The organism is Pseudomonas sp. JAI115, from assembly GCF_014200835.1.
Lineage (GTDB): Bacteria > Pseudomonadota > Gammaproteobacteria > Pseudomonadales > Pseudomonadaceae > Aquipseudomonas > Aquipseudomonas putida_A.
The window spans coordinates 515897-631239 of the sequence record NZ_JACHCY010000003.1; the positions used below are offsets into that span (position 1 = coordinate 515897).

Genomic DNA, 115343 nt, shown 5'->3' on the forward strand with positions numbered 1-115343 from the left:
TTGATCCGGGGTGAGTTTTTCCCAGGTGATTTTCGACATCACAATCGGCTCTGGCAGGATCAGGTGACCGGTCAGGCTGTAGAACTTGGCGTTCTGGAAGTGGTTGTGTTCGAGCAGGGTCGGCGGGTTGTTTTCCGCGCCGTCGATCACGCCGGTCTGCAAGGCGCTGAAGATTTCCCCAGTGTCCATGGCGATACCGTTTCCGCCCATGGCGTTCATCATGTCGATGAACATCGGGTTGCCCTGGACACGAATCTTCATGCCCTTGAGATCTTCGAGCTTGCGTACCGGTTTCTTGGTGTAGACGTTGCGCGTGCCGCCGTCCATCCAGGCCAGAGCCACGAGGCCGAATTCGGAGTTGGTGATTTTGTCGAGGATCTCGTCGCCCACTGCGCCGTCGATGACGTTACGCATGTGTTGATGGTCGCGGAAGATGAACGGCATATTGAACACGTTCACATCCGGCACTACCGGGCCGACGATACCCAGGCTGACGCGAGACAGCTGTACCGCGCCGACTTGCATCTGCTCGATGACTTCCTTTTCAGAACCCAGCACACCCCCGGGAAAGTATTGGAAGGTCAGCTCGCCGTTGGTTTCCCGGGTCAGGGTCTTGCCCATGTTTTCTTCGGCCACCACGGTGGGATAACCGGCGGGATGGATGTCAGCGAATTTGAGTTGCAGGGCCTGGGCGGCGCCAGTGAAGGTGAACATCAGCGGGAGTGCAGCGGCCAGCAAGGTGCGTTTGAAGTTCATGGGGGTGAGTCTCCAGTCTTGTTATTGTTGTGTTCAAGGCGCAGCGGTGCAGCAGAGGCGGGTGTTACAGGGAATCGTCAAACAGTGGTTCTTCCAGGCCTTTGACTCCGGGATTGAGGGCGAACACGCCGCCGGCCAGGGATTGCGGATCGCGATCGTCGCCGGGACGAATCGAGGTCACGAAGAGGGTGTCCAGGCGGCTGCCGCCGAAGGCACACATCGTCGGTTTCTTCACCGGCACTTCCAGCGAGAAATCGAGGCGGCCGTCCGGGGCAAAACGGTGAATCAGGCCGGCGTCGTTGGCGCAGATCCAGTAGCAGCCTTCGGCATCCACGGCAGCGCCATCCGGCCGGCCGGGGAAGTGGTTCATGTCAACGAAGATCCGCCGATTCGACGGGGTGCCGGTCTCGGTGTCGTAATCGAAGGCCCAGATCAATTGCACGTGCGGATGTGAATCGGACAGGTACATCGTCTTGCCGTCAGGGCTGAAGCCGAGGCCGTTGGGCACGATGAAGCCGTCGAGTTGCGCTTCGATCACGCCAGACTGCCCGGCGCCGTAGCGGTAGAGCCGGCCTTCGGATGCGTTCAGGCCCATGTTCAGCACCATGCTGCCAGCCCAGAAACGACCCTGGCGGTCGCAGCGACCATCGTTGATGCGCATGTCTGCTCGGCTGTGCTCGACGGTGGCGAGCCATTCGCTGTCGAGGCTGCCGTCGCTGTGCGGGTGCAGATGAAAAAAGCCGCTCTCCATGCCGGCAACCCAGCCGCCACCGCTGTGACGGGCGATGCAGGCGAGCATTTCAGGGGTTTTCCAGGCATGCACATGGCCGGTGTCAGCGCTCCAGCGTTGCAGCCCGCCGTTGGGAATATCGACCCAATACAGCGCGTTTTCCTGCGGCACCCAGACCGGGCTTTCGCCCACGGCGTTGCGCGCATCGACGATCAATTCGGCTTGCATACTCATTCCTTTGCGTCGTTGGCAGAGTGGTCAGTCGCCGAAGGGGCCGGCCGCGACGAACGCGCCACCCTGATAGATCCGCGCCGGGTCATCAGCGGCGGGCATAGGCTGCGCTTCGACTTTTTCGCGGAACACTTCGGAGCTGTCCTTGGCTTCAAAACCGAGGTGGCTGGCGAAGCGGTTGTCCCACCAGACGTCCTTGTTGGCGGACATGCCGTAGACCACGGTATGGCCCACGTTTGGCGTGTACAGCGCGCGCTCGAGCAATTGCGTGAGGTCGTCGAAGCTCAGCCAGGTGTGCATCATTCGGCGGTTCTGCGGCTCGGGGAACGAGGAGCCGATGCGGATGCTGACGGTCTCGATGCCGTAGCGATCAAAGTAGAAACTGGCCATGTCTTCGCCGTAGGACTTGGACAATCCGTAGTAGCCGTCGGGGCGGCGGGCGCAGCTGGCGTCGAGCGGCTCGTCCTGTTTGTAGAAGCCGATGACGTGGTTGGAACTGGCGAAGATCACGCGCTTCACACCATGGCGGCGAGCAGCTTCGTAGATGTGAAAGACACCGCAGATGTTGGCGCCGAGGATTTCTTCGAAGGGCCGCTCCACGGAGACACCGCCGAAATGCAGGATTGCGTCGACGCCTTCGACCAGTTGGTGCACTGCCTGTTTGTCGGCAAGGTCGCAGGGGACGATTTCTTCGCGATCATCAACGGCCGGGGCGAGGGCGGCGATGTCCGACAGGCGCAGGACATGGGCATAAGGGCGCATACGTTCGCGCAGGACTTTGCCCAGGCCACCGGCAGCGCCGGTCAGCAGCAGACGGTTGAACGGGGCGCGGGGAATAGAGGTAGACGTCATGGCAATCCCTTACACGTTGTTATTAGGTTTGTTGTAGGTTGTCGTATGACTGCACTGAAGTATCGGTAGGCTTTCCGGAACTTGTCAACGCGACTTTTGGGGTAAATGACGGAAGGGGCTCATTCACTTTTCAATCACCGCGACGCCTTCGTTGCAATGCAATCCCCTTGTGGAAGCGGGCTTGCTCGCGAAAGCGGTGTGTCATTGAAAGATGAATTGACTGACCCGACGCATTCGCGAGCAAGCCCCCTCCCACAGGGAAACCCGGTGTGAGGACTGGCTTTACAACAACGAAATCGGATAGCTGATAAAGACCCGGTTCTCGTCGAACTCATTGGTGCTGAAGTCCCGCCGTATCGTCGCGTTGCGCCATCTCACGTTGAGGTTTTTCAGCGGCCCGCTCTGCACGGTGTATCCCAGTTCCGACTCGCGACCCCATTCCTTGCCGTCGGTGATCGTCCCGGTGTGCACGTTGTCGCCGCTGATGTAACGGTTCATCAGGGTCAGGCCGGGAATGCCGAGGGCAACGAAGTTGTAGTCATGCCGCAACTGCCAGGAGCGCTCTTTGGCGTTGTCATAACTGGCGTTGTAGCTGTCGTTGGCCAGGGTGCCGCCGCTGGTGCCGTTGACCCGCATCCACGCGTCATCGCCGCTGAGTTTTTGCAGGCCGACATAGAAGGTGTTGCCGCCATAGCGGGCCGACAGCATGGCAAATGCAGTCTTGTTATCGAGGTCGCCGGCCTGGGCGCTGCCGTCTTCCTTGCCGGTGAAGAAACCGAGGTTGGCGCCCAGCGTCCAGTCGCCCAGCGGTTGGCTGTGGCTGAGGTTGAAATACTGCTGCTGGTAGATGTCGCTGAGTTCGGCGTACCACACGCCGACCAGAGTGCGCTTGTCGTTGAAGGTGTACTCGCCGCCGCCGAAGTTGAAACGGTCGGAGGTGAAGGCGCCGCGGCCGTTCATCGACATGTCTTCCATGCTGGCATCGTTGCGCGGGCTGTTGCCACGGAACTGCCCACCGTAGAGGGTCAGGCCGTTGATTTCGGTGGAGGTGATCTGGCCACCGCGAAAGGTCTGCGGCAACGAGCGGCCATCGTCCGAGCGCAGGATCGGCAGCACCGGCATCCATTCGCCAACCTTCAATTCGGTCTTCGACACCTTGGCCTTCAGCGCCACGCCGAGGCGACCGAAGTTGTCCGCCGGACGCCCGTCATCGTGAATCGGCAACAGTTGCGTACCGCCGGTGCCCTTGCCGCCATCGAGTTTTTGCGAATACATCCCCAGCACATCGAGACCGAAGCCGACGGTGCCTTGGGTGAAGCCGGATTTGGCATCAAGGATGAAGTTTTGCGTCCACTCTTCAGCCTTGCCCTGCGGGTAGTTCGGGTTGACGAAGTTGCGATTGAAGTAGGCGTTGCGCAGGTTCAGCGTGGCTTTGCTGTCTTCGAGGAAGCCTTCGGCGTCGGCGCTCATCGGCAAAACCAGGGCGAGGCTGCTGCAGCCGATCAAACTCAGGGTGGAACACGGGCGGGGGAAGGAAATACGGGACATGCGAACGGAATTGCAGACGAGTGTGCTCACTGTGACGCTCCCTGTTGTTGTTTTTATTATTTGTCATACGTCGTCGTACAATATGGTTGCGGATAGTTGCGAGGTTTTCCGCAAAAGTCAACAGGGCTTGTTACGATTATTTTGCGCGATTTGGCAGCCCTCCAAATGCTGCGAAGAGGGCTGTTTTCGGCGGGTTTACCGGTTATAGAGCGCCTCTGTGTTGTCGATCAGCGGGTTTTTCTCGGTCAGGACGATCCGGGCGATCTGGTCCTTGCGCATGAAACTCACCTTCGGATGCGCCTGCGCATAACGAATGAACCGCTCCATCGCCTCGACCATCGCCGGAGTGCCGCCGATGCGGTCGTGCAGGCTCACCGACATCATCCGCCGCTTGCTCGCGCCTTCCGCGTACAGGCGATCAAATTCCAGCACCAATTGCTGATAGAACTGCTCGGCGGAGAAATGCCGACCCTCGATCAACACGATGTCGTTGTTGCGCAAGGTATACGGCACCACGGCGAATTTGCGCCCACGGACCATGGTCACGAACGGTTCGTCGCGGCTGACATCATCGATGTGGTAGGTGAAGTTGAGGTCTTGCAGGACCTTCAGCGTGTTGGGGCTGCGCCGCAACCAGTTGGCGTTGTAGCCCACCGAGCGCTGGCCGGTAAGTCTCTCGACCGCGCTGACACCGTCGCCGATGAACTGTTTTTCCTGGTCGTAACCCATGTTGTAGGAATCGGCCCAGCGCATGCCATGGGCTGCCAGTTCGTGGCCACGCTCGGCAATCGCTTTCGCCAGTTCCGTGTGCTTGAGCGCCGCTTCGCCGACTACATGCGAGGTGACCTTGATCCCGGTGCGATCCCACAGGTCGAGCATCCGCCACAAGCCTTCTTTGTAGCCATAATCAAACCAGGTCTGCGCCGGCAGATCAGGGTAACCCTTGGGCAGTGGGCTGCCGGAGAACGGACTTTCTGCCCCCTCGGGCTGGCCGCCGGTTTCGAACTGCATCGACACTGAAATCACCAGTTGCGAACCGTCCGGCCACGGGCGTTCCTGGGCGAAGGCGAGGGCGGGCAGCAACAGGGCGGCGGCCAGAAGGTTTTTCAGCAGGCGTAGGGAGCGTTGCCGGTGGGGCGTGGTCATAACGGGCACCTTGCAGGTTGAGAAGGGCTGCAAGGGTGGCAGCTGCCCGGCGCGGGAAAAATCCGTTGCGGGCGAGAGGACCTTTAAACAGAATTTACGAATCCGCCGCGAACCCTGTGGGGGCGGGCGTGCCTGCGATAACGGTCTGCCAGTCACCCTGTTGCCGAGCGGACTGCCGTCATCGCCGGCAAGCCAGCTCCCACAGGATTGTGGGTTTGCCGCAGGATTTGCGGCAAACTCCCGGCAACACAAGCACAAGGCCTTTCAATGGATCGATACGCCCCGCGCAACTGGCAGCCTCACGAGAAGCCCAGTCTGCCCGGTTCCCCCTCGACGCCGCTGCACTCCAACCCCAAGCGCCTGGCCTATGCGCTGGTCGGGCTGCTGGTGGCGGTGACCGGTGGTTTGGGTAACTCGCTGGTGGTCGCCAACCTGCCTTACCTGCAAGGCGCGCTGGGCGCGACCACGGCGGAGATGGCCTGGCTGCCAGCTGCGTACGTGATGACCAACGTGTCGATGAACCTGCTGTTGGTGAAGTTTCGCCAGCAGTTTGGCCTGCGTGCATTCACCGAAGTGTTTCTGGTGCTGTATGCGCTAGTGACGTTCGGTCATCTGTTCGTCAACGACTTGAGCTCGGCCATCGCGGTGCGGGCGGCGCACGGCATGGTCGGTGCGGCGCTGAGTTCGCTGGGCCTGTATTACATGGTTCAGGCGTTTCCGGCCAAATGGCGGTTGAAGGCGCTGGTGCTGGGCCTCGGTGCCTCGCAACTGGCCCTGCCGCTGGCGCGCCTGTTCTCCGAAGACTTGCTGCAGATTGCCGAATGGCGCGGTTTGTACCTGTTCGAATTGGGCATGGCCTTGCTGTCGCTGGGCTGCGTGCTGTTGCTCAAGTTGCCGCCCGGTGATCGCTTCAAAACCTTCGAGCCGCTGGACTTTCTGACCTTCGCCATTCTCGCCAGCGGCGTGGCACTGCTTTGCGCGGTGCTGTCGCTGGGGCGCATCGACTGGTGGCTGGAGGCCAACTGGATCGGCTATGCGCTGGCGGCCTCGATTGCCCTGATCCTCGCGGGCCTGGCGATCGAGCACAATCGCAGCAACCCGATGCTGATGACCCGCTGGCTCGGCAGCGGCACGATGATCCGTCTGGCGCTGGCGGTGACCCTGATCCGCATGGTCACTTCGGAGCAATCCACCGGCGCCGTCGGTTTCATGCAGAACCTCAACATGGGTTATGAGCAGTTGCACAGCCTGTATGTGGTGATGCTGATCGGCAGCGTCGCCGGGCTGGCGACCAGCGCACTGACCATCGACCCCAAGCACCTGCTGATGCCGCTGATCATCTCGCTGGCGCTGATGGCGACCGGTTCGGTGATGGACAGTTTTTCCAACAACCTGACCCGTCCGCAAAACCTGTATTTCAGCCAGTTTCTGCTGGCCTTCGGCAGCACGTTTTTTCTGGGACCGACCATGGTGTTCGGCACCCGCAACGTGCTGACCAATCCGCGCAATCTGGTGAGTTTTTCGGTGTTGTTCGGGATCTGCAACAACCTCGGCGGCCTGCTCGGCGCGGCGTTGTTGGGCACGTTCCAGATCGTGCGCGAGAAATTCCATTCCAGTCACCTGGTCGAGCACCTGACGCTGTCCGATCCGCTGGTGGCCGCCCGCGTACAGAGCGGCGGGTCGGCCTATGGCTCGTTGCTGGCCGACCCGAGCCTGCGCAATCTGGCCGGGATTCGCAGCCTGTCCAACGCGGCCACTCGCGAAGCCAACGTGCTGGCCTATAACGATGTATTCATGCTGATCGCCGTGATTGCGGTGCTGACCATGATCTGGCTGTCCATTCGTGCGCTGTGGCTGATGAGCACCACCAAAGCCGTCGACCCAGCGCCTTCCGTACCTCCTGACGGTGCTTCCAATTCATGACCGAACCGACCACCACAACCACAAATGCCATCGCCGCCACCCCGGAAGGCGTGGCACCGCCGTCCTCGCCGAACACCGAGCCACGCTCGTTGCGGGTGCGGATCATCTCGTCGCTGGGCTTTGCCGCGATTGCCATCGTCGGTGTGCTGATCGTGCTCTACGCCTGGCAGTTGCCGCCGTTCAGCAGTGCGGTCGAAACCACTGAAAACGCCCTGGTGCGTGGCCAGGTGACGATCATCGGCCCGCAGCTCAGCGGTTACGTGTTCGAGGTGCCGGTGCAGGATTTCCAGTACGTGAAGGCCGGCGACCTGCTGGTGCGCCTGGATGACCGGATTTATCAGCAGCGCCTCGACCAGTCGCTGGCGCAACTGGCGGTGCAGAAGGCCGCGCTGGCCAACGTGGTGCAGCAACGCAACAGCGCCGAAGCGACGATCAAACTGCGTCAGGCGGTGGTGGCCGACAGCGAAGCGCAGTTGCGCAAAAGCGAGGCGGATCTGCGCCGTAACAAGGAGCTGGTGAGTGACGGCTCGGTGTCGAAACGCGAGATGGACGTGACGCTCGCGGCCAATGCGCAGAGCATTGCGGCGGTGGCGGAGGCCAAGGCCAATCTGGAAATCGCCCGGCAGGATCTGCAGACGGTGATCGTCAATCGCGGTTCGCTGGAAGCCTCGGTGGCCAGCGCTGAAGCGGCGGTGCAACTGGCGCGGATCGACTTGTCGAATACGCGCATCGTCGCCCCGCGTGACGGCCAACTCGGGCAGATCGGCGTGCGCCTCGGCGCTTACGTCAACTCCGGTGCGCAACTGATGGCGTTGGTGCCGAACCAGAAATGGGTGATCGCCAACATGAAGGAAACCCAGATGAACAATGTGCGCGTCGGGCAGCCGGTGCGCTTCACCGTCGATGCGCTGAACCACCGCAAGTTCACCGGCCATGTGCAGCACATTTCGCCCGGCACCGGTTCGGAATTTGCCCTGTTGCAGGCCGACAACGCCACCGGCAACTTCGTGAAAATCGCCCAGCGTGTGCCGGTGCGGATCACCATTGATAAGGGGCAGCAGGAAGAGGAACGCTTGCGCCCGGGGATGTCGGTGGTGGTCAGCATCGACACCGCGGCGGGTGACACACAACCGCATTGACCTGCGCAGATCAAAAATGTGGGAGCGGGCTTGCTCGCGAAAGCGGTGTGTCAGGCGATATTTTCGTATCTGATACACCGCCTTCGCGAGCAAGCCCGCTCCCACAGTCTGATTGGGTTTATCCAGCAATCATCGGCGGCAGGGTACCGAGCAGGGAGACCGCAGCAACAGCCCCCATCCCCAACAACCACTCCAGCACCACACTGCGTTTGAGCGCGCCCATCCGCTGTTCGCAATCATCAATCCGCAAGCGATTGAACAGCGCCAGCGCGAGCATGCCCAGCACCAGCAAGGCCTTGATCAGCAGAATCAAGGCAAACCCTGCAAAGAGCGGCGTCGGCCACCATTGCCCGGTCAGCACGCGCACGTTGATCAACCCGGTGATCAGAAGGCCGCCAACGATCGCATAACCGACACCGCTGAAGCGTTGCAGGATCCGCCCCATCGCTGTGCTCGGCTGACGCAGGATCAACACCAATAGCAACAAGCCGCCCAGCCATGCAGCGACGCAGGTCAGGTGAACGATCTGGTTGAGGATCAGCAGTTGCCCGCTGAGGCCGTCGAGCATCGCGCCGTGACCGACCGGCGCCAGGGTCGCCAAGAGCAGCGCGCTCAAGCCCAGGCGCAGCAGCACATTCGAACGCCACGGCGTGAACAGCAATGCCAGCAACAGCGCGTTGATCAGCAGATGCCAGCGCCAGACGTGGCCGAAAAAGGTGTTGCCGAGCACCACGCCAACAGTGTCCGGATCGAACGCTGCCGCCGCCGAACCGGCCATGCTCGCGGTGATCAACAGTGCCCAGGTGACACCGCTGACCAACGCAATCGCCGTCAGCCAGCGCGCCAGTCGCGCCAGATGCCGATCCAATGTCGGCACTGGTGCCTTGAGCAGCAACGGCCGGAACAACCAGGCGCCGAACAGCATCAACACCGCGCTGAAATGCACAAAGCGGCACAGCACCAGCGCTTCACTCATGAATTACTGACCAACCTTGAACTGGTAGGCGCCTTCGCTCTTGTGTGTGTCGACCGACACCGCGTGCCATTCGACTTTGTATTCACCGGCGGCGAGAGGTGCGGCGGGGGTGACGATCAAGGTTTTCTTGTCGCCTTCGGTGGTCAGCGGTTTGATCGCGACCGGGGCGCCGTCGTGGGTCAGGCTGACTTTGGTGAAACTGGCTTCGACGCCTTCAGAAAAGGTCAGGCGCAGATCAGCCGGTGCGGCGACGGTGCTGTCGGCGGCCGGGGTGGCACTTTTCAGGTGGGCGTGGGCGAGAACCGAAGATGCGGCGAACAGCGAAGCGAGCAGGGCAGTGGTGGTCAGGACGTTCTTGAACAGCATCGCGGATACCTCTGAGGCAGGACAAAGAAGCGCCAGTTTAGCCATGCACCGACCTTCATACGAAGTTTTGTTTGCAGCGGTCGCCCCGAGGCCAGAGCGGATGCTAGTCTTCAACAACGTCGTTGTCAGGGAGCCCTCATGGGCAATCACAAGATCGAGATCCGTCGCAGTAACGTCGAGAAAATCCTGCTGGCGGCGGAAAAAGTCTTCGCCGAAAAAGGCTTCGGCGGCACCGCCATGGCCGACATCGCCGCCGAAGTGCAACTACCGCGCTCCAACCTGCATTACTACTTTTCCACCAAGAGCGAACTGTACAGCGCGGTGCTGTTCGACCTGCTGGAAGTGTGGAAGCAGGATGCACTGTGCTTCGAGATGTTCGATGACCCACGGGTGGTGCTCAGCAGCTACATCCGCGCCAAGATGAACCACTCGCGCAGCCGGCCTTATGGTTCGAAAGTCTGGGCCAACGAGATCATCCACGGTGCCCCGACCTTGGGTGAAGCGCTGGATCTGAGCCTGTACGACTGGGCAAAAATGAAGGAGGCGAAGATCCGCCAGTGGGTCGAGGACAAACGGATTTTGCCGGTGGAGCCGTCGAGCCTGCTGTACATGATCTGGGCCTCGACCCAGCATTACGCCGACTTCGATCATCAGGTGAATATTTTGAACGAGCATCAGCCGCTGTCGGACATGCAGTTCGAGCGGGCGGTGCAGACGGTGACCAGTGTGATCTTGCGCGGGATCGGGTTGGAGCCCTGATATATGAGTGAAGCGGCTGGCCTCTTCGCGAGCAAGCCCGCTCCCACCGTTTTGAAATGCATTCCAAATGTGGGAGCGGGCTTGCTCGCGAAGGCGTCAGTTCAGACGCTACCTGCCCTAAGCTGAGACATGGTACGGATTCCTCGGATCATGATTCCAGTCCAGAAACGGCTTGCCGGTTTCCATCGGCACCATCTCGATACAGTCCGCCACCGGACAAGTGATCTGGCACAAGTTACACCCCACACACTCCTCATCGATCACTTCATATTTGCGCGTGCCGTCAGCCTGTTTCAGGCTGCTGATCGCCTGGTGTGAAGTGTCTTCGCAAGCAATGTGGCAACGCCCGCAACCGATGCACGCGTCCTGGTCGATCCTGGCGATCACCTGATAGTTGATGTCGAGGTACTTCCAGTCGGTGGTATTGCCCACTGCGCGCCCGGAAAACTCGGCGATGTTGGCGTAGCCTTGGCTGTCCATCCAGCGCGACAGCCCGTCCTTCATCTCCTCGACAATCCGGAAGCCATGCAGCATAGCCGCCGTGCACACCTGCACCGCGCCACTGCCCAGCGCGATGAACTCCGCCGCGTCACGCCAACTGCCGATGCCGCCAATGCCGCAGATCGGCAGGCCTTGGGTCTGCGGATCACGGGCGATTTCGGCGACCATGTTCAGCGCGATCGGTTTGACGGCCGAGCCGCAGTAACCGCCGTGGGTGCTCTTGCTGCCGACGGTGGGCAGGGCGACCATGTGTTCCAGGTCGACGCTGGTGATCGAGTTGATGGTGTTGATCAGCGACACCGCATCGGCGCCCCCGCGATGCGCAGCGCGGGCGGCGACACGGATGTCGGTGATGTTCGGTGTCAGTTTGACGATCACCGGTAGCGAGCAATAGGTCTTGCACCAGCGCGTCACCTGCTCGACGTACTCCGGCACCTGACCCACCGCTGCGCCCATGCCGCGTTCGGGCATGCCGTGCGGGCAACCGAAATTCAGCTCGATGCCGTCAGCACCGGTGGCTTCCACCAGCGGCAGGATGTGTTTCCACGATTCCTCGACGCACGGCACCATCAGCGAGACGATCAGCGCACGGTCCGGCCAGTCCTTCTTGACCTGTGTGATCTCGCGCAGGTTGATTTCCAGCGAGCGGTCGGTGATCAGTTCGATGTTGTTGATGCCCAGCACCTCGCGGTTGTTGCCGTAGTGCGCCGAGTAGCGCGACGAGACGTTGACCGCTGCCGGGTCCTCGCCGAGGGTTTTCCAGACCACACCGCCCCAACCGGCCTCGAAGGCGCGGACCACGTTGTAGGCCTTGTCGGTCGGTGGCGCGGAGGCCAGCCAGAACGGATTGGGCGCTTTGATGCCGGCGAAGACTATCGAGAGATCGGCCATTTATGCAGCCTCCACGTTGAGCATCAGTTGCGCGTTGATCGCCTCGGCGGCGAGTTTGCCGTGCTGTACGGCTTGCACGGTGAGGTCCTGATCGAGGCTGGTGCAGTCGCCACCGGCATACACGCCGGGAATGCTGGTGCGCAGGTTGTCATCGACCTGAATCCGTTCGCCCTGACGCTTGAGTTCACGGGCCAGCGGGTCGGCGAGGGCGCTGGTGTCGAAGGCCTGACCGATGGCTTTGAAGATCGCGTCGGCGGCCAGTTCGAAGGTCTCGCCAGTGGTTTGCAGGCGACCGTCGACCAGTTGTGTACGGGCGAAACGCATGCCGCGCACCTTGCCTTGCGCGTCGAGCAGCACTTCCTCCGGTTGCGCCCAGGTCAGCAGGCGCACCTGATTGGCTTTGGCGATGTCTTGTTCGTGACCGGTGGCGCCCATGTCCGCCGCGCCCCGGCGATATACCAGATTCACGTCACGCGCTCCGAGGCGGGCCATTTGCACGGCCATGTCGATCGCGGTGTTGCCGGCGCCGAGGACGATGCAGCGTTCGGCCAGTGGCAGTTGCGTCAGGTCATCGGCCTGGCGCAGTTCGCGGATGTAGTCGGTGGCGGCGAGCAGGCCGGGCGCGTCTTCGTGGGCCAGACCGAGCTGTTTGCTGACGTTGAGGCCGAGGCCGAGGAACACCGCGTCGAACTGCTGATGCAGCTCGCTGAGGGTCAGATTCTCGCCGAGTTTCTGTCCGTGGCGGATTTCGATGCCGCCGATCTGCAGGAGAAAATCCAGTTCTTTCTGCGCATAGTCATCGACCAGTTTGTACTTGGCGATCCCGTATTCATTGAGGCCACCAGCCTTCTCCCGTGCTTCGAAAATCACCACGTCATGCCCGTGCATCGCACTGCGGTGGGCGCAGGACAAACCCGCTGGCCCGGCGCCGACCACGGCGATGCGCTTGCCGGTGCTCGCCGCACGCTGGAACGGGTGCTCGGTGAAGTGCGCGTTGTCCACGGCGTAGCGTTGCAACAGGCCGATCAGCACTGGCGCGCATTCCTGGGCGTTGTTGCGCACGCAGGCTTGCTGGCAGAGGATTTCCGTCGGGCAGACCCGGGCGCAACTGCCGCCGAGGATGTTCGCCGAGAGAATTTTTTGCGCCGCACCGGGCACGTTGTCCTGATGGATGTTGCGGATGAACGACGGAATGTCGATTTCGCTTGGGCACGCGTTGACGCATGGCGCGTCGTAGCAATACAGGCAGCGCGAGGCTTCCAAATGCGCCTGTCGGGCGTTGAGCGGTGGCGCCAGATCAGTGAAATGGCCGGCGAGGGCGGCCGCGCTTTCGTGCGGGTGCGGGAGATGGTTCAGGGTCTCGATCACGGTTTTGTGCCTCACGGTTATTGAGGTTCTCTGCCTCTGATGGGCAGTGGTTTTTGTGGTGTCTGAACTGGCGCTATCGCGAGCAGGCTCACTCCTACAATTGGAATGCGTACATCTGTAGGAGTGAGCCTGCTCGCGATGAGGCCGAAGGCCTCGCTTTAGCGCTTAACGGCAGTCGGGCGATGTTGCTCAGCCCGCTTGCTCAGCAAGTCAAACACCGCGGGATACGCCGGCCGTTCGATGTACCGCCCGGCCCCGCGCTCGGCGCGCAGGTCGCCGTCGGCCCAGACCACTTTGCCTTGGCTGACGGTTTGGCTCGGCACGCCGCGCACGGTCTTGCCTTCGAAGATGTTGAAGTCCACCTGCTGATGGTGGGTCTTGGCGGAGATGGTGCGGGTGCCTTGCGGGTCCCACAGCACCAGGTCGGCATCGGCGCCGACGCGGATCGCGCCTTTGCGCGGGTAGAGGTTGAAGATTTTTGCGGTATTGGTGGAAGTGAGGGCAACGAAATCCTGCATCGACAAACGTCCGCTGTTGACCCCTTCATCCCACAGCACCGCCATGCGGTCTTCGATGCCGGCGGTGCCGTTGGGGATCTTGCTGAAGTCGTCGCGCCCGGCGGCTTTTTGCTCGGCGCAGAAGCAGCAGTGGTCGGTGGCGGTGGTGTGCAGATTGCCGTTTTGCAGACCATGCCACAGGGCTTCCTGATGGCCGCGCGGGCGGAACGGCGGGCTCATCACGTAACCGGCGGCGGTCTGCCAGTCCGGGTGCTGGTAGACGCTGTCGTCGAGCAGCAGATGCCCGGCCAGCACTTCGCCGTACACTGGTTGACCCTTGCTGCGGGCGTAGGTGATTTCGTCCAGCGCTTCCTTGGTCGAGACATGCACCAAGTACAGCGGCGTGCCGATGGTCTCGGCAATACGAATAGCCCGGCTCGCCGCTTCGCCTTCCACCTGCGATGGCCGCGACAGTGGATGCGCTTCCGGTCCGGTGATGCCCTGGGCCATCAACTTGCGTTGCAGGTGATAGACCAGCTCACCGTTTTCCGCATGCACGGTCGGCACCGCGCCGAGTTCCAGGCAGCGTTCAAAACTTGCCACCAGCGTGTCGTCGGCGGCCATTATCGCGTTCTTGTAGGCCATGAAATGCTTGAAGCTGTTGATCCCGTGATGGCTGACCAGCTCGGCCATTTCCTCACGTACTTGCTCGCTCCACCAGGTGATCGCGACGTGGAAGCCGTAGTCCGATGCCGACTTCTCGGCCCAGCCGCGCCACTGATGAAACGCTTCCATCAACGACTGCTGCGGATTGGGAATCACGAAGTCGATGATCGAGGTGGTCCCGCCAGCCAGACCCGCAGCGGTGCCGCTGTAAAAGTCTTCACTGGCCACGGTGCCCATGAAAGGCAGTTGCATGTGAGTGTGTGGGTCGATGCCGCCGGGCATCAGGTATTGGCCGCTGCCGTCGAGCACTTCGGCGCCGGCGGGAACATCCAGGTTCTGACCAATGGCTTTGATCACGCCGTCGGCGCAATAGACGTCGGCGCGATAACTTTCATCATGGGTAACAACGGTGGCGCCACGGATCAACAGAGACATTCCGAGTTCCTCGCAGGCATGACCGACTTGTGCCGGTTCTAAATGTTTTATTGATGTACAACGCTGATCGGCGTATTCCTGTCAGCGCTGTCAGGAATAGAAGCTAGTCGCAGTTTTGAAATTGATCAAGATTATTTTTTATAAGCTTATGACTGTTTTAACTCTATGAAAAATAACGTAAAAAAACATAAATCACCAAAATGGTGAGGCTGTTCACCATTTTGACGCACTTGACAGGATGGAAATATGAGCAAGATTTCCTATGTGAAATCAGCCGCTTGAAGTTGAGCTGCGGCTGATTGTCCGTGATGAAAAAAAGTGCAGTGCACCAGATTGAGTCCTGACAGTTCGGACAACTTGGCAAACGTTTGGCCTGAGCGTGCAGACAAGTTCGCGGACTCTTTCGGTGAATAATTAAAACCGAGCAATATCAGAAAGTTGCAATGTGTTTGAACCACGGCCCTACCGTTAAGCGGGGCACCCGGCACGTTTATTGATGCCGCCGCTGACACCATGGCCGGTACACGAAAGTTGTCAGTTCCTCCGGCCATCGTCCGGCTCGCACCCCGTGTGCAGCCGCCTGATGAGCAAAAAAATAATCAGAAGAACAGTGGAGCGGCCATGCAACAGAACAGATCGCAAGTGACCGAGCGCGACGGCTTGTTCGAACTCGAAGCCGGCAGTGACGTCCTCGACAGTCCCCGTTACAACCACGACATGGCACCGACCAAGGTGCGCGAACGAACCTGGAATAAATGGCACATCACCGCGCTGTGGGTCGGCATGTCGGTGTGCGTGCCCACTTACACCCTCGGCGGCGTACTTACCGCGTATTTCGGCCTGAGCGTCGGCGAAGCGCTGATGGCGATTCTGCTGGCCAACGTCATCGTGCTGATCCCGTTGACCCTCAATGCTTTCCCCGGCACCAAGTACGGCATTCCATTCCCGGTGCTGCTGCGCTCGTCGTTCGGCGTGCTTGGCTCCAACGTGCCGTGCCTGATTCGTGCACTGGTGGCGTGTGGCTGGTTCGGCATTCAGACCATGTTCGGCGGGCTGGCGATTCACCTGTTTCTCGGCTCGATCTTCGACGGCTGGAAATCCCTCGGCGGAACCGGCGAGGTGATCGGCTTCATGATCTTCTGGTCGCTGAATCTGTGGGTGGTGATCCGCGGCGCCGAGTCGATCAAGTGGCTGGAAACCCTGTCCGCGCCGTTGCTGGTGGCGGTCGGCATCGGCCTGCTGATGTGGGCGATGCCCAATGTGTCGATGACCGAGCTGCTGGCGATTCCACCCAAGCGTCCTGAGGGCGCGAGCGTGGTCAGTTACTTTGCCGCCGGGCTGACGGCGATGGTCGGCTTCTGGGCCACGCTGTCGCTGAACATTCCTGACTTCAGCCGTTACGCCAAGAGCCAGAAGGACCAGATCCTCGGGCAGATTTTCGGTCTGCCGCTGACCATGTTCCTGTTCGCTTCGCTGGGTGTGGTGATGACTGCCGCGTCGGTGAAACTGGTCGGTGTCACCGTGTCGGATCCGGTCAGCCTGATCGGCCATATCCAGAGCCCGCTGTGGGTGGCGGTGGCCATGGCGCTGATCATCATTGCCACGCTGTCGACCAATACCGCAGCGAACATTGTCTCGCCGACCAACGACTTCCAGAACATCGCGCCCAAGGTGATCAATCGCACCAAAGCGGTGTTGCTCACCGGCTTCGTTGGGCTGGCGTTGATGGCCCACGAGCTGCTGAAAAAACTCGGGCTGATTGTTTCCGATGTCAGCCTGGAAACCGTGTATTCAAACTGGCTGCTGGGCTATTCGAGCCTGCTCGGGCCGATCGCCGGGATCATGGTGGTGGACTATTTCCTGATCAAGAAACAGCAACTGGATCTGGCCGGGTTGTACCGCGACGACGTGTATCCGGCGTGGAACTGGGCCGGGTTTACCGCGTTTGGCGTGCCCGTGGTGCTGACCCTGCTGTCGCTGGGCAGCGATGCGTTCAGCTGGTTTTACAGCTACGGCTGGTTTACCGGTTCGGCGTTGGGTGGGGTGATTTATTACGGGTTGTGTTCGATGCGAAGCAGCCCCTCTGTTGTGAAATCTTCGGTGTGAGGAATGGCCCCTTCGCGAGCAAGCCCGCTCCCACAGGGTGAACGCATTCCAAATGTGGGAGCGGGCTTGCTCGCGAAGACGGCCTCAAATACACACAAGAACTGCCTGAAGAAACTCATAAAAAAACTGCCTGAGGAGATCAACATGAACGCAGCCGTAGACGTTCTGCAATCCACCCATCAGCACATCAACCGCGACCGCCTCTGGGCCTCGCTCATGGAACTGGCCAAGCTCGGTGCCACGGTCAAGGGCGGGGTCTGTCGCCTGGCCCTGACCGACCTCGACCGTCAGGCTCGTGACCTGTTCGTGCAGTGGTGCAAGGACGCCGGATGCAGCGTCACGGTGGATGAAGTCGGCAACATCTTCGCCCGCCGTCCCGGGCGCAATCCGAACCTGCCGCCGGTGATGACCGGCAGCCACATCGACACCCAGCCGACCGGCGGCAAGTTCGACGGCTGCTTCGGCGTGCTCGCCGGCGTCGAAGTGCTGCGCACCCTCAATGACCTCGGTGTGGAAACCGAAGCGCCGCTGGAAGTGGTGGTCTGGACCAACGAAGAAGGCTCGCGCTTCGCCCCGTGCATGATGGGCTCTGGGGTGTTCGCCGAGAAATTCACCCTTGAAGAAACTCTGGCCAAAGTCGATGCCGAAGGCGTCACCGTTGGCGAAGCGCTCAATGCCATTGGTTACGCCGGATCACGCAAAGTCAGCGGGCATCAAGTCGGCGCCTACTTCGAAGCACACATCGAACAAGGCCCGATCCTCGAAGACGAGCAGAAAACCATTGGCGTGGTGCTCGGCGCCCTCGGGCAGAAGTGGTTCGACCTGAAACTGCACGGCGTCGAAGCCCACGCCGGGCCCACGCCGATGCACCTGCGCAAGGACGCGCTGGTCGGCGCCTCGGTCATCGTTGGTGCGGTCAACCGCGCCGCCCTCGGCCATCAACCCCACGCCTGCGGCACCGTCGGTTGCCTGCAAGCCTACCCCGGCTCGCGCAACGTCATTCCCGGCGAAGTGCGCATGACCCTTGACTTCCGCCATCTGCAACCGGAGCGGCTGGATTCGATGATCAGCGAGGTGAAACAAGTCATTGAGGCGACCTGCGAAGAACACGGCCTGACCTATGAACTGACCCCGACGGCCGACTTTCCGCCGCTGTACTTCGAGAAGGGCTGCGTCGAGGCGGTTCGCGGCGCGGCAAAAGGTCTGGGCCTGTCGCACATGGACATCGTCAGCGGCGCCGGGCATGACGCGATCTTCCTTGCCGAACTCGGCCCGGCCGGGATGATCTTCGTGCCGTGCGAAGGCGGGATCAGCCACAACGAAATCGAGAATGCCGCGCCGGATGATCTGGCGGCCGGGTGTGCGGTGTTGTTGCGGGCGATGCTGGCGGCTTCGGCGATGGTGGCGGAGGGGCAGCGCGCGGCCTGACTTCACAGCGTCACGCAGATGTGCGACGTTGGCGCCCCTGAAAACTGCCAGGGACGCGCAATGTCGCACATCAAAGTGATCACCTCCGGCGCGTCCTATCTGGACATCGACGCCTACGCCTGCTGTATCGCCTACGCAGAATTGCTCAACCTGCAAGGCAGTCCCGCCCGCGCGGTCAGTAGCGCAAGACCCAACAGCAGCGTGTCGCCGACCGTTCTGAGTTGGGGCGCTGCTTTTCAGCGTTACACGCCGCAAGCAAACGACGAATTCGTGTTGGTCGATGTGTCCGACTATCACCACTTCGACCCGCTGGTGGTGCTCGACCAAGTGGTCGAGGTCATCGATCATCATCCCGGTTACGAGCCGTACTGGGCAGAGCGACTGGGTTCCGCCGCCGACATCCTCCCGATTGGTGCAGCGGCGACGCTGGTTTTTCAGCGTTGGCAAGCTGCTGGTCTGCTCTCGCGAATCAGCGAGCAAAGCGCGAAATTGCTGGCCACGGCAATCCTCGATAACACGCTTAACCTCACCGGGCAGATGACCTCTGAGGCGGATATTGAGGCTCATGAGGCATTAACGCAGCGGGCGAATCTGCCGGCAAACTGGCCCGAGCAGTATTTCCTCGAATGTCAGGCCGCCATCGAAGCAAACCTGCAGACCGCGTTGGCGGCGGATCTGAAGCGCTTCAAACCGGACAGCAACCTGCCGCAGGTCTTCGCACAGATGACGGTGTGGGACGCCGATGCGTTGCTTCACAAACATCGCAACGATATCGGTGGCTGGATGGTCGGGCAGGGCGATGACTGGTTGCTGAACGTCATCAGCATCCGTGACGGCAAGAGTTGTTTGCTGGCTGAGCCGCTGCTCAGCCAGCAGAAGCTGGATCGGTTGTTACCGCTGCAATGGCAGGCGGGCATGGCTGTTGTGAAACCGTCGATGTTGCGCAAGGAACTGCTGAAACTGGGGTTGAACATCAACCCGGTCTGACGCTGTGATCAACCGGGCCGGTCATTCTTGCCCGCTGTGCCCTGGCGTCGGTCGGGGCCGTTCGGGTTGCCGACATCCAGCAACCGTCGTTCGACCAGGACATTCTCCAGTGCCTGACGCTCGACCGGCGCCATTTGGTGTTCGCGCTTTTTCAGCTCCAGCAGAATCGGGCTGGACCAGGTGCGATAAGTCTGTTCGATGTTGCGACGCGACGTCATCAGTCTCTCCTTGATCAAGAGCCCGGTGGATCTGGCAGAGGCTCAATCCGATGAGGGGGTAACCTTAGTCGAGAATCCCGGAAGTCGCGAATGCACCGATTTTGTTGTGGCTGATTTGTTGCAGGTGAATTGATGACGCACGCATGTAGACGCGTTAAAGAAGCGATTTTCTTGTTCATTAATGGGATGAATCCAGAGACTTGACTGTAGGAGCGCCCCTATCTCTACCTTTGATCTAAAAAGCAGTTTCAAAATCTATCCTTGTCGGTGAGTATGGCGTCTATTTTTAAGCGCTCAGAAGTCGTTTCGGCGAATTTCCAATGGAGAAAATGGTTCATGACCATCATGATCGAGGGAGTGATCGCCAGCAAGATTGGCTTTGCTTCTCACCAAAATTCTGTCCCGGTCCTCAGAGAACTGACCGTACACAACGATGGTGAAGCTGATTACAGCGATCTTGAGCTGGAGCTTGTCGCGGACCCTCCCTTCCTTGAAAGCAAGACTTGGCGTCTGGATCGATTAAACAAAGAGTCGACGCTACATATTTCAGAACGGAATTTGAAACTGAATGCCGCTTATCTCGCCGATCTGACGGAAAGTCTCAGCGCGACCCTTGCGCTGCGCCTATGTTGCAAAGGTGAAGTTCTCAATAGTCAAATCTTCCCGGTTGAGCTTTTGGCACGAAATGAGTGGGGTGGCGTTAACTCGATGCCAGAGCTGCTGCCGGCGTTTGCAATGCCAAATGACCCTGCGGTAGATCGGATACTCAAATCTGCTTCTGATGTTCTGCGCCGAGCTGGCAAGCCATATGGCATCAACGGTTATGAAAGTAAGTCCAGAACCAGAACTTGGGAGCTCACGTCAGCAATATGGTCTGCAGTCTGCGGACTTAAATTGAGCTACGCATTGCCACCGGCAAGCTTTGAGACTCACGGTCAGAAAGTCAGAACTCCGAGCCTAATATTGGAGGGCGGTGTTGCAACATGCCTGGATACAGCATTGCTTTTTGCCGCAGCACTGGAGCAAGCCGGACTGAACGCACTATTGTTGCTGACGAAAGGTCATGCTTTTGCAGGTGTCTGGTTACAGCCTCAGGAGTTTTCTCAACTGATTACAGATGAGGCTTCCGCAGTACGAAAGCGTATTGATCTGAAAGAGGCTCTCGTATTTGAAACCACTCTGGCGACGCAATTTCCTGTCCCAGGTTTCAGTCAGGCGATCAGTACTGCTGAAAGACAGGTCAACGATGATGACTTCATCATGGCCATTGATATGCATCGAGCACGCATGCAGCGCATCCGTCCTTTGGCAACGTCAATCCCCGTGTCGAAATCAGATGTGATTCAAGAGTCGGAGGCACCACTCGAGGCATTGGAGATTGCGCCACAATTGCCGGGCTTTGACGTAGAGACTCTTACTGAGTCAGAAACTCCCGCCGGTAAGCTGACGCTGTGGCAACGCAAGCTTCTCGATCTGACTACTCGAAATCGACTTCTACATCTGCCGGATAGTGCTAAAGGCGTTCGCTTGATTTGTCCTGAACCCGCTGAGCTAGAAGACCAGCTGGCCAGTGGCAAGCGCATCAGGATCGTGTCAATACCGGATCTGGAGGCTGGAGGTAGAGATGCGGCACTCTATGAGCAACAAAATCGAGAGTCGCTCAGGGATGAATACGCTCGCAGTGCATTGTCTCGTGGCGAGGTACTTGCCACCCTTGAGAAAACTAAGCTCGAAGTAGCGCTGATTGACCTGTACCGGAAAGCTCGAAGTGATCTTGATGAAGGCGGAGCCAATACTCTCTTTCTTGCACTCGGCTTTTTAAAGTGGAAAAAGTCGGCAGACGACCCAAAAACCTATTCCGCTCCTTTAATTTTGCTACCCGTAAAATTGGATCGTAAAAGTGCGTTGTCCGGCGTGACGATGACTTTGCTTGAGGATGAGCCTCGCTTCAATTTGACCCTGCTCGAACTGCTACGACATGACTTTGAACTCGTTATTCCGGGGCTTGAAGGTGAACTTCCCTCCGACGAAAGTGGCATTGATGTCACTGGGATCTGGAATACAGTGCGTCGTGCCATCAGAGACGTGCCGGGCTTCGAAGTCACCACGGAGCTCGTGCTGGGAACGTTCTCCTTCGCGAAATATTTGATGTGGCAGGATCTGGCTGCTCGTTCTGAACAGCTTTTGAAAAGTCCAATGGTCAAACATTTGCTGGAGAGAACTGTCGGCGGTGAAGGCTTTGCTACGTCGGGGGAGTTTCCGCAGCCTCACGAGTTGGATAGAAAAGTCAGCCCGGCCGATCTGTTCACACCGTTGCCGGCAGACTCCTCCCAATTGGCTGCAGTCGTTGCCTCCGCCAGTGGCTGTGATTTCGTTCTTGATGGACCTCCCGGTACCGGTAAGTCCCAAACTATCGCCAATATGATCGCTCACAACCTGGCCCTGGGTCGCAGGGTCTTGTTCGTAGCAGAAAAAATGGCCGCTTTGGATGTTGTCTATCGTCGGCTAGAAGAAAAGGGGCTAGGCGAATTCTGTCTTGAGCTGCACTCCAGCAAAACATCCAAGGTGGAAGTACTTAAACAACTGGAGCGGGCTTGGGATGTTCGCGACGCGTTGACCGCTGAAGAGTGGTCTTTAGAGACGGCAAAATTGCACAAACTACGAAATCGATTGAACGAAGTCGTAGGAACTTTGCATCGTCGGCAACCTAATGGATTAACAGTTCATCAGGCTATAGGACGTGTCGTACGAGATGGGCACGCCGCGTTGCCCCGTATTGCATGGCCAGAGGGAACGTCCCATGACGCGGATGATTACGCGCGGCTGCGTGATCTTGCCCGGCGACTTGACTTGAATAGTCAAGCTGCCCGAGATCTGTCAGATGACTTTTCGCTGATCGCTCCCATCGAATGGTCAAACGGCTGGCAAGAGTCGATTGCTGCGGTATCCAGAGAGTTGCCGGGAGTAATTGAACGGCTGAAGATAGCCTGCAACAACTTGTTGAAAGCCACCGATCTTCCTCTGGCGGTTACGAGCGGGGAGGATATAGCGCGTTTTTGCCAGTTTGTTGCGCTGTTGGTAGATACACACGGTATCGATCTCTCTTTTGCATTCACGTTGAATGCAAGTGCCAAGATCGTTGCGGCCAAGAAAGCTGTCCAGATCCTCACAAGTTACGAAGAGATTGAACAGTCTCTGTCGGTGCGTTATGCCTCAGAATCCTGCCGCACCATCAACCTCGAACAACTCAAAAGCGACTGGGAAACTGGCAAGACCAAGTTTTGGTTCCTTGCTACTTTGGCCAAGAAAAAGGTGGCTAAGAACCTCGCGGGGCAGGGCGGAGCGGTTGGACTTCCAAACGTTGAGCAGGATCTTGCCAAACTCTTCGAAATGCGCGATCTGCTCATCTCGCTGGACAGTTTATCTACAGACATAAACGCTGTGCCTGGATGGAGCGGGGTGTCAAGTGATCAATCCGCGATGGCAGTAGCTTGGGAACTCGCTGAACGCCTGCGGACCTTGATCAGCTCGAACGCAGAATCCCCTGAAGATCTTATTGCACTGCGGGGAGCCACGCAAAAGCTGGTCATTGAAGCCAATGAGCTATTGGGCGGGGGTGGTTTTATCGCAGCAGCGCTTCACCAGTTGAAAGATGCATTGGAAACGTTTAGTCAAATGAGCAAACGCTTCAATGAACTGAGTAATCGCCCGGTAGAGAGCAAATTGACCATTGAGTCATTGCTCGATGCGGCCAGTGCTATTTCTCGGCATGAGACGAAGCTGAAAGCTTGGTGCGATTGGTGTCGGGTGCGTGAAGAGGCAGTAGCGTCCGGGCTCCAACCGCTAAGTGATGCATTGGCAACCAAAGGGTTGCCAGAGGGCGGGACTGTAGACGCATTCGAAACATCTTATGCACGTTGGTTTGCAAGGGTGATGATCGACGCGGAACCGCTGCTTCGTAATTTCGTGCCGGCAGAGCACACTAGCGATATTGAGGCGTTTGTACGTCTGGATGAGGAGCTTTCAAAGCTTACTGTCCGATACATACGAGCGAAGCTTTGTGGATTGATCCCATCGAAAAACGAGATCGGCAAGCAAGGTGGTTTCGGCATCTTGAAGCACGAGCTGCAAAAATCACGTCGGCACAAACCCGTGCGACAGCTTGCTGTTGAGATGGGCGATGCCATGTCGAAACTCGCTCCTTGCATGCTGATGAGCCCTCTATCGATTGCGCAGTATCTACCAACAGATCTCGCGCTTTTTGACTTGGTGATATTCGATGAGGCATCCCAAATTGCGCCATGGGATGCAATCGGGTCAATCGCGAGGGGGAAGCAGGTGGTTATTGCGGGTGATCCCCGTCAGATGCCTCCAACCAATTTTTTCAATCGCGCCGCGTCTGCCGCAGAAGATGATACTGCTGAGGACATGGAGAGCATTTTGGATGAGTGTCTGGGCGCAGGTATCCCAAGTCATAGCCTCAGTTGGCACTACCGGAGTCGCCATGAAAGCTTGATTGCATTCTCGAACCATCGCTACTACGACAGCAATCTCATCACCTTCCCTGCGGCTGAAACGCGTGCCAGCGCTGTGGAGTGGCGACGTATTGATGGCGTCTACGCAAAAGGCAAGGGCAGGCACAATCAGGCCGAGGCCGAGGCCATCGTTATCGAGACTGTGAAGCGATTGATGGATCCGGCGTTTGTAGCGAGCGGTCATACTATTGGGATCATCACACTCAATAGCGACCAGCAAAGACTGATCAACGATCTGCTGGATAGGGCACGGCAACAGTTTCCGCAGATTGAGCCGTTCTTCCAGCATGACATTGCCGAACCCGTCGTCGTAAAAAACCTGGAGACAGTTCAGGGCGATGAGCGCGATTTGATCATGCTAGGTATCGGATATGGTCCAACCGAGCCTGGTGCGCAGGTTATGTCGATGAACTTCGGTCCATTGAACAAAGAAGGCGGATGGCGTCGTTTGAACGTGGCGATAACCCGTGCACGCAGGGAGATGATGGTTTTCTCCTCTTTTGATTCTTCGATGATTGATTTGAATCGCACCAACGCCCGAGCCGTTCGCGATTTGAAGCACTTCATTGAATTTGCCCAGAGAGGGCCAAGGGCTCTTGCCGAGGCAGTGCAGGGTTCAGTGGGCGGTTATGACTCGCCTTTTGAGGAAGCTGTTGCTCAAGAGCTGAGACGAAAAGGCTGGCAAGTCGTACCGCAAATAGGCGTGTCTCGTTTCCGAATTGATCTAGGTATTGTCCATCCTGACAGACCTGGCGATTATCTGGTTGGTGTTGAATGTGATGGTGCTACCTATCACAGTGCGGCGACCGCCCGAGATCGTGACAAGGTTCGTAGCGCAATCCTGCAAGGGTTGGGCTGGAAGCTGGTACGACTCTGGTCTACAGAGTGGTGGATTGATAAGTCTGGTGCACTGGATCGGTTGCATGCATCGCTTGAAGCTCTTTTGGAAGAGTCGCGTGCATCTGCTCTTGTTAGCAAAACGGTTGAGCAGGAATCTTCAATACCTCATTTGTCATTAGTGCATAGCGCTCCATTGGCAAATGACGTAGAGAAAGAGGAAATCGCTGTTGCATCCGAGGGTGATGCTTCTGGCGAACTACCTCCCGACCTCAAGATAGCGAAGTCGTTTGCATTGCAGGTCTCGCCAGCAATCAAAGATGAATATCGTGTCACCGACTTCACAAGCGTGGGTGACAGAATCAATGCAGAGGCGTTTTACTCTCCCGAATATGATTCAGTTCTTGCTGAATTGATTGCACATGTGTTGTTGCAAGAGGCTCCTGTCCTCGATTCAGTGTTGGTACAGCGCGTAGCCCGCGCACATGGTTTTCAACGCTCTGGGCGCCTCATTCGAGAGCGGGTTCTTGACCTGACAGAACAAAACCATCATTTGAAAAGTGATCCTGTGGATGGTCAATTTGTTTGGCATTCTGAAAATGATATTGCCGGTTGGAACAAATATCGAATACCTGCGACCTTGGGTGACGGCCGTTCGGTTGAGGAGATAGCCACGGAAGAGCTGCTGATGGTTGCCTCTTTAATCTCTGCTGGCGACATGCCTTTGGAGATCGCCAAAACTTTCGGCGTTAAGCGTCTGACCAGTGCCGCGCGTGAAAGGATAGAGCTAGCAATTAAGTCGATGTCAGATTTGTGATTTTTTAAAGCACTACAACGAAAGGAGAGCATGGCGGTTGCCAGCTCTCCTTTTTATTGCCTGTTATTACTCAGTCGACTGAAAGCCCGCCTTCGCTGGCAAGCCAGCTCCCACAGGGTTTTGCATTGCATGCGGATCCGCGATCAATCCTCGATATTCATCATCGCCTGCACACCTTCCCACGCTTCGGCGCGCATCCGTTCGATATCCAGCCCCGGAATCACGCCGTTATCGACCACGATCCGGCCGCCCACCAGGCTGTACTTCACCGTGATCGGTTCTCCCGCGACCACCGGTGCAACCGCACTGTCGTGGAAACCGAAGAAGCGTGGGTGATCAAGGCTGTAGATCACCAGATCCGCCGCTTGTCCGATTTCCAGCGTACCGACCGCGGCCAGTCCCAATACCTGCGCACCGCCCGCCGTGCCCCAGTGGATCACGTCTTCGGCAGTGGTCGCCGAGGCGCCTTGTTCGGCGCGGTGGATCAGCCATGCGGTGTTGGCTTCGCCGACCATGCTTCCGGATTCGTTGGACGCGACGCCGTCGACGCCGAGGGAAATCGGTACGCCGGCCTCATACATTTGCGGAATCGGCGCGACGCCGCTGCCCAGGCGCGCGTTGCTCACCGGGCAATGCGAGATGCCGCTGCCGGTCTGGGCGAGCATGCGGATTTCGCCGGGTTGCAGGTGCACGGCGTGGGCGAACCACACGTCGGGGCCGAGCCATTCGTGTTCGGCGACGAATTCCACCGGCAGGCAGTTGTATTTCTCGCGGCAGAAATTCACGTAGTTCTGTGTTTCCGACAGGTGCGTGTGCAGGCGCAAACCGAGGCCGCGCGCGGTGTGCGCCAGTTCGCGCAGCAGGGTCGGCGGCAGCGAAAAGGTCGGTGTGGTTGGCGCGACGACCACCCGGCGCAGGGCATCCGGGGTGTCCTGGTGATACAGCGATTTCAGTCGCTCGATATCGCCGACCATTTGTTCGAGGCTTTCCGGTTGCAGCGCGGTTTTCGAGAAACCCGGGTGCGCGCTGGCGGATTCCAGCGCGCCACCGCGACACAGCACAAAGCGCAGGCCGAACTCATCGGCCAGATCGAACAGCAGGTCCCCGGTCTCGGTGGTGCCGTGGGCATGGTAGAGATAGTGGTGATCGGCGCAGGTCGTCACCCCGGACAACAGCAATTCGACCATGCCCAGCCGAGCGGCGATCCGCGCCAGTTGCGGGGTAAAGCGGTTCAACCTTGGGTAGGGCACGCTCGCCAGCCAGCCTTGCAGATCCTGATTCAAACCTTCGGGCACGGCTTTGAGCAGGTTCTGGAACAGGTGATGGTGGGTGTTGATCCAGCCCGGATAGACCACGCAGTTGCGTGCATCGATCACGCGCTCGCCGGGTTGCGCTTGAAGGTCGGCGGCCATTTCGGCGATGCGGCCGTTGACCACGCGAATGTCCACCGCACCGGCCCTGGCACGCGGGCCGCGCAGGCCGGTCATCACCGCCAGCGGGTTTTTGATCAGGATGTTTTGAAGTCGAGTCATGGGCAGGCTCCAGTCAGAGAATGTGCGAAGCGGATTTGCCGGCTGTGGTGTCTGGCACGCTGACGCCGTTGAGCGCCGCGTTGAGCAGCACCGACACCAGGCAGGCGATGACCACGCTGCTGTGCAGGAACGGCTGTGACCACTCGGGCATTTGTTTGAACAGGGTGGGCGCGAGCACCGGTACCAGCGCGGCGGCGATGGTGAAACCGACGATCAATACGTTGTAGCGATTGCGCTCGTAATCGACCTTGGCCAGGGTCTGAATCCCCGCCGCCGCGACCACGCCGAACATCGCAATGCCGGCACCACCCAGCGCTGCGGTCGGCATCGACGCGATAATCGCCCCGGCCTTGGGCACCAGCGCAATCGAGCACATCAGCAGGCCACTGACGGCGACCACCCAGCGGCTGCGCACGCCGGTCAGGATCACCAGACCGACGTTTTCCATGAAGGCAATGAACGGAAACGCGGCGAACATCCCGGCGATGGTGCTGGCCAGGCCATTGGCGCGCAGGCCATTGACCACTTGCTGGTCTTCCACCGGTTTGTCGACGATGTCGCCGATGGCCACGAACAACCCCATCGACTCGACCATCTGCACGATCATCACTACCACCATGGTCGCGATGGGGATCAGGCTGAACGTCGGCAATCCGAAGTAGAACGGGTAGGGCACGGTCAGCCACGGCGCCTCTTCGACGCTGTGGAAATTGCCCATGCCCAGACCGTAGGCCAGACCGGCGCCGACCAGCATGCCCACCAGCACCGCCATGTTGCGCAGCAGCGGACTGCCATAGCGATTGACCAGCAGAATGGTCAGCAGCACCACCACCGCCACCGCGAGAAATGCCGGGGCGCCGAAGTTGCTCGCGTTGCGTCCGCCACCGACCCATTCATAGGCGATCGGGAACAGCTGCAAACCGATCACTGTGACGATGCAACCGGTGACCACCGGCGGGAAAAACCGCCGTAATCGGCCCACGAACGGCGCCATCAGCAGGGTGAAAATCCCGGCGCCGATCACCGCGCCGCAGACTCCCGCAAACCCCACGTCGGGGTTGCTGCCGATGGCAATCACCGGACCGACGCTGCTGAACGCCACGCCTTGCAGGATCGGCAGGCGTACGCCGAACTTCCAGAAGCCGACGGTTTGCAAAAGGGTGGCGATGCCGGAGCAGAACAGCGTGGTGCTGATCAGCACCACGGTATCGGCGTGGGACATCTTCAGGGCACTGGCGACGATCAACGGCACGGCGATGGCGCCGATGTACGAGACGGCCATGTGTTGCAGGCCGAGGGTGAGCATCTGTCGCACCGGCAGGACGCGGTCGACGGGGTGCACGGTGGAGGAAGGAGTGGCTGACGACATGGGGAATCACCTCTGGCTGTTTTTATGCGGTAGAGAGGGGTATTCGTCTGATGCCTCAGGTTTCAGGAACACTGAAAATCCCTTGTGGGAGCGAGCCTGCTCGCGAAAGCGTTGTGTCAGCCGACATCACTGTTCAATGGCCCACCGCCTTCGCGAGCAGGCTCGCTCCCACAGGTTTTGCAGCGTTTCGCTGATCAACATCAGTCATTCGTGCCCGGAACCGCCATCCACCGGCTCCGATGCCTTGTTCAGCCTGCCAGGCAGGCGGCAAAGCCCTGGTTCAGCGCCGCGCGGTCCAGGTCGCGGCCGATGAACACGATCTTGCTCAAACGGGGCTCCGTGCCCCATGCGGTCGAGGCGCGAAACTCCACCAGGCTGTGCACGCCTTGCAGCACATAGCGCTGGTCTTCGTTGGCCACGGCGAGCACGCCTTTCATGCGATAGAGGTTGTCGGCCTGGGACGAGCGCAGCTCGCTGATCCAGCGGTGGAACGCCATCAGATTGACCGCGCCGTCGACGGCGATGCCCACCGATGACACGCTCGGATCGTGTTCGTGGTCTTCTGATTCATGGTGGTGGTCATGGTCGTGATGCTCAGGTTCCGCGCCGATTTCCATAAGCTTCTGCGTGCACTCGAACGCACCGATGCCGAGAATTTTCGTCAGGTCGATCTGCGCATGGGTGGAGGTCACCAGATCTGCGGTGGCGTTCAAACCACGGATCTTGCCGCGCAGGATTTCCACCTCGTCGCCGCTGACCAGATCGACCTTGTTGATGACAATGCGATCGGCGCAGACGATCTGATCCACCGCCTGATTGTCGACGCCATCCAGTTGCAGATCCTCCAGGTGCTGGGCGATGTGCTTGGCGTCGACCATGGTCACGATCGCGTCGAGTTCGACTTCTTCGGCAATCGGGTCATTGATGAAAAAGCTCTGCGCCACCGGGTACGGATCGGCGAGGCCGCTGGTCTCGATGAGGATGTGATCGAGGCGCACCGGGCGCGCCACCAGCTCGCGGACGATGCGTACCAGATCCTCACGAACCTCGGCGGTGCAGCACACGCAGCCGTTGACCATCTCGTAGATTTCTTCGGTTTCGGAGCTGAGCACCAGATCGCCGTCGATGCCGACCTCGCCGAACTCGTTTTCGATCACGGCAATCTTGCGCCCGTGGTTTTCCTTGAGGATGTAGTTGAGCAGGGTGGTTTTGCCGGCACCGAGGAAGCCGGTGAGGATGGTCACGGGGATTTTGGTGTTGGGGGTTGGGGCGTTGAAGGGGGTGTTCATCTGGAGCTCCTTACCTGTGTTTTTTGTCGGAGTGCGATCAACTGTGGGAGCTGGCTTGCCAGCGATGGCGGTGTGTCATTCACCAGTGATGCCGACTGACCTATTGCTTTCGCTGGCAAGCCAGCTCCCACAGGGGCCGGGGTGTTCTTTCCAGCGGGTGGCAACGCCGGCATCGAGGCCGAACAGATCGAGCACCCGGCCGAGGCTGTGATCGACCATTTGCCCAAGACTCTCGGGCCGGGCATAGAACGCCGGCACCGGCGGGGCGATGATCCCGCCCATCTCGGTCACGGCAGTCATGTTGCGCAGGTGGGCGAGGGTCAGCGGGGTTTCGCGGGCCATCAGCACCAGGGTGCGGCGTTCCTTGAGGGTGACGTCGGCGGCGCGGCCGATCAGCCCGGAAGACGTGCCGGTGGCGATCTCCGCCAGGGTGCGCATCGAACACGGCGCGACCACCATGCCCAGGCAGCGAAACGAACCGCTGGCGATCCCGGCCGCGACGTCATCGGCGCGGTGGTAGTGGCTGGCAAGCGCAGTGACATCGGCCAGTTTGTAATCGGTCTCGTGGGCCATGGTCAGCAGCGCCGCACGACTGATGATCAGGTGGCTTTCGATGTCCAGTTCGGCGAGCAATTGCAGCAGGCGCATGCCGTAGATGAAGCCGGACGCGCCGCTGATGCCAACCACCAGCCGCTGGCGGTTCACGATGCCAGCCCTTTGAGCAGTTGCCGGGCACGTTCGAGCACGTCCTGATCGAGCTGCGCCTTGATCCCGTCGAAGCCGGAACCGCGTGTGGCATCAAGGCCCATGCGCGAAGTGGTGCCGTTGACCGAGGACGACGGATCCAGCGGGCTGCCGGGCAAACCGTCGATCACGAAAATATCCAGATGCGGCTGGAAATGCGTGGCCAGTGCCCACAACACTTGGCTGTCGTCAGTAATGTCGATATCGCTGTCCACCGCGATCACGTTTTTCAGATACGGATCCCAGCCGAGCAGGGCCAGCATGATCTGCCGCGCTTCGCCGTCGCGGCTCTGATCCAGCGCTACATAGCAATGAAAGTGCGTGCCGGAATTCGGGTAATGCACGGCGGTGACGGCAGGGAAACGCGCCTTGAGCTTTTCGCTCATTTCCGCTTCGCGCGGCAGCCGGGCGAGGGTCAGATGCTCGGCGTAGCGGCCGCCCATCACGTCCACCAGCCAGGCGTCCTTGCGCCGCAGCAGGGTGTCGACGCGCAGCACGTTGTTGGTCGAGCGATCCGAGGAGTAACCGCTGAACTCGCCGAACGGGCCTTCCTCGGCGTAGGCCGTCGGGTCGATGGCGCCTTCCAGGACAAATTCGGCGTATGCCGGGACGCCGATGCCATAGCGCGGGGTCTTGACCAGTTCCAGCGGTGCGCCGAACAACCCGCCAGCGACAGCGCGCTCATCGGCGCCATACGGCAAACGCGCTGCCGCCGCGAGCATGAACAGCGGATGTGCGCCGACCACCATTGCCACGCGCAATTCTTCGCCGCGCTCACGGGCGGCCTGCAGCATCCGCCACAGGTGTCCGCGCGAGTGCAGGCTGGTCGCCAGGGACTGGCGCGCGTGGCGCATCGAGCGGTGGTAGCTCATGTTGGCGATGCCGGTCAGCGGGTCCTCGGCGATGATGATCGCGTTGGTGATGTACGGCCCGCGATCGCTGTCGAAGTGCTTGAGCATCGGCAGCAGCGCCAGATCCACGGCTTCGCCTTCGAACACTTCATCGAGCACCGGGCCGCTTTCCACGTAGCGCGGGGCGATGGGCTGGTTGGCGCGGCGCTGGAAGGTTTCGTGCAGTTGTGCCGGGGTGACATCGAACAACCGGGCAATGCGGGTGCGGGAGGCGAACAGATTGGTCGCCACCGGCACCTTGAGGCCGCCGACGTTTTCGCAGATCAGCAGCGGATCGCGACCCTGTGCGGCGAGGACATCGACCAGGGCGGTGATGTCCTGATCGGCAGAAACGGGTTGGGTGATGGTTAGCACATCGTCCGGGTACTCACGGCGATAGGCGTCGATGAACACGTGAAAATCCTGAGAATCGCCGAGCGTCGAACGGGTCATGGTTTCACCTCGTAAAAAGCAGGCACGCAGGGGTGAGAGGGCGTTCGATCGAGCAGCCGTTGGCCTGCCGGTCGAGGGAACGCCGGGTCATCTTCGTGCCTGTAAAGTCGCTGTGTTGCCCACATGAAACACTGAGAAACCCCTGTGGAATGGGATTAACTGTGGTGAGGGGATTTATCCCCGATGGACTGCGCAGCAGGCCTGGACTCTCAGCATCAAGAGAGGGCGACTTCGTCACCCATCGGGGATGAATCCCCTCACCACAAAGTGCGCCATTTCTTCAGGTCAGAGGTACGTGGTGGTCAGGCGAATATCCGCCTCAACCAGATCCTTCGGCGGTGGCGTCGGCTCGATCCCGCACAACCGGGCGATGTTGTTGCCCAGGTAGTCCTCCAGATGATCCTCATCGATGCCCAAGCCCTGCGGTGCCGGTGAGCACAACACCTCCAGCTCGCGCAGCCACATGCCCGGTTCGTTCGGCGGCGAGTCGGTGCCGAACACGATCTTGTTGCGCGGCAGCTCCTTGGCGAATTCGACGATCCGCGACTGGAAGCACCAACCCGATTCGCAGTACACGTTCGGCGTGTCCATCGCCATCCAGAACGCCTCGAACGAGTAGTTGCCGCCGGTCTGGATGCCGAAGTGGCCGATGATGAAATTGACCATCGGGAACTCACGGATGATCGGGTAGAACATCGTCGGAATGGTGTACGGGCCGTCGCCGGTATGGATCAGCACCACGATGTTGTACTTGGCGCAGACTTTCATTGCCGGGCGCAACCAGTCCAGCGCCCGATCCGGGCGATAGCCGTGCATGTTGGCGTGCAGCTTGAGCATCTTGAAGCCGTATTCCTTGATGTGGAATTCCAGCTCCGCCGCACCGTTTTCCGGTCCCCAGCGCGGGTTGAAGTTGAAGTTGCCGATGAAGCGATCCGGGTACTTCACACAGAGTTCGGCGACGTACGACATGTAGTCACGCACGCCCTCGCGGCCACGGCGGTTACCGTCGCGATAACCGGTGTTGCCCGGTGGCGGCTGGATGAAACCCATGTCGATGCGGCGCGGTTTGCCGTTGATCATGTACGGGCCGTCCATCAGTTTGAGCATGCGCTCGCCGGTGAACGGTTCGCCGGTGTGGCGCCAGGCCTCGTCGACCAGATTGGTGGGGTGCAGATGGGTGTCGATGATCATCGGTTCAGCTCCTGGCCAGTTGCGTGGTGACGGGGCGCTTGAGTTGCGCCTCTGCTTCGGAAACGGAACGCGGCGGCGGGGTCGGTTCGAGGCCGATCATCCGCGCGGTGTTGTTGCCCAGATATTCCTCGAGGGTGTCTTCGTCGAGGTTCAGGCCCTGCGGCGGCTCGTGGCACAACACTTCGAGCAGGCGCAGCCACATGCCCGGTTCGTTCGGCGGGGTGTCGGTGCCGAACAGGATCTTGTGCGTTGGCAAGACCTTGGCGAACTCGACGATCCGCGATTGCAGGCACCAGCCGGATTCGCAATAGACGTTGGACAGTTCCATCGCCCATTGCATCGGTTCGAATACGTAGACCCCGCCGGTCTGCACGCCGAAGTGGGCCATGATGAAATTCACGTTGGGGAATTCCTTGATCATCGGCACCCATTCCGACGGGATGCTGTACGGCCCGTCGCCAGTGTGCAGCTTGACCGGGATGCCCAGTTCGGCGCATTTCTCGAAGCATGGGCGCACCCAGTCCAGTGCACGATCAGGCCGGTAGGCGTGCATGTTGGCCTGCATCTGCACCATCTTGAAACCGTGATCCTTGACGTAGCGCTCGATCGCCTCGACGCCGTTTTCCACGCCGCAGCGCGGGTTGTAGACGAAGCAGCCAATGAAACGATCCGGGTAGGTCTGCACCATTTTCAGGGTGTAGGCCATGTAGGCGTCGATGGATTCACGGCCCGAGAGTTCGCCGTCGGTCCAGGTGTAAATGGTGTTGCCCTGCGGCGGCTGGATGAAGGCTTTGTCGATCCGGCGAGGTTTGCCGTTGACCATGTACGGGCCATCCATCATCTCCAGCAAACGCTCGCCGGTGAACGGGTCACCGTCATGCCTCCAGGCGAGGTCCACGAGATCCGTGGGATAGCAGCTGATATCGATGATCATTGAAGTCGATCTCCTGATAGCGGGGAAGGGAGCCTTGCGGCTCTCGGCATCCACGCCCCGGGCTATCGGCCATTTCTATGCGCAGCACTCGCGCATTCCCTCGCCTGTTCGCATCCGGCCCGGGTGGGTGGTTGCTGAGGGCGAGTATTGGAAGGCGGGGGAGGGTTCGTACAATATTAATTGGGCGCGGTGGTGATACTTGGGCGATATGGTTTTGGTTTTTGTGGTGGTTGTGCCGACCCCTTCGCGAGCAGGCTCGCTCCCACAGGGGGGAATGCATTCCAGCTGGAGAAATGCGGTCAAACTGTGGGAGCGAGCCTGCTCGCGAAGGCGTCAGTGTTGCGTACGCAAAGCCAACTGCCGGATCACCTCAACCACCGGCGCCACCCGCTCGGCCTGCCCATGCGGCCAAATCGCATACAGGTTGTAATGCGCAGCAATCTGCGCCTCGTTCAACGCCACCAGCCGCCCATTGCGCAACGCATCGGCGGCGAGTAAGCCGCGTACCAGCCCGGCACCAACCCCGGCTTCGGCAGCCGCAATCAGGTTCGCCGCATTATCGAAAATCACCCGCGCCGCTGGCTCTACCGGGGGCATTCCGGCCGCATCCAGCCACGGTATCCACGAGCGCCGCGTATAGCCCAACAGCGGCAATTCAAGAATCTGCGCCGGGCTCAGCGGCAACTGCAAACCATAGCGCTCAAGCAGCGCCGGTGAAGCCACCGCCAGCACCCGGTCGCCGCAGATCTGCGTCATCTCGCAGTCATCCCAATCGCCATAGCCGTAACGCAACGCCAGATCGACCCGCTCAAACGTGCTGCGATCACTGCGCGGCATCGACAGCAGCGTCACCTCGTAATCCGGAAGTCCGTCGAGCAACTCCGGCAGGCGCGGATTGAGCCAGCTCTGCGCCAGTTCACTGTCGACATCCAGGGTCAGGCGCTGCGCCACGCTGCGGTTTTTCACCGAGGACAGGGCCCGGTCGATCTGCGCCAACCCATCCGCCAGCACGCTGGCAAACAACTGCCCGGCATCGGTGAGGTTGCTGCCGCCGCCTTCACGCACGAACAGCGGCTGGCCGATGAATTCTTCGAGAGCGCGGATTTGCTGGCTGATCGCGCTGTGCGTCAAGTCGAGCTTGCGCGCCGCGCTGGAGAAACTGCCGCTGCGCGCCGCTTGGATGAACGCGCTCATGGACTGCACCGACGGGTATCGCTTGTACATGTTGTTAGTCCTGCTTACACCGGTTGGCAGAAATCGTCGCTGGCCGCGTGTTGCGTGGGCTTCCAATAATCGGTCACCAGGCCCGCACAAAGACGGGCCGCTCTTTTGGAGCCTGACAATGATCGCATTCACGGTTAACGGCGAACGACGCGAGCTGGATGAGGCGTCCCCCTCCATGCCCTTGTTATGGGTACTGCGTGATCAACTGAAACTCACCGGCACCAAATTCGGCTGCGGCATGGGCCTGTGCGGCGCCTGCACCGTGCATCTGGACGGTGTCGCGGTGCGTTCCTGCCAGTTGCCGCTGGCCGCCGTCGCGGGCCACAGCATCACCACCATCGAAGGTCTGTCACCGAGCGAAAGCCATCCGCTGCAACTGGCCTGGGTCGCCGAAGATGTGCCGCAATGCGGCTACTGTCAATCCGGGCAGATCATGTCCGCCGCGGCGCTGCTCAACACCGGCGCGGCGGTAACCGACGATTCGATCCGCAATGCGATGTCGGGGAATATCTGCCGTTGCGGCACTTACGCGCGGATCAACAAAGCGATCAAGCGCGCGGCGAACGCGCCGAAGGAGGCGTGATGAGCCTGCGCGACGACACCTTGAACGAGCCGTCACGCCGGGTCTTTCTCAAGCAAGCAGCGACGGTGGCTTCGGGCCTGGCGATTGCCTTGTATCTGCCCTCCGGCAGCGCCGCCAGCGACCCGAAAGCTCCGGCGCCGGCCACCGAATTCGAGCCCAACGCCTGGGTGCGGATCTTCCCCGACGGCACAGTGAAACTGGTGGTGCACAAACACGATTCCGGCACCGGCACGCAAACAGCGCTGGCCGCGTGTGTGGCCGAAGAGCTGGATGTGAACCCGATGACCGTGCAGGTGATCACCCCGGAAGATCCGTTCTTCGACACCTACATTCACCCGATCTGGAAAGTGTTCTCCACCGGCGGCAGCACCAGTGTGTCGCTGGAATACGAGCGCTTGCGCATGGCTGGGGCCACGGCCCGTGCGTTGTTGATCGCAGCGGCAGCGAAGCAATGGAAGGTCGGCCCCGACAGTTGCAGCACCGAAGAAGGTCGGGTGGTTCATCTGTCCAGCAAACGCAGCCTCGGTTATGGCGAACTGGTCGGGGTGGCGGCGCATCTGCCGGCACCGGCCCACGTCACCCTGAAGGATCCGGCGCAGTTCAAATACATCGGCAAACTGCGGCACAAGCGCGATGCCGCGGCCAAGGTCTGCGGGCGCTTCAAGTACAGCATCGACGTGCAGTTGCCGGGGATGCTGGTGGCGGTGATTCAGCGCGCGCCGGTGGTCGGGGCGAAAGTCGTCAGCGTGAATTCGGCGGCGGCATTGCAGGTGCCGGGCGTGCGCCAGGTGCTTGCAGTCCCCGGGCGCCCGGACGTGCTCGGCGGCAATCTGGAAGGCGTCGCGGTGCTGGCCGAGACGTTCTGGGCGGCGCAGCAGGGGCGCAAAGTGCTGGAGATCAAATGGAGCGATTCGCCGCTGGCCGGGTTCGACAGCGCGGAACTGGCCAAGGCCCAGGCGGCCGCTATTTCCGACCCGAACAGCCAAACCATCAAAGCCATGACGCATGGCGATGTCGGCGCGCAATGGCCGCACGCGGCGCAACTGATCAAAGCCGATTACCGCATGCCGTACAAGGTGCAGAACCCGCTCGAGCCAATCTGTATCACCGCGCACGTGCAGGACAAGGCGATCACTTATTGGGGCGGCGTGCAGGTGCCGTCTTCGGCGCTGGAAGCGGCGCAAACCGTATGCGGCATCGCCAAGGAGAAGGTCACCATCAATGAGCTGGTGTCCGGCGGCAGCTTCGGCGCGCGGGAGGCCAAATACTGGTTGTTCGAGGTGGCGTATCTGGCGCAGCAGATAGGTGTGCCGGTGAAATTACTGAACAGTCGCGAAGATGAAATGCACGCACTGTTCAATCACCCGGCGACGCTGCACCGGGTCAGAGGCGCGCTGGATGCCCAAGGCAAACTCAACGCACTTCAACTGCACGCGGTGTCACCGGCCTCGCCGGAGCAGTGGGAGCCGGGCTATTTCGAACGCCCGGATCACATGGATTACAGCACTACCGAAGCGATCACCGCGTGGGACTTCGCCTACCGTCCGCCGCACCTGCAGTTGAACTGGGTCAAGCACGAAAGCCATGTGCCCAGCGGCTGGTATCGCTCGGTGAGCTTTATTCCCAATGTGTTTGCCGTCGAGAGTTTCATGGACGAACTGGCCCATGCGGCAGGCGCGGATCCGTTGGCGTTCCGTCTGGCCAACATGCAGGAGCGGCCACGGCATGTGGCGGTGCTGAAACAGGCTGCCGAACGCGCCGGATGGGGCCAGTCATTGCCGCCGGGCACTGCGCTGGGGATTGCGACCCATCAGGGTTACAGCAGTTTTATTGCGGTGGTGGCGCGGGTCGCGATGGTCGATGGCAAGCCGAAAGTGGAGAAGCTGACCTGCGTGGTCGATTGCGGTCTGGCGGTTTCGCCCGGCGGGGTCGAGGAGCAGATCTACGGCGGCTTGATGTGGGGTCTTGGTCATGCGTTGTTTGATCGCCTCGACATTCAACAGGGCAGAGTGGTGCAGAGCAATTTCCACGACTACCGCGTGACCCGCATGTCGGACATGCCGGCCACCGATATCGTGGTGATGGACGGCGAGCCCGGAAAACCCGGTGGCGTAGGCGAGTTGGGCAGTCCGTCGGTGGCGCCGGCGATTGCCAACGCCTTGTTTGCGCTGACCGGCGTGCGCCAGCGCTCAACGCCGCTGAGTCTGGGGTAAGCGCCATGGACCTGCGTCTGCTGCGGTACTTCATGGCTCTGGCCGATGAGCTGCATTTCGGTCGGGCGGCGGAGCGTTTGCACATCTGCCAGCCGCCGCTGAGCCAGCAGATTCGCCTGCTGGAGGAGGAGCTGGGCACGCCGTTGTTCGAGCGCAGTCACCACCGGGTCGAACTGACAGCGGCGGGGCAGATGCTCAAGGAGCAGGCGCCGCTGGTGTTCGAACAACTGGAACGGGCGCTGGATCTGACGCGCCAGACCGGGCGCGGGCAGCTTGGCGAGCTGGAAATCGGCATGATCAGTTCGGTGATGGTCGGCGTGCTGCCCAAGGCCCTGCACCTGTTTCGCGAGCGCTATCCGCAGGTGAACTGGCGCCTGCATGAAATGACCCCAGCGGCGCAGGTCAAGGCGTTGAAGGAAAAACGTATCGATGCCTGCGTGTTCCGCGTGGGTTATGACGATCCGTTGCTGCGCAACGAGTTGTTGATCTACGAGCCGATTCATGTGGTGATGCCGGCCGATCATCCGCTGGCCAGCCGCGAGCTTCTGGCCCCGGCGGATCTGGCACAGGAACCGTTTGTCGCGCTAGAACTGAAGCAGTCGCGGTTCGCCAACTTCCTTTATCAGTGCTGCATTCAGGCCGGATTCACCCCGCAGATCCGCCAGCAGGTGATCGAGGTGCAGACCTTGCTCAGTCTGGTGCGCGCCGGTTTCGGGGTGGCGCTGTTGCCTGCTTCTATCGAGCAGTTGGCGCCGGCAGGGCTGGTGTTTCGCAAGCTGACACCGGCGCTGCCGGAGGTGCCGTTGTATGCGACTTACCGGGCGGATGATGCCTCGCCGGTGCTCAAGCTGTTTCTCGATACGTTGCGCGAGCTGGTGGAATCTTCAGATCACCATTGATCCCCTGTAGGAGTGAGCCTGCTCGCGATAGCAGTGTGTCAGTCAGCGTTGATGTGGCTGACAGACCGCTATCGCGAGCAGGCTCACTCCTACAGGGATTTGTGGTGTTGTTGAAGTGCTCGGCACGATCACGAACGCCTGCGGTCGTAATCTTCACACGCGAATTCCCTGTGGAGATCCAATGAGCCAGGAAGTCCTGACCACTGAAACCAACCGTCGCCAGCTGCAGCAGATCATCGCCGGGCTGTCCGACGGGGTGATTCTGCTGGAGCTCGATCAGAGCATCCTCTGGGCCAATGAGGCGGCGCTGGCGATGCACGGTGTCAGCCGGATCGGTGAGCTGGGCACTAATGCCGACGAGTATGCCAAGCGCTTCAGCCTGCGCTATCGCAACAATCATACGGTGCCCCCGGAACACTACCCGATCAGCCGCGCTGCACGCTGCGAAGCGTTCAACGACGTGCTGATCGAAGTGTCTGCCGTAAACGATCCCGAGCACGTTTGGGTGCACAGCGTGCGCAGCATGATCCTGACCGACCGCGAAGGGCAGCCGGAGTCGCTGGTACTGATCATGAGCGACGTCACCGATTGGGCCAACGCCGAGCAGCGCTTCGAAAAGACCTTCAATGCCAACCCGGCGCCGGCGGTGATCTGCCGCCTCAGTGATTTGCGCTACATCAAGGTCAATCCGGGGTTTCTGGAGATGACCGGTTACACCCGCGAGCAGGTGATCGGCACCTCGGCCTATGAAATAGACATCTTCGAGCAGGCCGAGCAAAAGGATCTGGCGATCCAGCGCCTGCGCGATGTGGCGACGATTCCGCAGATGCAGGCTCAATTGCGCCTGCCCGATGGCGGCAGCAAGCAAGTGATCGTCGCCGGGCAACCGTTGATGCTCAATGATGAGGATTGCATGCTGTTTTCCTTCGTCGACATGGAGCTGCGCCACAAGGCCGAAGTTGCGCTGCGTCAGAGTGAAGAGCGCTTTGCCAAGGCGTTCCGCCTGACTCCTGTGCCGATTCTGATCTGCACCGCCGACGAACAGCAGGTGATCGATGTCAATCAGGCGTTCCTCGACACCCTGGCGTACGAGAGTGACGACGTTGTCGGCAAAACCGTGACGCAGCTGAATTTCATTGACGACGATGGTGCGCGGGCCCGACTGCTGACCGCCTTGGCGAAAAGCGGACGAGTGGATCGGGTCGATGTGCGGGTGCGCAAGAAGGACGCGGATCTGCTGGAGTGCGCGGTGTCTGCGGACACCGTGAATATTCAGGACACGCCGTGCTATCTGCTGGTGTTGATGGACATCACCGAACGCAAGCGCACCGAGCTGGAGCTGGTGGCGGCGATTGAAGAGGTGATGAAGGACGCATCATGGTTCAGCCGGACGCTGATCGAAAAACTGGCCAATGTGAAGAAGGTCAACTCGCCGCAACTGCCGAGCGTGTCGTTCACTGACCTGACGGCGCGTGAGCGCGACGTGCTGGGGCTGATCTGCGAAGGCCTGGCCGACAAGGAGATCGCCGCCCGCCTGAAACTGGCGCCGAATACCGTGCGCAATCATGTGGCTACCGTGTATTCCAAGCTGGATGTACACAGCCGCAGCGAGGCGATTGTCTGGGCGCGGGAGCGTGGTCTGTTTTCTGGCGAGCGCGGCGCGAAGGGTCAGCGGTAGGTGCAAATGCACTAGCTGATGCGGTGCAAATGCAGGTTCTGGTGAGATAGGGCAGTTCTTAGTCTGTTGGGGTGCGATACGAGCCTGTTGGCTTGGGATCGTCTCCCTTCGAAACAGCTAAAGGAACAGGCTCCATGATGAATCTTGCGCAGTTGCGCGCCAGCCTCGAACAGAGTTTTTCGCCATTGGCGTGCGAGTGTTCAGTGGATGGGGATCATTCGCTGACGGTGAAGTTGTATCACCCGGATTCGGGGCAGGTGGATCTGGTGATCAGCGGGTTGAAGCTCAATGCGTTGCGTACGCCGGAGGCTGTGGCGGCGTTGGTTGATGAGTTGCGGTATGAGTTGGAGAGCAATTCTTTGCGGGCTGCTCGGGATCCGGATATGGCCTAGGGTTTTGGTGTTGGTTTGTTTTGGGTGTATATCCGTTGCTGCGGTTATGGCTGCTTAGGGTTCCGCCCTTACGGCGGGTCACTTTTTCCAGACGCCGAAAAAGTAACCAAAAAGGCTTTACCCTGACGTTCGGCCCTCGCCTGGGCTCGGGTTCCTTCGCTGCGGGATTCATCCGGGGGGCAGCGCCTACGGTTTGCTTCGCTGCACCTCCTCTCGCTGTGTTTGGCTGCGCCAAACGGTCGCTGCGCTCCCACCCCCGGACAAATCCCTCCACTCAGCCTGCCGACAGGCCCTCAGATCAAAAGCGGTACTCGAGCTAACGCTCATTGTGTTGAGTGGGGCGGCTTCGCCGCATGGGGGGCTCGCTCTCTGAATTGCAGGAGTCAGCCTGCTGGCGATGGCGGCCTGACAGCCGACCCATTTACAACTGAACACACCCATTCCAACTGTGGGAGCGGGCTTGCTCGCGAAGGCGGCCTGACAGCTGACCCATTTCAGTCAGGAATACTCAACCCCTGTGGGAGCTGGCTTGCCAGCGATGGCGGCCTTCCAGTCAAAAAACTCTTGTTGATGTACCCCTCCCACACAGATTTTCCTCCCCGCAAAATCGACAGCCAATTCCTCCATCTCCCTCCATTTCACTGGCGCTTACAGGGTAGTCGGCTATAAAGAATGAGTGGTCAGGTCTTCCGTCATCCGCGATATTCGTGCGCGATGGCGGAAGTGGCTCTTCCATTCATCGCGGGTCGTCCTATGAATAATCCTGGGAAACGCGTGTATCTGCCGTTGTCGCTGGCTTTCTCTGTCGCGCTATTGAGCGGCTGCGCCAGTCCTCCGCCACCGCCTCCTGCTGCACCGCCACCACCGCCGGTGCGTACCTGTCAGACCCTGGAAAACACTCAGGTGTCGGGCGATATGTATGTTGACGAGCAGGTCACCCGGCATATCACCACCACCCGGTGTGTCACGCAGTAGTGCTGTAGGGGTGCTTGCCGGTGCACTTTGTCAGGCCATTACCCAAAGTCACTGTCTTACGGATAACCCCTGTGGGAGCGGGCTTGCTCGCGAATGCGGTGTGTCATTCAAGGCAATGCTGCCTGACACTCCGACTTCGCGAGCAAGCCTGCTCCCACAGGGTTAATCATTTGTCAGAGAGATCAGGACAGGAACCCACCGTCCACATTCAGCGAAACCCCGGTGGTGTAGCTCGATGCATCACTTGCCAGATACAGCACCGCCCCGGCCATTTCACTCGGATCGGCCACGCGCTTGAGCGGGATCTGCGTCAGTGCCTGCTTGAGGATCGCGTCATTCTTCACCAAGGCCGAAGCGAATTTGGTGTCGGTCAGGCCCGGCAGCAAGGCGTTGCAGCGGATGCCGAATTGCGCGCATTCCTTGGCGAAGACCTTGGTCATGTTGATCACCGCTGCTTTGGTCACCGAGTAGATGCCCTGGAACACGCCCGGTGAAATACCGTTGATCGAGGCGACGTTGATGATGCTGCCGCCACCGTTTTCGCGCATCAGCTTGCCGGCTTCCACCGACATGAAGAAGTAGCCACGGATGTTCACGTCGACAGTCTTCTGGAACGCACCCAGATCGGTGTCCAGCACGTTGCAGAACTGCGGGTTGGTCGCCGCGTTGTTCACCAGAATATCGAGGCGACCGAACTGTTCCTTGATCCCGGCGAAGACCTGGCTGATCTGTTCCATTTCACCAATGTGGCAGGCCACGGCGGTGGCCTTGCCGCCGGCGGCGATGATCGCGTCGGCGACGTGCTGGCAGCCTTCGAGCTTGCGGCTCGAGACGATCACGTGGGCGCCTTGCTGGGCCAGCAGTTTGGCGATGGCTTCGCCGATGCCACGGCTGGCGCCGGAGACGAATGCGATTTTGCCGTCGAGGTCGAACAACTGAGTCTTGGACATAAGGGTTCCTTGGTGTAAGCCGTCAGAGGCTCGATTTCGCAATGACCTGCAGGCTCATGTGCTCCAGCAGTTTGTTCATGTGAATGAACTGCGCGAAGCGTTTGTCCTGAGTCTGGCCGTGGTAGAAGCGGTAGTAGATCTGCTGCACGATGCCGGCCAGACGGAACAGGCCGTAGGTGTAGTAGAAGTCGAAATTGTCGATCTGGATGCCCGAGCGTTCGGCGTAGTAATCGACGAATTCGCGTCGAGTCAGCATGCCCGGGGCGTGGCTCGGCTGGCGGCGCATCAGTTGCACCGGTGCCGGATCATCGGCCTGAATCCAGTAGGCGAGGGTGTTGCCCAGGTCCATCAGCGGATCGCCGAGGGTGGTCAGTTCCCAGTCGAGCACGCCGATGATCTGCATCGGGTTGTTCGGGTCAAGGATCACGTTGTCGAAGCGATAGTCGTTGTGGACGATGCTTGAGGTCGGATGGTCGGCCGGCATCTTGTCGTTGAGCCAGGCTTTGACTTTCTCCCAGTGCGGCGCGTCCGGGGTCAGGGCTTTTTCGTAGCGCTCGCTCCAGCCCTTGATCTGGCGGGCGACATAGCCTTCAGGTTTGCCCAGATCGCCGAGGCCGCAGGCGTTGTAGTCAACCCGGTGCAGTTCGACGAAACGGTCGATGAAGCTCTTGCACAGTGCTTCAGTCTTGGCCGCATCAAGGCCCAGTTCTGGCGGCAGGTCGGAGCGCAGGATGATGCCCTTGACCCGTTCCATCACATAGAACTCGGCGCCGATCACTGACTCGTCGGTGCAGTGCACGTAGGCTTTCGGGCAGTAGGGGAAACCGTCGCGCAGTTGATTGAGGATGCGGAATTCGCGGCCCATGTCGTGGGCGGATTTGGCCTTGTGGCCGAACGGCGGCCGGCGCAGCACGAACTCCTGCTGCGGGTATTCCAGAAGGTAAGTCAGGTTCGACGCACCGCCGGGGAACTGGCTGATCTGCGGCGTGCCGGTCAGCCCCGGAATGTGCCTCTTCAAGTACGGATCGATCAGGCTGGCATCGAGTTCTTCGCCAGAGCGGATACGGGTGGACTGGTCAGTAAGCGCCATGCTTATCCCTTCTGCTTATTTTGGAGGCCAGACATCATTGGCTAATCTAATGGCGCACTCGGGCGGCCACAAGCGCGCAGCGGTCTTATAGGTTAGCGTGTTGCAGGATAATCAGCGTTTCGAATAGGTACGGCAGCAGGGCGCTGCCGGCTCTTTTCAATGCACGCGCTGGTTGTTGAGCCTGGGGGGCAGGGCGATGGGCGTCAGCACCGGTTGCCCTGAGAAGAACGCCACGAGATTTTTTCCCACCAGTTCCACCGTGCCTTGGGTGGCCTCGGGTGACAGGCCGGCGACGTGTGGCGTGAGAATCACATTACTCAGGGTTTTCAGCGCATCTGGCACCTGCGGTTCGTGATCGAACACGTCCAGTGCGGCGCCGGCAATCCGCCGTTGCTCAAGGGCGCTGATCAGCTCAGCGGTGGCGATCACACTGGCCCGCGCGATGTTGACGATGAAACCGTTCGGGCCAAGGGCGTCGAGCACCGGGCGAGTCACCAGATGCTGGGTGCCAATCCCGCCCGGCGTGGCGACGATCAGAAAGTCCGAGGCCCGCGCCAGTTCGGTTGGCGTCGAGCAGAACGCATAGGGCACATCACTGCGCAGTTGACGGTTGTGATAACTGATCTGCATGTCGAAACCGAGGTGAGCACGCTTGGCAATCGCCATGCCCACCGCGCCCAGGCCGAGAATCCCCAGGCGTTTATTGGCCAGCGACGGGCGCATGATCTTCGGCCATTCACCCCGGCGCACCGCCGCGTCGCAGCGCGGAATGTCGCGCACCAGCGCCAACAGCATCGCCATCGCATGATCGGCCACCGACGAAGCGTTGACCCCGGCACCATTGGTCACGGTGATCCCGCGATCGCTGGCAGCCTGCAGGTCAACGTGTTCATAACCGGCGCCGATCACGGTGATGATTTTCAGCGCCGGCAGGGCGGCGATTTCCTCAGCGGTCAGTCCCAGCGGGCCACGGGTCAGCACCGCGTCGATCCTTGCGCCGTGGCTGGCGATGGCTTGCGCACGTTCGGCAGGGGTTGGTGCGAGGATCAGGTGAAAACCCTGATGCTCGAGAATCGGCAGATAGTCATTGATGGTTTCAACCAGTACCAGAACGGTGGCGGGCATTGCGCGGCTCCTGTGATCTATGACGGTGTGGTCGCGAAAGTCGTGTCAGAGTGCTGATTCCAGAGCGGTTTGGCAATGGTGGCCGCAGCCCCGCTTCAGCCAGTGTAGGAGCTGAAACGGGGAGCGCGCGGGCGCTTCGTCAGAAGCTCACGTCGGCGCTGTTGATCAGCCGTGCAAATGCTCTGCCGAGGGTGGCGTTATGGTGCTCGATGATGACGTGGGCGGGTAATGCCGGGGTGTCCATGCAAGTGTGGGCGTCGGCCACCAGCAACGGCTTGAAGCCAAGATCCGCAGCGGCGCGGCATGTGGCGTCGATGCAGAACTGGGTCTTCATGCCGACCAGGTACAGATCTTCGACGTTTCGGCTTTTAAGTTGCTGCGCCAGATCGGTGCCATGGAAGGCGTTGGGTCGGGACTTGTCGAACACGTGGTCGGACTCGGCATTCAGGTCAAGTTCCGGCAGCAATTGCCAGAAGGGGCTGCCGGCGGCAATCGGCGAGCCTGCCGGGCCGGTGTGGCGCACGGCGTAGATCGGCACGCGTTGCTGGCGTGCCTGGCGGATCAGCTGCTGGATGTTGGCGAGCACACGCTCGCCGTCGTGGGGTTTTTCCGGGCCATGGAACAGACCGACCTGCATATCGATGATCAACAATGCTGCGGACATGATGTTTCTCCTTGAGGGCTGCAAAAGCCGCACGGACGGGAGAAACAACAAAGCCCCGTCCATTGCTGGCGGGGCCTTGGGTTCACTGCGCTGGATTCATCTCAGGCAGCAACACCACGACCCGCCGGTGGCGGTCGTGGTGGTACGGGTGAGGTGCAGCGGGCGAACGTTCATGCCGCCGATCATGCTGGCGGCGGCGAAGGGCTGTCAACTGGCGTATTGAGCGATGCCGTTGCCGAACGACCAATTCTCCTTTTTTACTTCCACCAGATTGATGAACACGTCTTCCATACGAATGCCCAGTTGGGTGTTCAGGTTGTGCGCGATGGTCTGGTACAGGGCTTTTTTCTGCTCCAGCGTCCGGCCTTCATTGAGGGTGATCTGGATAATCACCAACCGATCGCTGCGCTGGATGCCCAGGTATTGCGGGTCGAAGATGAAATGCTCGCCGTCGTGCTCGTTGAGAATCTGGAAGTTGTCGTGCTCCGGCACGTTGATGGTGCTGCGCATGGCGGCGTAGATCTGCTCGCCGATGCGTTTGGCGAAGGTGGGGTCAGAGTGTTTTTTGATTTCGACGCGGACGAGGGGCATGGGCAGAGACTCCGTTGGGTAGGGGACTTGTCTCACGCTAGAACATGTCGGCCAGATTGAAAGTGTGGGGTGATGAGCTCGCCGCTGTTTTTGTACGAGGCTACCTACGTTTTTCGCGGATTTTGCCTACGAATTTGGCGGATGCGTCTGCTATGCGGCTGCCGATGAACAAGAAATGATGAGGCATACAGTAGCTCGGGCGGTGACTGCCAACAGCCAAGGAAGGCAAATGCTCAAGAACGATCTTGAAAATCTGGAACTCGACAGGCTGGAGAATGAGTCAAGAAAGCTTGTGGCCGAGAGGAAAAAGCTATTGGCGGAGGAAAAAAAGCTTAAGAGAGAGACAAATTTATATCCGCTCGCAGTTATAGCTGGGGTGGTGACAGCAATCACCGCAGCAGCAGGTGTTTTCTTCAAGTTTTGAATGTTCGTTTCACAACCGTCCGACCCATGATCCAAAGGAAAATCCACATGAGTACCTATGATCGCAAAGCCAGAATGGAACAACTGGAACGTGAGCACGATGAGTGGGAAGAAAGAATGCGCATCAAAAACAAGGGCGATATGTACCCAATCTGGGGAATGCTAGCGTTCGGCCTGTTTTGCATGTCACTCGGATTCATGCTGGCTCGATCGATCTGATCAAATCTTCCCGCTCGTATTCCATTGAAACTTGCCGGAAAACGACATCTAACGTATCTGGAGCCGACAGCCATTTTCCCGAAAACGACAACCCGCTGATCTGCTCCGTACAACCATTCCTCAGCTAAGTCTTTGCTTCTGCTCATTTATCGCGGAGAATCGCGCCCCTGTTTCGGCCGGAGCATGTCTGTCGGTTTTTTCCGACGCGTCCTGACCGAGTGGCAAGTGACCGGAATGCGGAGATCCGACCGGATGAATGATCAGGCCAATAGCGTCGACGCACGCTATGAAGCGGCAGCACCAGCTGAACTGTCGAGCTGGAATCGCCATGACACCACGTGGATGTTGGGACTGTTCGGGACGGCCATTGGCGCCGGTACCCTGTTTTTGCCGATCAACGCGGGTCTGGGTGGCTTCTGGCCGCTGGTGATCCTCGCGCTGCTGGCCTTCCCGATGACATTCTTCGCTCACCGCGGCCTGACCCGCTTCGTGCTCTCCGGTCGCGAAGGCGCCGACATCACCGAGGTGGTCGAGCAGCATTTCGGCATCAAGGCCGGCGCGCTGATCACCCTGCTGTACTTCTTCGCCATCTTCCCGATCCTGCTGATCTACAGCGTCGGCCTGACCAACACGGTCGCCAGCTTCCTCGAACACCAACTGCACATCACGCCGCCACCGCGCGCGCTGCTGTCGTTCGTGCTGATCCTCGGCCTGCTGGCCGTGGTGCGTTGCGGCGAGCAGGCGATCGTCAAGGCGATGAGCCTGATGGTGTATCCGTTCATCGTCGCGTTGCTGTTCCTCGCGGTGTACCTGATTCCGCACTGGAATGGCGGCATTCTTACCACCGCTTCGCAAGTGCCGGCACCGTCGGCACTGCTGCACACACTGTGGCTGGCGATTCCGGTGATGGTGTTCTCGTTCAACCACTCGCCGATCATCTCGGCCTTCGCGGTGGACCAGAAGCGTCGTTACGGTGCCAATGCGGAGCAGCGCAGCTCGCAGATCCTCTGCCGCGCCCACCTGCTGATGGTGGTGATGGTGCTGTTCTTCGTCTTCAGTTGCGTGCTGACCCTGTCGCCGGAACAACTGGCCGAAGCCAAAGCGCAGAACCTGTCGATCCTGTCGTACCTGGCCAACCACTTCAGCAATCCGGCCATCGCTTTTGCGGCGCCGTTGATTGCCTTTGTGGCGATCTCCAAGTCGTTCCTCGGCCACTATATCGGTGCCAGCGAAGGCCTCAAGGGCCTGATCGTCAAGAGCGGCAAGCGTCCGGGCGCCAAAGCGCTGGATCGTATCGTGGCGGCGTTCATGCTGGTGGTGTGCTGGATCGTTGCAACCCTGAACCCGAGCATTCTCGGGATGATCGAGGCCGTCGGCGGTCCGGTGATTGCGGCGATCCTGTTCCTGATGCCGATGTACGCGATTCGTAAAGTACCGGCGATGGCGCGCTATCGCGGTCAGGCGTCGAACGTATTCGTTACCCTGGTCGGTCTGGTGGCCATTTCGGCGGTGATTTATTCGCTGACGGCGTAAGCCAAAGCGCCAGAGACTCAGCTACAGTGGCCGCTGTGCGTGATACGCACAGCGGCTTTTTTTCGTCTGGAGACAGTGGATTGTCGAGCGCGCCCCAATCAGTAGAGCCACCCAATCGCTGGCAGGACATCCTCGCCGGTCTGTCGATTGCCGGTCTGCTGTTGCCCGAAGCTGTCGCCTATTCGACCATCGCCGCACTGGCGCCCCAGGCCGGGGTGATTGCGCTGTTTGCCGGGTTGCTGTGCTATGGGTTGTTTGGCACCAGCCGCTTTGCCATTGTCTCGGCCACGTCTTCGTCAGCAGCGGTGCTGGCGGCGGCCACCGCGACCATGGCCAATGGCGACCCGCAGTTACGCGCGACCCTGGCGGTCGGGTTGGTGCTGGTCACCGGTGGGCTGTTCTTGCTGGCGGGGATCTTTCGTTTCGGCAGCGTCACTGCGTTTATCGCCAAACCGGTACTGCGCGGCTTCGCTTTCGGCCTCGCGCTGACCATCATCCTCAAGCAGGTCGCCAGCGTGGTCGGCGTGCACCTGATCGACGCCAATCTGGTGCGCTTCGCCCCGCAACTGCTCGAACAACTGCCGCAGTGGAACTGGCCGGCGGCGGCCGTCGCAGCGGTGGCGCTGGTGCTGTTGGGACTGTTCTCGCGCTTTCCACGGGTGCCTGGCGGTTTGCTGGTGGTGGTGATCGGCATCGTCGCCGGGCAATGGCTGAACCTGCCGGCTCATGGCGTGAGCATGATCGGTTTGATCGACCTGAGCCTGGAGGTGCCGAGCCTGCCGGTGCTGCCGTTTGCCGACTGGCTGCGGCTGGGGGAGGTGGGGTTTGCGCTGGTGATGATTCTGTACGCCGAGTCGTACGGCTCGATCAGTTCGTTCGCCCTCAAGCACGGTGATCGTGTGACCTCCAACCGCGATCTGCTGGCGCTCGGCGCAGCGAACTTGTTGTCCGGATTGTTCCATGGCATGCCGGCGGGGGCCGGGTATTCGGCAACGTCGGCGAACGAGGCCGCTGGCGCGACTTCTCGCTGGGCCGGTGGGGTGGCGGCGCTGGTGGTGCTGGTGATCGTGCTGACGGTGCTGCCGTGGATCGCCCTGACACCGGAGCCGATTCTGGCGGCCATCGTGGTTCATGCGCTGGCGCGGGGCTTGAGTCTGCAGCCGCTGGGGCGCTATTTCGTCTGGCGCCGGGATCGGCTGCTGGTGCTGTGCGCGGTGGGGGCGGTGCTGGTACTGGGCATTCTCGACGGCTTGCTGGTGTCGGTGGCCATCAGCGTGTTGCTGATGCTCAAACAGATGTCGGCGGCGGACATTCAGGTGCTCGGTCGGATCGACGGCGGGCATGATTTTGTCGATCTGCAGCGTCACCCAACGGCGGTGACTGAGTCGGGAGTGCTGATTGTGCGGCCCAGTGAGGCGTTGTTCTTTGCTAACGTCGAGCGAGTTCTTGGTGCAGCTTTGCACTTGATTCGTCATTCGGACGTGGCGCTGCACACGGTGATTCTCAGTCTGGAGGAAACCCCGGATCTGGACGGCACCAGCATTGAGGCGATCCAGGAGTTCTTCCTGCGGGTGCATCAGGAGGGCAAGCGCCTGATTCTGGCGCGACTCAAGCATGAGGCGCTGGCCGTGTTGGAGGCGTTGCCGGAGGTAACGGCCAACGGGGTGATACTCAGCGGGCTGAGCGTCGATGGTGCGGTGCAGCAGGCCTTGAAGCCTGCTCCCACAGGTCCCCAGACATAAAAAAACGCCGCGCATCTCACGATGGGCGGCGTTTTCTATTGCTTTGTAACGTTAGGCTTGAACGACTGGAATCTTGGCGTTCGCAGCGGCTTCACGGAACTCGGCGATCTGGTCGAAGGACAGGTAGCGGTAGACATCGGCCGCCATGCTGTCGATCTTGCCAGCGTATTCCATGTACTCCTCGACGGTCGGCAGGCGACCCAGGATCGAAGCCACGGACGCCAGCTCGGCCGAAGCCAGGTAGACGTTCGCGCCGTCGCCCAGACGGTTCGGGAAGTTACGGGTCGACGTCGAGACCACGGTGCTGTTCGGCTCAACGCGTGCCTGGTTACCCATGCACAGCGAGCAGCCTGGCATTTCCATGCGTGCGCCGGCCTTGCCGTAGATGCCGTAGTAGCCTTCTTCGGTCAGTTGGTGAGCGTCCATCTTGGTCGGCGGCGACAGCCACAGACGGGTTGGCAGCTGACCCTTGACCTGATCCAGCAGTTTACCGGCAGCACGGAAGTGACCGATGTTGGTCATGCACGAACCGATGAACACTTCGTCGATCTTCTCGCCAGCCACGCTGGACAGCAGACGGGCGTCGTCCGGATCGTTCGGCGCGCACAGTACCGGCTCGTTGATGTCGGCCAGATCGATTTCGATGACTTCGGCGTATTCGGCGTCGGCATCGGCTTCCATCAGCTCAGGGTTGGCGATCCAGGCTTCCATCGCTTGCGCGCGACGTTCCAGGGTACGCGCATCGCCGTAGCCTTCGCCGATCATCCAGCGCAGCAGGGTGATGTTGGACTGCAGGTACTCGGTGATCGACTCTTTCGACAGCTTGATGGTGCAACCGGCAGCCGAACGTTCGGCCGAGGCGTCGGACAGTTCGAACGCCTGTTCCAGGGTCAGACCTTCCAGGCCTTCGATCTCCAGGATGCGGCCGGAGAAGGCGTTTTTCTTGCCTTTCTTCTCGACGGTCAGCAGACCGTTCTGGATGGCGAAGTAAGGAATGGCATGAACCAGGTCACGCAGGGTGATGCCAGGTTTCATTTTGCCTTTGAAGCGCACCAGGATCGATTCCGGCATGTCCAGCGGCATGACGCCGGTGGCAGCGGCGAACGCGACCAGACCGGAACCGGCCGGGAACGAGATGCCCATCGGGAAGCGGGTGTGCGAGTCACCACCGGTACCTACGGTGTCCGGCAGCAGCATGCGGTTCAGCCACGAGTGGATGATGCCATCGCCCGGACGCAGGGAAACGCCGCCGCGGGTCATGATGAAGTCAGGCAGGGTGTGGTGGGTGGTCACGTCGATCGGCTTCGGATACGCCGCGGTGTGGCAGAAGGACTGCATCACCAGGTCAGCGGAGAAGCCCAGGCACGCCAGGTCTTTCAGTTCGTCACGGGTCATCGGACCGGTGGTGTCCTGAGAGCCGACGGTGGTCATTTTCGGTTCGCAGTAGGTGCCAGGACGAACGCCTTTGCCTTCTGCCAGACCGCACGCCTTGCCGACCATTTTCTGCGCCAGGGTGAAGCCCTTGGTGCTTTCAGCCGGTGCTTCCGGCTTCTTGAACAGATCGAATGCCGGCAGACCCAGTTCGGCACGAGCCTTCTCGGTCAGGCCACGGCCGATGATCAGCGGAATACGACCGCCGGCACGGACTTCGTCCAGCAGCACAGGGGTCTTCATTTCGAAGGTGGTGATGACTTCGTCGGTACCGTGCTTGCAGACCTTGCCTGCGTGCGGGTACAGGTCGATCACGTCGCCCATGTTCATGTTCGACACATCGAACTCGATTGGCAGTGCGCCGGCATCTTCCATGGTGTTGTAGAAGATCGGAGCGATTTTGCTGCCGAAGCAGAAACCGCCAGCGCGCTTGTTCGGCACGTAAGGGATGTCGTCGCCGAAGAACCACAGCACCGAGTTGGTCGCCGATTTACGCGAGGAACCGGTACCAACCACGTCACCGACGTAGGCGATCGGGAAGCCTTGACCGCGCATCTCTTCGATCTGCTTCATCGGGCCGGTCTTGCCTTGCTCGTCCGGAACGATGCCGTCACGGGCCATTTTCAACATGGCCAGGGCGTGCAGCGGGATGTCAGGACGCGACCAGGCGTCTGGTGCCGGGGACAGGTCGTCGGTGTTGGTTTCGCCGGTGACCTTGAACACGCGCAGGCTGATCTTGTCGGCCAGGACAGGGCGTTTCTTGAACCACTCGCCATCAGCCCAGGATTGCAGCACGGCTTTGGCGTGAACGTTGCCGTTCTTGGCTTTTTCAGCCACGTCGTGGAAGGCATCGAACATCAGCAGGGTGTGCTTGAGTTCTTCGGCAGCCACTGGCGCCAGCTCGGCGTTGTCCAGCAGCTCAACGAGGGTCACGATGTTGTAGCCGCCCTGCATGGTGCCGAGCAGTTCTACAGCGCGCTTCTTGTCCAGCAGAGGGGAGGTGACTTCGCCTTTGGCCAGGGCCGACAGGAAACCGGCTTTGACGTAAGCGGCTTCGTCCACTCCTGGTGGTACGCGATTGGTGATCAGGTCAACGAGGAAAGCTTCTTCGCCAGCCGGAGGATTCTTCAGCAGCTCGACCAGGCCTGCAGTTTGTTCGGCGTTAAGCGGCTGGGGAACGATACCCAGGGCTGCACGCTCTTCGATATGTTTGCGGTAGGCTTCAAGCACAGTTATTACCCTCATCAGTGGTCCCAAATGGGTGTCCGGGACGCTCATCCCGAAATTGCCGTACTCGTGCACCGCACGACGTTTTGGGTCGTTTGGCCAGAATTACCGGCAATTCCTTACAGAAGCTGCTTTCAAAGTTTTACGCCTGCAGAACGGGGAGCTGATGAGGGTTGGCGTTGGGCTTTTCCCCGCTGGAAAAACCCTTCGCCAACACCGCTCTGAAGGAACGACTGTGCTCGTGACGCTTTGAAAACAGCTTCTAACGGACATTGGCGCCTTAAAAGGCTGGCTGATTCTACGGCAAAAAAAATTTAAAGGTAAGTCGCGCTCTATTGGACTTTGGTGGCGTTGTGCGCAGGTTAGTCAAACCGCGGGCCAGCGCTTGCCCCTGACGTTTGAGGGGTGATCAATGCCCGACAAAGGGCTAACATGCCGGCCTGTTCCGCGTTTCAGTGTTTTGCCAATTTATGCCCAATCAGACCATCAAGACCCCCTGCGTCGGCCTCTGCTCCACTGTTTACGGAGATCTGGTGTGCCGTGGCTGCAAGCGTTTCCACCACGAAGTGATCCACTGGAATGGTTACGGCGAGGAGGAAAAGCGTGCGGTGTGGTTGCGTCTGGAGCAATTGCTGTCACAAGTGATGGCGAGCAAGGTCGAGATCTTCGATCCAGCGCGGCTGCGCCAACAGCTGGAGCAGCGCAAGATCCGCTTTGTGCCGCATCAGTCGGAATATTGCTGGGCCTATCAGCTGATTGCGCGCGGGGCGCGGGTGATCATTAATCTGGAAGCCTACGGGATGGTGTTGCTGCCGGAGTTCCGCGACTGGAACCTGCCGGAGTTGCGCGATGCCATTGATCGGGAGTTTTTCCTGCTGTCGGAAGCGCATTATCAGCGCTACATCGCCCCGGGCTTCCTGAAAGACGCCTTCGGCGCCTAAAAGCTTCGCGAGCAGGCTCGCTCCCACAATGATCGCAGTGGAATGCAAATATTGTGGGAGCTGGCTTGCCAGCGATGAAGTCGGTGCATCCAATATCGATGTTGACTGACCCACCGCTATCGCTGGCAAGCCAGCTCCCACAGGGATATGCATTCCAACCGTGGGGGCGAGCCTGCTCGCGAAGGCGCCGGTTCAGGCACCGTAATCCTCAGTGCTTCACTGCCAACTCCACCAGATGATCCTCAACCTCCTGCGGCTTGAGCACCAGCACGTCGCTTTCCAGCGCATCCAGCACCACTTCGGCGGTATTGCCGATCAGTGCGCCTGACAACCCGGTCCGCGCCACGGTGCCGATCACGGTCACTGCCGCTTGCAGTTTGTGCGCCATGAACGGAATCAGCACATCCGCCGGGCCTTCCTCGATGTGCAGGTGTTCGTCGTCAACATCGAACTCGGCCTGAAACGCCTTGCACTGTTCGCGGTACCTCGCTTCGATGGTTTCCTTGAGTTGAAAGGTCGGATCCGCTGCCGAGAGCATGGGTGACGGATGCGCCGTGATCACATGCAGATGCGCCTTGGCGAGGCTGGCAATGTCGTAGCCGTGATCAATGATCGTAGTGTGCAAATGCCGGTGTTCGCCATCGGCATTGCCCACGTCCACGGCCGCAAGAATCACCCGGTCTTTCCAGGAAGTGGATGTTTTTACCAATAGCACCGGGGTCGGGCAGTGCCGCAGCAGTTTCCAGTCCGCCGGCGTCAGCAGGGCCTTTTTCAGCGCACTGTCGGGATAGTGCTGCTTGACCACCAGCCCGCAGCCTTCGGCCTGCTGCACATCGATGATGGTTTCATGCAGGCTCTCGTTCCACGCCTGTTCGGTGGTCGCGCTGTAGCCATCCGCCAGCAGCGCGGCTTTGAGCACGCCGAGCATGCCGGCGTGGTCGTGCTTGCGGTCGCACACCAGCAGGTGCAGATGGGCCTGGGTCACGCCGGCGATCAGCTTGGCGCGCTTGAGCGCCAGGCTTTCCGAATGTTCGGGTTCGATGACCACCAGAATGCTGCGAATGGCTTGCATGAGCGGAGTCTCCAGCAAAGAAAAGGCACGGCGTTGCACAACTATAGTTGCTGCTCATGCGCCTGCGACTTGATACATATCAACGCCTGCGACTGGTGGTCTGCGGGCAGGCCGGTATAATCGGCGGCCTTTGCTCGTACACCTTTTACCGTGAGCCCCATGATCCTTCCCGAAATCCACGAATTCCTTGGCTGCCGCACGCCCGACGCCTGGGTCCAGGCGGCACTGGCCGATCAGGAAACCCTGCTGATCGACCACAAGAACTGCGAGTTCAAGGCCGCCAGTACCGCGTTGAGCCTGATTGCCAAGTACCATTCCCACGTCGACCTGATCAACATGATGTCGCGTCTGGCCCGGGAAGAACTGGTGCATCACGAACAAGTCATGCGCCTCATGAAACGCCGCAAGATCGAGCTGCGCCAGTTGCACGCCGGGCGTTACGCCTCGGGCCTGCGCAAAGTGGTGCGCAGCCATGAGCCGGTGAAACTGGTGGATACCCTGGTGGTCGGCGCATTTATCGAAGCGCGCAGTTGCGAGCGTTTCGAAGCGCTGGTGCCGCATCTGGACGAAGAACTCGGCAAGTTCTATTTCGGCCTGCTGAAAAGCGAGGCGCGGCACTTCCAGGGTTATCTGAAACTGGCTTACCAGTACGGCGACGCGAAGGACATCGCTCAGGTGATCGACAAGGTCCGCGTTGCCGAGCAGGAGCTGATCGAGTCGCCGGACGAAGAGTTCCGCTTCCACAGTGGTGTGCCGGCCGCGGCCTGAAACACAAACTGTTAAAAACTCTTAAGAGTATGAAATATCACCGAAAACCGGCCCCTGCGGCCGGTTTTTGCTGCCCGAAACAACGCCTCGCCGACGAATCCCGCCATACTGTCGCCCACTTCACACATGGGTTGGCAGACGGTCGTTATGGATAACCTGGGTTTTGGCAAAGTCCTGCTGGTCGAAGACGATGAGCGTCTGGCCACGTTGATTGCGCACTTTCTCGAACAACATGGCTACGAGGTGCGCGCGGTGCATCGCGGTGATCTGGCAGTGGCCGCGTTTCTCGAGTTTCAGCCCAAAGTGGTGGTGCTCGACCTGATGCTGCCGGGGCAGAGCGGCCTGCACGTGTGCCGGGAAATCCGCAGCGTGTCGGACACGCCAATTGTCATCCTTACCGCCAAGGAAGACGACCTCGACCATATTCTCGGCCTGGAATCCGGCGCCGACGACTACGTGATCAAACCGATCAAACCGCCGGTACTGCTCGCTCGGCTGCGCGCCTTGCAGCGGCGGCAGATGCCGGAAGCTGGCGTGGTCAGTGCGCTGGAGTTCGGGCGCTTGAGCATCGATCGCAGCTGTCGCGAAGTGCGTCTGGCCGGCGAGATCATCGAAATGACCACCATGGAATTCGAGCTGCTGTGGTTGCTGGCCAGCGCCGCCGGTAAGACCCTGTCCCGCGATGACATCCTCAATCGCATGCGCGGTATCGCTTTTGACGGGCTCAACCGCAGCGTCGACGTGTACATCAGCAAGTTGCGCAACAAACTCAAGGACAACCCACGCGAACCGGTGTGCATCAAGACCGTGTGGGGCAAGGGGTATCTGTTCAATCCGTTCGCGTGGGAGCTGTAGATGCTGCGGTTATTCCTCGGGCTGTTTCTGGTGATGACGGTGGGCCTGGTCCTGGCCCTGCAAACTGTCGAGCGTACGTTCGATGCCTTGCTCGACTATCAGATGCAGGACTACAACCGCGAGGCGGTGCGTGGTCAGGCCTGGACGCTGGGGGAGTTGCTGCGCAACCTCGACGGCCCGGCCCGTGAAAAACAATTGCAGGCCCTGCGCCCGCACTATGGCCTGGGGTTGACCTTGGTCGACGCCGATCAACTGGCGCTCAGCGACGAGGAAAAAGCCGAGCTTGCTCAAGGCTTGCTGGTGATCCGCGACAAATACACCCAATACATTTCAGCCATCGACGGCGGCTCGCAACTGCTCAGCATTCGCTTGCCCGCCGAACCCAGCCTGATGCCGTTCTACATTGCCGGTGCCTACTTGATGATCGCCGTGCTGATCGGCTGTGTGTTGTTTTTCTGGGTGCGTCCGCACTGGCGCGATCTGGAAAAACTGCGTCTGGCCGCCGAGCGCTTTGGCGACAACGACCTGTCGGTGCGCATTCAACTGTCCAAGCGCTCGAACATTCGCGATCTGGCTGAACACTTCAACCTGATGGCGGCGCGCATCGAGAGTTTGATCGCCAATCAGCGTGAGCTGACCAACGCGGTTTCCCACGAACTGCGCACGCCGATTGCGCGATTGTCGTTCGAACTCGACCAGCTCAAGCAGCAACCGGACGCCAGCCAGAACCGCGAACTGATCGCCGACATGTACGCCGACCTTGGCGAGCTGGAAGAAATGGTCTCCGAGCTGCTGACCTACGCCAGCCTCGAACGTGGCGCGACGGTGATCAAGTGCGAAAACATTCAAGCGGCCAACTGGCTCGACAGCGTGGTCGGCAGCGTGGCGCTGGAGGCGGAAGCGGCGGGGGTGCAGTTGCTGATTGGTGACTGCCTGCTCGACACCGTACGCATCGAGCCGCGCTTTATGGCGCGCGCAGTGATCAATCTGCTGCGCAACGCCATTCGTTATGCCGAGCGCCGTGTCGAAGTGACGCTGGTGCGCAGCGGCGATTACTACGAAGTGCGGGTCAACGACGACGGTCCGGGTGTGCCGGTGGAAGGTCGGGAGAAAATCTTCGAGCCGTTCTCGCGGCTGGATGCCAGTCGCGATCGGCGTACCGGCGGTTTCGGCCTGGGTCTGGCGCTGGTGCGGCGGGTGTCGCAGTCTCATGGCGGGCAGGTCGAGGTCGGGGAATCGGTGTGGGGTGGGGCGTCGTTCCGGATGACCTGGGCGCATCTGGACTGATTTGTGCTGTCAGTTCCGGCCCTATCGCTGGCAAGCCAGCTCCCACAGGCTTTGTGTACGCCCCGGAACCTGTGGGAGCTGGCTTGCCAGCGATAGGGCCATCAAGCACATCACAAAACTGTACTTATTTGACCAACCCCAACCGCTCATGCCACTGCGCAATCGACTCCTCGGGATACACCGCAAACTGCTTGTCCTTGGGTTTCGCATCCACCTCGACCCAGGACGCCTTCGACCCCAGCATCAAATGTGTGTGCTGCGGCGGTACCGGCAGTGGCGTATCGATGGCCGAGGCGAACGGATGAATCAAGTCCGGCCATTCCGGGCTGAACAGCCACAAGCCGCTGCCGCACTGTGAGCAGAAATGCCGCTCGGCGGTGCTGCGATGGCCACGTTTTTCACCTGCTTCCTTCATCTTCGCGTGGTAGATGCTGATGTGCTTGCGCCCCTGAACCTTGAGGCTGGCCGCATCGCCACCGAGGTTGATCGCGTAACCGCCACCGCCTTGAGTCTTGCGGCAGATCGAGCAGTAGCAGCGTTGATAGGGGTAGGGATGGGCGCTGGTCAGGCTGAAATTGACGGCGCCGCAATGGCAGGAGCCTTCGAGGTGCATGAGGGGCCTCCGGTTGGCTGAAGGGGTGCGGTTGAGCCTAGAAGATTTGTGGCGATCATGCAGACGCTTTCGCGAGCAGGCTCGCTCCCACAGGGGCGCGCGTTCGAGAATGTGGGAGCGAGCCTGCTCGCGAAGAACGATAACTCGGTCGCACTGGACGCCCACCGCCAGCCCGGTCAGCATGTCCCAAAAAAAGGCACTCCAACCCATGCGAAGACTCCCCTCACTGGCGGCCCTGCGAACCTTCGAATGCGCCGCCCGCCACGCGCATTTCGGCCGGGCTGCCGCCGAGTTGTGCGTCACCGACAGCGCGGTCAGCCACCAGATCCGTCAGCTCGAAGAGCAGCTCGGCGTCTCGCTGTTCATTCGCGAAGGCCGGCAGATCCGCCCGACCATCGCCGCCGGACGCCTGATGCAGAGCCTGCAGCAGGCCTTCGAACTGATCGGCGAGGCCTGTGATGAACTGCGCGATCCTTCCTCGCTGGCGGTGTTGCGCCTGGCGGTTACCGCCGAGCTGGCGCAAAAGTGGCTGATGAACCGCCTCACCGATTTCTACGCGCGCTATCCGCACATCACCCTGCATCTCTACGAACAGCCGATCGACGCCAGCGCGCCGGGCGAAGACATTGACCTGGCGATCACCTACGGCACCGGCCCGGTGGACAGCAGCGCCTACTTCGTACGGCCGTTGCCTGCGCTGCAATTCTTCCCGGTATGCAGCCCGGGGCTGTTCAATCAGGGCAGTCTGAAATCCCCGAAAGACCTAGCGCGCCACTGCCTGCTGCACGACGATCAGGACGGCAAGACCTGGACCGCCTGGCTCACCAGTCACGCCGGCGATCTGCGCCCGCAGCGCCAGTTGTATTTCGCCCATGCCGGTCTGGCGCTGGAAGCGGCGGCGCAGGGGCAGGGCGTGGCGATGGGCGACAACCTCACCGCGCAGGAGGACTTGCTGAGCGGGCGGCTGGTGCGGCCATTCACCTCGAGCATGACCGCGCTCGGCCAGTACGCGCTGGTCTGCGAACGGCTGCGCCTGGAGCGGCCGGCGGTGGCGCAGATGCTTGAATGGTTCAACGATCAACTGGCCGATTGATGAGTTGAATTCAACTGTTCCGCAATAATCATCGTTGGCGGGCCAGCCGTCCGCGATCGTAGCCTGTGGTCATTCCCAACCCCAAGACGAGGTTTGACCATGGCACGTTTGCTCGACTCCACCCCCAAGCGCGACGGCTTCCGTCTGCCCGGCGAATTCGAAGCCAAGTCCGGCTGCTGGCTCGGCTGGCCGGAGCGCACCGACGTGTGGCGCAACGGCGCGAAACCGGCGCAGAAAGTCTGGGTGCAGATCGTCACCGCCATCTCCCACAGCGAACCGGTCACCGTCTGCGCCTCCGCCGCGCAATTCGCCACCGCCCGCCGCCAGTTGCCGCCGCAAGTGCGCGTGGTCGAGATGACCTGCAACGACACCTGGTTCCGCGACAGCGGTCCGTGCTTCGTGGTCAACGACCAGAGCGGCGAAGTGCGCGGCGTCGACTTCGAGTTCAACGCCTACGGTGGGCTCGACGGCGGTTTGTACTACCCGTGGGACAAGGACGACCAGATCGCCAGCAAGATCCTCGAAATCGAACGCTTCGACCGTTACCGCGCACCGCTGATTGCCGAACTCGGCGGCATCCAGAGCGATGGTCAGGGTAGCATCCTCACCACCGAACAGTGCCTGCTCAACCGCAATCGCAACCAGCATCTGGGCAAGGACGAAGTAACCCGGCGCCTGACCGATTACCTCGGCGCCGAACAAGTGATCTGGCTGCCACGCGGCTGCAAGTTCGACGAAACCGATGGCCATGTCGATGACCTCGCCTGCTTCGTCCGCCCCGGCGAAGTGGTGCTGCAATGGACCGACAACCGCGACGATCCGCAGTGGGAAATCTATCAAGAGGCCTACGACATCCTGCGCAGCACCCGCGACAGCCGTGGCCGCGAGTTGATCGTGCACAAGCTGCCGCAACCGGACGTGCTGGAGTGGACCGCCGAAGAAGCCGAAGGCCTCGATCAGCAGGACAGCACTCACACCCGTCAGGCCGGCACCAGAATCTGTGCGTCGTACATCAACTACTACGCCGGCAACAGCTCGATCGTGGTGCCGCTGTTCGGTGATCGCAACGATCAGGTGGCGCTGGCGACCCTCGCCGAACTGTTCCCGCAGCACAAGATTGTCGGCATCGAGAATTCCCGGGAAATCCTCCTCGGTGGCGGCAACGTCGCGTGCATCACCATGCCGCAATACGCCGGCCAGAAAAAAGGAGCCTGACCATGGGCCTGCACAAACTGAGTAAAGCGTTATTGCTGGTGCTTGCACCCCTGTGTGTGCAGGCCGCCGACACCGCCAGACCGGTGGTTAATCTGTATATCTGGGGCGAGTACCTGGCCCCGGATACGCTGAAGAACTTCGAGGCGCAGACCGGTATTCAGGTGGTCGCCGATCACTTCGATTCGCTGGAAACCGTAGAGACCAAACTGCTCACCGGACGCAGCGGGTATGACCTGGTACTGACCGCCGGCCAGCACCTGTCGCGGGCCATTGAAAGCGGTGCGATCCAGCCGCTGGACAAGGCCCGGGTGCCGCACTTTGCCGGGGTTGGCGAGGAGTTCCGCCAGCACATGGCGGTGTTCGATCCGGGTAACCGTTACGCCGGCATTTATGCCTGGGGCACCACCGGCGTCGGCTATCAGGAGCAAGCGATCAAGCAGCGTTTACCAGAAGCGCCGACCGACAGCTGGGCGATGCTGTTCGACCCGGCGGTGGTGGCGAAATTTGCCGATTGCGGGGTGAGTCTGCTCAACGATCCAAACGAAGTGTTCGCCGCAGTCATGAAGTACCTGGGCCTGGACATCAACCGGCAGAACCTTGATGACTTGAAACTCGCCGAGCAGCAACTGGCGAAGATCCGCCCGTACATTCGCTACTTCGACAACGATCTGAACATCAGCGACCTGGCCAACGGCAACACCTGCGTGGCGATGTCGTGGAATGGCAACGTGGCGATTGCGGCGGGGCAGGCGCAAGCGGCGAACAAGCCGTTCCAGCTCAGTTACCGTATCCCCAAAGAAGGCACGTTGATCTGGTTTGACGCCATGGTCATTCCCAAGGATGCGCCGCATCCACAGGCCGGGCTGGCGTTGATGGATTACCTGATGACGCCTGAGGTGATCGCGCCGATCACCGACACCATCCACTACGCCAATGCGATCACGGCGGCGGATGGTCTGGTGGATGCGTCGATCCGTAATGATCCGGGGACGTATCCGTCGGAGGCGGTGCGGGCTTCGCTGTATAGCAAGAATGACAATGGCAAGGCGTTCAATCGGGCTTTGATTCGGGCGTTCAGCAAGTTGAAGTCAGGTCTTTGATTTGAGGTTGAGTCGACGGGCGCCTTCGCGAGCAAGCCCGCTCCCACATTTTGAAATGCGTTCCTCTGTGGGAGCGGGCTTGCTCGCGAAGAACGATAACGCGGTCTAGACCTTGGCAACGCGCCACAAATACCAAGCTGCCACCGTCCGATACGGACTCCACGCCAAGCCGATCTCGATCATCTGCCTGCGCGTCGGCTGTACCTCCAGCGCCTTCAATCGGCGATAGCCCTCGCGCACGCCAAAATCATCCGCCGGCAGAATATCCATGCGCTCCAGGCTGTAAATCAGCAGCATCTCCACGGTCCAGCGGCCAACCCCGCGCAGGCTGACCAGGCGTTCGATCAGCGCTTCATCCTCCATTGCCAGCGCGGTGGGATAATCCGGCACTACACCGTCCAGCGTTGCCTGGGCGATGCCCTGAATGGTCGCAATCTTGCCCGCCGAAAAACCGCAGCCGCGCAGTTGATCGAAGTCGGTCGCGAGAATCTGTTCAGGCCGGGGAAACGTCTGCCCCGGAAACAGCGCCACCAGACGCCCGACAATTGCATCCCCAGCCTTGGCGTGCAGTTGCTGATAAGCAATTGCCCGCACCAGCGATTCGTAAGGGTCATGCGCCGGGTGCGGTTGATGCAGGCACTGGCCGACGGCTGCAACGTGGCGCTGCCAGTCCTCGTCGAGCGCGGCCAGAAATTCGCTGGCCGCCTGATAACGATCCGGCATGCTATTTCAGCAGTCCGTTGACTTCGCCGTAGGTCAGCGCCTTCAGGTCGTGGGTGTCGAGCTTGCCGCTGGCGAGGAAGCTTTTCACCAGCGAACCCATCGCGCCGTAGAGGAACTCGGCGATCCCGGACCCGGCGCTCAAGCGCCGCACGCCCAGAGCTTGCAGCTCGGTCGGCGACGGCAGGCAGGCGAAGCCGAGCACGTTCACCGGCAGTGACGTGCCCTTGCAGATTGCCTCGATTTCATAAGCGGCGGTCACGCCAGCGGCAAACAAGCCATCGGCCCCGGCGGCCTGGTACAACGCTGAACGGTGCAGGGTTCCGGCGACGCGATCCTCGGCCGGTACCAGGCCCTTGAGGTAGACGTCAGTGCGCGCGTTGATGAACAGCTTCACACCACGCTTCTGAGCGATCTGCCGTGCTACTTCAATCTTGCGCGCCAACAGCTCCGGGGCGCCGCTGCCGTCCTCGATATTGATCCCGACCGCACCGGCGGCGAGCACCGCATCGACCACTTCGGCCACACGGCCAAGGTCATCGGAATAACCCGCCTCGATGTCCACGCTCAGCGGCACCTGGATCACCCGCGCGATGGATTCCACGGTTGAAATCAGCCGTTCAAGGGGCAGGGTGTTGCCGTCTGGATAGCCATGCGCCCAAGCGACTGCCGCGCTGCTGGTGGCGACCGCTTGCCCACCCGCGTGCTCGACCAGCCGCGCGCCGGTGGCGTCGGCGACGTTGGTCAGGATCAGCAGACCTTCCTGGTGTAACTGGTGGAACCGAGTGTCGAGTGCGTTCATCGAGATCCCTTCTTGTGAGTGGTGCAAAGCGTCAGAAAGCCAGTGGTTGCGTGAGCTGCACCGCAGCGTTTTCCAGCCTCAGCAGAAACGCCTTGCGCGGCTGTCCACCACCATAGCCGGTCAGCGAACCGTCCGCACCGATCACCCGATGGCACGGAACCACGATCGACAGCCGATTGTGCCCATTGGCCAAACCTACCGCGCGACTGGCGCCGGGTTTGCCCAGGCGTGAGGCGATGGCGCCGTAGGTGCTGGTCTGGCCATAGGGAATTTGCAGCAGTTGCTCCCAGACTTGCCGGTCGAACGCGCTGCCGGGCAGGTGCAGCGGGACGCTGAACAGAGTGCGGGTCCCGGCAAAATATTCGTTGAGTTGCTCTTCGATCTGCCGCAAATGCGCGTTGTGTCCCGGTGCGACCACGTAGCCATGGCGGGCCTGCAGTTCCTCGACCTCGCGGGTCAGCGCCGGGCGATCGAGAAACTCCAGCAACACCAGTCCGCGACGTTCGGCCATCGCGATCATCGGCCCCAGCGGCGTGGTCAGGCGGGTGAACAGCAGCGGTTCACTGTGGGCCGCACGACCCGGGGTGATGTGGAACGACTTCTGGAACGCATCGCGAAAACCGCTGAGCGATTCATAGCCTGAGTCGAACGCCGCATGGTCAATCGAGGTGCCTTGGCGAATCCCGCCCAGCGCCATACCGAGCCGGCGCGTGCGCAGCCACGCATGAAAGGTCATGCCGAAATGCTGCTTGAACCAGCGCCGCAGCTTCAGCGGTTCGATGCCTGCGGCCAGCAGTTGCGCATCGCTCCAGCGCACTTCCGGGTCGGCATCGACGGCGGTGAGCAGGTGCTGAACCCAGTCGGGGGCGATGGCGGCAGCGTCCAGCGGCTTGCAGCGCAGGCAGGCGCGATAACCGGCGCTCAAGCACTCATCGGCATGGGCGAAGAATTCGACGTTCTCCGGTTTCGGCTTGCGCGCCGTGCAGCTGGGGCGGCAGAAGATCCCGGTGGTTTTCACGGCCGTGAAGAACACCCCTTCGTAGGCGGTGTCGCGTTCGAGCATGGCGCGAACCATCTCGGCGTGGGGCGGCAGGAGTGCGGTTTGTATGTTCATGGCCTGAGCTTAAATCCAGGATTTCGATGGCTCCACCGAAAAATCGACAGTGAATTTCCAGAACCTCTGAACTACCGTGTAGGAGCTGCCGAAGGCTGCGATCTTTTGATCTTGTTTCTTAAAATCAAAAGCAAAAGATCGCAGCCTTCGGCAGCTCCTACAGAGTGGGTGAGGTGTCGAGTTTATGCATCCGTTTTCGATTCAACATATTGATCACATCGTCCTGCGTGTCGCCGATCTGCAACGCAGTATCGAATTCTACCGCCAGGTCTTCGGCGCCGAGGTGGTCAGGCACAACGAACCATTGGGTCTGGTGCACCTGCGCGCCGGCACCTCGATGATCGACCTCGTCGACTTGCAAGGCGAACTTGGCAAAAAGGGTGGCGGGGCGGCCGGTAAAGAGCGGCGCAACGTCGATCACTTCTGCCTGCGCATCGAGCCGTTCGATGAACCGGCGCTGACCGAGCACTTGCAGGCGCACGGTCTGACCGTGGAAAAAGCCGCCAGACGCTTCGGCGCCGAGGGCTACGGCCTGTCGCTGTATTGCTTCGACCCGGACGGCAATCAGGTCGAACTCAAAGGCCCGTCCGAGGCTTAAGCACGTTTGGCGAACAACAGCACTGAAGCGGCCGCCGACAGCAGCCCTGCACAGCAACGGTTGAAGACCCGTTTGCCGCGCGGCTCGGCGAACCAGCGGCGCATGTGCAGGCCCATCCACGCGTAGGCGCCGATGGCAATCCATTCCAGCAGCAGAAACAGCGCGCCGAGCACGGCGAATTGCGCCGGCACCGGGCGGCTCGGATCAACGAATTGCGGCAGAAACGCGGTGAACAACAGGATCGCTTTCGGATTGCCCGCCGCCACCAGAAACTCCTGACGTGCCAGCCGCCAGAACCCCACCGACGCTCCGTCCATCTGCTGCTCAGCCTCGGGGTTGGCGCGCCAGAGTTGCCAGGCCAGGTACAGCAGGTACGCCGCGCCAATGATCTTGATCGCATGGAACAGCCATTCCGAGGTCTGCAGCACCACCGACAATCCCGCGCCGGCGAGGGCAATCATTGCGGCGAATGCAACGATTCGCCCGATACCGGCGGCGCAGGCCCGACGATAGCCGTAGCGGGTGGCATTGCTCACCGACAGCAGGTTGTTCGGGCCGGGGGCCATGTTCAAAGCAAAACAGGCCGGGAGAAACAGCGAAAGCGTGGCGAGATCCATGGGCTTGGGCTCCGGAAGCGATGACGCTTTTTTATCACAGACTGCGGGCGCGTTGACCCGTACAGTCATGCGGTGCTGTCGCGGTACAGCCTTGGCAGCCTCTTTGATCGAGTCGAACTTTTCTGATTCTCCAGAACTCTGAAAGGTCTGAAGGCGATGGTTTCGTCAGAAAAATCTGTGCGCCAAGTCAGAAAAAGGCGTTTGCCGTGTAATATCCTTCCAAAGCTGCAAACACCCTGCCGGCCCCGAAGCGGCCCCACCAAGAGCGATCTACATGCAAGCAAAGGCCCGTGAAGTTTATGTGCCACCGGTGCTGCAAGATCTGCGAGCCGGCACTGCCGAACTGCACATCGCACTGGAAAAACGTCTTCCTTTTTTCTCCGATACCCTCGATTCCAACGCTTTTGTACGGCTGATGCAGGCCTACTACGGCTTTTATCGACCGCTGGAAAGCGCATTGCTCGACAGCGGCGCAATCCCGGTCGATTTCGATCTTGCGCCACGTCTCAAGGCGCCGACCCTGTTCAATGATCTGAGGGCCCAGGGTCTGTCGGTCGAGGCTATCGCCCGTTTGCCGCTGTGTCAGGCGCTGCCCGTGATCGACTCCAGCGCTGCCTGTCTGGGAGTGACGTACGTGCTGGAAGGGGCAACCCTCGGCGGGCAGATCCTGCGCCGCGAAATCGCCTCGCGGTTGAGCCTGAACGCCGACAACGGTGCGGCATTCCTCGACGTTTACGGCGCTGCCACAGGCCGCCGCTGGCGCGATTTCATTGATTACCTGGGCAGTCGATCGCTGGATGCGGGCGAACGTGAAGCCGTGGTTGCGGCAGCCCAAACCACATTCAGCTGTTTCGAGCGCTGGCTCGAAAGCCGGGAGGTACTGGCATGAACCCGCAAGACCAAGAAGCCTTTGAAGAACTGCTGGCCAACTGTGCCGACGAACCGATCCGCTTTCCCGGGGCGATCCAGCCTCATGGCCTGTTGCTGACCCTGAGCGAGCCGGCGCTGGACATCATTCAGATCAGCGCCAACGTCGAGACCCTGCTGGCACGCCCGGCGCAAGAACTGATCCGCCAGCCACTGCACGAATTGCTGGGTGAGACGCACGCGGCGGCCGTGCGCGAGGCGTTGCAACAACCGGTATTTGCCGATGCCGGACCGCTGCACTTTCGCCTCAACGGCACCGCGTTCGAAGGTCTGCTGCACCGTCATCAAGGCGTGTTGATTCTGGAACTGGAAATCCACGTCGAGAACTTCCAGCCGCGCAACGTCGCCGGCAACCAGACCCATCTGGGGCGCATGCTCCAGCGACTGCAAGCGGCCACTTCGCTGCAGGCGCTGTACGACATCAGCGTCAAGGAAATCCAGGCAATGACCGGTTACGATCGGGTGCTGATCTACCGCTTCGAGGAGGAGGGCCACGGTCAGGTGATCGCCGAGGCGTCCGACCCGTCAATGGAAGTGTTTAACGGCCTGTTTTTCCCGGCCTCGGACATCCCCGAGCAGGCGCGCGAGCTGTACCGCACCAACTGGCTGCGGATCATCCCGAATGCCGATTACCAGCCGGTGCCGCTGGTGCCCAAGTTGCGCCCGGACACCCAGACCCCGCTGGACCTGAGTTTTGCCACTCTGCGCAGCGTCTCGCCGATTCATTGCCAGTACATGAAGAACATGGGCGTGCTGTCGTCGATGAGCATCTCGCTGCTCAAGGGCGACAAACTCTGGGGCCTGATCAGCTGCGGCAACCGCCAGCCGCTGCACGTGCCGCATGAACTGCGCAGCGCGTGCCAGACCATCGGTCAGGTGCTGTCGCTGCAGATCAGCGCGATGGAAGCGCTGGAAATCAGCCGCCAGCGCGAGGAGAAAGTCGAGGCGTTGGCGCTGCTCAATCAGGCCATGATCGACTCGCCGGAAAACGTCTTCGACGGTCTGGCGCAACAACCCCAAGTGCTTATGGCGCTGGCCGGGGCCGGGGGCATTGCGATCATCGAAGACAAGCAATTGCACCGTTATGGCAACTGCCCGGAGCCGGAAGACATTCGCGCCCTGCACAAGTGGTTGCAGAACACCGGCGAGCCGGTATTCGCCAGCCATCATCTGGCGAGCGTTTATCCGCCAGCCGCGCAGTTTCAGCAAGTGGCCAGCGGCGTGCTTGCCATGAGCCTGCCCAAACCGGTGGACAACGGGGTGATGTGGTTCCGTCCCGAGGTCAAGGAAAACATCAACTGGAGCGGCGACCCGCGCAAACCGCTGGATCTGGAAAATTCCGACGCCGGCCTGCGTCTGCGTCCGCGTACTTCGTTCGAAATCTGGAAAGTCGAGATGGCCGGGATCTCCACCAAATGGAGTCATGGCGATCTGTTCGCGGCCAACGATTTGCGCCGTTCGGCACTGGAAAACGACCTGGCGCGACAGGTACGCCGCGAGCAGGAGGCGGTGCGCGCCCGTGATGAACTGGTGGCGGTGGTTTCCCATGACCTGCGCAACCCGATGACCGTGATTTCCATGCTCTGCGGCATGATGCAGAAGACCTTCAGTTCCGACGGCCCGCACACCTCGCGGCGCATCTCCACGGCTATCGACACCATGCAGCAGGCAGCTGGGCGGATGAACACGCTACTGGAAGATCTGCTCGACACCTCGAAGATCGACGCCGGGCGCTACACCATCGCCCCGCAGACCCTGGATGTCGGGCAGATGTTCGAGGAAACCCAGTCGCTGCTCGGGCCACTGGCGATGGACAAGGACATCAATATCTCGTTCGAGGCCGATCCCGACCTGAAAATCCACGCCGACCCGGAGCGCCTGTTTCAGGTGCTGTCGAACCTGATCGGCAACGCGATCAAGTTCACCCCGCGCAAAGGTTCGGTGGGCGTGTTGGCCAAGTCTGACGGCAAAGAAATCGTGTTTACCGTGCGCGATACCGGCGAAGGCATTCCCAAGGAAAACCTGGCGCGGGTGTTTGACCGCTACTGGACGGTGAAGGAGGGCAACCCGACCGGAACCGGACTGGGCTTGTACATCACGCAGGGGATTGTTGAAGCCCACGGCGGGCGCATCGAGGCCAGCAGTGAGCCGGGTGAGGGCACGGAGTTTCGGTTTACCGTGCCGGCGATGCTCTCCGGGGAATGAAGAAATCCGTGCCACGTTAAACGGGGCACGGATTTTGGGTGGTTAGCCCAGATCGCTCAACGACATGAACACGTGTTTCGGCATCGGTACAAATCGATTGTTGCGCAGTTGGCTGATCGCATACACCGCGCTGGCGGTACGACCATTGCCGTCGCCGAAGCCTTGAAAGCCGGCGATGGCCGCCAGCAAGTGTTTGTCGAAGTGCTCATGGGCGGCATCGAGCGTCTTCAGATGTTGTTCCAGCGAAGCATAACCGCTGATGCTGCCACCATATTTTGTTGGCTGTCCGACCTCGCGCACAGACTCCGCCAGTTGAGGCACCAGTCGAGCGTGGATCTCTTTGACCACGTTCGCATCGGTGAGCGATTTATTGTTGCTCGTATACTCGCGCAGGATCGCGACAATGTGCTCCAGTTCATTGTCGGAGGACGAACCCTTGACCATCCAGGCTCCGGCTCTCTGCGCATTGTCGGTGAAACCCTGCGGGTTGAACGCCGTTTCGGGCATCACGTCGCTGTAGGGTGGCTTGCCCAGATCCGTCTTCAAGATGCTTTGCTGATGATTCTTCAGATAGATGACTTTCCTGGATTCAAGCTCGGCCATTGATCCAAGTATTTCCGAATAGTCACCAGCTTTTGTAGTGAACTTTGTGCCGTTGAACCGGGGGCCTCTGCTTTTGGTGAAGCTGATCAGTACGTCGTTCGCCGCGGCATGACCTATTAACGATTCCAGTTGCTGGAATCCCTTTGAGGACTGAGTCGCTTCCCTCGTTGCAGCGTTGAACAGATGCTGCAGTTCTGTCGCATTGCCGCCCTTGGGTATGGAAACAACGTCCTGGCTCAGGCGTGTGACGAGCTGTTCGACTGTTTCGAGTGCATCATCCTTGAACAATGCCCGTGCATGCGCCAGCGTCGGCAAAGTCATGCGAATCTCCACTGCAACCCCGGTCTTGCTCAGGGCCTTGACCAGGTCGTACGAGCCGCTGCTGGTACTGCTCAGCGCTCGGAGTTGTCCGGCTCCGGCCCGGATGACGGTATGGCCGAAATGGCTGAGTTTCATCACGCCTTTGCCGACCAGTCTGGCACCACCGTAAACCAGCTTCGGAACGCCATCGAGCGGATTGAACACCGACAGCGCTACGCTTGCGCCGACCTTGCTCAGGCTTAACAGTCTTGTACTGCTGCCCAGCGCCTTGCTGAACGGCCCCAGCGCTCCGGCAAAGACGAAGAGGATCGCGGTCAGGTCCATCACACAGCTGAATATGGCGCCGCTGCGAAGATCCGGGTCACTGGAGGACAGGCCCCTGATGCACTGGCGGAACGGGATGACGATGTCGAGAATGGTTTCGGTGACGTTGTCCCAGTCATCATGTTTCTTCTCCAGGGCGGGTCTGTCGTAACTGATTGCATAAAACTGATCGTAATGGGTCGGGGGATTATGTTCGGCAATGATTTCGCCGATCTTGTCGAAACGTTCCGAGTTGAAACTGTGCATAGGGCTACGCGTAAGGGGTAGCGCGTCGTCAGGTTCATCGAATTCGGCAAAGCGTTCGAGAATGATGCCCGGCCTGTCTCGCAGCTCCTCGCTCAAGGGGGGCTGGCCTTCGAAGTAGGCGGTTTTCTCGAATCGCGCATGAAGATACGTCAGCGACTTGAACTCGTTGTCACCGTTCGGTCCATCGGTAAACCATCCGATCTCATCGAGTGTCTGGCCGCGGATGTAGGCTTCAGCAAGAGCCGGATTATTGCGGCAAATACCTTGCAGGGGGAATATTTCAAAACAGTAGAACTGCAATCCATACTTGCAAAACAGCATGTTGCCGAAGTGCGCTGTTTTACGTGGATCAAACGGCACAAAGCTGCTGTTTATCGGGGTTTGTATGGAGAAATCGCGAACGGTGAATATGGCCACCTTGCCGAATTCAAGTGCCATCCGTTCTTCCAGTGACAATCGTGAAAGTGTCAGGCGCACAGTGGTATTGATGGCTGTTTTGTATTGCTTGAAGTGTTCTTTTACTTTTGCCTTGTAAATGTCGTTGATTGGTTCGAGTGTCAGCAGATCCGGATACGCCTTGTAGATACTTGTGCCGGATTGCCTGTCATAGCCCTTTTTGAACAGCAAGTTGCGGGTCATGTAAACATCAAGCACGGAATGATAATGGCGTTCGTATCCGTATTCGACCGGCAACGCTATTTGCATCATCGGATCGCAACCTACGTCGTACAGCTCGGCTTTCGCCAGCTTGCGCCGACTGACCGGTGGGGTGGCGATCGTTGTCAGTGCGGCGTTGATCGCCTCGAGGTGGGCGTTGTATTGGCTGGCTGCCTGCTTGAACAGTTCCTGGGTTGGCAGGTCATTGGCATTCTCCGGTTCCAGGCCATTCAGCATCGACCAGTCCATGATGCCTTGCAGGTTCGCCCAGTCATGCAGGGTCTGCTGTTGGGCACTAGTGGGCAAGATCGCGCCCAATTCAAGCAGCTTGTCATAGGACATCTGACTGGACAGGCCAGGCGCGATGCTCTCGGCCAGACTTACCGATTTGCGCAGAATTACCCAGCCTGGCGTGCCGATCTGTAGCGTCGTGGGTGTTCTGACCAGGAACTCGGGCGCAAGTCCGGCGAGGATCAGTTCCAGCGTCATGGGAACGGCATATTCCTTGATACGTCGGCGCCCGAGTGCCTGTTCCAGTGCCAGGTTGACCTCGTGGGAGGTAGCCTGTACGTAACCTGGGTTATAGATATTCTGCTCGATGAAATTCTGGTTCTTGTCTTCGCGACCCAACGACAAATCCAGCATGACCGCTGCGACCAGCAGGCGACTGCGCTGCTCTGTGCTCAGCACAGTCGCATTGGCCATGGACGGTTCGTTCAACGCTTCGAAGCAGGACTGGGCGAAAGCTTTGGCTTCTTCGGTCTCGATCAGCAGTGCCCAGGCGCGACGCGGGTATTCACGCAGGGCTGTCGGCGTCTCTTTCTTGAGCAGTGCGCCCGCCAGATAATTGATCAGCGGTTCCGCGCGCGGCTCGCCCCTGTCCATCAACTTATGGATGACCTGGTAGATAGCCGATTGCTGATCTTCGTCGATGCACAGCTCTGTTGCGCCGGTTTCGTTCGATATCCCCCAGTAGTTGCCATGCGTCGGTGGCAGCGGCAACGTCAGTTCGAGCCAGGCAATCAGGTTTTGCAACTGGTCTGCGGTCTCGGGCAGGTTCAGTTGCTGGAACTGCAGCCAGTTGAGCAACGGCAGACGGTCGCTTGAAGACACGATGCCACCTGTCATGACTGCACTGCTGGCCAGCAGTTGCAGGTCGGCTTTCAACGAATCAATCTCGTTGATCTGCTGGGTGATATCAATGCGCTCGATAAACGTCCCGACAGTTGTTTGGATTTCATGGACTTGAAAGATTTCGCCCTTTTTATTGACCAGTGTCCAGTTGTCATCATTGATTTCTAACGTATCGACGATTGCAACGAATTGTGGCTGACGTACCAGTTGGCGCAGGACGATGTGTGCCGAAAAATGCGCTTGATTGAATAGACTTCCCTCAAGAGTCGATATGCACAGTTGTTTGTTATTAACACGGTTGGTGGGGTAGGCATAGTTGTCGCTGGCCTTGGCCTTTTCCCACTTTTCGAGCATGGCTCTCATTGTCTGCGCAATATCACGTCGCTCAAGTTGCTCACTTGATAGAGGTGCTGGGGTAAAAAGATTGGTTGAAGTCGTCATTGGGTGTCAGTCCATCCATGGCTATATAGGTGGGTCAATAAACGGGTACCGCGAAGATTTGTTTTCGCGTGGCGACTATATCGGCGCAACCAGGGTTTGTTTTGCAGTATTGGTTTCAACGTATGTTTCGTGTCGGTCGATACGAGGGCAATTTTGTTCAATACAGCAGGCCGTGCCTTAGTTAGCCTGAGTCTCTTTCTCCCCACTCTGCAGCAGGTGCGTAATGAGTCTGATTGTGTCGATGGCGGCGTTTGCGCTGGTGGCGTCCATAACCCCGGGGCCGGTGAATATAGTGGCGCTGAGTTCCGGTGCGCAGTTCGGCTTTCGGGCCAGTCAGCGGCACGTGGCAGGAGCGACGCTGGGTTTTGTGCTGTTGCTGGTGCTGATGGGCCTGGGGCTGCATGAGGTCCTGAAACTGTGGCCATTTCTGACCCGGGTGGTGCAATTGGCCGGGGTGGCGTTTCTGTTGTTCATGGCCTGGAAACTGGCTGCCGATGACGGCCAGTTGCATGCCGGCGAGGCGGGTCGGGCGCCGTCGATGTTGTACGGCGCGGTGATGCAATGGCTCAATCCGAAAGCCTGGCTGGCCTGTGTGGCAGGGATGGGCGCGTTTGTCGCCGATGGCGAGGCACGGCTGGTCTGGCAGTTCGCCGCGGTGTATCTGGTGATCTGTTATCTGTCGGTCGGTTGCTGGGTCTATGCCGGGACGTTTCTGCGTGGGTATCTGGGCAATCCGAAGGGGATGCGCCTGTTCAATCGGTTGATGGCCTTGTTGCTGGCGGCGAGCGCGGGTTATCTGCTGTTGCCGTGAGCCCGGCGCCAGGATCAGCCGCGATATTGGCCGGGAGTCGCCGCCAGATGCTGTTTGAATGCGCGCTGAAAATGCGCCTGATCGGCAAACCCCGCCTCCAGTGCGACATCGGCAATCAACTGGCCGCTGCGCAGGCGTTCGCGGGCGAACTGGATGCGCTGGTTGACCACAAAGGCATGCGGGGTCATGCCGTAATGCTGCTTGAACGCACGGATCAGATACGACGGTGACAACTGCGCCGCCGTGCAGATGTCCTCCAGGCTGAGCAGATCGGTGCAGTGTTCGCGGATGAAGTCGGCAGCGCGTTCGAGCTTGAAATTCGGTTTGCGCAACGGTGGTTCAGCCGGGTTCAGGCGTAGTTGCAGATCGCTGAAAAACTCCACCGCTGCGCTGTGTTTGCGCAGTACGTCCTGCTGCTCGTCGACCAGTGTGGCGTAAAGCCCTTGCAGGTCACGAAACAGTCGCGGGTCATCCAGATGAGTAGTGGTAAACCGCCGAAACTCCTGCTCCGCACTGAACCCCAGTTGATGCTGCAAATCCGTCAGCCACGGCGTCTCGACATACAACATCAAGTACGACCACGGCTGATCATCGATCGGATTGCAGGCATGCACGTCGCCCGGATTCATCAGCACCACGGTGCCGGCGGCGACTTCGAACGTCGATTGCTCATGCACATAAATGCTACGCCCGGCGGTGATCGCGCCAATCGAAAAATGCGCATGGGAATGGCGTGAGTAGCAGACCTCACGGCCATCGGCGATGGCCCGCGCTTCGATGAAGGGCAGGGCATCGTCGCGCCAGAAGCGAGGGGCTTTTTCAGGTTTTTTGGCGGCAGCGTGTTTCATCGTTATGGTTCCAGGCAGGCCAGAACCGGAGTGTATTAGCTCTGGCCGGCAAAGGCCCGCTCCAGTTCGGCGATATCGAGTTTTTTCATCTTGAACATGGCCTGCATCGCCCGTTGCGACTTGCTGGTGTCGGGGTCCTGCATCATGTGCATGAACGCCACCGGCACGATCTGCCACGACACCCCGAACTGGTCCTTGAGCCAGCCGCATTGCTGGGCCTCGACCGGGCCACCGGCCGACAGGTTGCCCCAGAAGTGGTCGACTTCTTCCTGATTCTGGCAATTGACCTGAAACGAAATGGCTTCACTGAACTTGAACATCGGCCCGCCGTTGAGGCCGGTGAAGGTCTGGCCGTCGAGTTCGAAACTGACGGTCATTACCGCGCCTTCCGGCTTGCCGTGAAATTCCTGGCCGACTTTGCTGTAGTGGGTCAGGCCGGTGATTTTCGAATGGTCGAAGATCGAGCAATAGAACTTCGCGGCGGCTTCGGCCTGATCATCGAACCACAGGCACGGTGTGAGTTTTTGAAAGCGTTGCATGGCAGTCATCCTCGGCAGGTTAGACACGCAGGATTTACAGCGTAGTCAGTCCTTGGTCGAATGGCGGTGCCGTAGATCGACAACTGAAGCATTAGACGCCAAACATTGTGGGAGCGAGCCTGTTCGCGAAAGCGTCGGCACATGCGGCAACGAGCCTGTCAGACACTCCGCATTCGCGAGCAAGCTCGCTCCCACAAGGGGCTCGAGTTGCCCCGGTCAGCGCCGTTCGGCGATCAGCAACAGCGACTGCGGCACCGGGCTTTGCGGATGCTGCGGCTCTTGCAGGCTGACCAGGTGAAACCCGGCCATGTCCAGCGCGTTGCACCAGCTCGACAGCGTGCGGAAATACCACGGCATCGGCTGCCACTGGCCCTTGAACCCGGCGAAGAACTCTTCACGCCAGCCATCCTGATAATCGCCGGCCGCCACGGCCCACGGATGCAGGGTCTGAATGATCATGGCACCGCCGGGAGCCAGCAACGCATGCATCGCGGCGAGCAATGGAATGATGTCCTGATGCAGCAGCGAGAAGTTGGCGCAGATCAAATCGTAATCACGACCGATGTCGACTTCGTCCTCGACCAGCGTCTGGTAACTGGCGACGTGCACGCTGGTTGAACCGGCCGCGCGTGCAGCCTCGATCAACGTCGCATCGCCATCGACGCCCGCCGAATCGATACCGCGATCCGCCAGCGCCCGCAACAACCAGCCTTCGCCGCAACCCAGATCCAGCACGCGTCCCGGTTGGCGGCCCATGATCGCCAGCAGGATCGCCTGATCGGTGACCTGCTGACGGCTTTCGATGGCACCGCTGCGGATCGCGTCGATCCAGGCATCAGCGTTGGTGTGCCAGCTCTGTAACAAGATGGATTCAGGGGAGGGCATGGCGCTGTCTCCGGTATAAGCCGATTGTGGGCGTTCGCTTGTACGGCTGCTATGTTCAAAGGCTGAACAGAGTCTGGCAGAGGATAGACACCATGAACCCATTAACTGGCGGTTGCCTGTGCGGCGATGTGCGTTTCGAAGCATCGGGCCAACCTTACCGCGTCGGGATCTGCCACTGCCTCGACTGCCGCAAACACCATGGCACGTTGTTTCATGCCTCGGCGATATTTCCCGAGAATGCCGTGACCGTCAGTGGCAAGACCGGCGAATATCAAGGGCGGGTGTTCTGTCCGCGCTGTGGTTCGCCGGTACTGGCGCGTTCGGGGGATGAAATTGAAGTGAATGTCGGCTCGCTGGACGCGCCAAACCAGTTCAAGCCGACTTATGAACTGTGGACAGTGCGGCGCGAGTCATGGTTGCCGGTGCTGCCACTGGCGCACCACTACGAACGTGATCGCGAAGGGACGGGGCGCACCGAGGAATAGCAAAAAGTCCGGGCAATACCGAGTCCCCTGGTGGGAGCGGGCTTGCTCGCGAAAGCGGTGGTTCAGCCAGCCCGATGTCGATAGATCGAATGCCTTCGCGAGCAAGCCCGTTCCTACAGGGGAGTCAGCTGACTTCGGTTATCTCAGCCGCGAATAAACGCCAGCAGATCGGCATTGATCGTCGCCGCCTCAGTCGTCGGCATCCCGTGCGGAAACCCCGGATATGAGTTCAGCGTGCCATTTGGCAGCAGTTTCGCCGACAAAGGCCCCGAGTTCGCATACGGTACGATCTGATCGTCCTCGCCATGCATCACCAGCACCGGCACGGTGACTTTCTTCAGGTCTTCAGTGAAATCGGTCTGCGAGAACGCAACGATCCCGTCGTAATGCGCCTTGGCGCCGCCGATCATGCCCTGACGCCACCAGTTGCCGATGATCCCCTCAGACGGCTTGGCCCCGGGGCGGTTATAGCCATAAAACGGCCCGCTGGGGATATCGCGGTAGAACTGCGCACGATTGGCCGCCAGTTGCGCCTGAAAATCGTCGAACACCGATTTCGGCAATCCACCGGGATTGCTTTCGGTCTGCACCATCAACGGTGGCACCGCGCTGATCAACACGCCTTTGGCGACGTTGTCCTGACCATGACGGGCGATGTAGTGGATGACCTCGCCGCCGCCGGTGGAGTGGCCGACATGCACCACGTTCTTCACCCCCAGGTGCTGAACCACCGCCAGCGCATCGTCGGCGTAATGGTCCATGTCGTGGCCGTCCCAGACCTGGCTCGACCGTCCGTGGCCTCGACGGTCGTGAGCAATCACCCGAAAGCCCTGGGCCAGAAAGAACAGCATCTGCGCATCCCAGTCATCCGAGCTGAGCGGCCAGCCGTGGTGGAAGTGGATCACCGGGGCGTCCTTCGGGCCCCAGTCCTTGTAGAAAATATCGACGCCGTCTTTGGTGGTGACAAATCCCATGTTCGCGACTCCTGACCTTTGTGATGGGTTACCGCGCTTGTCGCAGACCGGTCGTGAGGGTTCGGATAAGCGCCGTTATCAGCCAGAAGATTAAAGTCGACATTTTTGCGATAGGGCATGACCGGTGGTCGCCACGTCTGGCTTCACGCGCAAATTAGGCTTTGCTGAAAGGGATAAGCCGAGGCGCGCACAGGCTTCCACGGCCGTAGCGGCGCCCCTTCAGAACACCGTGAGTCTGAGGAAATCCCCCGATGCTGACCTTGAATATCAATGGCAAGGATCAGGAACTCGATGTACCGGCCGACATGCCGTTGCTCTGGGTCCTGCGTGACGTTGCGCACCTGACCGGTACCAAATTCGGCTGTGGCATGGCCCAGTGCGGCGCCTGCACCGTACACGTCGATGGCGCGCCGTTGCGCGCCTGTATCACGCCCGCCACCGCCGTGGCCAACGGGCAGAAAATTCTCACCATCGAAGGCCTTTCGACCGATGGCTCGCACCCGGTGCAGCAGGCCTGGGCCGAACTTGATGTGGTGCAGTGCGGTTACTGCCAGTCCGGGCAGATCATGTCTGCCGCCGCGCTGCTGGCGAAAATCCCCAAGCCCACCGACAGCGATATCGATCAGGCGCTCTCCGGCAATATTTGCCGCTGCGGTACCTATCCGCGAATCCGCGCGGCTGTGAAACGTGCGGCCGAGATCGGCTGATTGGGAGATAGACGATGAACAGTCCTGTATCGCGTCGCGGATTTCTCAAGGGCAGTGCCGTGCTGGGTGGCGGTCTGGTGGTGGCGTTTGTCGTCCCCGGTGCCCATCGTTTTGCTCTGGCGGCGGAGAATGAAGGCAAGGTCTTCGCGCCGAATGCGTTTTTGCGCATTGCCGCCGACAACAGCGTGACGGTGTTGCTCGGGCACTCGGAAATGGGTCAGGGCATCTGGACCGGTCTGACCATGCTGATCGCCGAAGAACTGGACGCCGACTGGTCGACGATCCGCGTCGAGCACTCGCCGGCCTCGGCGGCCAATTACGGCATGCCCGCGTTTGGCGGGATGCAGATTACTGGCGGCTCGACCTCGACCTGGATGGAATTCGACCGCTACCGGCTCGCCGGGGCCACGGCGCGGCAGATGCTGGTGGAAGCGGCGGCCAAGCGCTTCAACGTCGCTGCGTCGACGATTCGCACCGAGTCCGGCGTAGTGATCGCCGGCGATAAACGCGCGACGTACGGCGAACTGGCGGACGCCGCCGGGCAACTGCCAGTGCCGGATCCAAAGTCGATCACCTTCAAGGAGGCCAAGGACTGGAAAGTCATCGGCAAACCGACCAAACGCCTCGATACCCCGGAGAAAATCACCGGCCGCGCCAAGTTCGGCATGGACGTGCAATTCGAGGGCTTGATGACCGCGATGGTCGCCCGTGCGCCGGTGTTCGGTGCCACGGTCAAATCCTTCGAGGGCGCCGAGGCACTGGCGGTGCCCGGTGTGCACAAAGTGGTACAGGTGCCGACCGGTGTGGCGGTGATTGCCGATCATTACTGGGCGGCGAAACTTGGTCGCGATGCGCTGAAGGTCGATTGGGATCTCGGGCCGCACGCTGACCTGAGCAGCCAGGGCCTGCTCGACAGTTTCCGCAAACTGGCAGCGACACCGGGCACTTCCGCCAGCCAGGCTGGGGATCCGAAAGGCAACTTCGACAAGGCGGCGAAGAAAATCGACGTCGAATACAGCGTGCCGTATCTGGCGCACGCACCGATGGAACCGCTGAACTGCACAGTGAAGATCAGCGCCGAAAAGTGCGAGATCTGGACCGGCACGCAATTCCAGACCCTCGATCAGATGGTCGCCGGCAAGATCACCGGACTCAAACCGGAACAGGTGGAAATTCACACCGAATTTCTTGGCGGCGGATTCGGGCGGCGGGCCAATCCGACCTCGGACTTCGTCGCCGAAGCGGTGCAAGTGGCGAAAGCCGCGGGGCTGCCGGTGAAAACCGTGTGGTCGCGCGAGGACGACATTCGCGGCGGGTATTACCGCTCGATGTTCCTGCATCAGGCACGCATAGGCCTGGACGGGCAGGGCATGCCGCTGAGCTGGCAGCATGTGCTGGTCGGCCAGTCGATCATGGCCGGCACCATGCTCGAACAGACCATGGTCAAGAACGGCATCGACGCGACTTCGGTCGAAGGTGTGGCCGACAGCCCGTATATCAAGGGTCTGGCCCATCAACAGGTCGAGCTGCATTCGCCGCAGACCGGAATCAATGTGCTGTGGCTGCGTTCGGTGGGGCACAGCCACACCGCGTTCGTCATGGAGTCGCTGATCGATGAACTAGCCGCTGCGGCGGGCAAGGATCCGGTGGAGTACCGACGTACCTTGCTCAAGGACCATGCGCGGCATCTCGGGGTGCTGAATCTTGCGGTGGAGAAGGCCAACTGGACAGCGCCGTTGCCTGACGGGCATGCATTGGGCGTGGCGGTACACGAGTCGTTCGGCAGTTATGTGGCGCAGGTGGCCGAGGTCTCGCAGGACAATCTGGCGATTCGCGTGCACCGCGTGGTGTGTGCGGTGGACTGCGGGATCGTGGTCAACCCGCAGAGCATCGCGGCGCAGATGGAATCGTGCATCACTTTTGGCCTGGGCATGGCGCTGCACAGCAAGCTGACGCTCAAGGACGGCGCGGTGGTGCAGTCCAATTATCACGATTACCAGGTGCTGCGGCTCAACGAGATGCCGCTGGTCGAAGTGCATATCGTGCCCAGCAGCGACAAGCCCGGCGGCATCGGCGAGGCCGGTGTTCCGCCGACCGCGCCGGCGGTGGCCAATGCCGTGTATGCGCTGACCGGGCAGCGCTTGCGTGAACTGCCGCTGCAACTGTCGGGGGTGTGAGATGAAACGACATCTGCTGTTGGGCACGATGATGTTGCTGGGGCTGGGCGGCTACGCCTCGGACCTGTTCGCCGATGATCAGGAAGCGCTCAAGGCGTTCGGCACGGTGCAGAAGGTGTTCCAGAGCCCGCGTTGCCAGAACTGCCACATCCCCGGCGACTCGCCGCTGCAGTTCGATGCCGGCAAACCGCACGCGATGAATGTGGTGCGCGGCATGGACGGCAAGGGCGCAGCCGGTTTGCCCTGCGCCACTTGCCACGCTGAGAGCAATCCGCCGGAAAGTTATGGTGCGCATGCACCGCCGGGGGCGCCGCACTGGAGCCTGCCGCCGGCGGCGCACAAGATGGCCTGGATCGGCCTGCCGCCGGACAAGTTGTGCGCGATGATTAAGGATCGTTCGAGCAATGGTGACCGTGATTTCGCCGCGCTGATCAAACATGTCAGCGACGACAAGCTGGTGCTGTGGGGCTGGAATCCCGGGGCAGGGCGTGCACCGGTGCCGGTGCCGCATGACATTTTTGTGGCCCAGTTCAAGCTTTGGGCCGATGCTGGCGGGCCATGTCCGGTGGCGGGCGGTTGAGTGTGTGAGTCGCTGGTGAATCAAGCTACTCTAACGGTCATTGACCCTGATGGAGTGCGTGATGCTGGCCCCGACCAAACCCGCCAATGAAACCACCCGAATTCAAGCGCTGCACGGCTTGAAGGTTCTTGATTCGGCGCCGGAAGAGCGTTTTGACCGGCTCACGCGGCTGGCCAAGCGCCTGTTCAACGTGCCGATTGCCCTGGTGACGCTGGTGGACAAGGATCGGCAATGGTTCAAGTCGTGCGTCGGCCTCGACGTCAACGAAACTCCGCGTGATGTGTCGTTCTGTGGGCACGCGATTCTTCAGGACGAATTGCTGCTGGTGCCTGATGCCAAGCAGGACAAGCGCTTTCATGACAATCCGCTGGTCACCGGCGAGCCGAAGATTCGTTTCTACGCGGGCTACCCGCTGACCGTGCCCAACGGCAACAAAATGGGCACGTTGTGCCTGATCGACACCCAGCCGCGTGAACTCGACGACGAGGAGCGTGCCCTGTTGCGCGATCTCGCCGGCATGGCCGAGCAGGAGTTGATGGCGGTGCAGATGGCAAGCATGGACGAGCTGACGCTGCTGTCCAACCGCCGTGGCTTCAAGACCCTGGCCCAGCATGCGCTGGACGCCTGTAAACACCGGGACAAACCGGCGACGCTGCTGTTTTTCGATCTCAATGACTTCAAACAGATCAATGATCGTTACGGCCATGCTGAGGGCGACAGTGCGCTGAAGACCTTTGCCGATGTGCTGCGCATCGCTTTTCGCGAGAGCGACGTGGTCGGGCGCCTGGGCGGTGACGAGTTCGTGGCGCTGCTGACCGGCTCCAGTCACGTCGAAACCACAGCGATCATGGCGCGGCTCAAGGAAATCCTCGACGAGCGTAATGCGATGTTACAGCGCGGCTACGAGATTCGCTTCAGCGTCGGCCAGATCGAATACGATCCGCAACGCCATGAAACGGTGGATCGACTGCTGGCCGATGCCGACGAGGCGATGTATGCGCACAAGCAGGCGTTGAAACGGCGCTGATTCGGGCCTCATCGCTGGCAAGCCAGCTCCCACAGGTTTAGCGGCTGCCCACAAAATCCAGGCACATCGCAGAACCCTGTGGGAGCGGGCTTGCTCGCGAAAGCGTCCGCTCAGGCGATATCCATGTCGAATGTGCCGGCCTCTTCGTGAGCAAGCCCACTCCCACAGGTTTATCGGCTGCTCACAAAATCCAGGTACACCGCAGAACCCTGTGGGAGCGGGCTTGCTCGCGAAAGTGTCCGGTCAGGCGATATCCATGTTGAATGTGCCGGCCTCTTCGTGAGCAAGCCCACTCCCACAGGTTTGTCGGCTGCCCACAAAATTCAGGCATATCGTAAAAACAGTGTGGGAGCGAGCTTGCTCGCGAAAACGTCCGGTCAGGCGATATCCATGTCGAATGTGCCGGCCTCTTCGTGAGCAAGCTCACTCCCACAGGTTTATCGGGTGCCCACAAAATTCAGGCATATCGTAAAAACAGTGTGGGAGCGGGCTTGCTCGCGAAAACGTCCGGTCAGGCGATATCCATGTTGAATGTGCCGGCCTCTTCGTGAGCAAGCCCACTCCCACAGGTTTATCCGCTGTTCACGAAATTCAGGCTCACTCCTACAGGGGGATTTGGGTTGTTCAAGAAATTGCAGGCACAAAAAAACCCGCCGATTGGCGGGTTTTTTATCGGCAGACCGAAGATTACTCTTCGATGTTGCCCATGGCGGTGGTGTTGAAGCCGCCGTCCACGTACATGATTTCACCGCTGATGCCCGACGCCAGGTCGGAGCACAGGAAGGCGCCGGCGTTGCCGACTTCTTCGATGGTGACGTTGCGGCGCAGTGGGGTTTGCGCTTCGTTGGCGGCCAGCATCTTGCGGAAGTTCTTGATGCCCGAGGCTGCCAGGGTACGGATCGGGCCGGCCGATACGCAGTTGACGCGGGTGCCGTCCGGGCCCAGGGAACCAGCCAGGTAACGTACGCCAGCTTCCAGCGAAGCCTTGGCCATGCCCATCACGTTGTAGTTCGGCATGGTGCGCTCGGCGCCCAGGTACGACAGGGTCAGCAGGCTGCCGTTGCGGCCTTTCATCATTTCGCGGCCAGCCTTGGCCAGGGCCACGAAGCTGTAGGCGCTGATGTCGTGAGCGATGCGGAAACCTTCACGGGTGGTGGCTTCGGTGAAGTCGCCGTCCAGTTGGTCGCCCGGGGCGAAGCCGACGGAGTGCACGATGCAGTCCAGGCCGTCCCACTTCTTGCTCAGTTCTTCGAAGACCTTGGCGATTTCTTCATCGCTGGCCACGTCGCACGGGAAGCACAGCTCAGGGCTCGAACCCCAGCCTTGAGCGAATTCCTCAACACGACCTTTCAGTTTGTCGTTCTGATAAGTGAAGGCAAGCTCAGCGCCCTCGCGATGCATGGCGGCAGCGATGCCGGATGCGATGGACAGCTTGCTGGCGACACCGACGATCAGTACGCGCTTACCGGCGAGAAAACCCATGTGTTGCTCCTCTTTCAGGTTATTGCGCAGTGGCTGGTGCCAAAAAAGCGGCTTCCAGCAACTGCTGTGTATACGGATGTTTGGGGGCGGCAAAAATATCTTGCGCGTCTCCCTGTTCGACCACTTGGCCATGCTTGACCACCATCAACTGGTGGCTCAGCGCTTTGACGACAGCCAGGTCATGGCTGATGAACAAATACGTCAGGTTGTACTTGGCTTGCAGTGAACGCAACAGCTCCACCACTTGCCGCTGCACCGTGCGGTCGAGCGCGGAAGTCGGCTCGTCCAGCAGGATCAGCGCCGGTTTCAGCACCAAAGCCCGGGCAATGGCGATACGTTGCCGTTGCCCACCGGAAAATTCGTGAGGGTAGCGGTGCCGGGTTTCCGGATCCAGACCTACCTCCTTCAATGCCGCAATAATCGCCGCTTCCTGCTCGGCGGCGGTGCCCATCTTGTGAATCCGCAGGCCTTCGCCAACGATGTCGCTCACGCACATCCGCGGACTCAGGCTGCCGAACGGATCCTGAAACACCACCTGCATCTCCCGACGCAACGGGCGAACCTCGTTCTGCGTCAGGCAGTCTAGCTGTTTGCCCTCAAAGCGAATCGCGCCTTTGCTGCCGATCAGCCGCAAAATCGCCAGACCCAGCGTGGATTTGCCGGAACCGCTTTCCCCCACGATCCCCAGGGTCTGACCCTGAGGCAGGCTGAAATTGATGCCGTCCACTGCCTTGACGTAATCCACCGTGCGCTTGAGCAGGCCTTTCTTGATCGGGAACCAGACTTTGAGGTTCTCGACTTCGAGCAGCGGCGCCCCGATTTTATTGGTCGCCGGGCCCCCGCTGGGCTCCGCGCCGAGCAATTCCCGAGTGTACGGATGCTGCGGCGAACGGAACAGCTCTGCGCACGATGCCTGTTCGACGATGCAACCGCGCTGCATGACACATACGCGATGCGCAATTCTTCGCACCAGGTTCAAATCGTGACTGATCAGTAGCAGCGACATGCCCAATCGAGCCTGAAGTTCCTTGAGCAAATCGAGGATTTTCAGCTGAACGGTCACGTCCAGTGCGGTGGTCGGTTCGTCGGCGATCAGCAACTCCGGCTCGTTGGCCAACGCCATGGCGATCATCACCCGCTGGCGCTGGCCGCCGGACAATTCGTGGGGCAGGGCCTTGAGGCGTTTGTGCGGCTCGGGAATGCCGACCATCTCCAGCAGCTCCAAAGTGCGCTTGGTCGCGACTTTGCCGCTCAGACCCTTGTGGATGCCGAGGATCTCGTTGATCTGCTTCTCGATCGAGTGCAGCGGGTTGAGCGAGGTCATCGGCTCCTGAAAGATCATCGCGATGCGGTTGCCGCGAATATGCCGGATGGTCTTTTCGCTCAGCCCCAGCAGATTCTGCCCGGCATAGTTGATGCTGCCGGCCGGATGGCGGGCCAGCGGGTAGGGCAGCAGGCGCAGGATCGAGTGCGCCGTCACCGATTTGCCCGAGCCGGACTCGCCGACCAGGGCCAGGGTTTCGCCGCGTTTGATGTCGAAGCTCACGCCCTCGACCACCCGGTGCAGCCGCTCGTTGAAGCCGAACTCGACGGCGAGGTCGCGCACTTCGATCAGATTGTCCTGATTCATTTCACTTCCTCGGGTCGAAGGCATCGCGAGCGGACTCGCCGATAAACACCAGCAAACTCAACATCAGCGCCAGCACCGCGAACGCGCTCATGCCCAGCCACGGTGCCTGCAGGTTGGATTTGCCCTGGGCCACCAGTTCACCCAGCGACGGGCTGCCGGCCGGCAAGCCGAAGCCGAGGAAGTCCAGCGCGGTCAGGGTGCCGATGGCACCGGTGAGGATGAACGGCATGAAGGTCATGGTCGAGACCATCGCGTTGGGCAGAATGTGGCGGAACATGATCGCGCCGTTCTGCATGCCCAGCGCCCGTGCCGCACGCACGTATTCGAGGTTGCGGCCACGCAGGAACTCGGCGCGCACCACGTCGACCAGGCTCATCCACGAAAACAGCAGCATGATCCCCAGCAGCCACCAGAAATTCGGCTGGACGAAACTGGCAAGGATGATCAGCAGGTACAGCACCGGCAATCCCGACCAGATCTCCAGAAAGCGTTGCCCGGCCAGATCGACCCAGCCGCCATAGAAACCCTGCAGCGCGCCGGCGATCACGCCGATGATCGAGCTGAGCACGGTCAGCGTCAGGGCAAACAGTACGGAAATGCGGAAGCCGTAGATCACCCGCGCGAGCACATCGCGGCCCTGATCGTCGGTGCCGAGCAGGTTGTCCGCCGACGGCGGGGCCGGGGCCGGGACTTTCAGGTCGTAGTTGATGCTCTGGTAGCTGTAGGGGATCGGCGCCCACAACACCCACGCATCCTTGGCCTTGAGCAGTTCGCGGATGTACGGGCTCTTGTAGTTGGCTTCCAGCGGGAATTCGCCGCCGAAGGTGGTTTCCGGGTAGCGCTTGATCGCCGGGAAGTACCAGTGGTTGTCGTAATGCACCACCAGCGGCTTGTCGTTGGCGATCAGTTCGGCACCGAGGCTCAGGCCGAACAGGATCAGAAACAGCCACAGCGACCACCAGCCACGCTTGTTGGCCTTGAACAGTTCGAACCGGCGGCGGTTGAGAGGGGACAGGTTCATCTCAATGCTCCCGGCTGGCGAAGTCGATGCGCGGATCGACCAGGGTGTAGGTGAGGTCGCCGATCAGTTTCACCACCAGCCCCAGCAGGGTGAAGATGAACAGGGTGCCGAACACCACCGGGTAATCGCGGTTGATCGCCGCTTCGAAACTCATCAGACCCAGACCGTCGAGGGAGAAGATCACCTCCACCAGCAACGAGCCGGTGAAGAAGATGCCGATGAACGCCGACGGAAACCCGGCAATCACCAGCAGCATGGCGTTGCGGAACACGTGGCCGTAGAGCACGCGATTGCGCGTCAGGCCCTTGGCCTTGGCGGTGACCACGTACTGCTTGTTGATCTCGTCGAGGAAGCTGTTTTTGGTCAGCAGGGTCATGGTCGCGAAGTTGCCGATCACCAGCGCGGTTACCGGCAGCGCGAGGTGCCAGAAGTAGTCGAGGATCTTGCCGCCCAGGCTCAGTTCATCGAAGTTGTTCGAGGTCAGCCCGCGTAGCGGGAACCAGTCCAGATAACTGCCGCCGGCAAACACCACGATCAGCAGAATCGCAAAGAGGAACGCCGGAATCGCGTAGCCGATGATGATCGCCGAGCTGGTCCACACGTCGAAGTGGCTGCCGTGCCGCGTGGCCTTGGCGATCCCCAGCGGGATCGACACCAGGTACATGATCAGCGTGCTCCACAGCCCGAGCGAGATCGATACCGGCATCTTTTCCTTGATCAGGTCGATAACCTTGGCGTCGCGGAAAAAACTGTCGCCGAAATCCAGCTTCGCGTAGTTCTTGACCATGATCCACAGACGTTCCGGGGCCGACTTGTCGAACCCGTACATGTGTTCGATTTCCTTGATCAGCGCCGGGTCGAGGCCTTGCGCGCCACGATACGCGGAGCCGGCCACCGAGACCTCGGCACCGCCACCGGCGATGCGGCTGGTGGCGCCTTCGAAGCCTTCGAGCTTGGCGATCATCTGCTCCACCGGGCCGCCGGGCGCGGCCTGGATGATCACAAAGTTGATCAGCAGGATGCCGAACAGGGTCGGGATGATCAGCAGCAGTCGCCGAAAGATATACGCCAGCATCTGATTACTCCGTGCCCACAGGGTCGGCTTGCAGTTTGGTTTCGACTTCTATGGCGGGCTTCGCGTCAGGCTTGACCCACCAGGTGTTAATCCCGATGTCGTATTTGGGCGAGACTTTCGGGTGACCGATGTGGTTCCAGTACGCCACGCGCCAGGTCTTGATGTGCCAGTTGGGGACCACGTAGTAACCCCATTGCAGCACCCGATCCAGCGCCCGGGCGTGCGCCACCAGGCTGCTGCGCGAGTCGGCGTTGATCAGGTTCTCCACCAGTTGATCGACGATCGGATCCTTCAGGCCCATGGTGTTGCGGCTGCTCGGTTTGTCGGCGGCGGCGCTCATCCAGAATTCGCGCTGCTCGTTGCCCGGCGAGTTGGATTGCGGGAAGCTGCCGACCATCATGTCGAAGTCCCGCGAGCGCACGCGGTTGATGTATTGCGAAACGTCGACACGGCGGATCACCAGATCGATGCCGAGGTCGGCCAGATTGCGTTTGAACGGCAGCAGCACGCGTTCGAATTCGGTCTGCGCCAGAAGGAACTCGATGACCACCGGTTTGCCGCTGGCGTCGACCATTTTGTCGTCGACGATCTTCCAGCCAGCCTCTTGCAGCAATTGATAGGCCTCACGCTGCTGTGCGCGGATCATGCCGCTGGCGTCGGTCTTCGGGTTCTCGAAGGCTTCGCTGAACACCTGCGCCGGCAGTTTGCTGCGAAACGGTTCGAGGATCGCCCGTTGCTCGGCGTCGGGCAGGCCGGTGGCGGCCATTTCCGAGTTCTCGAAATAGCTGCGGGTGCGGAAGTAGGCACCGTTGAACAGCTGCTTGTTGGTCCACTCGAAATCGAACAGCAGGCCGAGCGCCTGACGCACCCGCACATCCTGAAACACCGGGCGGCGCAGGTTGAAGACGAAGCCCTGCATGCCGGTCGGGTTGCTGTTGGCGATCTGTTCCTTGATCAGCCGGCCTTCGGTCACGGCCGGGATGTTGTAAGCGTTGGCCCAGTTCTTCGCGGTCATTTCCAGCCAGTAATCGAACTGGCCGGCCTTCAGCGCTTCGACGGCGACGGTGTTGTCGCGGTAGTAATCGGTGGTCATTACGTCGAAGTTGTAGAACCCGCGATTGACCGGCAGATCCTTGCCCCAGTAGTCCTTGACCCGTTCATAGCGCACCGAGCGCCCGGCTTTCACTTCGGCGACCTTGTACGGGCCGCTGCCCAGCGGGATCTCCAGATTGCCCTTGGAAAAATCACGATTGGCCCACCAGTGTTTCGGCAGCACCGGGAGCTGACCGAGGATCAGCGGTAACTCGCGATTGTTGGTGTGCTTGAACTTGAACAGCACCTTGAGCGGGTCTTCGGCGATGGCCTCTTCGACATCGCTGTAGTAGCCGCGAAACAGCGGCGAGCCGTCCTTGGTCAGGGTCTGGAAGCTGAACACCACGTCTTCGGCGCGCACCGGATGGCCATCGTGAAAACGCGCTTCCGGGCGCAGGTAGAAACGCACCCAGCTGTTGTCCGGGGCTTTCTCGATCTTCGCGGCGATCAGGCCGTACTCGGTGAACGGTTCGTCGAGACTGTGCTTGGTCAGGGTGTCGTAGATCTGCCCGACGTCATCGGCCGGCACGCCTTTGCTGATGAACGGGTTGAGGCTGTCGAAGCCGCCGAACCCGGCCTGACGGAAGATCCCGCCCTTGGGCGCGTCGGGGTTCACGTAATCGAACTGCTTGAAGTCCGCCGGGTATTTCGGCGGCTCGTTGTACAGGGTCACAGCGTGTTGCGGGGCGGCAATCGCCAGCCCGGCGAACAGCAGACCGCTGGCCTGCACGAGCAGGGCGCGGATGGGCGTCATTTATTGTTCTCCGAAGATTTCAGCCACCACGCGCTCAGGCCCAGGGTGTAGGGCGGCGTGGTGACGAAGGCCAACCGGTTGCGGTAGGCCAGTCGGTGATAATTGAGGTACCAGTTGGGAATGCTGTAGTGCTGCCAGAGCAGCACGCGGTCCAGCGCCTTGCCGGCGGCGACCTGTTCGTCGCGGGTTTGCGCGGCGAGCAATTGTTCGAGCAGGTGATCGACCACCGGGTTGGCAATACCGGCGTAATTCTTGCTGCCCTTGACCCCGACCTGACTGGAATGGAAGTACTGCCATTGCTCCAGACCCGGGCTGAGGGTCTGGTTGAGGGTCATCAGGATCATGTCGAAATCGAACTGGTCCAGGCGCTGTTTGTATTGAGCGCGATCCACCGTGCGCAGGCGCGCGTCGATGCCGATGCTGTTGAGGTTCTCGATATAGGGCTGGAGGATCCGCTCAAGGTTCGGATTGACCAGCAACAGTTCGAAGCTCAGCGGCTGCCCTGCGGTGTTTTGCAGGCGCTGGCCGTTGAGCTTCCAGCCGGCCTCGGCGAGCAGGGCCAGGGCCTTGCGCATGGTCTCTCGCGGGATGCCACGGCCATCGGTTTGCGGCAGGCTGAACGGCTCGGTGAACAGCTTCGCGGGCAACTGATCCTTGTACGGCTTGAGCATCAGCCATTCATGCCCGACCGGCAGCCCCGTCGCGGAAAACTCGCTGTTAGGGTAGTAGCTGGTGGTGCGCTGGTAGGCATCGCTGAACAGCGCGCGGTTGGTCCATTCGAAGTCGAACATCAGGCCCAGCGCTTCGCGCACCTTGACGTCGCTGAAGGTCGCGCGTCGGGTGTTCATGAACAGGCCCTGGCTCTGGGTCGGGATCTGGTGCGGAATCTGCGCCTTGATCACTTCGCCACGGCGCACCGCCGGAAAGTTGTAGCCGTTGGCCCAGTTCTTTGCCTGATGCTCGATGTAGATGTCGAATTCGCCGGCCTTGAACGCTTCGAAGGCCACGTCGCTGTCGCGGTAGAACTCGACTTCCATGCGATCGAAGTTGTACTTGCCGCGATTGACCGGCAGGTCCTTGCCCCAGTAATCCTTGACCCGCTCGAAAATCAGCTGCCGCCCCGGCGTTACCGAGGTGATGCGGTACGGGCCACTGCCCAGCGGTGGCTCGAAGGTGGTGGCCTTGAAGTCGCGATCCTTCCAGTAATGCTGCGGCAGCACCGGCAACTCGCCGAGGCGCAGGATCAGTAACGGATTGCCCGAGCGTTTCATCACGAAACGAATGCGCTGCGGGTTGAGGATGTCGACCCGCGAGACTTCCTGCAGGGCGGTGCGGTACAGCGGGTGGCCGTCCTTGAGCAGTGTTCGGTAGGAGAACGCCACGTCGTAAGCGGTGATCTGGGTGCCGTCGTGAAAGCGTGCTTCCGGGCGCAGATTGAACACCACCCAGCTGCGATCTTCGCTGTACTCCACCGATTGCGCGATTAAGCCATAACTGGACGCCGGTTCGTCACCGGACGGCGAATACTGGCCGGTGCCGACCATCAGCGGCTCGTTCAGCTCGTTGATGCCGTACTGCAGGAAATTCGGTGTGGTGACCGGGCTGGTGCCCTTGAACGTGTATGGATTGACCGTATCGAAGGTGCCGAACGCCATCACCCGCAACGTACCGCCCTTGGGCGCTTGCGGGTTGACCCAGTCGAAGTGGGTAAATCTGGCCGGGTACTTGAGCGTGCCGAACTGCGCATAACCGTGACTCTCGGTAATCGTCGCGCTTGCGGGTGAGCTCAAGGCCAGGCTGATCAGGAGCAGGAGGAGGGGACGCTTCAAGTCAGATCCGATCCAGGCGGCTTGGGCTTTGTGGGCCGTACAGTAACAGCTTGTATGGACAGGAAAAAGATAGCGGGTTAATGGGCTGTTAATCGGCGTGCAATGCTTGCCCGGTTTGCATTGTAGCGAGGGGATTTATCCCCGATGGACTGCGCAGCAGTCCCCGTGGTTTTTGGAAGGCAGGGGCCGCTTCGCGCCCCATCGGGGATAAATCCCCTCACCACAAGGAATCCATCGGGGACAAAAATTCTGGCAATAAAAAAGCCCCTGAAAATTCAGGGGCTCTTCTGTCAGTGCGGCTGGTAGACCGTGAGCATCTGCCCAGGCTTGAGGGCCTTGCCGGCACCCGGGTTCCAGCGCTTGAGATGCTGCATCTCGACGTTGAAACGCTTGGCCACCACGTACAGGGTGTCGCCACGCTTGACCTTGTACTGGGTCTGCTGCTGGCTGTCGGCCTTGCCTTTGGGCTTGCTGTTGGCAGCGATCACCGTGTTGACCCGGCCACCGCTGCGCGCCGGGGTGCGCTTGGTGTTGTCCTGCATCACCAGGGTCTGGCCGACCTTGAGGTTCTTGCCGGTCAGCTTGTTCCAGCGCTGCAGATCCTTGACTTCGACGTTGTTGGCCTTGGCGATGGAGCCGAGATTGTCGCCGCGTTTGACCCGGTAAGCGCGCTTGAGCTTCGCCACTTCAGTCGGGTCGGCACCGTCGAACACCGGCTTCAGCGAACGCGGGCTGATGAGCTCTTCAGGCCGCATGGTCTGCAGGCTGGCGGTCAGCAATTGCGCCTTGGACGTCGGCACCAGCAGATGCTGAGGGCCGTCGATGGTGGTGCGCTGCTTGAAGGCCGGGTTGAGCTGGAACAGCTCGTCTTCGTCGATGTTGGCCACCGCCGCAACCTTGGACAGGTCCATGCGCTGGTTGATTTCGACGACCTGGAAATAGGGTTCGTTGGCGATCGGGTTGAGGTTCACCCCGTAGGCTTCCGGGGCCAGCACCACTTGCGACAGGGCCAGCAGCTTCGGCACGTAAGCCTGGGTTTCCGCCGGCAACGACGACAGGTTCCAGTAGTCGGTCGGCAGGCCCAGCTTCTCGTTACGTTCGATGGCGCGGCTCACCGTGCCTTCACCGGCGTTATAGGCCGCCAGGGCCAGCAGCCAGTCACCGTTGAACATGTCGTGCAGACGAGTCAGGTAGTCCATCGCGGCGGTGGTCGAGGCGGTGATATCGCGACGGCCATCATAGAAGCGGGTCTGGCGCAGGTTGTAGTAACGACCGGTGGACGGGATGAATTGCCACAGGCCCGATGCGTCGGCCCGGGAATAGGCCATCGGGTTGTAGGCGCTCTCGATCACTGGCAGCAGGGCCAGTTCCAGCGGCATATTGCGCTCTTCGAGGCGTTCGACGATGTAATGAATGTAGAGACTGCCGCGTTCGCCGGCGTTCTCCAGAAAGGACGGGTTGCTGGCAAACCACAGCCGCTGCTGCTCGATGCGCGGGTTGACGCCCAGGCCGTCCTGCAGCTGGAAACCACCGCGCATGCGCTCCCAGATGTCCTGAGGCACCTGCGGGCTAGGCTTTTCGCTGAGCCAGATCGGTTTCTGCTTGGCTCGCGCAGCAATGTTCGGCGTATGGCTCGCTTCAGGTTGCGGAGCATGGCTGGAACAGCCCGCCAACGTGGCGGACACAGCCACCGCGATGGCTTGCGCCAGGCGGGTCAGCGTGTCTGAATTGACGGACTTACGTATGGATGACGACATTGGCTGGAAGTAAGTTCCGGGCAAAAATGTCGGGCGATTCTAGAAAGCGCACCCCCTGCGGTCAACCATTCAGAATTTTTGTACCAGCTGGTGAGTCACTTAGAACTTATCTTTCCATGCCCGCAGAGCCGCAAAAACCTCACTCGGCGCCCGGTTTTGAGCGCCTGCCCGTTCGTCCACTTTTTGTGTAACTAATGTTTCAGCGGTACGCAAAAACGGATTTGTGAGCTGTTCCAGGGCCAGGGTCGAGGGCAGGGTCATCACGCCTTTTTCCCGTTGCCGAGTGACTTTTTCCAGACGGGCGGCAATGTCCGGGTTGCTCGGTTCGACTGCCGCAGCAAACTTCAGATTGCTCAGGGTGTATTCATGGGTGCAATACACCAGCGTATCCTCGGGCAAGCTGGCGAGGCGGCTGAGCGAGTGGTGCATCTGTTCTGGCGTACCTTCGAACAGACGTCCGCAACCGGCGGCGAACAGGGTGTCGCCGCAAAACAGCAGGCCGTGGTGGTAATAGGCAATGTGGCCTAGGGTGTGACCGGGCACCGCATAGACATCGAAGTCCCAGCCAAGCACGCTGACCTTGTCGTTGTCCTTGAGCGCCACGTCGCGCCCCGGGATGTTTTCGCTGGCCGGGCCGTAGACTGTGGCGCCGCTTGCCGCTTTCAGGCGTTCGACGCCGCCGACGTGATCGTGATGGTGATGGGTGATCAGAATGTCGCTCAACACCCAGCCCGGGTGCGCGGCCAGCCAGGCCTGCACCGGCGCGGCATCGCCCGGGTCGACCACGGCGCAACGCTGGGTGCGGTGATCCTGTAACAACCAGATGTAGTTGTCGGTGAACGCGGGCAGGGCACTGATCTGTATCATCGTCGGAATTCGCCAAGCGGAAAACATTGGCGCATCTTAGAGCTTCTAGCGGCGTTGGAGAATGACATGACCGATAAAGCGTTCGCTCAGGCCGATCCCGACTGGCTGGCGTTGATCGGCGCGGCCCGTGAATGGCTGGCCGGCCCGCTCGGGCAATTTCTGCTGGATGAAGAACGGCGCATGCTCGAAGACGAGTTGGGGCGGTTCTTCGGCGGCTACCTGGTGCATTACGGGCCGTCGGCCCAGACCCCGCCGTCGGCGCCGCAGGTGCAGCGCAACGTGCGGCTCGGCGCGCCGTTGCCGGGTGTCGAGATCGTCTGCGAGGAACAGGCCTGGCCGTTGAGCGAGCACGCCGCCGACGTGGTGGTGTTGCAGCACGGTCTGGATTTCTGTCTGTCGCCCCACGGTTTGCTGCGCGAAGCGGCAAGCAGTGTACGCCCCGGCGGGCATCTGCTGATCATCGGCATCAACCCCTGGAGCACCTGGGGTTTGCGCCACGTATTTGCCCACGACGCCTTGCGCCAGGCACGCTGCATCTCGCCATCGCGGGTCGCCGACTGGCTCAATCTGCTGGGCTTTGCGCTGGAGAAACGCCGCTTCGGGTGCTATCGTCCGCCGCTCGCGTCGCCCAAGTGGCAGGCCCGACTGGCCGGCTGGGAACGCAAGGCCGGCGACTGGCAACTGTCGGGCGGTGGCTTCTATTTATTGGTCGCGCGCAAGATCGTGGTCGGCCTGCGCCCGGTGCGTCAGGAGCGTCGCGAGCCGATGGGCAAGCTGATTCCGCTGCCGATGGCCAAGGTCAACCGCCGTCGTATCGAACCGTAAACCTTCTTTTTATAGTGGCCGGACTTGTTCCGGCCGCGGCCATCGTCGATCCGCGATTGACGGGGCCAGGCATTTTTCTGGATAGAGTGGCATGAGCGAAAGCGTCGATAGCGTAGAACTGTTCACCGACGGTGCCTGCAAGGGCAACCCCGGCCCGGGCGGCTGGGGCGCCTTGCTGGTGTGCAAGGGCGTCGAAAAGGAACTGTGGGGCGGCGAAGCCAACACCACCAACAATCGCATGGAACTGCTCGGCGCCATCCGTGGCCTCGAAGCCTTGAAGCGTCCGTGCGAAGTGCTGCTGGTGACCGACTCGCAATACGTGATGAAGGGCATCAACGAGTGGATGGCCAACTGGAAAAAGCGCGGCTGGAAGACGGCGGCGAAAGAACCGGTGAAAAACGCTGACCTGTGGAAAGAGCTGGACGAGCAGGTCAACCGGCACAAGGTCACCTGGAAGTGGGTGCGCGGGCACATTGGCCATCACGGTAACGAACGGGCTGACCAGTTGGCCAACCGTGGGGTGGATGAGGTTCGCGGGTACAAGCAGAGCTGATTAACGGCGCTGCACTGTGGTACGGCCCATTCGCGAGCAGGCTCGCTCCCACATTGGAATGCGCTTCCCTGTGGGAGCGAACCTGCTCGCGAATGGGGCGACACGGTCTGACTGAAACACCCCCACCGAGCGTGTTAACATCGCCGCTTTTGCACGATTGACCCCGTTGAGAATTGAACACTGATGGCCACCAGATCCGTTTGTATCCTCTCGATTGTCAACGCCTCTGTAAAAAATATTTTTTTGCCCCCAAACCCCCGCGTCCTCTGACCCCCAGAGGCCCAGCGTCTCCTGAAAAACCTCTGAATTCGTAAAAAGTGTAAAAAAGGGCCCTATTTGGGCCCTTCTGTTTACGTTTTGGATCAGCCCTACCTGAGCTGGTGGAGGTCTCTGACCAGGTGGGGTGGCGTTCGAGGCGTGGCCGCATCTCGTGTAGAGCTATGAGCGTTTGTGGAGCGCACGCAGAGGGAACCACAGGGGTTACCGGATCATTGAACACAGCGTAGGGGGCACACTCTGGCGTGGTGCCAGCATGCATGCATCCTGCTACTATTATTGTTCCTGTCTGCTTTCAAATCTCGAACGCAGTTGGGGGCTGTGAGGCCCCCAGGAATGCTAACAATGATCATTGAGTTGCAATGGAAGCAGCATCTTGAAAAAACCACCCAAAAAATTGCCTTCCAAATTTTCGGCTGGGCTTGAAGAGCTTAGGGACTGGTGTAAGCAGAAGAAGGAAATGGCCCGACGATGGCTTCACAAAAACATCGTGTATCGCTGCTGGATTGCAGTGTTCGGATGTATAAGAATTGTTCTTCTTCCAATTTGTAGGTTTATGAGTTCAGCGGTTGGGTCGTTGATCATTGCATTGCTGACAATCGGTAGTGCTGCGATTGTTTCGGTTACAAGTACTGAGATTTTCAAAGAGTATCAAGCTGCGAGCAATTGGGAGTCTTTTACAACTACTGCGCATTTATGGCCGGCTGTTATTTGTTCCCTATTTGCCGTCGCAGCAGTAGCTATGCGTGAGGTTGGGGTTGTCGACTCTGTTAAGAAAAAAGAGCGTGATCTTGAGAAGCAACTCAGCACAATGCCACCGAAGCAGTTTTTGGCGGCCTACAGTGAAGTGGTCATCAAGACGCGGTTCCTCTATGAAACTCAAATACTTGCCGAATCGCTGACGTCTGATTCAATTAGTGCCGATATACGCCTGGTTATGCTCAACGTGCTGATGCTCGCGAGAAATTGGGACAGTGCCTTAAATGATACTTATCGCGCCAATATTATGTTGATCGAGGATGATAAGGCACGGTGTACTTCGCAACTGTCTGACTTGATCTGCGAGAGCCCATTCTTTCTGTTTGGCACGAATCTCGATTCAAGAATTGATACTGCTGATGGTGTCCTGTATTTGAAGGATCGCGACTTGTCGACTTTTACCAGTGAGGCCATGGATGCCGAGCCGGATGCCGATATTGAGACAATCTGCTTCCCATTCACGCTTCCGAACACAAAATTGAATACTTATCAGCCGAACATTCCGGGTGCACCAATTGCGACATCTTCACTGCAGCCGCATTACATAGCCGATTGCAGCACCCATTTTTCAGAATGGCTAGATTCTGAGTTTCATGAAGACTCGTATATATCTCCTCACTATAAGGGTGTGGTTGAAAAGTACTATTCTAAACATCGGTTTGCAGGTTCGATTTTAGCTATCCCGTTGTTTACGAAGGATCTTGGCGAGAGAAAAACCAGGGTTGGCTGTTTTAATATTTATAAAAGCAAGAAAAATATTCTAATGGGCGACAGTCGTAATGATCAGTTTGTAGAGCTCTTGCAGCCAATTTGCTCGATCTTGTCTGATATGATATGTTTATACCGTACATATAGCGATGCGGAGCCTAAAGACGATGCGTGAGCTCAACATTGATAGCGGTTTCTCTTCGGTGCTGGCCGAGGGTATGTCCGGCGAGGCCGACCTCAAAAGCATTGCACTCGCGAAGATATACAATAATCGTGCCTCGCGTGAAGATTTACGAGCTTCCATGATTGCTAAGGCGCGAGAAGTCGTTGAGAACGGGATCGAGTCACTTGAAATGGTGACTGTAGTCGAGCACCGCTAAGATTTTTATATCTAATTGTTATTACCTTAAAGCCACCTGCGGGTGGCTTTTTTGTGCTCGGCTTTAGGTGGCTAGATACCGGGTTGTGCAATACGCACTTGAGATCATGCCGGGTCGTTTTGCGTTGTTAACTCGGTCTTGGCAGACAAATTTGCCAAGATCCTGCCGATCTTGTCGTCGTTGAATGGGAGCCCGGCTTAGTAGGCCGAGACGGCGCCAGTCATTTCCGGTTGCAATGAATCTGTCACATCGACAGATAAGCCGACCTTTCGCATGTCGCGAAAATACGTTCATTAGCCCAGTTGACCTACGGTGGCACTGTAATACCATTGATGGGATCCAATTGCCTTCTGAGGAGAAAGGTATGACTGAGCGTTGCGTAGGATTGGTTGTGTCGGCAAGCGATGTCACCGTAGTAGATACGATGATTCCAGATGATGCTGCTGAACCAGTTACTTTGATGATGGATGATACCTGGAAGCTTGCGACGGGGGATCGGTCTCAGGCTTACAACACACTTGCCCAGCGTTGTTCCGCGTACCTCAAAGACAACAATGTGAGTCAGGTGGTGATCAAATCCAGCGCGATTCCTCAGGGCGGTGGAGCGAAGATTGCGCTACTTGAGGGGGCAGAGCTGCGTGGCGTGATCATGGGGGCTGCCGCTTCCGTGTGTAACACCAAATCCGTCAATAAGTCAGCGATCAGCCGTTCTTATGGGAGAAAGGTAGACGAGTGCATTCAGGACGACAGCTTCTGGGACGAAAAGGTAGAGGGCGGAAAGCTGCGCAAAGGTAGCCGGGAGGCGGCGATGCTAGTCGTTTCCCATCGGGGCAAACCATGAACAGCGTCGTTTCAAAGCTGCAACTCGGACACAAACTGGGCAACGGCTTTTTTGGCGAAGTCTTCTTGGGTCAGGATATTGTTCATGGCGAAGTCGCCGTGAAAGTGCTTGGGCGTAAGGCTGAGCATTCCGATGATGACTGGTTGCGCATGAAAAAAGGCTTTCTTGCGGAAGCCCAGCACCTTTCCAAAGCAATGCATCCGAATGTTGTTCAGGTGTATGGAATCGAAGAGCTTGAGGACTGTATTCAGTTTTCCATGGCCTATTGCCCAGGTGGGTCGTTGCAGACTCAGCACGAGGCGGGGCCAATGACGCTTCCATGTGTACGTAAGGTGGCTACGGAGGTTCTCTTTGGCCTGGCCGCGCTGCACAGCCGCAGCATGCTTCACCGAGATATCAAGCCCGGAAACATTTTGTTGGATGCTGCTGGTGTAGCAAAGCTGGGAGATTTTGGCTTGGTAACAGATGACCTGCTGCTTGGGTATGGTTCTGGAGCGGGCTACGCCGATCACATTGCTTTTGAGGTCTGGCGGGGAGGGCCGACCAGTGCAAAGAGTGATATCTGGGCTCTCGGTATGACGCTCTTTCGCTTGCTGCATGGTCAGGAATGGTACTACCTGAAGAACGACGTTCCTGAGGACGTTGTGCCGCTGGGTAAATTCAATGACCGTCTTTGTTGGCTGCCCCACGTCCCAAAGCAGTGGCGTCGAGTAATACGCAAGATGATGACTGACGACACGACGATTCGTTACCAGAACGCAGGGGCAGTGTTAAACGCGATATCTATGTTACCCATCGAGCCTGTGTGGACGGTTTCAACTGTTAGCTCGGAGCTGATCAGGTGGGAGAAACGGTCACCCAAGCGCTTGAACGTAGTTGAATGGAAAATACATTCACCACGTCGGCATGAGTGGGAGGCTTGGAGCGAGCCATTAGGTGAAGGGCGCCGAAAACGGTTAGACGGCTCAATTGAAGTGATTGGTCGAAATCAGGTTGAGCGCGAGCTTGAGTCTTACTTCACGGGTTGGATGTAGGGGGCCCTGATCTCAAACGTCGGGGCAGAATATAGCCATTGACGACATCGGCTGTGGTCAATGGTCGCAAGTCAAAGTGCGCCTGCGCTAAGGCGCGCCGGGACTCTGAGCACACAGGGCAGTATTCGTTTGCCGAGTTGAGCCCTTCTGAAAGCTGCCAGAAAGCATCGCAATGCCTGCATCTGGGCATTATGAGGTTGAGATTTGAACGTTTTCCGCTCATTGGTTTCTCGCCGGTGCTTCTGAGGATTGATATTTATACTGTACACATGACCAGTGGGTGGCGCTAGTGGCATATGACAATCAATTTGTATCCGATGCTATTTCCGGTACGCCTTCTGCGATAACCAGCCTTCACTGGGGCGGTTAGCGTACTCAAATACTCAGCCAGCATAGACCCATTCGACGCAATTAGTAGCGAGTCGTCACATACGGCGTCAGCAGGATCAAGCGTGCACTTTCTAGAAATGACCATTTTTCGGTCATCCAACCAATTCACCATGTGGGCTTGACCAACAAAGGAGTAGTCGATGGCAGTGTCTGAAGAAGAAGCGAAAGCGATCGGAGAGTTTTATGCAGCTGTGGATCGACTCAAGAGTTTACAGATCGTGCGTTCAGACAAATACCTTGGCGATATCGCTGAGTTTTTAGCAAGGTCAGAATTAGGAATGACGATGGCGGAGAGCCAGCGGCAAGTAGGGTATGACGGTCATATTGGTGAGAAAAAACTGCAAGTGAAATACAGTGGTGGGACTAGCACAACGGTTGACGCAGGTGATCCTTCTGCCTACGACGATCTGGTCATTATTCTTGGGCCCCATAGCGTGCTTCGACCAGAAAAAATCAGTGAGCCCTACATTTACTATCGGATTCCGAGCGAAGTTGTCGGGATGAAAGCTGCGCACTCAGATGGGAAAATACGTTTTAGCGTACGTCAAATTCCTCAGTCTTACCGGGTCGTAATCTGTAAAAACTAATCGTTAGTTGTGTGATCGCTTGACTCGCAGGCGGGCGGGGATTATTGCCCCGCTGCCTGTTCACCCATGCAGCCGTCAGTGCGTCGGGCCTTACGCCGCTTCATCCAGTTTGGCGAGCTTCTTGAACATCTCGATTTTCTCAAATTCGAGTTCCTTCAAGATCGTCTGCTTCGCTTCGTTTTTATCAACGCCGCGCTTGGCTTCGTCGAAGTCGATTTTTTTGATTCGCAACTCGATTTCGCTCTCCCGGTTGTGGCCGTTGTTGAAGTCGGGGAACCCTAGGGAAATCACGCAGTGACCATCCATGCTGGAGAGACTGAATCTAAACTTGGCGTCAAGGCGGTGGATCAACAGGCAAGGTCGGTATTCGAGGTTGCTCAGGAAGTCTGAGTCCTCCAAGCTTGTACCGCGCAGATCCAGTCCCCGGATACGTTCTTGCATCCATTCCAATTTATCGGGCAGCGTGTGCTCTTCGTCCGGCACGAGGCCGATATCAACGACTTCCTCGAAAGACACTGTGGCGAATTTGCTATACCGGGTTAGCCCCAGCAGATAATCAAATCGATTTGCGTTGGTAAAGTCGCAGAAGCGAATTTGACGAACCTTGGCTTTTTTTGCGATCTGACCCTGCTCTTTGAAGTGGCTGATTAGATGCTGCGTCACCGCCCGGTTCGTTTCCTTGGTTTCCGGGGCGGTGTGGGTGCTGATCACAACCAGCTCATCCTTGGCTTTATTCTTTTGGATTTCGATTGAAGCTTTGAACCGCTTGCGAGAATCTGCCCAGCTCTTTGAGCGATCAAGACGCTCAATCTCAAAATCCATTCGGATGGCGTCCACACCAGGTACTGGATAGAAGCTTGGCGCGTTCAGAACCGTGAAGTTTTCAAAATCCAGATTCAAGATCTTGTTGATGTCGATCTCGTCAGGGATGCTGTTGATCAGTGTCTCGGTACCGGCCCACTCAATGATTTGAGTCGTAATCTTGGGATTGTCTTCTTTCGCCGTGTACAGCTGCTGGAGCTCCACGAACTCGGTGGGCTTGATTAGGGACAAGGTTAGCGCAGGGATGCTTTGCTCCTTTTCCTGTTGCGAGGTGAAGACGCCACGCTGGCGAAGCAGGCTTTTCAAGTCCCCTTTGGAGACGAATGGCTGAACGAGGTAGCTACGAAGACTCTCGCCCTGTGGCAGGATCGCGCTTTCATCTTCCATATGCATCAAGCAATGCTCCTGAAGTCCGAACGGAAATTGGCTACTTCTACCAACTCGGCTAAGCGTTTATCGGCGATTGAGGCCCTGGCCAGCGAAGCCTGTCGGCTATGCTGGCTGAAGTTATAGTCAGGAAAGGCGATCAATATCTGTTGGGGGAAATCCAAGGCTACTGAGCCGAGGTAGCCGATCAATCGGCGCAACCCCTCTGTACTGAAGTCGTCATCACAGCACACTGCGAGCTTTTTCTTATCGCCTTCGTGGATAAAGAAAGGAATGATCCCACTGGTGAGGTATTCCGCCGGGAGTACATCGCCAGAGGCTATGCGTTGTGAAGGATCAACGTTTTTGCCGGTGGAGGGATACAGGAATTTCACATTCGCAGTACCGAATGTGTTGCGAATGTACGAGATGGCTTCATAGAGAAAACTGGCTCGCCGGTTATCGACCACATAGATCGTGCCGTACGGGAAATCATCCAAACCTCTGCAGCTCGCGACCTCCGTTACCACATCGTGGTCTTTGTCGTCCTTGTCGTTGATCCAGAACAGCACTCCCGAGACGACTTCTGCGCTGATCCCGGTGTATCCGGAATTGAGCTGTTTTTTCTGGGGCGAACGCTTGAAGCACTCCATGGCCATGGCTAGGTCTGTGAAATGGCTTTTGAACGTGTTTGCCGGGGAGGCGGGGTAGGCCATGGTCGAGAATTTCGACGAGATGCACAGGTGCTTCAGCACGCCATCCTCCAAGGGGGATTGGTTTGTGTACACATAGTCGATGCCATGTGCAGACCTTTCGGAGCTTGAAACCTGATGAGCGGTAGGGCGAATGCAATTGACATCAATGCCTTTGACCGCTGCTTTCCAGCCAATGAATTTCAAAAAAGAAAAGACGATGTCCTCTCCGTGCTCACCAATACTTTTAGACCATTCTCCCACTCGGCAGACTCCCCTTTATTTTTTTAAGTGTGTAGCGAGGCCGGCCTCTTGGCTAACCTTGGATTTCGTTTTGAGAATATCCTAACGAGAAAAATCTACTCGGCAAGCAATTTGTTTAAAAATCGTTGAAAGCCTTTGAGTTAGCGGCTTGCGCTAATTTTTCTGCGTGGATTACATGGCTTAGGTAATACATTTTTTGTGTAATTACTTAACTCTACGTGTAAATAATTACACTTTTTGTGAACAGGGTTTCTGTTTGAGTGCATGGATATACAGGAATTCTGTTTAAATACCATGGCCTGAATTTTCTGTTTACTTGTGTTGCCGATTTAGTGTGGATAATAGTTTTGTGCGAGTGTCGTTTACTCGCGGGGCTTTGGACGCGAATGTTGACTGTTTGTGCCCAGATACGGGTGTTGCTCAGTGTGAAAGGATTGACGATCGAGCTGGTCGCCTAGAAGATTCTGCCGTCCCAACACAATTGGAAGTAGCAGATATCTATGGACTGGAAGCTGGAACGGTGCCTCCGTTATCTGTATGTGCTTGAGCTTGAGAACGGAAAATATTATGTCGGGCAAGCTAAGGATCCCGACCGGCGAATCCGTAAGCATTTTAACGGCAGCGGTTCAGAGTGGACGCGTATGCATCGCCCGGTTAGAGAGCTTTCGCGGCAATCTCTTGACGACGTGGACTATCGAACTGGAGAACTGGCAGAGAATGAGCTCGTTCTACAACTGATGCGTCAGCATGGATACCACAACGTGCGTGGTGGCTTTTTCGCCAACACCAGCTCCGAGCACATCGAGAAGAATCTTCTCAGTCACGGTCATGGCTCAATAATTTCGGATGTCAGCTCGCTGGTCGACTTCACGGACGGTTCAGGGCTTGTATCCAACTATTCTTCTCAGGCACCTATGCCGGTCATGTGCGGTGCTGACTACAGTTTGTTTGTGCTTAAACTGGAAGACGAGCACTATTTTGTGGGCTACAGCACGAAGCCCGACGTGCGCATCAAGCGACACTTCGCAGGTAAGGGGGCTGACTGGACGGCGTTACACAAGCCCGTTGAGGTGGTTACGACACGCTCTCTTGGGTTCATTACGGAGACTGAAGCGGCATCCAAGACCGCTGATGCAACACTTGCCCTAATGCGATTGTTTGGCTGGAGGAAAGTGCGCGGCGGTACCTGGAAGTCTATCGACGAGGCTGCCACCTTGAGTCAACTTCGATTGTCTGGCTACCGATACACCTAAACAGCCCCCGCGAATAAGCCCAATCCTGGGAGGTTTTTTTACTCCCTTCGAGTGGGTTTCAGAGTGGACGATCTCACGCCCAAGGGGTGGGCATTTTTCGTGTCCGAGCTGGGAGTATCGGTCAAGATGATCGAAGGTACAGAGGTTCCAAGAAGCGTCGCCTCTCAACTTTTCGGCATCCAGTGATCGGTTTATTGTTATCCGAGATAAGCTTCCAAGCGTTGCTTCAAAGGCTTTCACTCGGAAATACCATTGCTTCGTCCCAACCTCGCGATCCCCTGCTTGATATGCCTGGCATTCTCGCCAATTGTTTCCAGCGCAACCCGAGCATTGTCGCAATGCCTCAGATGACCCTCGCTTCTCCTCCAGCAGCACAAGCTCCATCAGCGCTGCTTCGATCGCCAGTTGGTTTTCGTTCAGTCTTGCCAGTACGTCGGGAAGGGAATATTGCTCGGCCATGACTCGACCCGTTCGGATGGAGAGCATAAGCATAGCAGTGGTTCGGAGACATCCTGGATCGCCTGGCGAGCGGGGGGCATAGACAAGAAAGAGCAAAAAGCTCAGTCCGAGCGATTCCAATGGCGCTGAACGGTGGTTTTTGCCATCCCCAGCTTAATAGCTACTTCAGCCCGCGAAAGACCTTGCTCCTTGAGCACCCGGACGGCCTCTCGTGCTTGGGCTGCTGCCGTAATCCGTGGGTGAACGGGTTGTTCAATTTCCACTGGGATTGAAACCCTCAACAGCTTTAGCGATTTTAGATCCCTTTCAGCATTCTTCAGGATATCGCCGGCGCTCAAATCGTCCTGCACCCCACATACGATTGCCATTAGCGCAACAGGACTGATCTCCAGCGCGTCGGCGAGCTCAATGATGGCCTCCAGGCTTGGTGAGGTCTTCTCATTCTCGATGCGGCTGACATGCGATTGATCGACCTTTTGGCTCAGCGCTTGTTGCGTGAGATCACGTTTAGCTCGCAAGAGCTTCAGGGTCGCGGCAAATGCGGTGCGGACAGACATTTTTCCGTTCCGTAAAAACAGAGCTGTATGCCGCGATTGCCATGATCCACTCAAATGTATATATTCATTCGAGTGGATCTATTGGCTCGTTATTCCGGCGACACGCTTTGGAGGCTCAGCGATGTGATTGCCGTTGGTCATTCAATTTAGCTGTAAATCGAGATCAAGATCGGGAGACAGATCGAATCTCTGCAGCGAACGCTCATCAACTGAGCCTCTGCTCCATTGCTTCGCCTGGCCGTGCTGTGTCCATCAAACATAATGCGTCAACGGCGCCCATCCGAACGCACGGCGGGGGCGGATGTGCGTGAACCACGAACCTCTATTTTTAGTAAAGAAGGGCGGTCTGAATGGTCGATGGTCTCGGCGAGATTTTGCGTGATAGGAGCGTCGCTACCTTGGTGACAGTCCGGCTTGATGATTGATCAACAGAGTCTTTCATGTGTCCCGGCAGCCGTCGCTGTGGCGATGGAAAAGGACTTCGGAGTGCCTGTTACGGCGTACTTATTCGCCGCCATCGACAGTCCACCTGTTCTGATGGGAACGGTTTACGGCGATACCACTGGGCGATTTCGCGAGGGAACCAGCATGCGGACGTCGAGGATCATAGGCGTGCTGTTCATCGATGGTTATTCGCTATTCAGAACCATCGCCGGCAGCCTCTACGTGGTGGTCAGTTGGATACCTGGAGGAAGCAATATTTATATGAATCGCGTTTATCACTGAGTATTTTTTGGCTAGATGCTTTTTTCAACAACTCGCTGCGGCAATCAGGTTGGCGAGGGGTAAGGGCACTGTGAAAGAGCTCCTCTTCGCGTGCAGGGTAGAGCGGTAGGTTTGATTGGCAATGGAAAAAATGAGCGTTACAGATGTTGAGTTGTTGGGGGATTTGTTTTTTGGGCCGGCCACCGTCTTGGGTGGTTCAGGGTTAGACGACGGGGCACTGAAGCAGGCCGCAATGGAATCATTCCCTGAAAAGCGCAGCTGCGTGGTGCGTGAGTGGATGCTCCTCGATTTGATGCTTGAGGATGAGTGTCAGCGGGAGATGAGGGGCCAAGGGTTAGTACCTACCATCCTGTACACCCAAAATCTGGTGTTCGACAGCGCCCAAAAACTTCCTGAGCGAGGCCTATTCAGAACGCATTTTGCGACCTCTGTAGAAGGTTGCTTCTTCGAAACGACCGATACGGTTTTCGTACTCGCTGGCAGAGGCAGTCGTAAGTATGCAAGTCTTTGTGCAATCAGCGCACTGGACTTGGCCATTAAGAGGCAACCGATACGCTAAGCCAAGCAAGCGCATCAGTTTGAACGCAACGAGACAATTCGACACTTTCAGGCAAGCAGACAGCACATCCAAACAGGGTACAACGTAAGCGGGACATTGACCGTGATGACCATGACACCGTCGGGTCGGAGGACGGGCATTTCCGACGACTCGGACTTCACTCTGCTGGTGTCCTTCCGATGCCGCGCGGATACGAACTGAGCGACGCTGCGCTAAAATCGCGCGATGTGAACAAGTGATCAGGTCTATTCGACGGATGAAGCAACAATCTCTCGCCTACAGTGGCTGGACGAGTCGGCCAGCGAGCACGGTTGGAACAATCGCGAGGAAATTAACGCGAGCGTGAGGTGCATCTGCAGCGCCTGCGGCCAATGGTCAGAACCCGCCCAAATCACAAAGTGGTACAACGAAAAGCACGCCTGTTGCCCTTACTGTGGGCTGACCGGCGTTGTTGTTGGCTCCAAGTCGGGATTGCCGCTTGAGGAATACGAGAGCTGTCGAATTCCTGAGTAGCGCACCACCAAACAATTCGCTCGTTGAGCAAATCCAGAACCCGCCATTGAGCGGATTTTGTCATTTATGAAACAGAGGACGAGCCCATGGTTGGTATCCAAATGCCGGGGATTTATTCGAGCCAATCCCGGAGAACGGCTCGAAGCACTTCCTGAATGAGTGCCTGCACCATTTTTTAAGCAAGAAACTGGGCTGCGGATTTAAAGCGGCTCTTTTGTCGCATGGGCATTTCCTTCTCCATTGATTGAAATTTCAACAGGGCTATCGAGGCAGCAACTGTCAGAGCTGTTGCCGTCATAACGTGTTGAACAGATGCAATGGTGAAGGCAAAAAAACCTGCTTTTGAGGCAGGTTTGCATGCTTTTTACGTCGAGCGTGGATGGTTCAGAATCAAGTCGCTTACGTGTTCTCTGCTGAGGTTGCTGACTCATTCAAATGACTCACCAGAGCCTCGCGTAGCGTCTCCAGAGCATCCTGCAGACGCCGCTTCTCTCGCGGGTCATTTCCTGCCGGCACAAAGCTCTCGCAATGCCTGATCAATGCCTCACAGTCGTTTGCATTCAAATCCAACTCAATCATTTTGAATCCGCTCCCGGTGCGCTTTGAGATGTTCCATTTCCCGTACCCACAATCGTAAAAACCGTCGCCAGTCACTGGCGTAACTTCCTTGGGGTAAGCGAGTTGAAAGTATGCTCGCGGCTTCAAATCTTGCGTGCCAAGGTTGGGGGATGTGCTGATCCAGGACGATCACAAAGGGATGGCCATCAGTACCTTCGATTCGAGTCTCTGGAACGGCTTCACGAAGTTCATCGATCGACATGGCGTGGGAGTGGCCAATAGGGTTTTCTAGATCCTCCCTGTCGATTTCAGCGAGGGTGGCCAAAGGGACTTTGGCTTCTGCTGCGCCAGGTTGCAGAACCTCCAAATCCCACAGCGCTTCTCTACGGTTTCGCTCGCGCAGCCACAGGGCTTTTAGATCAGTATCCATCATAATTCCTTACAACATTGACTGTCGGCAATTATCACATGCTTGAGCGGAGGCTAGCCGTGACGATGAGGGAATGGAGGGTACCAATGATAAAATTGCTGCGGAAATTAGCGGTAAGCGTCCGACCAACTCAGCTTCCTGCCCCCAACGCCAAAGACGATGGTGTCCACCTAATGTAAATGGACACCATTTCTAGCCTCTGAAGCGTGTTTTCCATGCAGTCACAACGCCGATCCTATTCCAAATCCTTCAAGGCGCGGTTAGTGCAAGAGTGCGAGAAGCGAGGGCTGTCCTCCTCATTCACGCCTGATCAGACGCCTAGCAAGCTAACCGGCTTTTTATTGGGATTTGTTCAGGTTGCTGCGTGCGTTTGCGCAAACTCGATCGCGGTTGAGATATCCAATGAAATTGAAGCAAATGATTTCATCAGTAATGATTCGGGCAATGCCCAATCCCATTTTTCGCGCAGCATGTTTGCCACGTCTGCGAGTATCGAATCCAGATCGTTTGCATCCAGTTCACCTACGTCCTTGAGTGCCGCCAATGTCCGTTGGATATCGGCGTGAATCTCAATCGCCAAGCCCGCGTTATCACACGAAAGCCCCACATGATTGAGTAATAGGCGAAGCGCATCGTTGGCATAATCACCCAGCCAACTGATTAGATAGCATCTGCCTCCAGACTCAATGAGGTAGCGTTCACCGAGGCCTAACGCGTTGAATGTCTTTTTGGCTTCGTCGAGTAACGCTTGGGCATCGCGGTCTATGAATGGGCAAGGATTAGGGTCTGCGAGGACTGCTCGCATTTCCTTGCGCACGTTGTCATGCACCATGGCGCCTAGGCCGTCGAATAGGGGAGGAGCGCCCCCGCGTGCCGCGGCTACGATGATGACCTTTGCCTGAAGATCAACATCACGAACTTGCCACCGTCGGCCACCGAAGATGATGCGCTGATCCTTTGTCAAAGGCCTGCTGACGGGGACAGAGCCTAGGGCTTTACCGTCGCACACCAGGCGGAATTCCTCATCGCTGATGAAGGCGCTATAGAACTCATAGTGGTTGATCAGGCGCTCACCGACTGTCCCGGGTAGCAACAAGCCCGAGCTGTCTTGGACGATGAGTTCATGTTCTCCCAGCGACTTCAGCAGCTTGAGAAAGTCGGATTTTTCTACGTTCTTGAATGCCGCTTCAGCGACCAAGTGTTTCCAAAGATCAGCCGCAGTTGCACCACCACACTGAGCAATTACAGAGAGACATTGCTGAACGAGTGTGGACGCATGAAGTCCCTGAGTCCGGGGAGGTTCGAACCATCCACCAAGCAACAAACGAACCATGGCAATGGTCTGAACCAAACTTTGGCGTAACTGATCCGAAAGGCTGGAGCTGTCCTTTAGTGGCGACTCCTTGCAGTAAACGCGCAAGATCGCGTTTTCCCCCGGTCGCCTACCCGAGCGACCCAGTCTCTGTCGCAAGCTGGCCACCGAGGGTGGGGCGCCAATCTGCACCACTGTCTTGATGCTACCTATATCTATGCCGAGCTCCAGCGTCGTAGTACAGATGGCTGATGCTGCTTGGCCGCCAGCCTTGAGGGCGTGCTCAGCTTGCTCGCGCAAGTCTTTCGAAAGGCTGCCGTGGTGGGGCCAGAACTCATTGGGCACACCATCTTTCTCACAACGCCGGCGCAACTGATCTGCGTACCATTCAACTTGCTGCCGGCTGTTTGGGAAAATCAGATTGTTGCTACCACGCAATACCTTGTAGAGATGGTCAGCGATCGCAAAGTCGGGACTTGCCTTGTTTTCCGTTTCGTCTTCTTCGCTTTGTTCGTCAGCAGATTGGATGAGAAGCTTTTTAAGCTCGCTCATGGGGGGCTGGATGTAACCGCGAACCTGTACCTGGAGTGTCTGGCCTGAGTTTTCGGACTTAATGACGGTTACTCCTTCTGCGTCTGCAGAACGAAGAAACTCCTTAGCTAGACTCATATTGCCGAGCGTGGCTGAAAGCCCGACCCTGGGGAGTCGGCGCCCAGCAACGAGCTCTACTCGGTGCATCAGGGATTGAAGCTGTTTGCCTCGCTCACTTCCAATGAATGCATGCAACTCGTCCACGACGATATAGCGCAGATTCTGGAACACTCCGGCAAGACTGGAGCCTCGGTTGACGAACAGAGCCTCCAGGGATTCAGGCGTGATCAGCAGCACCCCTTCAGGCGACTTCAGGAAGCGATGCTTTTTACTTGATGAAATGTCGCCATGCCAAGCCACCACGGGAATTTCGAGCTGCTCACAGAGGCGGCCTAGTCTGTCCCATTGATCATTGATCAAGGCTTTGAGGGGACTGATGTACAACACTGACCCGGGTGGGTCGCAGTCGTTCAGCAAATTGGTGAGTATGGGGAGGAACGCAGCCTCAGTTTTCCCCGCCGCCGTTGCGGCGGCAATGATGACATCCTGATCGGCATCCACCAGTACCGGCACAGCCCTTTCCTGGGCGTCACGCAAGGACGTCCAGCCTTCAGCCCAAATCCATCGCTGAATACGGGGCTCCAGCTGTTCGAATCCCGATGACTCAGAGTGTGAAGGTGGCAAGTTCATCGTCCATGTCGACTTTCGTGTCCTCTTCTCCGCCCAGGTCTTTGGTTACCTCGACACCTCCCAGCAGCGTTTTCCAGTTAGCACCAGGATTTTGCTCCAGGATGGCCAGCAGATTGATAAATGCAGTAATTGTGGTGCGCGGCGTGCGGAAGTAGGCTTCACCCAAGCGCTGATTACAGTGCGCCATAAACAGGGGGAGCGCTTCGTCAGGCAGTAGATATTTTTCGACATCACCGCCCGCGTAAGCGTGGCGAAGCTTCTGCAGCAGTACATAGAAGTCTTCGGGGGTGAGGCTGGTCAGGCGAATCACCGGGCCCGACAGATCCACCAGCCCTGACTTGGCAAACGAGTTCTCAGCCAGACGCGATTGCAGGGCAGGGTAGCTAAACAGGCCTCGGCGAGTGTCCATCAAGAACTCTGGGGTACCGCCCAGGACGAATCCGAGCCCCTCAGACGACCCTTGCAGCGAATCATTGAGGATCCGCAGGATCTGCTCGTAGTTGGCATTGCGTGCCTGCGTGTTGGCCAGCTTGTAGAGGTTGACCAGCTCGTCGAGGCAGATCATCAGACCGCCAAAACCTGAGAGTCTGACGAATCTCGACAGCAGCTTGAGCTGATCGTAAACGGAGGCATCATCAATGATGGTTCGCACACCCAAGGCTGCGCGGGCATCGGTCTTGGTGGTGAACTCGCCACGCAACCAGCGAATGGCATCAGCCTTGAGTTGTTCGTTGCCTTCCTCGAAACCTCGGCAATACGCGGCGATTACTTCAGCGAAATCGTAGCCGTTGACCATCTCGGTCAACTCAGCCAAGTGTGCTCGAATGACAGTCTCACTGTCCGTGCCTGCCGCCTTGGCTTCCGTTTTGGCCTGCGAGATAAACTTCTCAACAATGCCTTGCATCGCACCACCGTCGGGCTTGGTGCGCGTCGACATGTTCTTGGCCAGCTCGGAGTAAAGCGAGCGTGCTTGACCGCCGGTGGCGTGCAACCTGCGATCCGGGTTTAAGTCAGCGTGCATGGTGACGAGTTTGCGCTCCATGGCGATGGCTCGAACCAAGTTCAAAAAGAACGTCTTGCCTGCACCGTACTCACCAATCACCACTCGAAATGCCGATCCGCTCTCGACCAGGCGATTGACGTCCTTGATCAGCGCATCCAGCTCTCCCACCCGGCCAACCTGAATCAAGTGTTGACCGACGCGAGGAACAACGCCTGCACGCAACGATTGGATGACCGCGTCGCGATCCTTGGCTCTGATAGTGCTCATAGGGCTAGTTCTTCCAGAATGTCTGTATTGATCTCGATGGGATCATCACCTTCGGTGACGGGCATGTCGAAGCGCTCAAAAGCCATTTCATTGATTTGCTCCAGGGCGCCATCGAGCATCAGCTCCATATCGCTGGCAGCGGCTTCAAGTTCGGATCGGCTCCATTCGGCACGGGAAATCAACAAGCGCAAGAATGCAGAATGTTCCAGATCGAGGCCGGCAACGTCAGCAGTGGTTTCGGTCGCCGACTCCACAGTCTCAACGGCCTGTTCCGGCTCCTCAACCTGGTCATCAGTGAATACCTGGGCGAGGAGGGCAGAGACTTCAGCCGTTTCACGTTGCAGCTCAGCAATGCGCTCGTGATCGAGCACGAAGCCCTGATTTGCAACGGCGGCTGATTGTGTGCCGGGTTCGGTTGAAGTGGAGCTTGTTGCAGGTTTGACGGGAGTAATACTCGCACCGGCTGCGGCGCCGTGAAGATCGCTGTAGAGCAGTTGACTATCCAGTTGCAGCGCCTTGTAAACACGCTCAAGAAGTTTCACTTCAGCGGGGCTGACGATTCCATCGGCTTGAGCCAAGTGAGCCAGGAAACTGGCAATCGTGCGCTTGGCTTCGACAGTTAGTGGATCGAGCTTTTTCTTCAAGCTTGCCAGCGTTGGTGGTTGCTGGATTTGAATCTGCAGGTGCGCCTTGAGACGTTTGCGATGGGCAACGCTCAGGTGGCTCCAGGAGTCGATGTGCTGAGCAAGCAGTGAGACTTCTTCATTGGATGTATCACCGTCGGCAGAGGCGACTGAACTGGCCAGATCGAGTGTGACAGAGGCCGCGTTGTAGGCCGCCGACGCTCGCAGTGATCCGTCCTAAGCTTGGGTCACGAACAGCGCGATACGATCTTCAGCTTTTGGAGTCCTGCTCCCTGCGAGAACATCAGGCTCCATACCGATATGAAGTGATTCCAATGCACGAGCAAGGGCCAGAACCTTGTCACGAGATAACGCACCGGCGCTTTTGAATCGACCGGCGAGTTCTCCAAAGCTCATGACAATCACATCGTCACCAATTCTGTTCTGAATCTCATCCAGCTCCGTACGGGCTGTAGCTGGCCATAGGGTGACTGGAAGTTGCAGCAGGCCTTCAAGGGCTTCTGCGCTTTCAGGATTTCGGCCTAGATATCGGCTGTAGGGTTCTAGCTCGCTGGTGCATAGCTCCACCAACGATTGCAGACTTTTGCGCGTTCCCGACGTTGCCATGACATCAGGAAGATCGCCCACGTTAAGCGAGAGGGCCATTAGAACTGCCGAGGCAGGTCGATAGCTGGCTTTAAGCTTGGTCTTGTTTTGGGCGAGCATTAGACCCGCAGGATGTGTACTGGCGTATTTGAGCTTGAACAGCGCCGCGAAGACATTCTTGCACCGAGTTACAGGAGTGCGCTTGCTGATATTGGGGTCAGCTAACGCCCATGCCAATGCCCAAGTGGCATCAAGTGGTCGTTTGTTTGCGGCGTGCTGCCCCAAACCAATACGCAGTGGAAGCGGCATTTCATAGCTGTAAGCAACTGCATCGGGAGGTGGGCCAAGGTAAAGGCTGGGGTCGAGCGATTGATTGCTCATGTAATCCAGAAAGCCCTCTGCGTAACCTCTGAATGATCGACTCTCCCCATAAATACTGAGCAATCGTTGGACTTCTTTGATGATCAGGGGGATTTCGGCCTTAACCTGCGGATCGCTTACTGCGTCAACAAGAACACGGCGCTCAAGGCCATAGAAAAACAGAAATACGTAGCCAGTATCTGCCAGCGGATCACGCCGTCCGCCTTCTAGCCACTGCAGGTAACCGCGCCTGGCTTCAGGCGAAATGGAATGGAAGCTTGGCCAGTAGGACATCAGCCGTTCTTTGATATCAACGTATGACTTGGCTATCCGTAGTTTGGGATTGAGCAGTGATGGCTCTTGCGCGTCGTATCGACCCAGCGCGCTTCCTACATAGAGCATTCCACTTGGAAGCGAAAAGCCGGCCACGGTAACTGACTCGCCCGCAGGCACCCAGCGGGTATCTGATTTCTGTTTGCTTACATCTGGGATTTGGAAGGAGGCGGAAGGAAGGGAGCCGAGTTGGACGGTATAAAATTCGGAGGTTTCTTCAGAGATATTGCTGGACGAAACCTCTTGCATCGAGAAACTCACGATCTTGTCGCGCGGCTCACGAAGAAGTGGTGTCGCTGAGGCGGATTTTTGCAACTGCACAAGCTGCCGTTTCGTGCGTGTGGCTAACAACCACATGACCCCGCCGATGCAAGCAACCACGCCAATAGCAATCCATGCATTCTTCGGGATAGAAGCGAGCGCACCAAAAGCCAGTGCGAAGATAATCAAGATGCCGGTGCCACTGGAGTTCTTTGCTTTCTTCCTTGCCATGAGTATTTCAGCCTTGAAAGGTGGATGCTGGCGCAATGGAAGTATCCGACAAATGCATTCATAGGGCCATGGGCTACGCAGCGCTTCTGAGCGGAAAAAAGCCCATCAGAGATCCCAAGGCGTTAGCTGTCACAGTCATCCTGGTGATCGAGCGCTTTGGCTATAGCCGTTTTCTCCAACGGGTTGAATTATTCAAGCATGGAATATACGCCTTCGATTGATTTTTGCCGCCAACCAGCTGTGACACTTAGCGGAGCTGAGGATTGATTACGTCTGTGGCGTTGTCTCAGCTCCAGGCGCTCGCAGATCCGTTGTATTCACAGGGCTAGGCAGTATAGGGAAGGGCATAGCCTCTATTGTTCTGGCGACGTCAACAAAAATATATTTTCGAAACGCCCCTTGAAAAATTTTTTGTGCGACGGATCTTTATATTTGAGGACAACAGAAAAGCAGCGATCTTGGCGCCTCTCCGTCCACCGGTCTTCCTGGACAACCTATGTGTTTTTTCGCTGTTGCTGTGCTCTAGCTTCTGGCTTTTCCTTGCGACTTATCTTGGCTGACGCCGGTGTATGGCTGCCTCATGGGGACAGCAAAATCGTCCCTTAGCGGCTGAAAGCCGCTGCTAACCCGTTTGATTTCAAATTCACGGTCTTTTTTTTGAAAAAATACTCGTGTCGGACAACTTTGTGCGTGTCAGTCCGCAGGTCAACTGGAGAGAGCAGATGGAAGACGAGATTGAGTCTCAGGTTTGGCGCACGGCGCAGCAGGCATATAGCAAGGTGTCGTTTGCGCGACTGCTTGAAGAGGCAGTCGCCAGTTTCAAGAGGGTTCCTGGCTTGATCCTATCGTGCGGCTGTACGCGTTACGGATCGGCGCTGAGAGCATCAGGGTGCTACGTGATGCTCTGAAACGTCTTGATATCGACGCTGGCCCAACTGAAAGTTACGTCGAGCTTAGATCTCGTCTGAGAACGCATTTACGCGATCATCTGCAATCGCACCTGATGAAGATCGGCTTTGCTTCTGACGCGATGAAAGCGGATCAGTTGGATAGAGATTTGGGGCTGTAAGGGGGCGGGGAGAGCCCAATAGCAGAACCTTAATCACGTTCCGATAAAGGGGATTCCGACAATGTCGGTAAACGGCAAAGGGCTGTTCGTGCCTCAGTCCGATTGTTCGCAAAAAAACCGTTAATTGATGTTTGAGTCGCCTATCGGTGTCGATTTCGTGGCTCATGGTTGCGTGAATCACGCTTACTTCCCGAAAGTCTTGACGACTACGTCAGCGATACCAACCCGGTGCGCGTAGTCGACGTCTTTTTCGATGAACTCGACCTGGTCAATCTGGGTTTTGAAGGTGCCATCCCAGTCGATTCTGGCCGGCCTGCTTACCATCCCTCGGTCTTGTTGAAGATCTACATCTACGGTTATCTCAACCGCATCCAGTCGAGCCGACGTTTGGAGCGTGAAGCCCAACGCAACGTCGAGCTGATGTGGCTGACCGGGCGGTTGATGCCAGATTTAAAAACCATCGCCAACTTCCGAAAAGACAACAGCAAGGCCATCCGAGGCCTCTGTCGCCAGTTCGTTGTGCTGTGTCAGCAGTTGGGAATGTTCGGAGAAATCTGGTCGCCATCGATGGCAGTAAATTCAAAGCCGTCAACAACCGCGACCGCAATTTCACCAGCGCCAAACTGAAGCGGCGAATGGAAGAAATTGAATCGAGCATCAGCCGTTACCTGGCGGCACTCGATGCTGCCGATTGGCAAGAACCAACAGCCTCCGAGCCCAATGCCGTGCGGCTGGAAGAGAAAATCGCCAGGCTCAAAACGCAAATGAAGGAGCTTCAGGCGATCGAAATCCAGCTCAACGAATCGCCGGATAAACAGGTCTCACTGACCGATCCCGACGCCCGTTCCATGATGACGCGTGGCACGGGAATCGTCGGCTACAACGTGCAAACAGCGGTCGATACACAGCACCATTTGATCGTTGCACATCAGGTGACCAACGTCGGCTCCGACCGAGATCAACTCAGCGCGATGGCCAAGCAAGCCTGCGAGGCGATGGCGTCAGATACGTTGTCGGTGGTGGCTGACCGAGGTTACTTCAAAAGCGAACAAATCCTCGCTTGTCACGAAGCAGGTATCACCGCCTATGTGCCCAAGCCGATGACCTCTGGAGCCAAGGCTGACGGGCGTTTCAATGTAAGCGTCTGCCCAACTCACGTTGCGTAAGTCAGACAGATAC

At 58.9% G+C, this 115343-nt stretch carries 94 protein-coding genes and 2 pseudogenes (1 of these 96 cut by a window edge); 45 read left to right on the forward strand and 51 right to left on the reverse strand.

Annotated elements, in window-relative coordinates; all coding sequences use genetic code 11:
* The 5 genes from HDC30_RS10320 to HDC30_RS10340 all read right to left on the reverse strand — a co-directional run.
* Positions 1 to 756 carry the 5' portion of a TRAP transporter substrate-binding protein gene (locus HDC30_RS10320; RefSeq protein WP_135295485.1) on the reverse strand. It extends 216 nt beyond the left edge of the window, so 756 of the gene's 972 nt are visible here — the first part of the coding sequence; its start codon is at positions 754 to 756; its stop codon lies beyond the left edge, outside the window.
* Positions 757 to 820: 64 nt separating this feature from the next.
* On the reverse strand, positions 821 to 1714 hold the full coding sequence (locus HDC30_RS10325) for an SMP-30/gluconolactonase/LRE family protein (protein WP_183782758.1): 894 nt from the start codon (positions 1712 to 1714) through the stop codon (positions 821 to 823).
* A 30-nt stretch (positions 1715 to 1744) separates the two neighbouring features.
* Positions 1745 to 2569 carry an NAD(P)-dependent oxidoreductase gene (locus tag HDC30_RS10330; RefSeq protein WP_183782760.1) on the reverse strand — a complete coding sequence of 275 codons (825 nt, stop codon included), beginning with the start codon at positions 2567 to 2569 and terminating at the stop codon, positions 1745 to 1747.
* A 282-nt stretch (positions 2570 to 2851) separates the two neighbouring features.
* The gene (locus HDC30_RS10335; RefSeq protein WP_183782762.1) at positions 2852 to 4147 is read right to left on the reverse strand and encodes an OprD family porin; all 1296 of its coding nucleotides are present in this window, start codon (positions 4145 to 4147) and stop codon (positions 2852 to 2854) included.
* 165 nt (positions 4148 to 4312) lie between these two features.
* Entirely contained in the window at positions 4313 to 5263 is a 951-nt protein-coding gene (locus HDC30_RS10340; RefSeq protein ID WP_183782764.1) for a polysaccharide deacetylase family protein, read from the reverse strand.
* 267 nt (positions 5264 to 5530) lie between these two features.
* Here HDC30_RS10340 and HDC30_RS10345 point away from each other — a divergent pair, with 267 nt between their 5' ends.
* Together HDC30_RS10345 and HDC30_RS10350 are read left to right on the forward strand one after the other, a co-directional pair.
* Complete coding sequence (locus HDC30_RS10345; RefSeq protein ID WP_183782766.1) at positions 5531 to 7186, forward strand: MFS transporter; 1656 nt, start codon at positions 5531 to 5533, stop codon at positions 7184 to 7186.
* Positions 7183 to 8325: an HlyD family secretion protein gene (locus tag HDC30_RS10350; protein WP_183782768.1), complete on the forward strand. Its 1143-nt coding sequence runs from the start codon at positions 7183 to 7185 to the stop codon at positions 8323 to 8325. The genes HDC30_RS10345 and HDC30_RS10350 overlap by 4 nt, the downstream gene beginning before the upstream one ends.
* Before the next feature lie 118 nt (positions 8326 to 8443).
* Here the strand turns inward: HDC30_RS10350 and copD are convergent, their stop codons facing one another.
* Entirely contained in the window at positions 8444 to 9301 is an 858-nt protein-coding gene (gene copD, locus HDC30_RS10355; protein WP_183782771.1) for a copper homeostasis membrane protein CopD, read from the reverse strand.
* 3 nt (positions 9302 to 9304) lie between these two features.
* Complete coding sequence (gene copC, locus HDC30_RS10360; protein ID WP_096795913.1) at positions 9305 to 9667, reverse strand: copper homeostasis periplasmic binding protein CopC; 363 nt, start codon at positions 9665 to 9667, stop codon at positions 9305 to 9307.
* A 138-nt stretch (positions 9668 to 9805) separates the two neighbouring features.
* Between copC and HDC30_RS10365 the strand changes: the two genes are divergently transcribed.
* Entirely contained in the window at positions 9806 to 10426 is a 621-nt protein-coding gene (locus tag HDC30_RS10365) for a TetR/AcrR family transcriptional regulator (protein WP_027613201.1), read from the forward strand.
* Positions 10427 to 10543: 117 nt separating this feature from the next.
* Here HDC30_RS10365 and preA read toward each other — a convergent pair whose 3' ends face one another.
* From preA to hydA, 3 genes are all read right to left on the reverse strand, one after another.
* The gene (gene preA, locus HDC30_RS10370; protein ID WP_183782773.1) at positions 10544 to 11818 is read right to left on the reverse strand and encodes an NAD-dependent dihydropyrimidine dehydrogenase subunit PreA; all 1275 of its coding nucleotides are present in this window, start codon (positions 11816 to 11818) and stop codon (positions 10544 to 10546) included.
* Positions 11819 to 13186, reverse strand: coding sequence for an NAD(P)-dependent oxidoreductase (locus tag HDC30_RS10375; RefSeq protein WP_183782775.1), 1368 nt, complete (start codon positions 13184 to 13186; stop codon positions 11819 to 11821). It abuts the gene before it with no gap.
* Positions 13187 to 13344: 158 nt separating this feature from the next.
* Positions 13345 to 14784 carry a dihydropyrimidinase gene (hydA, locus tag HDC30_RS10380; RefSeq protein ID WP_183782777.1) on the reverse strand — a complete coding sequence of 480 codons (1440 nt, stop codon included), beginning with the start codon at positions 14782 to 14784 and terminating at the stop codon, positions 13345 to 13347.
* 621 nt (positions 14785 to 15405) lie between these two features.
* Here hydA and HDC30_RS10385 point away from each other — a divergent pair.
* The 3 genes from HDC30_RS10385 (at position 15406) to HDC30_RS10395 (ending at position 19305) form a co-directional block, all read left to right on the forward strand.
* Positions 15406 to 16890 (forward strand): NCS1 family nucleobase:cation symporter-1, encoded by a 1485-nt coding sequence (locus tag HDC30_RS10385; RefSeq protein WP_183782779.1) that lies wholly within the window; start codon positions 15406 to 15408, stop codon positions 16888 to 16890.
* Between the two features lie 144 nt (positions 16891 to 17034).
* A complete protein-coding gene (locus tag HDC30_RS10390) occupies positions 17035 to 18318 on the forward strand; it encodes a Zn-dependent hydrolase (RefSeq protein WP_183782781.1) in 1284 nt (427 codons plus the stop codon).
* Between the two features lie 69 nt (positions 18319 to 18387).
* Positions 18388 to 19305 carry a DHH family phosphoesterase gene (locus HDC30_RS10395; protein WP_183782900.1) on the forward strand — a complete coding sequence of 306 codons (918 nt, stop codon included), beginning with the start codon at positions 18388 to 18390 and terminating at the stop codon, positions 19303 to 19305.
* Positions 19306 to 19313: 8 nt separating this feature from the next.
* On the opposite strand, the gene HDC30_RS10400 is transcribed toward HDC30_RS10395, so the two are convergent.
* Positions 19314 to 19523: a hypothetical protein gene (locus HDC30_RS10400; protein ID WP_003224027.1), complete on the reverse strand. Its 210-nt coding sequence runs from the start codon at positions 19521 to 19523 to the stop codon at positions 19314 to 19316.
* Positions 19524 to 19859: 336 nt separating this feature from the next.
* Between HDC30_RS10400 and HDC30_RS10405 the strand changes: the two genes are divergently transcribed.
* A complete protein-coding gene (locus HDC30_RS10405; RefSeq protein ID WP_183782901.1) occupies positions 19860 to 25712 on the forward strand; it encodes a DUF3320 domain-containing protein in 5853 nt (1950 codons plus the stop codon).
* Between the two features lie 143 nt (positions 25713 to 25855).
* On the opposite strand, the gene HDC30_RS10410 is transcribed toward HDC30_RS10405, so the two are convergent.
* From HDC30_RS10410 to HDC30_RS10445, 8 genes are all read right to left on the reverse strand, one after another.
* Positions 25856 to 27244, reverse strand: a complete 1389-nt coding sequence (locus tag HDC30_RS10410; RefSeq protein ID WP_183782783.1) for an amidohydrolase family protein — start codon at positions 27242 to 27244, stop codon at positions 25856 to 25858.
* Positions 27245 to 27257: 13 nt separating this feature from the next.
* Positions 27258 to 28613 carry a nucleobase:cation symporter-2 family protein gene (locus tag HDC30_RS10415; RefSeq protein WP_183782785.1) on the reverse strand — a complete coding sequence of 452 codons (1356 nt, stop codon included), beginning with the start codon at positions 28611 to 28613 and terminating at the stop codon, positions 27258 to 27260.
* 248 nt (positions 28614 to 28861) lie between these two features.
* Positions 28862 to 29902 carry a GTP-binding protein gene (locus tag HDC30_RS10420; RefSeq protein WP_183782787.1) on the reverse strand — a complete coding sequence of 347 codons (1041 nt, stop codon included), beginning with the start codon at positions 29900 to 29902 and terminating at the stop codon, positions 28862 to 28864.
* A gap of 75 nt (positions 29903 to 29977) precedes the next feature.
* Positions 29978 to 30607, reverse strand: coding sequence for a UbiX family flavin prenyltransferase (locus tag HDC30_RS10425; RefSeq protein ID WP_183782789.1), 630 nt, complete (start codon positions 30605 to 30607; stop codon positions 29978 to 29980).
* Positions 30604 to 31989, reverse strand: a complete 1386-nt coding sequence (locus tag HDC30_RS10430) for a UbiD family decarboxylase (protein ID WP_183782791.1) — start codon at positions 31987 to 31989, stop codon at positions 30604 to 30606. Before HDC30_RS10430 ends, HDC30_RS10425 begins: the two co-directional genes overlap by 4 nt.
* A gap of 285 nt (positions 31990 to 32274) precedes the next feature.
* Positions 32275 to 33180: an amidohydrolase family protein gene (locus HDC30_RS10435; protein ID WP_003224037.1), complete on the reverse strand. Its 906-nt coding sequence runs from the start codon at positions 33178 to 33180 to the stop codon at positions 32275 to 32277.
* A 4-nt stretch (positions 33181 to 33184) separates the two neighbouring features.
* The gene (locus HDC30_RS10440; protein ID WP_183782792.1) at positions 33185 to 34114 is read right to left on the reverse strand and encodes an amidohydrolase family protein; all 930 of its coding nucleotides are present in this window, start codon (positions 34112 to 34114) and stop codon (positions 33185 to 33187) included.
* Positions 34115 to 34447: 333 nt separating this feature from the next.
* Positions 34448 to 35338, reverse strand: coding sequence for a LysR substrate-binding domain-containing protein (locus HDC30_RS10445; protein ID WP_183782803.1), 891 nt, complete (start codon positions 35336 to 35338; stop codon positions 34448 to 34450).
* Between the two features lie 118 nt (positions 35339 to 35456).
* On the opposite strand from HDC30_RS10445, the gene HDC30_RS10450 reads away from it, so the two are divergent.
* The 6 genes from HDC30_RS10450 (at position 35457) to HDC30_RS10475 (ending at position 42078) form a co-directional block, all read left to right on the forward strand.
* On the forward strand, positions 35457 to 35921 hold the full coding sequence (locus HDC30_RS10450) for a (2Fe-2S)-binding protein (protein WP_183782805.1): 465 nt from the start codon (positions 35457 to 35459) through the stop codon (positions 35919 to 35921).
* On the forward strand, positions 35921 to 38134 hold the full coding sequence (locus HDC30_RS10455; protein ID WP_183782807.1) for a xanthine dehydrogenase family protein molybdopterin-binding subunit: 2214 nt from the start codon (positions 35921 to 35923) through the stop codon (positions 38132 to 38134). The genes HDC30_RS10450 and HDC30_RS10455 overlap by 1 nt, the downstream gene beginning before the upstream one ends.
* A gap of 5 nt (positions 38135 to 38139) precedes the next feature.
* Entirely contained in the window at positions 38140 to 39033 is an 894-nt protein-coding gene (locus HDC30_RS10460; protein ID WP_183782809.1) for a LysR substrate-binding domain-containing protein, read from the forward strand.
* A 181-nt stretch (positions 39034 to 39214) separates the two neighbouring features.
* Positions 39215 to 40711, forward strand: coding sequence for a helix-turn-helix transcriptional regulator (locus HDC30_RS10465; RefSeq protein WP_183782811.1), 1497 nt, complete (start codon positions 39215 to 39217; stop codon positions 40709 to 40711).
* Between the two features lie 134 nt (positions 40712 to 40845).
* Entirely contained in the window at positions 40846 to 41103 is a 258-nt protein-coding gene (locus HDC30_RS10470; RefSeq protein WP_027613184.1) for a DUF1652 domain-containing protein, read from the forward strand.
* Positions 41104 to 41856: 753 nt separating this feature from the next.
* Positions 41857 to 42078 (forward strand): hypothetical protein, encoded by a 222-nt coding sequence (locus tag HDC30_RS10475; protein WP_045122399.1) that lies wholly within the window; start codon positions 41857 to 41859, stop codon positions 42076 to 42078.
* A gap of 182 nt (positions 42079 to 42260) precedes the next feature.
* On the opposite strand, the gene HDC30_RS10480 is transcribed toward HDC30_RS10475, so the two are convergent.
* The 5 genes from HDC30_RS10480 to HDC30_RS10500 all read right to left on the reverse strand — a co-directional run bounded on the left by HDC30_RS10480 (position 42261) and on the right by HDC30_RS10500 (position 46498).
* Positions 42261 to 43028 carry an SDR family oxidoreductase gene (locus tag HDC30_RS10480; protein WP_007965755.1) on the reverse strand — a complete coding sequence of 256 codons (768 nt, stop codon included), beginning with the start codon at positions 43026 to 43028 and terminating at the stop codon, positions 42261 to 42263.
* A gap of 22 nt (positions 43029 to 43050) precedes the next feature.
* On the reverse strand, positions 43051 to 44118 hold the full coding sequence (locus tag HDC30_RS10485) for a phosphotransferase family protein (RefSeq protein WP_096795931.1): 1068 nt from the start codon (positions 44116 to 44118) through the stop codon (positions 43051 to 43053).
* A 156-nt stretch (positions 44119 to 44274) separates the two neighbouring features.
* Positions 44275 to 45243, reverse strand: a complete 969-nt coding sequence (locus HDC30_RS10490) for a 2-hydroxyacid dehydrogenase (RefSeq protein WP_103367859.1) — start codon at positions 45241 to 45243, stop codon at positions 44275 to 44277.
* A 139-nt stretch (positions 45244 to 45382) separates the two neighbouring features.
* Entirely contained in the window at positions 45383 to 45907 is a 525-nt protein-coding gene (locus HDC30_RS10495; protein WP_183782813.1) for a cysteine hydrolase family protein, read from the reverse strand.
* A 207-nt stretch (positions 45908 to 46114) separates the two neighbouring features.
* Positions 46115 to 46498, reverse strand: a complete 384-nt coding sequence (locus tag HDC30_RS10500) for a tautomerase family protein (protein ID WP_096795934.1) — start codon at positions 46496 to 46498, stop codon at positions 46115 to 46117.
* Between the two features lie 229 nt (positions 46499 to 46727).
* On the opposite strand from HDC30_RS10500, the gene HDC30_RS10505 reads away from it, so the two are divergent.
* The 4 genes from HDC30_RS10505 to HDC30_RS10520 all read left to right on the forward strand — a co-directional run bounded on the left by HDC30_RS10505 (position 46728) and on the right by HDC30_RS10520 (position 50415).
* Entirely contained in the window at positions 46728 to 46922 is a 195-nt protein-coding gene (locus HDC30_RS10505; RefSeq protein WP_096795935.1) for a hypothetical protein, read from the forward strand.
* Positions 46923 to 46969: 47 nt separating this feature from the next.
* Positions 46970 to 47140, forward strand: coding sequence for a hypothetical protein (locus tag HDC30_RS10510; RefSeq protein ID WP_007965765.1), 171 nt, complete (start codon positions 46970 to 46972; stop codon positions 47138 to 47140).
* 252 nt (positions 47141 to 47392) lie between these two features.
* The gene (locus HDC30_RS10515) at positions 47393 to 48673 is read left to right on the forward strand and encodes an HAAAP family serine/threonine permease (protein WP_027613177.1); all 1281 of its coding nucleotides are present in this window, start codon (positions 47393 to 47395) and stop codon (positions 48671 to 48673) included.
* 80 nt (positions 48674 to 48753) lie between these two features.
* Positions 48754 to 50415, forward strand: coding sequence for a SulP family inorganic anion transporter (locus HDC30_RS10520; protein ID WP_183782815.1), 1662 nt, complete (start codon positions 48754 to 48756; stop codon positions 50413 to 50415).
* A 51-nt stretch (positions 50416 to 50466) separates the two neighbouring features.
* On the opposite strand, the gene acnB is transcribed toward HDC30_RS10520, so the two are convergent.
* Positions 50467 to 53076: a bifunctional aconitate hydratase 2/2-methylisocitrate dehydratase gene (gene acnB / locus HDC30_RS10525; RefSeq protein WP_027613175.1), complete on the reverse strand. Its 2610-nt coding sequence runs from the start codon at positions 53074 to 53076 to the stop codon at positions 50467 to 50469.
* A 467-nt stretch (positions 53077 to 53543) separates the two neighbouring features.
* Here acnB and HDC30_RS10530 point away from each other — a divergent pair, with 467 nt between their 5' ends.
* Positions 53544 to 54014 carry a DUF1289 domain-containing protein gene (locus HDC30_RS10530; protein ID WP_007965774.1) on the forward strand — a complete coding sequence of 157 codons (471 nt, stop codon included), beginning with the start codon at positions 53544 to 53546 and terminating at the stop codon, positions 54012 to 54014.
* Between the two features lie 208 nt (positions 54015 to 54222).
* Here the strand turns inward: HDC30_RS10530 and HDC30_RS10535 are convergent, their stop codons facing one another.
* A complete protein-coding gene (locus HDC30_RS10535) occupies positions 54223 to 55086 on the reverse strand; it encodes a universal stress protein (protein WP_150369608.1) in 864 nt (287 codons plus the stop codon).
* Between the two features lie 159 nt (positions 55087 to 55245).
* Here HDC30_RS10535 and HDC30_RS10540 point away from each other — a divergent pair, with 159 nt between their 5' ends.
* The 3 genes from HDC30_RS10540 to HDC30_RS10550 all read left to right on the forward strand — a co-directional run bounded on the left by HDC30_RS10540 (position 55246) and on the right by HDC30_RS10550 (position 57996).
* Entirely contained in the window at positions 55246 to 55854 is a 609-nt protein-coding gene (locus HDC30_RS10540) for a tRNA-(ms[2]io[6]A)-hydroxylase (protein ID WP_183782817.1), read from the forward strand.
* Positions 55855 to 56001: 147 nt separating this feature from the next.
* Positions 56002 to 56709: a response regulator gene (locus HDC30_RS10545; RefSeq protein WP_027613172.1), complete on the forward strand. Its 708-nt coding sequence runs from the start codon at positions 56002 to 56004 to the stop codon at positions 56707 to 56709.
* The gene (locus HDC30_RS10550) at positions 56710 to 57996 is read left to right on the forward strand and encodes an ATP-binding protein (protein ID WP_027613171.1); all 1287 of its coding nucleotides are present in this window, start codon (positions 56710 to 56712) and stop codon (positions 57994 to 57996) included. It abuts the gene before it with no gap.
* Between the two features lie 124 nt (positions 57997 to 58120).
* Here the strand turns inward: HDC30_RS10550 and HDC30_RS10555 are convergent, their stop codons facing one another.
* Complete coding sequence (locus tag HDC30_RS10555; RefSeq protein ID WP_183782819.1) at positions 58121 to 58609, reverse strand: GFA family protein; 489 nt, start codon at positions 58607 to 58609, stop codon at positions 58121 to 58123.
* Between the two features lie 208 nt (positions 58610 to 58817).
* Between HDC30_RS10555 and HDC30_RS10560 the strand changes: the two genes are divergently transcribed.
* The 3 genes from HDC30_RS10560 (at position 58818) to HDC30_RS10570 (ending at position 62017) form a co-directional block, all read left to right on the forward strand.
* A complete protein-coding gene (locus HDC30_RS10560; RefSeq protein WP_123587923.1) occupies positions 58818 to 59702 on the forward strand; it encodes a LysR substrate-binding domain-containing protein in 885 nt (294 codons plus the stop codon).
* A 99-nt stretch (positions 59703 to 59801) separates the two neighbouring features.
* Positions 59802 to 60917, forward strand: a complete 1116-nt coding sequence (aguA, locus tag HDC30_RS10565) for an agmatine deiminase (protein ID WP_027613168.1) — start codon at positions 59802 to 59804, stop codon at positions 60915 to 60917.
* Positions 60918 to 60919: 2 nt separating this feature from the next.
* Positions 60920 to 62017, forward strand: coding sequence for an extracellular solute-binding protein (locus HDC30_RS10570; RefSeq protein ID WP_096795939.1), 1098 nt, complete (start codon positions 60920 to 60922; stop codon positions 62015 to 62017).
* Positions 62018 to 62122: 105 nt separating this feature from the next.
* Here the strand turns inward: HDC30_RS10570 and HDC30_RS10575 are convergent, their stop codons facing one another.
* The 3 genes from HDC30_RS10575 to HDC30_RS10585 are packed head-to-tail and all read right to left on the reverse strand — an operon-like array spanning position 62123 to position 64653.
* Positions 62123 to 62740 (reverse strand): DNA-3-methyladenine glycosylase, encoded by a 618-nt coding sequence (locus tag HDC30_RS10575; protein ID WP_183782821.1) that lies wholly within the window; start codon positions 62738 to 62740, stop codon positions 62123 to 62125.
* Position 62741: 1 nt separating this feature from the next.
* Positions 62742 to 63539 (reverse strand): isocitrate lyase/phosphoenolpyruvate mutase family protein, encoded by a 798-nt coding sequence (locus tag HDC30_RS10580; RefSeq protein WP_183782823.1) that lies wholly within the window; start codon positions 63537 to 63539, stop codon positions 62742 to 62744.
* Between the two features lie 31 nt (positions 63540 to 63570).
* Positions 63571 to 64653 carry a bifunctional transcriptional activator/DNA repair enzyme AdaA gene (locus tag HDC30_RS10585; RefSeq protein WP_183782825.1) on the reverse strand — a complete coding sequence of 361 codons (1083 nt, stop codon included), beginning with the start codon at positions 64651 to 64653 and terminating at the stop codon, positions 63571 to 63573.
* A gap of 184 nt (positions 64654 to 64837) precedes the next feature.
* Between HDC30_RS10585 and HDC30_RS10590 the strand changes: the two genes are divergently transcribed.
* A complete protein-coding gene (locus HDC30_RS10590; protein ID WP_183782826.1) occupies positions 64838 to 65251 on the forward strand; it encodes a VOC family protein in 414 nt (137 codons plus the stop codon).
* Here the strand turns inward: HDC30_RS10590 and HDC30_RS10595 are convergent.
* Entirely contained in the window at positions 65248 to 65868 is a 621-nt protein-coding gene (locus HDC30_RS10595; protein WP_183782827.1) for a LysE family translocator, read from the reverse strand. The genes HDC30_RS10590 and HDC30_RS10595 overlap by 4 nt on opposite strands.
* 274 nt (positions 65869 to 66142) lie before the next feature.
* Here HDC30_RS10595 and HDC30_RS10600 point away from each other — a divergent pair, with 274 nt between their 5' ends.
* Both HDC30_RS10600 and HDC30_RS10605 read left to right on the forward strand, forming a co-directional pair.
* Entirely contained in the window at positions 66143 to 66757 is a 615-nt protein-coding gene (locus tag HDC30_RS10600; RefSeq protein WP_183782828.1) for a biliverdin-producing heme oxygenase, read from the forward strand.
* Complete coding sequence (locus HDC30_RS10605) at positions 66754 to 69000, forward strand: ATP-binding protein (protein WP_183782832.1); 2247 nt, start codon at positions 66754 to 66756, stop codon at positions 68998 to 69000. The genes HDC30_RS10600 and HDC30_RS10605 overlap by 4 nt, the downstream gene beginning before the upstream one ends.
* A gap of 42 nt (positions 69001 to 69042) precedes the next feature.
* Here the strand turns inward: HDC30_RS10605 and HDC30_RS10610 are convergent, their stop codons facing one another.
* Positions 69043 to 72726 carry a hypothetical protein gene (locus HDC30_RS10610; protein WP_183782833.1) on the reverse strand — a complete coding sequence of 1228 codons (3684 nt, stop codon included), beginning with the start codon at positions 72724 to 72726 and terminating at the stop codon, positions 69043 to 69045.
* A gap of 223 nt (positions 72727 to 72949) precedes the next feature.
* Between HDC30_RS10610 and HDC30_RS10615 the strand changes: the two genes are divergently transcribed.
* A complete protein-coding gene (locus HDC30_RS10615) occupies positions 72950 to 73537 on the forward strand; it encodes a LysE family translocator (protein ID WP_095139638.1) in 588 nt (195 codons plus the stop codon).
* A 14-nt stretch (positions 73538 to 73551) separates the two neighbouring features.
* On the opposite strand, the gene HDC30_RS10620 is transcribed toward HDC30_RS10615, so the two are convergent.
* The 3 genes from HDC30_RS10620 to HDC30_RS10630 all read right to left on the reverse strand — a co-directional run bounded on the left by HDC30_RS10620 (position 73552) and on the right by HDC30_RS10630 (position 75809).
* Positions 73552 to 74385 (reverse strand): AraC family transcriptional regulator, encoded by an 834-nt coding sequence (locus HDC30_RS10620; protein ID WP_183782835.1) that lies wholly within the window; start codon positions 74383 to 74385, stop codon positions 73552 to 73554.
* A 35-nt stretch (positions 74386 to 74420) separates the two neighbouring features.
* Complete coding sequence (locus tag HDC30_RS10625; RefSeq protein WP_007965300.1) at positions 74421 to 74924, reverse strand: VOC family protein; 504 nt, start codon at positions 74922 to 74924, stop codon at positions 74421 to 74423.
* A 216-nt stretch (positions 74925 to 75140) separates the two neighbouring features.
* Positions 75141 to 75809, reverse strand: a complete 669-nt coding sequence (locus HDC30_RS10630) for a bifunctional 2-polyprenyl-6-hydroxyphenol methylase/3-demethylubiquinol 3-O-methyltransferase UbiG (protein ID WP_183782837.1) — start codon at positions 75807 to 75809, stop codon at positions 75141 to 75143.
* Between the two features lie 92 nt (positions 75810 to 75901).
* On the opposite strand from HDC30_RS10630, the gene HDC30_RS10635 reads away from it, so the two are divergent.
* A complete protein-coding gene (locus tag HDC30_RS10635; RefSeq protein ID WP_183782840.1) occupies positions 75902 to 76294 on the forward strand; it encodes a GFA family protein in 393 nt (130 codons plus the stop codon).
* Positions 76295 to 76437: 143 nt separating this feature from the next.
* Here HDC30_RS10635 and HDC30_RS10640 read toward each other — a convergent pair whose 3' ends face one another.
* Entirely contained in the window at positions 76438 to 77268 is an 831-nt protein-coding gene (locus tag HDC30_RS10640; protein ID WP_183782842.1) for an alpha/beta fold hydrolase, read from the reverse strand.
* A gap of 251 nt (positions 77269 to 77519) precedes the next feature.
* Between HDC30_RS10640 and HDC30_RS10645 the strand changes: the two genes are divergently transcribed.
* The 4 genes from HDC30_RS10645 to HDC30_RS10660 all read left to right on the forward strand — a co-directional run bounded on the left by HDC30_RS10645 (position 77520) and on the right by HDC30_RS10660 (position 81759).
* On the forward strand, positions 77520 to 77975 hold the full coding sequence (locus HDC30_RS10645; protein ID WP_025111491.1) for a (2Fe-2S)-binding protein: 456 nt from the start codon (positions 77520 to 77522) through the stop codon (positions 77973 to 77975).
* A 14-nt stretch (positions 77976 to 77989) separates the two neighbouring features.
* Positions 77990 to 80152 carry a xanthine dehydrogenase family protein molybdopterin-binding subunit gene (locus HDC30_RS10650; protein ID WP_183782844.1) on the forward strand — a complete coding sequence of 721 codons (2163 nt, stop codon included), beginning with the start codon at positions 77990 to 77992 and terminating at the stop codon, positions 80150 to 80152.
* Position 80153: 1 nt separating this feature from the next.
* Positions 80154 to 80732, forward strand: coding sequence for a hypothetical protein (locus HDC30_RS10655; RefSeq protein WP_183782846.1), 579 nt, complete (start codon positions 80154 to 80156; stop codon positions 80730 to 80732).
* 61 nt (positions 80733 to 80793) lie between these two features.
* On the forward strand, positions 80794 to 81759 hold the full coding sequence (locus HDC30_RS10660) for a sensor domain-containing diguanylate cyclase (protein ID WP_183782848.1): 966 nt from the start codon (positions 80794 to 80796) through the stop codon (positions 81757 to 81759).
* A gap of 687 nt (positions 81760 to 82446) precedes the next feature.
* On the opposite strand, the gene fabI is transcribed toward HDC30_RS10660, so the two are convergent.
* The 8 genes from fabI to gloB all read right to left on the reverse strand — a co-directional run bounded on the left by fabI (position 82447) and on the right by gloB (position 93266).
* Positions 82447 to 83241 carry an enoyl-ACP reductase FabI gene (fabI, locus tag HDC30_RS10665; protein ID WP_003202751.1) on the reverse strand — a complete coding sequence of 265 codons (795 nt, stop codon included), beginning with the start codon at positions 83239 to 83241 and terminating at the stop codon, positions 82447 to 82449.
* A 19-nt stretch (positions 83242 to 83260) separates the two neighbouring features.
* On the reverse strand, positions 83261 to 84871 hold the full coding sequence (locus HDC30_RS10670) for an ABC transporter ATP-binding protein (protein WP_150369592.1): 1611 nt from the start codon (positions 84869 to 84871) through the stop codon (positions 83261 to 83263).
* 1 nt (position 84872) lies between these two features.
* Positions 84873 to 85892, reverse strand: a complete 1020-nt coding sequence (locus tag HDC30_RS10675; protein WP_007965317.1) for an ABC transporter permease — start codon at positions 85890 to 85892, stop codon at positions 84873 to 84875.
* 1 nt (position 85893) lies between these two features.
* Positions 85894 to 86967, reverse strand: coding sequence for a microcin C ABC transporter permease YejB (locus HDC30_RS10680; RefSeq protein WP_003224148.1), 1074 nt, complete (start codon positions 86965 to 86967; stop codon positions 85894 to 85896).
* Positions 86968 to 86971: 4 nt separating this feature from the next.
* Positions 86972 to 88813: an extracellular solute-binding protein gene (locus HDC30_RS10685; protein WP_183782850.1), complete on the reverse strand. Its 1842-nt coding sequence runs from the start codon at positions 88811 to 88813 to the stop codon at positions 86972 to 86974.
* Complete coding sequence (locus HDC30_RS10690; RefSeq protein ID WP_096795959.1) at positions 88810 to 90642, reverse strand: extracellular solute-binding protein; 1833 nt, start codon at positions 90640 to 90642, stop codon at positions 88810 to 88812. The genes HDC30_RS10685 and HDC30_RS10690 overlap by 4 nt, the downstream gene beginning before the upstream one ends.
* 290 nt (positions 90643 to 90932) lie before the next feature.
* Positions 90933 to 92399 (reverse strand): LysM peptidoglycan-binding domain-containing protein, encoded by a 1467-nt coding sequence (locus HDC30_RS10695; RefSeq protein WP_183782860.1) that lies wholly within the window; start codon positions 92397 to 92399, stop codon positions 90933 to 90935.
* A gap of 99 nt (positions 92400 to 92498) precedes the next feature.
* The gene (gene gloB / locus HDC30_RS10700) at positions 92499 to 93266 is read right to left on the reverse strand and encodes a hydroxyacylglutathione hydrolase (RefSeq protein WP_183782862.1); all 768 of its coding nucleotides are present in this window, start codon (positions 93264 to 93266) and stop codon (positions 92499 to 92501) included.
* Between the two features lie 66 nt (positions 93267 to 93332).
* On the opposite strand from gloB, the gene HDC30_RS10705 reads away from it, so the two are divergent.
* The 7 genes from HDC30_RS10705 (at position 93333) to HDC30_RS10735 (ending at position 99619) form a co-directional block, all read left to right on the forward strand.
* Positions 93333 to 94091 carry a methyltransferase domain-containing protein gene (locus tag HDC30_RS10705; RefSeq protein ID WP_003224159.1) on the forward strand — a complete coding sequence of 253 codons (759 nt, stop codon included), beginning with the start codon at positions 93333 to 93335 and terminating at the stop codon, positions 94089 to 94091.
* 91 nt (positions 94092 to 94182) lie between these two features.
* Positions 94183 to 94644, forward strand: coding sequence for a ribonuclease HI (rnhA, locus tag HDC30_RS10710; RefSeq protein ID WP_003224162.1), 462 nt, complete (start codon positions 94183 to 94185; stop codon positions 94642 to 94644).
* Between the two features lie 652 nt (positions 94645 to 95296).
* Complete coding sequence (locus HDC30_RS10715; protein WP_183782864.1) at positions 95297 to 96562, forward strand: hypothetical protein; 1266 nt, start codon at positions 95297 to 95299, stop codon at positions 96560 to 96562.
* Positions 96555 to 96767, forward strand: coding sequence for a hypothetical protein (locus HDC30_RS10720; RefSeq protein ID WP_183782866.1), 213 nt, complete (start codon positions 96555 to 96557; stop codon positions 96765 to 96767). Before HDC30_RS10715 ends, HDC30_RS10720 begins: the two co-directional genes overlap by 8 nt.
* Before the next feature lie 364 nt (positions 96768 to 97131).
* Positions 97132 to 97608, forward strand: coding sequence for a hypothetical protein (locus HDC30_RS10725; protein WP_183782868.1), 477 nt, complete (start codon positions 97132 to 97134; stop codon positions 97606 to 97608).
* Positions 97605 to 98642 carry a serine/threonine-protein kinase gene (locus HDC30_RS10730; RefSeq protein WP_183782870.1) on the forward strand — a complete coding sequence of 346 codons (1038 nt, stop codon included), beginning with the start codon at positions 97605 to 97607 and terminating at the stop codon, positions 98640 to 98642. The genes HDC30_RS10725 and HDC30_RS10730 overlap by 4 nt, the downstream gene beginning before the upstream one ends.
* 530 nt (positions 98643 to 99172) lie before the next feature.
* Positions 99173 to 99619: a hypothetical protein gene (locus HDC30_RS10735; RefSeq protein WP_183782872.1), complete on the forward strand. Its 447-nt coding sequence runs from the start codon at positions 99173 to 99175 to the stop codon at positions 99617 to 99619.
* Between the two features lie 90 nt (positions 99620 to 99709).
* Here HDC30_RS10735 and HDC30_RS10740 read toward each other — a convergent pair whose 3' ends face one another.
* Complete coding sequence (locus HDC30_RS10740) at positions 99710 to 100834, reverse strand: hypothetical protein (protein WP_183782875.1); 1125 nt, start codon at positions 100832 to 100834, stop codon at positions 99710 to 99712.
* A complete protein-coding gene (locus HDC30_RS10745) occupies positions 100834 to 101763 on the reverse strand; it encodes a hypothetical protein (RefSeq protein ID WP_183782877.1) in 930 nt (309 codons plus the stop codon). The genes HDC30_RS10740 and HDC30_RS10745 overlap by 1 nt, the downstream gene beginning before the upstream one ends.
* Before the next feature lie 500 nt (positions 101764 to 102263).
* On the opposite strand from HDC30_RS10745, the gene HDC30_RS10750 reads away from it, so the two are divergent.
* Positions 102264 to 103016: a GIY-YIG nuclease family protein gene (locus tag HDC30_RS10750; RefSeq protein WP_183782879.1), complete on the forward strand. Its 753-nt coding sequence runs from the start codon at positions 102264 to 102266 to the stop codon at positions 103014 to 103016.
* Positions 103017 to 103576: 560 nt separating this feature from the next.
* On the opposite strand, the gene HDC30_RS10755 is transcribed toward HDC30_RS10750, so the two are convergent.
* Positions 103577 to 104032, reverse strand: a complete 456-nt coding sequence (locus HDC30_RS10755; protein WP_065614921.1) for a helix-turn-helix domain-containing protein — start codon at positions 104030 to 104032, stop codon at positions 103577 to 103579.
* A 417-nt stretch (positions 104033 to 104449) separates the two neighbouring features.
* Here HDC30_RS10755 and HDC30_RS10760 point away from each other — a divergent pair, with 417 nt between their 5' ends.
* Both HDC30_RS10760 and HDC30_RS10765 read left to right on the forward strand, forming a co-directional pair.
* A complete protein-coding gene (locus tag HDC30_RS10760; protein ID WP_244142285.1) occupies positions 104450 to 104758 on the forward strand; it encodes a hypothetical protein in 309 nt (102 codons plus the stop codon).
* 121 nt (positions 104759 to 104879) lie between these two features.
* Complete coding sequence (locus tag HDC30_RS10765) at positions 104880 to 105317, forward strand: DUF6957 family protein (RefSeq protein ID WP_183782881.1); 438 nt, start codon at positions 104880 to 104882, stop codon at positions 105315 to 105317.
* Between the two features lie 1084 nt (positions 105318 to 106401).
* Here the strand turns inward: HDC30_RS10765 and HDC30_RS10770 are convergent.
* The 4 genes and pseudogenes from HDC30_RS10770 to HDC30_RS10785 all read right to left on the reverse strand — a co-directional run bounded on the left by HDC30_RS10770 (position 106402) and on the right by HDC30_RS10785 (position 113095).
* Entirely contained in the window at positions 106402 to 106818 is a 417-nt protein-coding gene (locus tag HDC30_RS10770) for a hypothetical protein (RefSeq protein ID WP_183782883.1), read from the reverse strand.
* Positions 106819 to 107170: 352 nt separating this feature from the next.
* Positions 107171 to 109411, reverse strand: a complete 2241-nt coding sequence (locus HDC30_RS10775; RefSeq protein WP_183782885.1) for a DEAD/DEAH box helicase — start codon at positions 109409 to 109411, stop codon at positions 107171 to 107173.
* Positions 109386 to 110681 carry an ATP-binding protein gene (locus HDC30_RS10780; RefSeq protein ID WP_183782887.1) on the reverse strand — a complete coding sequence of 432 codons (1296 nt, stop codon included), beginning with the start codon at positions 110679 to 110681 and terminating at the stop codon, positions 109386 to 109388. Before HDC30_RS10780 ends, HDC30_RS10775 begins: the two co-directional genes overlap by 26 nt.
* Positions 110678 to 113095, reverse strand: a pseudogene (locus HDC30_RS10785) (TerB N-terminal domain-containing protein). The gene HDC30_RS10780 and the pseudogene HDC30_RS10785 overlap by 4 nt, the downstream one beginning before the upstream one ends.
* Before the next feature lie 35 nt (positions 113096 to 113130).
* Between HDC30_RS10785 and HDC30_RS10790 the strand changes: the two are divergent.
* Both HDC30_RS10790 and HDC30_RS10795 read left to right on the forward strand, forming a co-directional pair.
* The gene (locus HDC30_RS10790; RefSeq protein WP_183782889.1) at positions 113131 to 113316 is read left to right on the forward strand and encodes a hypothetical protein; all 186 of its coding nucleotides are present in this window, start codon (positions 113131 to 113133) and stop codon (positions 113314 to 113316) included.
* 1016 nt (positions 113317 to 114332) lie between these two features.
* Positions 114333 to 115297 (forward strand): annotated as a pseudogene (locus HDC30_RS10795) (IS1182 family transposase); the annotation flags it as partial.
* Between the last annotated feature and the right edge of the window lie 46 nt (positions 115298 to 115343).

Bases quoted from the DNA above. Each gene is read 5' to 3' on its own strand.
- HDC30_RS10470 (WP_027613184.1), top strand. From the start codon at position 40,846: ATGATGAATCTTGCGCAGTTGCGCGCCAGCCTCGAACAGAGTTTTTCG.
- HDC30_RS10545 (WP_027613172.1), top strand. From the start codon at position 56,002: ATGGATAACCTGGGTTTTGGCAAAGTCCTGCTGGTCGAAGACGATGAG.
- HDC30_RS10735 (WP_183782872.1), top strand. From the start codon at position 99,173: ATGGCAGTGTCTGAAGAAGAAGCGAAAGCGATCGGAGAGTTTTATGCA.
- HDC30_RS10400 (WP_003224027.1), bottom strand. From the start codon at position 19,523: ATGACGTCGCGTCGCAACATCGAACAGACTTATCGCACCTGGTCCAGC.
- HDC30_RS10670 (WP_150369592.1), bottom strand. From the start codon at position 84,871: ATGAATCAGGACAATCTGATCGAAGTGCGCGACCTCGCCGTCGAGTTC.
- HDC30_RS10780 (WP_183782887.1), bottom strand. From the start codon at position 110,681: ATGAGCACTATCAGAGCCAAGGATCGCGACGCGGTCATCCAATCGTTG.
- HDC30_RS10410 (WP_183782783.1), bottom strand. From the start codon at position 27,244: ATGACTCGACTTCAAAACATCCTGATCAAAAACCCGCTGGCGGTGATG.
- HDC30_RS10385 (WP_183782779.1), top strand. From the start codon at position 15,406: ATGCAACAGAACAGATCGCAAGTGACCGAGCGCGACGGCTTGTTCGAA.
- HDC30_RS10500 (WP_096795934.1), bottom strand. From the start codon at position 46,498: ATGCCCCTCGTCCGCGTCGAAATCAAAAAACACTCTGACCCCACCTTC.
- HDC30_RS10330 (WP_183782760.1), bottom strand. From the start codon at position 2,569: ATGACGTCTACCTCTATTCCCCGCGCCCCGTTCAACCGTCTGCTGCTG.
- HDC30_RS10740 (WP_183782875.1), bottom strand. From the start codon at position 100,834: ATGCATATGGAAGATGAAAGCGCGATCCTGCCACAGGGCGAGAGTCTT.
- HDC30_RS10450 (WP_183782805.1), top strand. From the start codon at position 35,457: ATGATCGCATTCACGGTTAACGGCGAACGACGCGAGCTGGATGAGGCG.
- HDC30_RS10655 (WP_183782846.1), top strand. From the start codon at position 80,154: ATGAAACGACATCTGCTGTTGGGCACGATGATGTTGCTGGGGCTGGGC.
- HDC30_RS10775 (WP_183782885.1), bottom strand. From the start codon at position 109,411: ATGAACTTGCCACCTTCACACTCTGAGTCATCGGGATTCGAACAGCTG.
- HDC30_RS10610 (WP_183782833.1), bottom strand. From the start codon at position 72,726: ATGACGACTTCAACCAATCTTTTTACCCCAGCACCTCTATCAAGTGAG.
- HDC30_RS10340 (WP_183782764.1), bottom strand. From the start codon at position 5,263: ATGACCACGCCCCACCGGCAACGCTCCCTACGCCTGCTGAAAAACCTT.
- rnhA (WP_003224162.1), top strand. From the start codon at position 94,183: ATGAGCGAAAGCGTCGATAGCGTAGAACTGTTCACCGACGGTGCCTGC.
- HDC30_RS10490 (WP_103367859.1), bottom strand. From the start codon at position 45,243: ATGCCCGCCACCGTTCTGGTACTGGTTGAAACCATCAATGACTATCTG.
- copD (WP_183782771.1), bottom strand. From the start codon at position 9,301: ATGAGTGAAGCGCTGGTGCTGTGCCGCTTTGTGCATTTCAGCGCGGTG.
- HDC30_RS10770 (WP_183782883.1), bottom strand. From the start codon at position 106,818: ATGGATACTGATCTAAAAGCCCTGTGGCTGCGCGAGCGAAACCGTAGA.
- HDC30_RS10405 (WP_183782901.1), top strand. From the start codon at position 19,860: ATGACCATCATGATCGAGGGAGTGATCGCCAGCAAGATTGGCTTTGCT.
- HDC30_RS10585 (WP_183782825.1), bottom strand. From the start codon at position 64,653: ATGAACATACAAACCGCACTCCTGCCGCCCCACGCCGAGATGGTTCGC.
- HDC30_RS10695 (WP_183782860.1), bottom strand. From the start codon at position 92,399: ATGTCGTCATCCATACGTAAGTCCGTCAATTCAGACACGCTGACCCGC.
- HDC30_RS10480 (WP_007965755.1), bottom strand. From the start codon at position 43,028: ATGTCCAAGACTCAGTTGTTCGACCTCGACGGCAAAATCGCATTCGTC.
- HDC30_RS10640 (WP_183782842.1), bottom strand. From the start codon at position 77,268: ATGGGATTTGTCACCACCAAAGACGGCGTCGATATTTTCTACAAGGAC.
- HDC30_RS10485 (WP_096795931.1), bottom strand. From the start codon at position 44,118: ATGGCGCTTACTGACCAGTCCACCCGTATCCGCTCTGGCGAAGAACTC.
- HDC30_RS10435 (WP_003224037.1), bottom strand. From the start codon at position 33,180: ATGATCATCGACACCCATCTGCACCCCACCAATCTGGTCGACGAGGCC.
- HDC30_RS10600 (WP_183782828.1), top strand. From the start codon at position 66,143: ATGCAAGCAAAGGCCCGTGAAGTTTATGTGCCACCGGTGCTGCAAGAT.
- HDC30_RS10415 (WP_183782785.1), bottom strand. From the start codon at position 28,613: ATGTCGTCAGCCACTCCTTCCTCCACCGTGCACCCCGTCGACCGCGTC.
- HDC30_RS10605 (WP_183782832.1), top strand. From the start codon at position 66,754: ATGAACCCGCAAGACCAAGAAGCCTTTGAAGAACTGCTGGCCAACTGT.
- HDC30_RS10720 (WP_183782866.1), top strand. From the start codon at position 96,555: ATGCGTGAGCTCAACATTGATAGCGGTTTCTCTTCGGTGCTGGCCGAG.
- HDC30_RS10750 (WP_183782879.1), top strand. From the start codon at position 102,264: ATGGACTGGAAGCTGGAACGGTGCCTCCGTTATCTGTATGTGCTTGAG.
- HDC30_RS10515 (WP_027613177.1), top strand. From the start codon at position 47,393: ATGAATGATCAGGCCAATAGCGTCGACGCACGCTATGAAGCGGCAGCA.
- HDC30_RS10755 (WP_065614921.1), bottom strand. From the start codon at position 104,032: ATGTCTGTCCGCACCGCATTTGCCGCGACCCTGAAGCTCTTGCGAGCT.
- HDC30_RS10620 (WP_183782835.1), bottom strand. From the start codon at position 74,385: ATGAAACACGCTGCCGCCAAAAAACCTGAAAAAGCCCCTCGCTTCTGG.
- HDC30_RS10535 (WP_150369608.1), bottom strand. From the start codon at position 55,086: ATGCAAGCCATTCGCAGCATTCTGGTGGTCATCGAACCCGAACATTCG.
- HDC30_RS10365 (WP_027613201.1), top strand. From the start codon at position 9,806: ATGGGCAATCACAAGATCGAGATCCGTCGCAGTAACGTCGAGAAAATC.
- HDC30_RS10635 (WP_183782840.1), top strand. From the start codon at position 75,902: ATGAACCCATTAACTGGCGGTTGCCTGTGCGGCGATGTGCGTTTCGAA.
- HDC30_RS10650 (WP_183782844.1), top strand. From the start codon at position 77,990: ATGAACAGTCCTGTATCGCGTCGCGGATTTCTCAAGGGCAGTGCCGTG.
- HDC30_RS10345 (WP_183782766.1), top strand. From the start codon at position 5,531: ATGGATCGATACGCCCCGCGCAACTGGCAGCCTCACGAGAAGCCCAGT.
- gloB (WP_183782862.1), bottom strand. From the start codon at position 93,266: ATGATACAGATCAGTGCCCTGCCCGCGTTCACCGACAACTACATCTGG.
- preA (WP_183782773.1), bottom strand. From the start codon at position 11,818: ATGGCCGATCTCTCGATAGTCTTCGCCGGCATCAAAGCGCCCAATCCG.
- HDC30_RS10325 (WP_183782758.1), bottom strand. From the start codon at position 1,714: ATGCAAGCCGAATTGATCGTCGATGCGCGCAACGCCGTGGGCGAAAGC.
- HDC30_RS10505 (WP_096795935.1), top strand. From the start codon at position 46,728: ATGCTCAAGAACGATCTTGAAAATCTGGAACTCGACAGGCTGGAGAAT.
- HDC30_RS10730 (WP_183782870.1), top strand. From the start codon at position 97,605: ATGAACAGCGTCGTTTCAAAGCTGCAACTCGGACACAAACTGGGCAAC.
- HDC30_RS10680 (WP_003224148.1), bottom strand. From the start codon at position 86,967: ATGCTGGCGTATATCTTTCGGCGACTGCTGCTGATCATCCCGACCCTG.
- HDC30_RS10430 (WP_183782791.1), bottom strand. From the start codon at position 31,989: ATGACCCGTTCGACGCTCGGCGATTCTCAGGATTTTCACGTGTTCATC.
- HDC30_RS10595 (WP_183782827.1), bottom strand. From the start codon at position 65,868: ATGGATCTCGCCACGCTTTCGCTGTTTCTCCCGGCCTGTTTTGCTTTG.
- HDC30_RS10590 (WP_183782826.1), top strand. From the start codon at position 64,838: ATGCATCCGTTTTCGATTCAACATATTGATCACATCGTCCTGCGTGTC.
- HDC30_RS10390 (WP_183782781.1), top strand. From the start codon at position 17,035: ATGAACGCAGCCGTAGACGTTCTGCAATCCACCCATCAGCACATCAAC.
- HDC30_RS10760 (WP_244142285.1), top strand. From the start codon at position 104,450: ATGATTGATCAACAGAGTCTTTCATGTGTCCCGGCAGCCGTCGCTGTG.
- HDC30_RS10350 (WP_183782768.1), top strand. From the start codon at position 7,183: ATGACCGAACCGACCACCACAACCACAAATGCCATCGCCGCCACCCCG.
- HDC30_RS10530 (WP_007965774.1), top strand. From the start codon at position 53,544: ATGCCCAATCAGACCATCAAGACCCCCTGCGTCGGCCTCTGCTCCACT.
- HDC30_RS10460 (WP_183782809.1), top strand. From the start codon at position 38,140: ATGGACCTGCGTCTGCTGCGGTACTTCATGGCTCTGGCCGATGAGCTG.
- HDC30_RS10630 (WP_183782837.1), bottom strand. From the start codon at position 75,809: ATGCCCTCCCCTGAATCCATCTTGTTACAGAGCTGGCACACCAACGCT.
- HDC30_RS10725 (WP_183782868.1), top strand. From the start codon at position 97,132: ATGACTGAGCGTTGCGTAGGATTGGTTGTGTCGGCAAGCGATGTCACC.
- HDC30_RS10705 (WP_003224159.1), top strand. From the start codon at position 93,333: ATGACCGATAAAGCGTTCGCTCAGGCCGATCCCGACTGGCTGGCGTTG.
- HDC30_RS10555 (WP_183782819.1), bottom strand. From the start codon at position 58,609: ATGCACCTCGAAGGCTCCTGCCATTGCGGCGCCGTCAATTTCAGCCTG.
- HDC30_RS10420 (WP_183782787.1), bottom strand. From the start codon at position 29,902: ATGAACACCCCCTTCAACGCCCCAACCCCCAACACCAAAATCCCCGTG.
- HDC30_RS10455 (WP_183782807.1), top strand. From the start codon at position 35,921: ATGAGCCTGCGCGACGACACCTTGAACGAGCCGTCACGCCGGGTCTTT.
- copC (WP_096795913.1), bottom strand. From the start codon at position 9,667: ATGCTGTTCAAGAACGTCCTGACCACCACTGCCCTGCTCGCTTCGCTG.
- HDC30_RS10560 (WP_123587923.1), top strand. From the start codon at position 58,818: ATGCGAAGACTCCCCTCACTGGCGGCCCTGCGAACCTTCGAATGCGCC.
- HDC30_RS10445 (WP_183782803.1), bottom strand. From the start codon at position 35,338: ATGTACAAGCGATACCCGTCGGTGCAGTCCATGAGCGCGTTCATCCAA.
- HDC30_RS10465 (WP_183782811.1), top strand. From the start codon at position 39,215: ATGAGCCAGGAAGTCCTGACCACTGAAACCAACCGTCGCCAGCTGCAG.
- HDC30_RS10570 (WP_096795939.1), top strand. From the start codon at position 60,920: ATGGGCCTGCACAAACTGAGTAAAGCGTTATTGCTGGTGCTTGCACCC.
- HDC30_RS10765 (WP_183782881.1), top strand. From the start codon at position 104,880: ATGGAAAAAATGAGCGTTACAGATGTTGAGTTGTTGGGGGATTTGTTT.
- HDC30_RS10440 (WP_183782792.1), bottom strand. From the start codon at position 34,114: ATGATCATCGATATCAGCTGCTATCCCACGGATCTCGTGGACCTCGCC.
- HDC30_RS10580 (WP_183782823.1), bottom strand. From the start codon at position 63,539: ATGAACGCACTCGACACTCGGTTCCACCAGTTACACCAGGAAGGTCTG.
- aguA (WP_027613168.1), top strand. From the start codon at position 59,802: ATGGCACGTTTGCTCGACTCCACCCCCAAGCGCGACGGCTTCCGTCTG.
- HDC30_RS10615 (WP_095139638.1), top strand. From the start codon at position 72,950: ATGAGTCTGATTGTGTCGATGGCGGCGTTTGCGCTGGTGGCGTCCATA.
- HDC30_RS10475 (WP_045122399.1), top strand. From the start codon at position 41,857: ATGAATAATCCTGGGAAACGCGTGTATCTGCCGTTGTCGCTGGCTTTC.
- HDC30_RS10540 (WP_183782817.1), top strand. From the start codon at position 55,246: ATGATCCTTCCCGAAATCCACGAATTCCTTGGCTGCCGCACGCCCGAC.
- HDC30_RS10495 (WP_183782813.1), bottom strand. From the start codon at position 45,907: ATGTCCGCAGCATTGTTGATCATCGATATGCAGGTCGGTCTGTTCCAT.
- HDC30_RS10550 (WP_027613171.1), top strand. From the start codon at position 56,710: ATGCTGCGGTTATTCCTCGGGCTGTTTCTGGTGATGACGGTGGGCCTG.
- HDC30_RS10575 (WP_183782821.1), bottom strand. From the start codon at position 62,740: ATGCCGGATCGTTATCAGGCGGCCAGCGAATTTCTGGCCGCGCTCGAC.
- HDC30_RS10685 (WP_183782850.1), bottom strand. From the start codon at position 88,813: ATGACGCCCATCCGCGCCCTGCTCGTGCAGGCCAGCGGTCTGCTGTTC.
- HDC30_RS10645 (WP_025111491.1), top strand. From the start codon at position 77,520: ATGCTGACCTTGAATATCAATGGCAAGGATCAGGAACTCGATGTACCG.
- fabI (WP_003202751.1), bottom strand. From the start codon at position 83,241: ATGGGTTTTCTCGCCGGTAAGCGCGTACTGATCGTCGGTGTCGCCAGC.
- HDC30_RS10790 (WP_183782889.1), top strand. From the start codon at position 113,131: ATGGAAGTATCCGACAAATGCATTCATAGGGCCATGGGCTACGCAGCG.
- HDC30_RS10625 (WP_007965300.1), bottom strand. From the start codon at position 74,924: ATGCAACGCTTTCAAAAACTCACACCGTGCCTGTGGTTCGATGATCAG.
- hydA (WP_183782777.1), bottom strand. From the start codon at position 14,784: ATGTCTCTGTTGATCCGTGGCGCCACCGTTGTTACCCATGATGAAAGT.
- HDC30_RS10675 (WP_007965317.1), bottom strand. From the start codon at position 85,892: ATGAACCTGTCCCCTCTCAACCGCCGCCGGTTCGAACTGTTCAAGGCC.
- HDC30_RS10660 (WP_183782848.1), top strand. From the start codon at position 80,794: ATGCTGGCCCCGACCAAACCCGCCAATGAAACCACCCGAATTCAAGCG.
- HDC30_RS10510 (WP_007965765.1), top strand. From the start codon at position 46,970: ATGAGTACCTATGATCGCAAAGCCAGAATGGAACAACTGGAACGTGAG.